This is a genomic window from Nonomuraea cavernae (genome assembly GCF_040655715.1).
In the GTDB taxonomy this organism is placed as follows: domain Bacteria; phylum Actinomycetota; class Actinomycetes; order Streptosporangiales; family Streptosporangiaceae; genus Nonomuraea; species Nonomuraea cavernae_A.
On sequence record NZ_JBFAKL010000017.1, the window covers coordinates 1 to 111015 of the forward strand.

113 protein-coding genes, 3 tRNA genes and 3 pseudogenes (1 of these 119 only partly in view) are annotated in these 111015 nt (G+C 69.0%); 59 read left to right on the forward strand and 60 right to left on the reverse strand.

The features are described 5' to 3' along the window. Positions 1-1064: 1064 nt before the first annotated feature. Positions 1065-1136, reverse strand: a tRNA-Ser gene (locus AB0I38_RS23840). Between the two features lie 803 nt (positions 1137-1939). Between AB0I38_RS23840 and AB0I38_RS23845 the strand changes: the two genes are divergently transcribed. Then, complete coding sequence (locus AB0I38_RS23845) at positions 1940-2503, forward strand: NUDIX hydrolase (RefSeq protein WP_358471579.1); 564 nt, start codon at positions 1940-1942, stop codon at positions 2501-2503. On the opposite strand, the gene AB0I38_RS23850 is transcribed toward AB0I38_RS23845, so the two are convergent. Continuing rightward, positions 2481-3704: an XRE family transcriptional regulator gene (locus tag AB0I38_RS23850; RefSeq protein ID WP_358471581.1), complete on the reverse strand. Its 1224-nt coding sequence runs from the start codon at positions 3702-3704 to the stop codon at positions 2481-2483. The two genes, AB0I38_RS23845 and AB0I38_RS23850, sit on opposite strands and share 23 nt — an antisense overlap. 118 nt (positions 3705-3822) lie before the next feature. Between AB0I38_RS23850 and AB0I38_RS23855 the strand changes: the two genes are divergently transcribed. From AB0I38_RS23855 to AB0I38_RS23900, 10 genes are all read left to right on the forward strand, one after another. After that, on the forward strand, positions 3823-4242 hold the full coding sequence (locus AB0I38_RS23855) for a hypothetical protein (protein ID WP_358471582.1): 420 nt from the start codon (positions 3823-3825) through the stop codon (positions 4240-4242). Between the two features lie 8 nt (positions 4243-4250). Next, on the forward strand, positions 4251-4574 hold the full coding sequence (locus AB0I38_RS23860) for a hypothetical protein (protein WP_358471584.1): 324 nt from the start codon (positions 4251-4253) through the stop codon (positions 4572-4574). A gap of 285 nt (positions 4575-4859) precedes the next feature. Then, on the forward strand, positions 4860-5576 hold the full coding sequence (locus tag AB0I38_RS23865) for a GntR family transcriptional regulator (protein ID WP_358471586.1): 717 nt from the start codon (positions 4860-4862) through the stop codon (positions 5574-5576). A gap of 120 nt (positions 5577-5696) precedes the next feature. Continuing rightward, entirely contained in the window at positions 5697-6107 is a 411-nt protein-coding gene (locus tag AB0I38_RS23870; RefSeq protein ID WP_358471588.1) for a plasmid replication, integration and excision activator, read from the forward strand. After that, the gene (locus tag AB0I38_RS23875) at positions 6104-6406 is read left to right on the forward strand and encodes a hypothetical protein (RefSeq protein WP_358471590.1); all 303 of its coding nucleotides are present in this window, start codon (positions 6104-6106) and stop codon (positions 6404-6406) included. The genes AB0I38_RS23870 and AB0I38_RS23875 overlap by 4 nt, the downstream gene beginning before the upstream one ends. A gap of 85 nt (positions 6407-6491) precedes the next feature. Beyond that, the gene (locus AB0I38_RS23880) at positions 6492-7919 is read left to right on the forward strand and encodes an FtsK/SpoIIIE domain-containing protein (RefSeq protein WP_358471591.1); all 1428 of its coding nucleotides are present in this window, start codon (positions 6492-6494) and stop codon (positions 7917-7919) included. Next, positions 7919-8119, forward strand: coding sequence for a hypothetical protein (locus tag AB0I38_RS23885; RefSeq protein ID WP_358471593.1), 201 nt, complete (start codon positions 7919-7921; stop codon positions 8117-8119). The genes AB0I38_RS23880 and AB0I38_RS23885 overlap by 1 nt, the downstream gene beginning before the upstream one ends. Beyond that, positions 8112-9710: a replication initiator gene (locus AB0I38_RS23890; RefSeq protein WP_358471595.1), complete on the forward strand. Its 1599-nt coding sequence runs from the start codon at positions 8112-8114 to the stop codon at positions 9708-9710. The genes AB0I38_RS23885 and AB0I38_RS23890 overlap by 8 nt, the downstream gene beginning before the upstream one ends. Beyond that, on the forward strand, positions 9707-9952 hold the full coding sequence (locus tag AB0I38_RS23895; protein ID WP_358471596.1) for a helix-turn-helix domain-containing protein: 246 nt from the start codon (positions 9707-9709) through the stop codon (positions 9950-9952). The genes AB0I38_RS23890 and AB0I38_RS23895 overlap by 4 nt, the downstream gene beginning before the upstream one ends. Beyond that, positions 9952-11220 carry a tyrosine-type recombinase/integrase gene (locus AB0I38_RS23900; RefSeq protein ID WP_358471598.1) on the forward strand — a complete coding sequence of 423 codons (1269 nt, stop codon included), beginning with the start codon at positions 9952-9954 and terminating at the stop codon, positions 11218-11220. The genes AB0I38_RS23895 and AB0I38_RS23900 overlap by 1 nt, the downstream gene beginning before the upstream one ends. 541 nt (positions 11221-11761) lie before the next feature. Here AB0I38_RS23900 and AB0I38_RS23905 read toward each other — a convergent pair. The 4 genes from AB0I38_RS23905 to AB0I38_RS23920 all read right to left on the reverse strand — a co-directional run bounded on the left by AB0I38_RS23905 (position 11762) and on the right by AB0I38_RS23920 (position 14579). After that, the gene (locus tag AB0I38_RS23905) at positions 11762-12358 is read right to left on the reverse strand and encodes a hypothetical protein (protein WP_358471600.1); all 597 of its coding nucleotides are present in this window, start codon (positions 12356-12358) and stop codon (positions 11762-11764) included. Between the two features lie 492 nt (positions 12359-12850). Further along, positions 12851-13354, reverse strand: coding sequence for a hypothetical protein (locus tag AB0I38_RS23910; protein WP_358471602.1), 504 nt, complete (start codon positions 13352-13354; stop codon positions 12851-12853). Positions 13355-13534: 180 nt separating this feature from the next. Beyond that, a complete protein-coding gene (locus AB0I38_RS23915; protein WP_358471604.1) occupies positions 13535-13987 on the reverse strand; it encodes a DUF4231 domain-containing protein in 453 nt (150 codons plus the stop codon). Positions 13988-14273: 286 nt separating this feature from the next. After that, positions 14274-14579, reverse strand: a complete 306-nt coding sequence (locus AB0I38_RS23920; RefSeq protein ID WP_358471606.1) for a winged helix-turn-helix transcriptional regulator — start codon at positions 14577-14579, stop codon at positions 14274-14276. A 152-nt stretch (positions 14580-14731) separates the two neighbouring features. Between AB0I38_RS23920 and AB0I38_RS23925 the strand changes: the two genes are divergently transcribed. Continuing rightward, positions 14732-15157: a YybH family protein gene (locus AB0I38_RS23925; protein ID WP_358471608.1), complete on the forward strand. Its 426-nt coding sequence runs from the start codon at positions 14732-14734 to the stop codon at positions 15155-15157. Here AB0I38_RS23925 and AB0I38_RS23930 read toward each other — a convergent pair. The 3 genes and pseudogenes from AB0I38_RS23930 to AB0I38_RS23940 form a co-directional block, all read right to left on the reverse strand. Continuing rightward, a pseudogene (locus AB0I38_RS23930) lies at positions 15145-15510 on the reverse strand (transposase family protein); the annotation flags it as partial. The gene AB0I38_RS23925 and the pseudogene AB0I38_RS23930 sit on opposite strands and share 13 nt — an antisense overlap. After that, positions 15474-15620, reverse strand: a pseudogene (locus AB0I38_RS40420) (IS256 family transposase); the annotation flags it as partial. The pseudogenes AB0I38_RS40420 and AB0I38_RS23930, both read right to left, overlap by 37 nt. 374 nt (positions 15621-15994) lie before the next feature. Beyond that, positions 15995-17014, reverse strand: coding sequence for a hypothetical protein (locus tag AB0I38_RS23940; RefSeq protein WP_358471610.1), 1020 nt, complete (start codon positions 17012-17014; stop codon positions 15995-15997). 89 nt (positions 17015-17103) lie between these two features. On the opposite strand from AB0I38_RS23940, the gene AB0I38_RS23945 reads away from it, so the two are divergent. Further along, positions 17104-17721, forward strand: a complete 618-nt coding sequence (locus AB0I38_RS23945; protein ID WP_358471612.1) for a TetR/AcrR family transcriptional regulator — start codon at positions 17104-17106, stop codon at positions 17719-17721. A 501-nt stretch (positions 17722-18222) separates the two neighbouring features. Here AB0I38_RS23945 and AB0I38_RS23950 read toward each other — a convergent pair. After that, positions 18223-18702 carry a hypothetical protein gene (locus AB0I38_RS23950; RefSeq protein ID WP_358471614.1) on the reverse strand — a complete coding sequence of 160 codons (480 nt, stop codon included), beginning with the start codon at positions 18700-18702 and terminating at the stop codon, positions 18223-18225. A gap of 747 nt (positions 18703-19449) precedes the next feature. On the opposite strand from AB0I38_RS23950, the gene AB0I38_RS23955 reads away from it, so the two are divergent. Then, a complete protein-coding gene (locus tag AB0I38_RS23955; RefSeq protein WP_358471616.1) occupies positions 19450-19722 on the forward strand; it encodes a hypothetical protein in 273 nt (90 codons plus the stop codon). Positions 19723-20233: 511 nt separating this feature from the next. Next, on the forward strand, positions 20234-21070 hold the full coding sequence (locus AB0I38_RS23960; RefSeq protein ID WP_358471618.1) for a PhzF family phenazine biosynthesis protein: 837 nt from the start codon (positions 20234-20236) through the stop codon (positions 21068-21070). 61 nt (positions 21071-21131) lie between these two features. Here the strand turns inward: AB0I38_RS23960 and AB0I38_RS23965 are convergent, their stop codons facing one another. The 4 genes from AB0I38_RS23965 to AB0I38_RS23980 form a co-directional block, all read right to left on the reverse strand. Beyond that, a complete protein-coding gene (locus tag AB0I38_RS23965) occupies positions 21132-24386 on the reverse strand; it encodes a WD40 repeat domain-containing protein (RefSeq protein WP_358471620.1) in 3255 nt (1084 codons plus the stop codon). A gap of 3 nt (positions 24387-24389) precedes the next feature. Then, positions 24390-25193, reverse strand: coding sequence for a hypothetical protein (locus AB0I38_RS23970; protein ID WP_358471622.1), 804 nt, complete (start codon positions 25191-25193; stop codon positions 24390-24392). A gap of 116 nt (positions 25194-25309) precedes the next feature. Next, positions 25310-25687: a hypothetical protein gene (locus AB0I38_RS23975; RefSeq protein ID WP_358471624.1), complete on the reverse strand. Its 378-nt coding sequence runs from the start codon at positions 25685-25687 to the stop codon at positions 25310-25312. Positions 25688-25870: 183 nt separating this feature from the next. Then, positions 25871-26683, reverse strand: coding sequence for a class I SAM-dependent methyltransferase (locus tag AB0I38_RS23980; protein WP_358471625.1), 813 nt, complete (start codon positions 26681-26683; stop codon positions 25871-25873). Between the two features lie 336 nt (positions 26684-27019). Between AB0I38_RS23980 and AB0I38_RS23985 the strand changes: the two genes are divergently transcribed. From AB0I38_RS23985 to AB0I38_RS24010, 5 genes are all read left to right on the forward strand, one after another. Further along, a complete protein-coding gene (locus AB0I38_RS23985; RefSeq protein ID WP_358471627.1) occupies positions 27020-28678 on the forward strand; it encodes a WD40 repeat domain-containing protein in 1659 nt (552 codons plus the stop codon). Between the two features lie 228 nt (positions 28679-28906). Beyond that, entirely contained in the window at positions 28907-29155 is a 249-nt protein-coding gene (locus tag AB0I38_RS23995; protein ID WP_358471933.1) for a hypothetical protein, read from the forward strand. 375 nt (positions 29156-29530) lie between these two features. Then, positions 29531-30982: a cellulase family glycosylhydrolase gene (locus AB0I38_RS24000; RefSeq protein ID WP_358471629.1), complete on the forward strand. Its 1452-nt coding sequence runs from the start codon at positions 29531-29533 to the stop codon at positions 30980-30982. A 225-nt stretch (positions 30983-31207) separates the two neighbouring features. Next, the gene (locus tag AB0I38_RS24005) at positions 31208-31528 is read left to right on the forward strand and encodes a GYD domain-containing protein (protein WP_358471631.1); all 321 of its coding nucleotides are present in this window, start codon (positions 31208-31210) and stop codon (positions 31526-31528) included. Positions 31529-32038: 510 nt separating this feature from the next. Continuing rightward, the gene (locus tag AB0I38_RS24010) at positions 32039-32890 is read left to right on the forward strand and encodes a universal stress protein (RefSeq protein WP_358471633.1); all 852 of its coding nucleotides are present in this window, start codon (positions 32039-32041) and stop codon (positions 32888-32890) included. 240 nt (positions 32891-33130) lie between these two features. Here AB0I38_RS24010 and AB0I38_RS24015 read toward each other — a convergent pair whose 3' ends face one another. The 10 genes from AB0I38_RS24015 to AB0I38_RS24060 form a co-directional block, all read right to left on the reverse strand. Then, the gene (locus AB0I38_RS24015; RefSeq protein WP_358471635.1) at positions 33131-33427 is read right to left on the reverse strand and encodes a hypothetical protein; all 297 of its coding nucleotides are present in this window, start codon (positions 33425-33427) and stop codon (positions 33131-33133) included. Positions 33428-33482: 55 nt separating this feature from the next. Further along, complete coding sequence (locus tag AB0I38_RS24020; protein ID WP_358471637.1) at positions 33483-33767, reverse strand: GlsB/YeaQ/YmgE family stress response membrane protein; 285 nt, start codon at positions 33765-33767, stop codon at positions 33483-33485. Positions 33768-33992: 225 nt separating this feature from the next. After that, positions 33993-34952, reverse strand: coding sequence for a LysR family transcriptional regulator (locus AB0I38_RS24025; protein WP_358471639.1), 960 nt, complete (start codon positions 34950-34952; stop codon positions 33993-33995). A gap of 97 nt (positions 34953-35049) precedes the next feature. Then, complete coding sequence (locus AB0I38_RS24030) at positions 35050-36042, reverse strand: acyl-CoA desaturase (protein WP_358471641.1); 993 nt, start codon at positions 36040-36042, stop codon at positions 35050-35052. A 19-nt stretch (positions 36043-36061) separates the two neighbouring features. Next, entirely contained in the window at positions 36062-36373 is a 312-nt protein-coding gene (locus tag AB0I38_RS24035) for a UBP-type zinc finger domain-containing protein (RefSeq protein ID WP_358471642.1), read from the reverse strand. 104 nt (positions 36374-36477) lie between these two features. Beyond that, a complete protein-coding gene (locus tag AB0I38_RS24040; protein ID WP_358471644.1) occupies positions 36478-37365 on the reverse strand; it encodes an ABC transporter permease in 888 nt (295 codons plus the stop codon). Continuing rightward, a complete protein-coding gene (locus AB0I38_RS24045; protein ID WP_358471646.1) occupies positions 37302-39413 on the reverse strand; it encodes an FtsX-like permease family protein in 2112 nt (703 codons plus the stop codon). Before AB0I38_RS24045 ends, AB0I38_RS24040 begins: the two co-directional genes overlap by 64 nt. A 125-nt stretch (positions 39414-39538) precedes the next feature. After that, a complete protein-coding gene (locus AB0I38_RS24050; RefSeq protein WP_358471648.1) occupies positions 39539-40300 on the reverse strand; it encodes an ABC transporter ATP-binding protein in 762 nt (253 codons plus the stop codon). Beyond that, positions 40297-41397, reverse strand: coding sequence for a FecCD family ABC transporter permease (locus AB0I38_RS24055; RefSeq protein WP_358471649.1), 1101 nt, complete (start codon positions 41395-41397; stop codon positions 40297-40299). The genes AB0I38_RS24050 and AB0I38_RS24055 overlap by 4 nt, the downstream gene beginning before the upstream one ends. Further along, positions 41394-42404 (reverse strand): ABC transporter substrate-binding protein, encoded by a 1011-nt coding sequence (locus tag AB0I38_RS24060; protein ID WP_358471651.1) that lies wholly within the window; start codon positions 42402-42404, stop codon positions 41394-41396. The genes AB0I38_RS24055 and AB0I38_RS24060 overlap by 4 nt, the downstream gene beginning before the upstream one ends. 374 nt (positions 42405-42778) lie before the next feature. Here AB0I38_RS24060 and AB0I38_RS24065 point away from each other — a divergent pair, with 374 nt between their 5' ends. Beyond that, entirely contained in the window at positions 42779-43276 is a 498-nt protein-coding gene (locus AB0I38_RS24065; RefSeq protein WP_358471653.1) for a hypothetical protein, read from the forward strand. 115 nt (positions 43277-43391) lie between these two features. Further along, positions 43392-43712, forward strand: a complete 321-nt coding sequence (locus AB0I38_RS24070; RefSeq protein WP_358471654.1) for a plasmid stabilization protein — start codon at positions 43392-43394, stop codon at positions 43710-43712. A gap of 121 nt (positions 43713-43833) precedes the next feature. On the opposite strand, the gene AB0I38_RS24075 is transcribed toward AB0I38_RS24070, so the two are convergent. From AB0I38_RS24075 to AB0I38_RS24085, 3 genes are all read right to left on the reverse strand, one after another. Next, positions 43834-44388 (reverse strand): hemerythrin domain-containing protein, encoded by a 555-nt coding sequence (locus AB0I38_RS24075; RefSeq protein WP_358471656.1) that lies wholly within the window; start codon positions 44386-44388, stop codon positions 43834-43836. Positions 44389-44533: 145 nt separating this feature from the next. Then, positions 44534-45547 carry a hemolysin family protein gene (locus AB0I38_RS24080; RefSeq protein ID WP_358471658.1) on the reverse strand — a complete coding sequence of 338 codons (1014 nt, stop codon included), beginning with the start codon at positions 45545-45547 and terminating at the stop codon, positions 44534-44536. Continuing rightward, positions 45544-46890, reverse strand: coding sequence for a hemolysin family protein (locus AB0I38_RS24085; protein WP_358471660.1), 1347 nt, complete (start codon positions 46888-46890; stop codon positions 45544-45546). The genes AB0I38_RS24080 and AB0I38_RS24085 overlap by 4 nt, the downstream gene beginning before the upstream one ends. A 444-nt stretch (positions 46891-47334) precedes the next feature. On the opposite strand from AB0I38_RS24085, the gene AB0I38_RS24090 reads away from it, so the two are divergent. Continuing rightward, positions 47335-48327 carry a sporulation protein gene (locus AB0I38_RS24090; RefSeq protein ID WP_358471661.1) on the forward strand — a complete coding sequence of 331 codons (993 nt, stop codon included), beginning with the start codon at positions 47335-47337 and terminating at the stop codon, positions 48325-48327. 16 nt (positions 48328-48343) lie between these two features. On the opposite strand, the gene AB0I38_RS24095 is transcribed toward AB0I38_RS24090, so the two are convergent. The 7 genes and pseudogenes from AB0I38_RS24095 to AB0I38_RS24125 form a co-directional block, all read right to left on the reverse strand. Then, a complete protein-coding gene (locus AB0I38_RS24095; RefSeq protein WP_436838772.1) occupies positions 48344-48724 on the reverse strand; it encodes a hypothetical protein in 381 nt (126 codons plus the stop codon). Between the two features lie 106 nt (positions 48725-48830). Beyond that, complete coding sequence (locus AB0I38_RS24100; protein ID WP_436838774.1) at positions 48831-50045, reverse strand: cytochrome P450; 1215 nt, start codon at positions 50043-50045, stop codon at positions 48831-48833. 195 nt (positions 50046-50240) lie between these two features. Continuing rightward, positions 50241-50651 (reverse strand): RidA family protein, encoded by a 411-nt coding sequence (locus tag AB0I38_RS24105; RefSeq protein ID WP_358471666.1) that lies wholly within the window; start codon positions 50649-50651, stop codon positions 50241-50243. An 84-nt stretch (positions 50652-50735) separates the two neighbouring features. Continuing rightward, complete coding sequence (gene argG / locus AB0I38_RS24110) at positions 50736-52184, reverse strand: argininosuccinate synthase (RefSeq protein ID WP_358471668.1); 1449 nt, start codon at positions 52182-52184, stop codon at positions 50736-50738. A gap of 93 nt (positions 52185-52277) precedes the next feature. Next, positions 52278-53021 carry an MBL fold metallo-hydrolase gene (locus AB0I38_RS24115; protein WP_358471670.1) on the reverse strand — a complete coding sequence of 248 codons (744 nt, stop codon included), beginning with the start codon at positions 53019-53021 and terminating at the stop codon, positions 52278-52280. 74 nt (positions 53022-53095) lie between these two features. Next, positions 53096-53251, reverse strand: a pseudogene (locus AB0I38_RS24120) (IS701 family transposase); the annotation flags it as partial. Next, complete coding sequence (locus AB0I38_RS24125) at positions 53241-54014, reverse strand: SDR family oxidoreductase (RefSeq protein WP_358471672.1); 774 nt, start codon at positions 54012-54014, stop codon at positions 53241-53243. The gene AB0I38_RS24125 and the pseudogene AB0I38_RS24120, both read right to left, overlap by 11 nt. 87 nt (positions 54015-54101) lie before the next feature. Here AB0I38_RS24125 and AB0I38_RS24130 point away from each other — a divergent pair, with 87 nt between their 5' ends. Further along, on the forward strand, positions 54102-54719 hold the full coding sequence (locus AB0I38_RS24130; RefSeq protein WP_358471673.1) for a TetR/AcrR family transcriptional regulator: 618 nt from the start codon (positions 54102-54104) through the stop codon (positions 54717-54719). 239 nt (positions 54720-54958) lie between these two features. Next, the gene (locus tag AB0I38_RS24135; RefSeq protein ID WP_358471675.1) at positions 54959-55372 is read left to right on the forward strand and encodes a TIGR03668 family PPOX class F420-dependent oxidoreductase; all 414 of its coding nucleotides are present in this window, start codon (positions 54959-54961) and stop codon (positions 55370-55372) included. 28 nt (positions 55373-55400) lie between these two features. Here the strand turns inward: AB0I38_RS24135 and AB0I38_RS24140 are convergent, their stop codons facing one another. After that, entirely contained in the window at positions 55401-55877 is a 477-nt protein-coding gene (locus AB0I38_RS24140; RefSeq protein WP_358471676.1) for a hypothetical protein, read from the reverse strand. 180 nt (positions 55878-56057) lie between these two features. Between AB0I38_RS24140 and AB0I38_RS24145 the strand changes: the two genes are divergently transcribed. The 3 genes from AB0I38_RS24145 (at position 56058) to AB0I38_RS24155 (ending at position 59034) form a co-directional block, all read left to right on the forward strand. Next, positions 56058-56741: a flavin reductase family protein gene (locus AB0I38_RS24145; protein WP_358471678.1), complete on the forward strand. Its 684-nt coding sequence runs from the start codon at positions 56058-56060 to the stop codon at positions 56739-56741. A 155-nt stretch (positions 56742-56896) separates the two neighbouring features. Further along, the gene (locus tag AB0I38_RS24150) at positions 56897-57124 is read left to right on the forward strand and encodes a tautomerase family protein (protein WP_358471680.1); all 228 of its coding nucleotides are present in this window, start codon (positions 56897-56899) and stop codon (positions 57122-57124) included. A 98-nt stretch (positions 57125-57222) separates the two neighbouring features. Then, positions 57223-59034, forward strand: coding sequence for a BTAD domain-containing putative transcriptional regulator (locus tag AB0I38_RS24155; protein ID WP_358471682.1), 1812 nt, complete (start codon positions 57223-57225; stop codon positions 59032-59034). A gap of 90 nt (positions 59035-59124) precedes the next feature. Here AB0I38_RS24155 and AB0I38_RS24160 read toward each other — a convergent pair whose 3' ends face one another. Together AB0I38_RS24160 and AB0I38_RS24165 are read right to left on the reverse strand one after the other, a co-directional pair. Next, positions 59125-59868, reverse strand: coding sequence for an ABC transporter permease (locus AB0I38_RS24160; RefSeq protein ID WP_358471684.1), 744 nt, complete (start codon positions 59866-59868; stop codon positions 59125-59127). Next, positions 59849-60790 (reverse strand): ATP-binding cassette domain-containing protein, encoded by a 942-nt coding sequence (locus AB0I38_RS24165; RefSeq protein WP_358471686.1) that lies wholly within the window; start codon positions 60788-60790, stop codon positions 59849-59851. The genes AB0I38_RS24160 and AB0I38_RS24165 overlap by 20 nt, the downstream gene beginning before the upstream one ends. Positions 60791-61110: 320 nt before the next feature. Between AB0I38_RS24165 and AB0I38_RS24170 the strand changes: the two genes are divergently transcribed. From AB0I38_RS24170 to AB0I38_RS24215, 10 genes are all read left to right on the forward strand, one after another. After that, on the forward strand, positions 61111-61638 hold the full coding sequence (locus AB0I38_RS24170; RefSeq protein ID WP_358471688.1) for a C40 family peptidase: 528 nt from the start codon (positions 61111-61113) through the stop codon (positions 61636-61638). Between the two features lie 73 nt (positions 61639-61711). Further along, the gene (locus AB0I38_RS24175) at positions 61712-61915 is read left to right on the forward strand and encodes a transposase (RefSeq protein WP_358471690.1); all 204 of its coding nucleotides are present in this window, start codon (positions 61712-61714) and stop codon (positions 61913-61915) included. A 67-nt stretch (positions 61916-61982) separates the two neighbouring features. Beyond that, a tRNA-Thr gene (locus tag AB0I38_RS24180) sits at positions 61983-62058 on the forward strand. Positions 62059-62224: 166 nt separating this feature from the next. After that, positions 62225-62298: transfer RNA gene (locus AB0I38_RS24185), tRNA-Met, on the forward strand. A 70-nt stretch (positions 62299-62368) separates the two neighbouring features. Then, the gene (gene rpmG / locus AB0I38_RS24190; RefSeq protein WP_019632658.1) at positions 62369-62533 is read left to right on the forward strand and encodes a 50S ribosomal protein L33; all 165 of its coding nucleotides are present in this window, start codon (positions 62369-62371) and stop codon (positions 62531-62533) included. Between the two features lie 240 nt (positions 62534-62773). Continuing rightward, positions 62774-63223 (forward strand): MaoC family dehydratase N-terminal domain-containing protein, encoded by a 450-nt coding sequence (locus AB0I38_RS24195; protein WP_358471692.1) that lies wholly within the window; start codon positions 62774-62776, stop codon positions 63221-63223. Beyond that, complete coding sequence (locus AB0I38_RS24200; RefSeq protein WP_358471694.1) at positions 63223-63651, forward strand: MaoC family dehydratase; 429 nt, start codon at positions 63223-63225, stop codon at positions 63649-63651. The genes AB0I38_RS24195 and AB0I38_RS24200 overlap by 1 nt, the downstream gene beginning before the upstream one ends. Positions 63652-63771: 120 nt before the next feature. Next, positions 63772-64764, forward strand: a complete 993-nt coding sequence (locus tag AB0I38_RS24205) for a hypothetical protein (protein ID WP_358471696.1) — start codon at positions 63772-63774, stop codon at positions 64762-64764. A 129-nt stretch (positions 64765-64893) separates the two neighbouring features. Continuing rightward, positions 64894-65931 carry a UDP-N-acetylmuramate dehydrogenase gene (locus AB0I38_RS24210; RefSeq protein ID WP_358471698.1) on the forward strand — a complete coding sequence of 346 codons (1038 nt, stop codon included), beginning with the start codon at positions 64894-64896 and terminating at the stop codon, positions 65929-65931. A gap of 221 nt (positions 65932-66152) precedes the next feature. Continuing rightward, the gene (locus AB0I38_RS24215) at positions 66153-66719 is read left to right on the forward strand and encodes a TMEM165/GDT1 family protein (protein WP_358471700.1); all 567 of its coding nucleotides are present in this window, start codon (positions 66153-66155) and stop codon (positions 66717-66719) included. Positions 66720-66736: 17 nt separating this feature from the next. Here the strand turns inward: AB0I38_RS24215 and AB0I38_RS24220 are convergent, their stop codons facing one another. The 3 genes from AB0I38_RS24220 to AB0I38_RS24230 all read right to left on the reverse strand — a co-directional run bounded on the left by AB0I38_RS24220 (position 66737) and on the right by AB0I38_RS24230 (position 70652). Further along, positions 66737-69592 carry a helix-turn-helix transcriptional regulator gene (locus AB0I38_RS24220; protein WP_358471702.1) on the reverse strand — a complete coding sequence of 952 codons (2856 nt, stop codon included), beginning with the start codon at positions 69590-69592 and terminating at the stop codon, positions 66737-66739. A 118-nt stretch (positions 69593-69710) separates the two neighbouring features. Then, positions 69711-69857: a hypothetical protein gene (locus tag AB0I38_RS24225; RefSeq protein ID WP_358471704.1), complete on the reverse strand. Its 147-nt coding sequence runs from the start codon at positions 69855-69857 to the stop codon at positions 69711-69713. 201 nt (positions 69858-70058) lie between these two features. Continuing rightward, a complete protein-coding gene (locus AB0I38_RS24230) occupies positions 70059-70652 on the reverse strand; it encodes an RNA polymerase sigma factor (RefSeq protein ID WP_358471706.1) in 594 nt (197 codons plus the stop codon). A gap of 144 nt (positions 70653-70796) precedes the next feature. Between AB0I38_RS24230 and deoC the strand changes: the two genes are divergently transcribed. Next, positions 70797-71726, forward strand: coding sequence for a deoxyribose-phosphate aldolase (gene deoC, locus AB0I38_RS24235; RefSeq protein ID WP_436838773.1), 930 nt, complete (start codon positions 70797-70799; stop codon positions 71724-71726). 22 nt (positions 71727-71748) lie between these two features. On the opposite strand, the gene AB0I38_RS24240 is transcribed toward deoC, so the two are convergent. Then, entirely contained in the window at positions 71749-72561 is an 813-nt protein-coding gene (locus AB0I38_RS24240; protein ID WP_358471710.1) for a YihY/virulence factor BrkB family protein, read from the reverse strand. Between the two features lie 320 nt (positions 72562-72881). Here AB0I38_RS24240 and AB0I38_RS24245 point away from each other — a divergent pair, with 320 nt between their 5' ends. The 5 genes from AB0I38_RS24245 (at position 72882) to AB0I38_RS24265 (ending at position 77600) form a co-directional block, all read left to right on the forward strand. Beyond that, on the forward strand, positions 72882-73988 hold the full coding sequence (locus tag AB0I38_RS24245) for an AI-2E family transporter (protein ID WP_358471930.1): 1107 nt from the start codon (positions 72882-72884) through the stop codon (positions 73986-73988). Positions 73989-74264: 276 nt separating this feature from the next. Continuing rightward, positions 74265-74687: an STAS domain-containing protein gene (locus tag AB0I38_RS24250; RefSeq protein ID WP_358471712.1), complete on the forward strand. Its 423-nt coding sequence runs from the start codon at positions 74265-74267 to the stop codon at positions 74685-74687. A gap of 445 nt (positions 74688-75132) precedes the next feature. After that, the gene (locus tag AB0I38_RS24255) at positions 75133-76575 is read left to right on the forward strand and encodes an aldehyde dehydrogenase family protein (protein WP_436838775.1); all 1443 of its coding nucleotides are present in this window, start codon (positions 75133-75135) and stop codon (positions 76573-76575) included. Next, complete coding sequence (locus AB0I38_RS24260; RefSeq protein ID WP_358471716.1) at positions 76568-76762, forward strand: hypothetical protein; 195 nt, start codon at positions 76568-76570, stop codon at positions 76760-76762. Before AB0I38_RS24255 ends, AB0I38_RS24260 begins: the two co-directional genes overlap by 8 nt. Next, positions 76755-77600, forward strand: a complete 846-nt coding sequence (locus AB0I38_RS24265) for an aldehyde dehydrogenase family protein (protein WP_358471718.1) — start codon at positions 76755-76757, stop codon at positions 77598-77600. Before AB0I38_RS24260 ends, AB0I38_RS24265 begins: the two co-directional genes overlap by 8 nt. 89 nt (positions 77601-77689) lie before the next feature. On the opposite strand, the gene AB0I38_RS24270 is transcribed toward AB0I38_RS24265, so the two are convergent. The 7 genes from AB0I38_RS24270 to AB0I38_RS24300 form a co-directional block, all read right to left on the reverse strand. After that, positions 77690-79447: an RNA-binding domain-containing protein gene (locus AB0I38_RS24270; RefSeq protein ID WP_358471720.1), complete on the reverse strand. Its 1758-nt coding sequence runs from the start codon at positions 79445-79447 to the stop codon at positions 77690-77692. A gap of 176 nt (positions 79448-79623) precedes the next feature. After that, positions 79624-81066 carry an amidase gene (locus tag AB0I38_RS24275; protein ID WP_358471722.1) on the reverse strand — a complete coding sequence of 481 codons (1443 nt, stop codon included), beginning with the start codon at positions 81064-81066 and terminating at the stop codon, positions 79624-79626. Positions 81067-81086: 20 nt separating this feature from the next. Further along, positions 81087-81299 (reverse strand): hypothetical protein, encoded by a 213-nt coding sequence (locus AB0I38_RS24280; RefSeq protein ID WP_358471724.1) that lies wholly within the window; start codon positions 81297-81299, stop codon positions 81087-81089. After that, positions 81292-82140, reverse strand: coding sequence for an SPFH domain-containing protein (locus AB0I38_RS24285; RefSeq protein ID WP_358471726.1), 849 nt, complete (start codon positions 82138-82140; stop codon positions 81292-81294). The genes AB0I38_RS24280 and AB0I38_RS24285 overlap by 8 nt, the downstream gene beginning before the upstream one ends. Positions 82141-82232: 92 nt before the next feature. After that, positions 82233-83033 (reverse strand): hypothetical protein, encoded by an 801-nt coding sequence (locus tag AB0I38_RS24290; protein WP_358471728.1) that lies wholly within the window; start codon positions 83031-83033, stop codon positions 82233-82235. A gap of 39 nt (positions 83034-83072) precedes the next feature. Further along, positions 83073-85613 carry an ATP-dependent helicase HrpB gene (gene hrpB / locus AB0I38_RS24295; protein ID WP_358471730.1) on the reverse strand — a complete coding sequence of 847 codons (2541 nt, stop codon included), beginning with the start codon at positions 85611-85613 and terminating at the stop codon, positions 83073-83075. Between the two features lie 46 nt (positions 85614-85659). Next, complete coding sequence (locus tag AB0I38_RS24300; RefSeq protein WP_358471732.1) at positions 85660-85977, reverse strand: ArsR/SmtB family transcription factor; 318 nt, start codon at positions 85975-85977, stop codon at positions 85660-85662. Positions 85978-86065: 88 nt separating this feature from the next. Between AB0I38_RS24300 and AB0I38_RS24305 the strand changes: the two genes are divergently transcribed. Then, the gene (locus AB0I38_RS24305; RefSeq protein ID WP_358471733.1) at positions 86066-87223 is read left to right on the forward strand and encodes an MFS transporter; all 1158 of its coding nucleotides are present in this window, start codon (positions 86066-86068) and stop codon (positions 87221-87223) included. A gap of 6 nt (positions 87224-87229) precedes the next feature. Here the strand turns inward: AB0I38_RS24305 and AB0I38_RS24310 are convergent, their stop codons facing one another. Together AB0I38_RS24310 and AB0I38_RS24315 are read right to left on the reverse strand one after the other, a co-directional pair. Further along, on the reverse strand, positions 87230-88060 hold the full coding sequence (locus AB0I38_RS24310; RefSeq protein WP_358471735.1) for an undecaprenyl-diphosphate phosphatase: 831 nt from the start codon (positions 88058-88060) through the stop codon (positions 87230-87232). 92 nt (positions 88061-88152) lie between these two features. Next, a complete protein-coding gene (locus AB0I38_RS24315; protein ID WP_358471737.1) occupies positions 88153-88995 on the reverse strand; it encodes an NAD(P)H-binding protein in 843 nt (280 codons plus the stop codon). A gap of 74 nt (positions 88996-89069) precedes the next feature. On the opposite strand from AB0I38_RS24315, the gene AB0I38_RS24320 reads away from it, so the two are divergent. The 4 genes from AB0I38_RS24320 to lipB all read left to right on the forward strand — a co-directional run bounded on the left by AB0I38_RS24320 (position 89070) and on the right by lipB (position 91392). Next, positions 89070-89990: an AraC family transcriptional regulator gene (locus AB0I38_RS24320; RefSeq protein WP_358471739.1), complete on the forward strand. Its 921-nt coding sequence runs from the start codon at positions 89070-89072 to the stop codon at positions 89988-89990. Then, entirely contained in the window at positions 89987-90493 is a 507-nt protein-coding gene (locus AB0I38_RS24325) for an HAD domain-containing protein (RefSeq protein ID WP_358471741.1), read from the forward strand. Before AB0I38_RS24320 ends, AB0I38_RS24325 begins: the two co-directional genes overlap by 4 nt. Positions 90494-90554: 61 nt before the next feature. Next, positions 90555-90737 (forward strand): PspC domain-containing protein, encoded by a 183-nt coding sequence (locus AB0I38_RS24330; protein WP_189124486.1) that lies wholly within the window; start codon positions 90555-90557, stop codon positions 90735-90737. Between the two features lie 19 nt (positions 90738-90756). Further along, complete coding sequence (gene lipB / locus AB0I38_RS24335; RefSeq protein ID WP_358471743.1) at positions 90757-91392, forward strand: lipoyl(octanoyl) transferase LipB; 636 nt, start codon at positions 90757-90759, stop codon at positions 91390-91392. Positions 91393-91572: 180 nt separating this feature from the next. Here lipB and AB0I38_RS24340 read toward each other — a convergent pair whose 3' ends face one another. From AB0I38_RS24340 to AB0I38_RS24350, 3 genes are all read right to left on the reverse strand, one after another. Continuing rightward, entirely contained in the window at positions 91573-93102 is a 1530-nt protein-coding gene (locus tag AB0I38_RS24340; protein WP_358471745.1) for an amino acid permease, read from the reverse strand. Positions 93103-93257: 155 nt separating this feature from the next. Beyond that, a complete protein-coding gene (locus AB0I38_RS24345; protein ID WP_358471747.1) occupies positions 93258-93803 on the reverse strand; it encodes a type 1 glutamine amidotransferase domain-containing protein in 546 nt (181 codons plus the stop codon). Continuing rightward, complete coding sequence (locus tag AB0I38_RS24350; RefSeq protein ID WP_358471749.1) at positions 93763-94191, reverse strand: DUF2809 domain-containing protein; 429 nt, start codon at positions 94189-94191, stop codon at positions 93763-93765. The genes AB0I38_RS24345 and AB0I38_RS24350 overlap by 41 nt, the downstream gene beginning before the upstream one ends. 40 nt (positions 94192-94231) lie before the next feature. Between AB0I38_RS24350 and AB0I38_RS24355 the strand changes: the two genes are divergently transcribed. The 6 genes from AB0I38_RS24355 to AB0I38_RS24380 all read left to right on the forward strand — a co-directional run bounded on the left by AB0I38_RS24355 (position 94232) and on the right by AB0I38_RS24380 (position 101774). Further along, complete coding sequence (locus AB0I38_RS24355) at positions 94232-95860, forward strand: ABC-F family ATP-binding cassette domain-containing protein (protein ID WP_358471751.1); 1629 nt, start codon at positions 94232-94234, stop codon at positions 95858-95860. 119 nt (positions 95861-95979) lie between these two features. Next, positions 95980-97788, forward strand: coding sequence for an ABC transporter substrate-binding protein (locus AB0I38_RS24360; RefSeq protein ID WP_358471753.1), 1809 nt, complete (start codon positions 95980-95982; stop codon positions 97786-97788). Further along, a complete protein-coding gene (locus tag AB0I38_RS24365; protein WP_358471755.1) occupies positions 97785-98837 on the forward strand; it encodes an ABC transporter permease in 1053 nt (350 codons plus the stop codon). The genes AB0I38_RS24360 and AB0I38_RS24365 overlap by 4 nt, the downstream gene beginning before the upstream one ends. Further along, positions 98834-99718 (forward strand): ABC transporter permease, encoded by an 885-nt coding sequence (locus AB0I38_RS24370; RefSeq protein WP_358471757.1) that lies wholly within the window; start codon positions 98834-98836, stop codon positions 99716-99718. Before AB0I38_RS24365 ends, AB0I38_RS24370 begins: the two co-directional genes overlap by 4 nt. Continuing rightward, positions 99715-100692 (forward strand): ABC transporter ATP-binding protein, encoded by a 978-nt coding sequence (locus AB0I38_RS24375; RefSeq protein ID WP_358471759.1) that lies wholly within the window; start codon positions 99715-99717, stop codon positions 100690-100692. The genes AB0I38_RS24370 and AB0I38_RS24375 overlap by 4 nt, the downstream gene beginning before the upstream one ends. Further along, on the forward strand, positions 100689-101774 hold the full coding sequence (locus AB0I38_RS24380; protein ID WP_358471761.1) for an ABC transporter ATP-binding protein: 1086 nt from the start codon (positions 100689-100691) through the stop codon (positions 101772-101774). Before AB0I38_RS24375 ends, AB0I38_RS24380 begins: the two co-directional genes overlap by 4 nt. Before the next feature lie 96 nt (positions 101775-101870). On the opposite strand, the gene AB0I38_RS24385 is transcribed toward AB0I38_RS24380, so the two are convergent. Genes AB0I38_RS24385 through AB0I38_RS24395 form a run of 3 tightly spaced genes read right to left on the reverse strand, consistent with a single transcriptional unit; the run spans position 101871 to position 103456 of the window. Further along, positions 101871-102503, reverse strand: coding sequence for a maleylpyruvate isomerase N-terminal domain-containing protein (locus AB0I38_RS24385; protein WP_358471763.1), 633 nt, complete (start codon positions 102501-102503; stop codon positions 101871-101873). A gap of 15 nt (positions 102504-102518) precedes the next feature. Beyond that, positions 102519-102833 carry a DMT family transporter gene (locus AB0I38_RS24390; RefSeq protein WP_358471765.1) on the reverse strand — a complete coding sequence of 105 codons (315 nt, stop codon included), beginning with the start codon at positions 102831-102833 and terminating at the stop codon, positions 102519-102521. Then, complete coding sequence (locus AB0I38_RS24395) at positions 102830-103456, reverse strand: FMN-dependent NADH-azoreductase (protein WP_358471767.1); 627 nt, start codon at positions 103454-103456, stop codon at positions 102830-102832. Before AB0I38_RS24395 ends, AB0I38_RS24390 begins: the two co-directional genes overlap by 4 nt. Before the next feature lie 73 nt (positions 103457-103529). On the opposite strand from AB0I38_RS24395, the gene AB0I38_RS24400 reads away from it, so the two are divergent. Beyond that, positions 103530-104084 carry a TetR/AcrR family transcriptional regulator gene (locus tag AB0I38_RS24400; RefSeq protein ID WP_358471769.1) on the forward strand — a complete coding sequence of 185 codons (555 nt, stop codon included), beginning with the start codon at positions 103530-103532 and terminating at the stop codon, positions 104082-104084. A gap of 133 nt (positions 104085-104217) precedes the next feature. On the opposite strand, the gene AB0I38_RS24405 is transcribed toward AB0I38_RS24400, so the two are convergent. From AB0I38_RS24405 to AB0I38_RS24415, 3 genes are all read right to left on the reverse strand, one after another. After that, on the reverse strand, positions 104218-104976 hold the full coding sequence (locus AB0I38_RS24405) for a nucleotidyltransferase domain-containing protein (protein WP_358471771.1): 759 nt from the start codon (positions 104974-104976) through the stop codon (positions 104218-104220). Between the two features lie 390 nt (positions 104977-105366). After that, positions 105367-106143: an SDR family NAD(P)-dependent oxidoreductase gene (locus AB0I38_RS24410; protein WP_358471773.1), complete on the reverse strand. Its 777-nt coding sequence runs from the start codon at positions 106141-106143 to the stop codon at positions 105367-105369. Positions 106144-106224: 81 nt separating this feature from the next. Then, on the reverse strand, positions 106225-107163 hold the full coding sequence (locus AB0I38_RS24415) for a ribose-phosphate diphosphokinase (RefSeq protein ID WP_358471775.1): 939 nt from the start codon (positions 107161-107163) through the stop codon (positions 106225-106227). Between the two features lie 150 nt (positions 107164-107313). Between AB0I38_RS24415 and AB0I38_RS24420 the strand changes: the two genes are divergently transcribed. Further along, positions 107314-108312 carry a DMT family transporter gene (locus tag AB0I38_RS24420; RefSeq protein ID WP_358471776.1) on the forward strand — a complete coding sequence of 333 codons (999 nt, stop codon included), beginning with the start codon at positions 107314-107316 and terminating at the stop codon, positions 108310-108312. Then, positions 108309-109187 (forward strand): DMT family transporter, encoded by an 879-nt coding sequence (locus tag AB0I38_RS24425; RefSeq protein ID WP_358471778.1) that lies wholly within the window; start codon positions 108309-108311, stop codon positions 109185-109187. The genes AB0I38_RS24420 and AB0I38_RS24425 overlap by 4 nt, the downstream gene beginning before the upstream one ends. On the opposite strand, the gene AB0I38_RS24430 is transcribed toward AB0I38_RS24425, so the two are convergent. Beyond that, a complete protein-coding gene (locus tag AB0I38_RS24430) occupies positions 109152-110405 on the reverse strand; it encodes an MGDG synthase family glycosyltransferase (protein ID WP_358471780.1) in 1254 nt (417 codons plus the stop codon). The two genes, AB0I38_RS24425 and AB0I38_RS24430, sit on opposite strands and share 36 nt — an antisense overlap. Before the next feature lie 23 nt (positions 110406-110428). On the opposite strand from AB0I38_RS24430, the gene AB0I38_RS24435 reads away from it, so the two are divergent. Then, on the forward strand, positions 110429-111015 hold the 5' portion of the coding sequence (locus AB0I38_RS24435; protein WP_358471782.1) for a polysaccharide deacetylase family protein. Its footprint extends 154 nt past the window's final position; the window shows 587 of its 741 coding nt (coding positions 1-587); it begins with the start codon at positions 110429-110431; its stop codon lies beyond the right edge, outside the window.

Below are 111015 nucleotides of genomic sequence, written 5' to 3' on the forward strand. Positions count from 1 at the left end.
GGTCCAGATTCCGGCAAACCCACCAAACCCGCGCTCTGATCAGCCACTACCGCCGACGAGGCGACCCATTACCGCGCGATCTACGGATGTAGTACCTGTAGGGTCGCCGCTGTGCCAAACGTGAAGCGTATGCGTGCCATAGACGCCCTCAAGATTCTTTGGTTGGGTGAGGACCGAAGTCGGTTGCGTCATCGAGCGCAAGGAAAGGGCAGCCTACAGCTTCCGAGTGTTTAGCAAGATAGTGGCGGAGGTGGGATTTGTACTCACGATCTAGGGCTTATGAACCCCGCGAGGACAACCAAACTCCTCTACTATGCTTCCATAGAAGTTGCTTGACACAGAACGTGCCGTTGTTATTGTGACAATGTGGCCCTACCAGCTCAGACACCGAGCAAGCTCAAGATGTGGACAGAACGCTTGGCCTTGGTGTCCGCGATCGTGACGATCTTAGGATTGACGATCTCGGGCGTGCTTGGCTCGGCGTGGCAAGCAGTGTGGAATTTCATTGATCCGCCTATGCCTTCTCAGACTAAACTAGTCGGGTTCGATCCCTGGTTGACAGAGGATTCTCAAGAGAAGGCCGAGCGCGCACCTATGAAGAAAGACGACTTCTGTCAAGAAGTTTCGATTGCGCGGCCATGGCCAGGGGGCAGGCGATGTTTCATTGGGAGCATCATCTATGACCCGTGTTTCTATAACTGGATGGAGGATGGTTGGGCACTGGCCTGCATGTATTCACCATGGAAAGCGCCAGTCTTCGCGCGGATTCAGGATAGCCGGATGCCTGGCATAGAGGGAGGTGACGAGCGCAAGCCGCCATCCTATTCGTCAAAAGAGGTTTGGGCGATTGAGTTAGCAAAGGGAAAAGCTCGGTGCGTCCGTGGGTCTGGGGGAACAAACCCGGAAGTGGGTGGACGCTTAGTCTTTATGTACTGTGACAAGGAAGGGATGATTGTATCTGTGTCGTCAGACACGCAGCCTTGGATAGCAGACTACGTTGTGCAAGGCAAAACTTCGATCGAAAGAGTGCCTGTCGTCACCGCATGGTTCTGACGCCACTTTCGCTGGCGTTCTTGGACTCGAACCAGGACCAGCGGAGTAATAGTCCGCCGCTTTGCCACTTGATTTAAACGCCATCGCGAAGGTCGGCCCCACCGCGTACAGCGGAGCCATGACGTTAAGGCTTTCATCGCCGGGAGCCTAAGGTAGGTTCGGTAAACAGCCCGTGCGCACGCTCCGCGAGCGCGAAGCGGAGATGGAAGCCGCCATGGAGCTGGCAGACGCCGAGTTCAACGAAGCTTAGGCAGGTCATCGGCGGCCTACCAGGAACCCATGCCTATCGTTTCATTGCTCTGTGCCGCTTGAGGAGCGCTGTGATCTTGTCATAGTCACGCGAGCCGTTTAGCTCGGCAAGCAGGTCGTCAGGGCATAGCTCGTAGTGGTCGCCCCACCAGCGGCACGCCATGTTGTCCCAGATCCGGTAGCCGCCGGGAACGCCTCTGGCGACGGAACGCTTCCTGCCCATAGTTCGCCACCCTGGCCGTCTGCCCGTTCAGGTAGTCAATCTCGGCGATCAGCCACCTTGCACGGTGAGCCAGGGTGAGGAACGAACCCTGGATCGTCGATCGCCCCCAAGCACGTATGGTGGCCGGCCACGCTGTGGCGATCGTAAGGGCTGCATCTTTGCGGCGGCGCGGCAACCCCGATCGGAGCGTTCGGTCCGTGTGGTGGAGCGGGTGTGCGGCGGCCGGCCCGGTGTCCCGCCGCCGTCCGGGACCGGCCCCCAGGCCGCACGCCCGGACGGCGGGCGGGCGGAGGGCCGGGTGTACGGTGGCGCGCCGCGCCGCCGCTTGATCCTCATAGGAGTTATTCGGCAACGATCTCGGCTGTCACTTGGAAGTGCGTGTACGTCGGGGTTGTGGGCCGGTAGCTTCGCGGTGTGGCTGATGACGCTGAGCTGACGCGCTGGACGGTGCATGGCGAACGGCTGGTCTACGACAACCGGTGGATTCGGCTGGGGATAGCCGATGTGGAGATCCCTGGCGGGGAGCGGTTCGAGCATCACGTGGTGCATCTGGATCGTGCTGCTATCGCCGTGGTCTTGGATGAGCAGGATCGGGTGTTGCTGATGTGGCGGCATCGGTTCGTGTTCGATCGGTGGGGGTGGGAGCTTCCCGGCGGCCTGATCGAGGCTGGCGAGGACCCGATGGCCACGGCTGTGCGGGAGGTGGAGGAGGAGACCGGGTATCGGCCGAAGCAGGTCGAGCGCCTGGTGAGCTATCAGCCGATGGCCGGCATGGTCGACTCCGAGCACATCTTGTTCCTGGCGCGTGGTGCCGAGTTGGTCGGCAAGCCGGAGGGTGAGGTGGAGGCCGACCGGATCGAGTGGGTTCCGATGGCGGAGATCCCCGGCATGATTGCCCGCGGTGACATCTGGACGTCGGGGACGTTGATCGGGCTGCTTCAGGCTCGGGAACGGCTCAACGGCCAAGGGCGCGGTTGACCGCCTGCGAGAGTTCTTCGATGCGGCGCCGTTGGCGGCGGGAGCCGGTCATGGTGGCCAGTTGCTTGGCTCGGTGGATGTGGGGCTGGGCTGCTTCGGGGTCGCCGGCCGCGAGGAGAGCGTGACCGAGGTCGCAGCGAACGCCCGCCTCGGCGCGGTTGTAGGTGCCGTCCATTCCGGCGAGTGAGGAACGGAGATCCTCGACGGTGCCAGGGTCGCCGAAGCGCAGGAGACAGCTTCCGCGCCAGCGGGTGAAGTGGTGGATGTTGATGGACAGGTAGGGCATGTCCGGGTCGCCGTCGCCTTCCGGCAATACTGCGGCGGCTTGATCGAGGGCCCGGCGGCATGCGGCCTCATGGCCAAGGACTGCTGCGGCTTCCGCTTCGGCTGATGCGAGCCATGTCCTGAGGCGGGCCGGGACGTGGTCGCGGTGGGTGGCATGGATGTGTTGAAGCAGTTCTGCTGCCTCGGCGGGGCGGCCGAGGTCCATGAGGACGTATGCCTGTTCGCCGGAGACGTACGCGCGTATGGCGGGGTCGTTGGCTTCGCGGGCGGCGGCTTTGGCGTGTTCGTAGTGGTTCCAGGCGTCGTTGAGGGCGACGGTGTTGATGGCCTGCCATCCGGCCAGTGAAGCTGTTTCGGCAATGAGGTGGGCGAGCTGGGCTCGGATGCGTGGGCGTACGGCGTGGCGGTGGGCTCGTTCGATCTGGGCCATCTGGGCGTGCATCTTGTCGGCGATGGCGATGCTGCCGAGTCGGCGGTCCTGGAGGCGGAGGTTGTTGGTGTCGGTTCGCAGGATCATGACCATGGTGTCGTCGACGGCTGCGGCGGCGTCCAGGCGGGCGGTGAGTTCGTCGGTCTGCTCTTGGTGCTCGTCGCCCGAGTCGCCTGTGGGTGATGCGATGTCGAGTGGGGCGAGGCCGAGGAGCATGCGGGCGTGGTCGGGCAGGCCAAGGCCGGTGGCTATGCGCTCGAATACGGCCAGTTCTTGGATGGGGCCGGCGGTGCCGTTGAGGATCTTGTTGACGCGAGGCTGGGAGAGGCCGGTTGCTGTTCCGATCCGGACTTGACTTGCTCCGGCGTATTTCACAGCGAGCCGGAATAGTCCGGCGATGTCGCGTTTCTTGAGGATTTCCCGGCTTTCGTCGCGATCCCAGATGGCGTCTGGTATTTCGATAAGATCGAAAGCGCTCGGGCGCATGCGAACCTCCGGATTTTGGCTCCGAGGTGGTGCACTGCTGTGCTGCGGACTCTATATGCCTTGGCTGCATATAACCGTGGGATATGTATAAACGGTTGGCCAGATCATGCTCTGCCGCATGACAACTCCAGTCAGGTGCACAGAATGCGACGGGCGGGGATGGAAGATCGTCACCCGGCGCGGGAATGCGGCGGCGGTCGTGCTCGGCATGGCCTCGTCCGCCGTCACCGAGTGTCTTCGCTGTGACGGGCCTGAGCGGGCTTGTTCGGAAGGCGAGGTGTTCGAGTGGGAGGTCCGGGTCAGCGCCGGGAACGGTGAGGAGCTGGGGGCGTGCGGGTCGAGCCCGTTCCAGGCCACGGCGATGGACGAGCTGCGCACGGCGATGCGCGGCATGCCGGTAGGCGCGTTCGTTCGGGGCCGGATCACGCACAGCGTCTACGGTCCTGGGGCGGTGCCGGACGAGGCGTCTCGGTGCGAGGTCTTCCGGGCGCACCTCGACCCGGCAGGCTCGGTGCGGTTCGAGCGGGTGGCCGGATGAGCTCCCCAATGGTGATCAGGATCAATCCGTACCATGCCGCTGAAATGCTTCGGCAGGCGTTGGAACGGCATGGGGTGGTCGCCGATGTGCACCACGGGTACGGGCTCGCGCTCGTGTCGGTGTGGGTCGGCGTGGTGGTGTGGTGCGATGGCCAGCGCTTCTGGTGGCGAACCGGGTGGAATGCGGAACGCCGCCGTGTCATTTATGCGTGGCATCCGGCGATTGAACCGGTACGGGCTGCGCACCGGATCTCCATGCATTATTCGGATCTGCGAAGGAGGCAGTCGTATTCGTCGATGATCGCTGCTTTCGTAGACGAGGCCGGCGAATGAACGGGCTTCGCGTGGGGTGCAGCCTGGAAACAGTTCGGCGTAATTCCCTGATCGTGCAGCATGCGGTAGTGCGTGGAACGTCAAAGGCGCTGTGTGGCGAGGCGATCCGGCTCATCATGATCGACGATTGGCATGTGCCGTTCGTGCCTACTCTGGCGAGCGCCTGTGAGGAGTGCGTTCGGGTGCTGGCTCGCCGTTCCCGTTCCTAATCCTGGCCTGACAAGACTTGGCTCAGCCGGTACTGTGCTTATGCGGACAAGCGCAAGAGTGAACGGACGGCCAACTATGAGCATGGACTTCGCCCCTCCGAAGTATGCCCAGGTCATGAGGGTGATTCAGGAGCGGATCGAGTCGGGCGAGTACGCGCCTGGCGACATGCTGCCGTCCGAGACGCAGTTGGTCCGTGAGCTGGCTGTGGGGCGCACCACGGTGGTGCGGGCGCTACAGACGTTGGCCATGCAAGGGTGGATCGAGCGTGAGCACGGGCGCGGGTCGTTCGTGAAGGGCCGGCCGGAGAGCGAGGCCGAGACCGTACGGCCTGGCCTGTCGGCTGCGGAGCAGGGGGAGACCGCCGACAGTCTCGTTGAGGTGACGCGCGTTCCGGCGCCTCGGCATGTCGCGAAACTGCTCGGGGTCGCCGAGCGTACGCCGGTGATCGTCCGTAAGCGGGTGGCCCGTCAGGCTGGCCTCGTGTCGGCGGTGGAGACCGTGTGGATCCCGCTGGAGATCGCGGTGGGCACCGACCTGGAAAAGCCTGAGCCACTGCGCGGGGGTATCCGGCGGCATCTCCAGGCGGTCAAGCATGTCCGCTTCGATCGCATCACCGAGCGGCTGTCGGCTCGCAAGCCGACCAAGGACGAGGCCGAGCTGCTGGGTTCGTCCAATCCGGTGCTCGGTGTGACGGCGATCGTGCACGACCCTGCGGGGGCTGCGCTGCTGGCCATGAGCCTTGTGCTGCCAGGCAGCCTGCATGAGCTTGAGGACATCTACAAGGTCCGGTAATTCTTACCGCGCCACTCCGGCTCAACCACTTGTGCGGACGAGTGGAGAGCTTACTCTCAACTCATGCGGACAAGTGGACGAGCGAACAAAGGGCTCGTCGCCGCAGACGAGAGGAACACCATGGCAATCCAGGGACCCATCCCGATCGGCTTCGACCAGGTCTTCCCGCACGGCTGCTACCTCGTGGGGCAGGTCGAGCAGGTCAAGGACTTCGACGCCTCGACCAACGGCAGGACCGTCTACGCCAAGGACAAGACGACCGGTGAGCCGGTCTGGCAGGTCCCGGTCATGGACGGCGACCCGACCGTCAAGGCGTCACAGAAGACGGTCGCGGTCAAGCTCCTGTCCTCAACCGAACCCGTCCCGCCGCCGGGCGTGGCCGGTGTCCCGATCACTCCCGTCGAGTTCGTCGGGATGACCGTCACCCCGTACGTCTCCCAGAGCGGACGACTGGCCTACTCCATCCGCGCCACGGGGATGCGCCCGCCGCGCACCAAGCAGACTCCGGCCGCCAAGGAGACAGCGGCGTGAACCACGACCCCTACACCTACGTCACGCTCACCCTGGCTCAGGCCAAGGCCACACGCCTGGACGTCTCCTTCCACACCAGCGACATCTGGATACGCGCCAGCGTGATCGACCAGCGTCGCCCCTACCTGACGTTCAGTACGTCGGAGGCTCAGGTGTCCTTCTCCACCACCGGCCTCGGCCCGGTGACCGACGGAGATCTCGCCACCGCTCGCACGATCTTCAAGGCCGCCGCTCGGTACCTCGCCGACTGCGAGCGCCTGCACGCCCAGCAGCCGGCCACCGGCCAGACGGCGGCCTGACACGCAAGGCGGGGCCGCCAGAAGCGGCAACTTCCGGCGGCCCCCGATCTTCTCCCTGATCTCACTCACGAGAGGTTCCAAGGATATGTTCAAGCGGCTGCCTGGGGACGAAGCTCGTAACCTCGTCACCACCACGCCCGACACGGCCGTCGTCTTCCGCCCGGCCGTCGTTCAGACTCCTGCCATCCTGACCCTGATCATCTTCACCTGGCGCGTCCTCACCGGTTGCGTCCGGCTCGTCTGGCGGCACCCCGTCGCCACGCTCGTCACGATCACTCCGGGCGTGCTCACGCTGGCCTGGGGCTGGCAGAGCGCGCTTTTTCTTCTCACGCCTGTCCCAACCGGACTCCTCGCCTGGGCCATCACCGACCGGCGGAGCTTCACTCGGCTGGTTGGCCTGCGGCTGCTCGCCTGGTGGCGGCTGGCCTGGATCTACCGGCGACATTGGCAACCCGTCATGATCGTCTCCGGTCTCGGGCGGCATTTGTGGGGCCGGGACTATTTGCCGCGCCTCGGCAAGGTCACCTGTACGGCCTGGGCCGACCTGGTGACCGTGCGCATGCTCAAAGGACAGTCGCTCAAGGACTGGGCCGACCGCCTCGACCACCTCGCCCAGGGCTTCGGCGCTGCGTCATGCCGGGTGACGCTCACGAAGGGCGGTCACCTGATGCTCACCTTCCCAAGAACCGACCCGCTGGCCGTGCCTTTGGCGGCGCTTCCGCTGCCCGAGACGCCGACCGTGGGCCCGGTCGAGGTCGGTAAACAGGAGGACGGGCGGCCGTGGCTGCTCAAGGTGCACGGCACTCACGTCCTGGTCGCGGGCGCCACCGGGGCCGGCAAGGGCTCGATCATCTGGTCCACGATCCGCGGGCTCCTCCCGGCCGTTCGGGCGGGCCTGGTCGAGATCTGGGCGCTCGATCCCAAGCTGATGGAGCTGTCCTTCGGTCGCGCCCTGTTCGGTGACCGGTACGCGGCCACGCCGGAGGACTGCGCCGACCTGCTCGACCGGGCCGTCACGGTCATGCAGGCTCGCGCGGCCCGGTTCGCCGGTCTCCAGCGCTCCCACACCGCCACCGTGGAGGACCCGTTCGTCCTGGTGGTGGTCGACGAGGTGGCGTTCCTGACCGCCTATCAGGCTGACCGCCAACTCAAGCAACGCATCTCGGCAGCGCTCGCCACGCTCACCACTCAAGGGCGTGCGGTCGGCATGGGCGTCATGGCCGCGCTCCAGGACCCGCGCAAGGAGGTCATGAACATCCGCAACCTGTTCCCCGACAAGATCGCCCTGCGGTTGGACGAGTCCGAGCAGGTGGACATGGTCCTCGGCGACGGCGCACGTCAACGCGGAGCACTCGCTGATCACATCTCACCCGTGCCCGAGCTGGGAGCCGGCGTCGGCTTCGTCCGTCTGGAGACCTCGCCCGACCCGATCCGGGTTCGCGCCGCCTACGTCTGCGACACCGACATCCGCGACATGGCCGCCACCTTCGCCGCCGGAAAGGACGCCGCCTGATGAAGGTCTGCTTCCACGGCACGGCCGAAGAACTCGAACTCGTCGCGGGCCGCCCTTTCATGGTCCTGCTCACCCATCGCGGCCTTCCTCGGCTGCGTGTCTTCGCGCTGCGCTATCCCCGGACGCTCAAGCACCCGTACAACGGCCTGTTTCGGCTCTGCGCCGACCTGACGGAGGACGAGGGGAGGGACCATGGCTGACCTGCCCCGCGCTGTGCGGCAGGCCATGCCGCTGGCCCGTGAGGTGGCCGTTGAGGTCGCCAAGCAGTACGGCGTGTGCATCCGGCCCATCGCGCTCAAGCGGCTCGACACCCACACCGGCCGCTGGGAAGTCGTGGACGTGCCCTGCGGGGCCACCCTGGACGCCAAGTGCTCGTCCTGCGCCAAGCGCAACCGCCAGCTCCGCAAGGCGCAGTGCCGGGAAGGCTGGCACCTCGACCACGAACCCGCCAGCACACCCGACCAGGCCAACGACGATCAGCGCTGGCTGGTCGAGTTCCGCGCCGATCTACAGGCCCGCCGCGATGAGGTTGCCGCGCTCGGCGAGGACACCGCCGACTGGGATGCCGCGATCGAGGGCGTCGATGCTGAGATCAACGAGGCGGGCATGCGCGGCAGCGTCCTCGGCCGGACAGTCCCCAAGCGGACGCGTTCGACCAGGCGGCGGCAGGACGCGGCGAACCTGCCCAAGCGCCGGATGACGCCGACCACGCTCGGGCGGACCTTCCAAGCCTCCGATGGGAAGGTCTACCGGCCGTCGCTGTTCGTCACGCTCACCCTGCCCTCGTACGGCAAGGTTCATGATGGCGTCCCGCTCGACCCGGACACCTATGACTACGCGCGGGCTGCTCGGGACGCCCTGCACTTCTCCAAGCTCGTCGATCGGTTCGTGCAGAACCTGCGCCGGGTCGCGGGCTACGACGTGCAGTACTTCGCCACGGTCGAGCCTCAGAAGCGGTTCGCGCCGCACCTGCACATGGCGATCCGCGGGACTCTTCCGCGTGCGGAGGTCAAGCAGATCGCGGCGGCCACCTATCACCAGGTGTGGTGGCCACAGGTCGATGAAGTCCGCTTCGCCGACGATCACCTGCCCGTGTGGCAGGACGAGGCCGGCTACCTCGACCCGGCAACCGGCGAGGTCCTGCCCACCTGGGACCAGGCCCTCGACCAGCTCGACGCCGACGAGGAGGCCCGGCCCCTGCACGTGATCCGCTTCGGCGACCAGGTGGACGTCAAAGGCGTGCTCGCCGGAACCCCCGACGCTGACCAGTGCATCCGCTACCTGTCCAAGTACCTGACCAAGAGCCTCGGCGACACCCTCGACACCGACAACCCCGCCCAGCACGAGCACGCCGCCCGCATGGTCGAGGCCCTGCGATACGAGCCATGCTCCCCGGCGTGCCCGAACTGGCTCCGCTACGGCGTACAGCCCAAGGGCGCCAAACCCGGCATGGCTCCAGGCCGCTGCCGCAGCAAGGCCCACAAGCCCGACCACCTCGGCTACGCCGGACGTCGAGTCCTGGTCTCGCGCAAGTGGTCCAACAAGACCCTCGCCGAACACCGCCAAGACCGACGTACCTGGGTCCTGGAAGCCCTCGGCCAGCGCGACGAGACACCCGACTCACACCGCTACCTCTGGAAGCCCGTCCCGGCCGGAGACGCCAACGTCGCACCCCTGGCCATGCGCCTCCTCCGATCCGTCGCCGAACGCCAACGATGGCGCGCCCACATGGACCAACTCCAAGCCCAAGCAGACGGACAAGAGAGCGAAGCAACGGGGAGGGCCGCATGAACTCCGTCTCTGAATCGACGCTGCTACTTCCCGACTGGGCACAGGGCCGGCTGTTGACGGTCGAAGAGGTCGCCGAGCGGCTGAACACGTCGGTGCGCTTTCCCCGGCGACTGATCGAAGAGCGTCGGATTGCTTTCGTGCACGTCGGCCGGAAGGTGCGGATTCCGGAAGCAGCGCTGGAGGCATTCATCGCGGCTGGCCTGGTGCAGCCGATCACCACCACATCCGGAAGGGGCGCGTGATGGCGAGTACTGAGGACGAAGCCGCGCGTCCGCGCTCGCGTAAGAAGGCCAAGAGGTCGTTCGGCAACACCAGACAGCTTGCCTCGGGGCGTTGGCAGGCGCGCTATCCGGGCCCTGACGGCATCGTCCGGTCCGCTCCCAACACCTTCGACCGGAAGCGCGACGCTGAAGTCTGGCTGACGCTGAAAGAAGCCGAGATCAGGCGAGGGGAGTGGACGAACCCTGATGCCGGGACTATCAGTGTGCAGGAGTGGGGCGAACGCTGGCTCGCGTCGGTGAGCCCGGCCCTCAAGCCCAAGACCCAGAGTTCGTACGCCTCGTTGCTGCGGACGCTGATCATCCCGCAGTTCGGCGCCATGCAGCTCGGGCAGGTTCGTCCGATCGGGATCAACGAGTGGGTCGCCAAGCTCTCCAAGCGTGGGCTCAGTGCGTCGCGGGTCCGTCAGGCGTACCGGCTGCTTTCTCAGATCATGATGGCTGCGGTGAACAACGAGTTGATCAAGTCGTCTCCGTGCAGGGGAGTGCGCTTGCCCAGGATGCCGGCGACGGAACCGCACATCCTGACCCCTGGAGAGGTGGGAGCGCTGGCGGCGGCCATGCGTAAGCCGCATAGCTTGATCGTGCTGCTCCTCGCGTACGGAGGTCTTCGCATCGGTGAAGCGTTCGCGCTCCGGCGGCGACACGTCGACCTGGACGGGGGGTTGGTGACCATCGCTGAGTCCTTGGCCGAGATCGCCGGGCGGCACGTCTTCGACACCCCCAAGTCGCACCAGAAGCGAGAGGTGACACTACCGGTGTTCGTGATCAACGAGCTCAGAGATCACCTCGCGATGCTTCCTAGTGACCCGGATGTACTGCTGTTCACGGGGAAGACCGGCAAGCCGCTGCACTACAACGCCTGGCGACGCTGGCACTTCGACCCTGCGGTCTCGGACGCCGGCCTCGATGACGTGACTCCGCACGATCTCCGCGCCACGCATGCGACCTGGGTCGCTGACCGGCACGGGGTCATGGCTGCGGCTCGTCGGCTCGGCCACTCCAACGCCAGCGTGACCACGCGCCACTACGCCCGTGCTGTGGAGGGGCGAGACAAGGAGATCGCGGAGGCTTTCGACGGGGAACACCGAAAGGGGAGCGGTCTGGACAGCCGTCGTCCGTCTGGCACGTTCGTGGCACGGCCTGGCAAGCGGCGGTTCTCCTGGGCCATCGGCGAGCCTTCTACCAGTAAGAACGCTGAGAGCGGATCTTCACCAACGACAGATCTGTAAAACCGTCGGCTCAGCCTACGCAAGTTCGAACCTTGCACCTGCCACCAGCAGTAGCTGCAGGTCAGAGGCCCTTCGGGGCCTCTTCTGCGTTTCAGGGGTACGCAGCCGTGGGCAGCCCTGAGCGGCCGATTGTCGCTGGTCACGGGGTATGCGCGGGACGGATCACGCCGCGTTTCCGCAGGTAGACGCCCCATGATCCGGAATATGTGCGGGATGACGCGGCCCCGCCACGCCGAAAGGCCCCGGGGGAAGCCGGAGCCCTTCGAGGAGCGCTCCTCGTGATCTCATGCGGTCAGTACGGTACGTCCGCTATCCGCTGGTTGACGATGTCCTCCTGGCCGTCGATGCACTTGGCATAGACACGCAGCAGGACATCCACCCCGTGGCCGGCACGAGTTACCACCTCTGGAGCAGGTACGCCTCCGTTGAGCCAAAGCGAGACGGCCGCGTGCTGGAGGTCGTACGACCGCCGGGCGAGCGGCGAGGCGACCTGAGCGGGAGTGAGCTAGTGATGGTCAAGCGTCGGATCCGGTCAATCACGTCAGTGAGGCGGGCGCTGGGCGTGGCCATGGGCGGCCTCGGCGGCACTGCAACTGCTCTCGCCGGGCATTGCCTGGATGCGGGAGGGTCGCCAGACCTCGACGCCCTGTTGGCGGACACGGGCGAACAGGCATACTCCCGGGCGCTCGCGCAGCGCGATGCCGATCACGCCGTCGATCTCGGCCACGTCCTTACCGATGCGGTCGTCGAGGTCCAGATGGTCGACCGCCTCACGGGCGGCCATCAGGTCGGGAGTCTTGGGGAGGTGCGTCTTCAGCCACTTGAAGGCGTGGTCCGGGATTGTTGCCGGGGCGCGGAAAACTCGCGGTTCGCCCGTCGGGCAGTCGACCTCGTCCACGTTGGTGTCGGAATAGGAGACCGAGATTTCGAAGCATGCGGATGTCACCGGGTAGGGGCTCGGGGACGGGCCGTGGGTCGCTTTGTAGGCACGGGTGGCTGCGTTTACCGGTTGTGGCAGGCTGTCTGTGCCGACCCGGCTGGTGGCGTGGATCCTCAGCAGGACACGCCCTTGGTCGGTGGTGCTGAACCTGGTGCCTGTCACGGAGTACACGTCGACATCCTCGTCGCGGGAGAGCACCCAGCCAACGTCTTCGGCGTTCCATGCGAGGCCGCGGCCGAGTTGCTTGGCGATCTGGTCGGCGTGGGCGCGGGCGGCTCGCGCGGCTGGATCCTCAGTGCAGGAGCTGAGGGCGAGGAGAGCGGCCAGGAATAACGGAGGGAGTCGGCGCACTCCTCCTCTCTACCTCACCACGGCGGCAGGGCCAGTCTGCGTGCTCAGAAGGTGACCTTTGTGAGATCGCTGCGGGAATAAAGGAGCGAGACTTTGGGAGACGGAACACCAGCATGCAGTGCGTCGTATCTGCGTCGTCAGGCTTCACTCGAAATCAGGTAATGCGCCGTGCTGAGAAGCCCTTGCAACGGAATTTCACGAACGGTTTGTGACTGCAGGGCGGGCCCTCGCGAACCGTCGCCCAGAGTCCTTCAGCAGTCGCTCCGTCGCCCTGATCCCGGTCAGGTGCTCGACGACCGGAGCAGGTGATTCGCCGTTTGCAGTGGCGCCTCTTGGGTGTCAGTGCGGCCTGCGCCAGTAAGCGAGTTGTCCGCTCGTGCTTTTGATCGCGCGCGGTGTCGACTCGTTCTGAGGCCAGATCTGCAGGAGATAGCGGTCGATGACCTCGTCGGAGGTGTCCACTTCCGCAGCGTCGTCCATGTTCTGAGCGTGGTAGCGCAGTCGGTACCAGCCCGGTCCCGCGGGGAGTGTGGGTAGTTCATGGACGTCCCCGCCGCCCCACTCGTACAGGGACAGCTGTCCGGCTTCGGACTTCAAGCTGATCTCCACGATGTCCTCGTACCTGTCGGTGTCCGCCCCTGGGTCGTGGTCGGCCACGGTTACCGAGAAGTCGACCGCTCCAGTGTGCAGGCCCGTGATCAGGAAGGCGCCGCCGTCATCCACCCGTATGATCCCGACGGGATGTACAGGATGATCGGCGGGTATTCCGTCTGGACCCATGGCGTCGTCGGTGTCGTCGACCAGGTACGCCTGCCGATAATGAACGCCGAGATCGAACGACACAGTGCGAGGATCGGTCATGGCTGGCAAGCCTAGGATCATGAACTGACATTTCCGGCCATGCAGGGCCGGGCAATATGCGTGTAATGATCTTGCTCGATAGATGCGAACGGCAACAGCCCGCCGCAGCTCGAAGCCTATGTGAGAGGGACGGCGATCACGCTCTGTAACCGTCGGCTCGGCCTACGGAAGTTGCTCGCCATCTCTCATGGTTCTCCCGCGCGCCGTCCAGGCCGTCGTTTGGGCCATGACGATGTCATCGACCTGTTCCACTAGTTGTGATCTTGCCGCTTCGTTCCTGCGATCTTCAGGTAACAGCCGGTAGGCATGGAGCGCCCGTCCGAGTTCCGCCCACGCGCTCGAAAAGGACAGCCAGTTCTCGTGCCAATCGAAGATCCTTCGCACCCCAGCGGAGACCAGCGCAATCGCGCCCAGACTCGCGGTCGCCCATGCTGGCGCCTGGAGAGCGGCTGCCAGCGTGGTGGCGGCCGTTGTCAGCAGGATGAGGACCTCTGTGCCCCAGTGCAGCCGCCGTGCCCGATCCCGATGTGCGGCGTACCAGTTCTGCTGTCGCAGCGCATAGGCGAGCGCGGGATCCGGCGCGTCCCAGGGGTCGTCAAGCTTGCTGGTGGACATGATCCATCTTCTTTCACGCCTTGCCCCCAACTGTCCATCCCTTCACCTGCACTAACTGGCGAGGCGTACGGAGTCATGTGGGGATCTCATGAGGTGAGTACGTTCGCGATCCGCTGGTTGACGATCTCTTCCTGGCCGTCGATGCACTTGGCATAGACCCTCAGGAGGACATCGACGCTGGTGCTTGAGGCCGCGTTCTTCGTGGACATCTCCGCTGTTGGTCCACTGGGTATTGACCTCTGGCCGGGATACTTCGACCGTTTTCGGCGATGTTGCGAGGTCGGCGCTATTGGGTTTCGGCCGGTGGGAGTGGCTGGTGCTGCGCACCCCAGTCCCATAGTGCTTGCAGTACGGGGCCGAGGCGGCGCCCGTGTGGGGTGAGTGTGTAGTGGACCCGGGGCGGCCAACCAGAGTGGCGGCGGCGATCAAGCACGCCGGCTTCAGTCAGGTGCGCGAGCCGATCGGACAGGACCTTGTCCGACAGCGCGGGCAGGGCATGGCGGAGTTCGGTGAAGGTGCGGTCGCCTTGCAGGAATTCGCGGACTACCAGGGTTGTCCAGCGGCCGTGCAGGGTCGCGAGGGTGATCTCCACCGGACAGGAGGGGGTGGGCTCGGTGACCTTTGCGCGAGGGTCGTCAGGCAGACCTGGTTGGGCTGGGTGACCAACCGTTTGGTGAGTCACGAGAGCGCCTCCTAGCGTTGCAGTGTCTGACTGATTTCTACCTGCTGAAAGGACATGCATCGATGACGCGGCAGCTTGCTGAACGTCCCGAGGACGTTCCGACGGTGTTCGCTGAGCGGTTCAACACCGGTGATGCGGAGGCGTTGGCGGAAGTGTATGAGAGTGGCATGGTGTTCGTCCCGGAACCGGGCTCACCGCTGACCGGGCAGGAGGCCCATGCCGCCAATGAGCAATTCATGAATCTCGGGGTGCCGATCACCGTTCGGCCGCGGCACGTCTACACCACGGGCGACATCGCCTTGCTGATCGTTGACTGGGTCATCGACGGGACGGATCGTGGTGGCCGCCCTGTGCACATCGAGGGCACCGCCACCGACGTTGCCCGACGCGGGCAAGATGGGCGCTGGCGATATGCCATCGACAACCCGTTCGGCGTAAAACCGGGTATCGGCGGCAACAATGACCCTTTTCATCCTCACGTGGCCTGAGCGACGCGGTGGTTCTGAAGGACGGCGATGGCCTTGCGGAGGTGGCCGGCCTTGCTCGGGCTGCAGCGTAGCTTGCGGAGGATCTTCCAGCTCTTCAGCTGGGCGTTCGCGTCCTCCAGCGCGCGCAGGATGCCCCAGATCCGGGCGGCGCTCAGGTCGTGGGCCTTGCCCGGTAACGCTCCCGAGGTCCACAGGATGGTCCCGTCCGGTGAGGCGATCACCTGCACCTTCATGCCGTGCAAGCGGTGTTTGCCGGAGAAGTAGGGCCGGTCGGCCCGCGTCCAAGATCGTGGTGTATGAGAATGAAGGCGTTGCGGGACACCTCGCCGTAGCCGGCGCCGCAGCGCTGCTCGACCTCGGCGTCCATCATCATCTGCGCCATCCGCATGACCATCTCCCGCAGCATGTCGGGTGAGGTCTGGGCGAGGGTCTCGTCGAACCACTCACCCTCGGCAGGCAGAATGTCTGTAGCGGCCACTTCTCGTTCTCCTTCGTATGCCTTCGACAGCTGTGAAGGATCGCGGAGTGGCCGCCCTCATGTCATATCGATCTTCCCCTACGGGCATCAAGATGACGAACGGGTTCAAACCCGTACACCACTCCCGTGGACGCTAACGCTGCCCGATGAGGCCGAACCTTTGACGCAGGGGTGGGAGATCAAGGAGAGACTCGATCCCGTTGTGCATGCCCGAGTGCGGCGTCACCCCGACGACCTCGGTCGACTGCTCGCAGGGCGAGCCTGAGGTTCTTCGCCGTGGCGCGGAAGACCCGACCCTCTTTGAGCAGGCGGCCGGCGGGTCTTGCGGCGCCGCGCCACCGACCGCGAGCCGGTGGCCCCTATTTGAGGTGGAAGACGTGGACCAGGTGCGGTGCGTCGATGAGGGTGTGGGGCACCAGTGCGTGATAGCCCCAGACGTGCACCCAGGCGTTGCCCGTACGCAGCGTGAGTACCGTCTTGAACATGCCCGGCGCGAAGTAGGTCAGCAGCAGGAAGACGATCGACAGGGCGGTGTCGCCCGGCGAGGTGAACACCGTCCAGGCGTCCCAGATGTGCAACGCCGTGTAGGTGAGCCCGCCCAGGATCACTGTGGTGGCGGGCGATCCGGTGAGGCGGAGAAAGCGCGGCACCAGGATCGCGTAGATGAAAATCATTGCGGGTAGCACCGCGCCGGCGAGGTACAACAGGAAGGTCAGGGGGACCCCGAGCGCGAATTGGCCGGGGGTCAGCTCGAAGATCCTTGGGGCGAGCGCGGCGACCTGGACGAGCGACTCGATCAGGAGGACCGCGCCGATGAGGACGGTGTCGGCCCGGCGGTTGTTCGAGCGGAGGTTGAGCGCCTCGGCGGAGTAGCGCCGCCGGAAGAACAGCAGCGGAATCACCGCGTAGACGAGAAGGTTGTAGGCCGCCCACGCGATGGACTCGGCAGGGCTGACATGCTCGTGCGTGCCGTAGATCGAGCCGGCGAGGTGCAGCCCGAACGGGTGCCATCCGGCGAGCCGGCCCAGGACGAAACCCAGTGCCAGCCCGCCGGCCCCATAGAGGAGCAGGAGCAGTGTCTCGCGGGCGGCCACCGAGCGTTCTGGCGCGCGGTCGGCCAGGTTGGGTAACGCCCGTTTGCGGGTGAGCCAGAACGTCAGCACGGTGAGCAGGAGCACCTCGGCCAGAGCCAGGTTGGCGTCCAGCAGGCGACCGGCCGGCGTCTGGGTCGCCGTGGCCGGCCAGTCGAACGGAAGCTCGTCACCCGCCACGGCGAGAACCACCACGTTGCAGCCGATCCAGCCGGCGGCGGCGAGTTGGACGCTGCGATTGCGGAGCAGCGCGGCAGGGCCACGCAGGGGCGGGCGTGGGTCGGTCAACCGGAAAAGCGTCACCGTCTGACTCCAAGGTTTTTAGTACGACTGTGCTATCAATCGAGAGATTAACACGACTGTGCTATAAAAGGGCAGTGCCCAAAGTGGTAGATCCGGCAGAGCGTCGCCTGCTGCTGGCCGAGGCGGTCCTCCGGGTGATGCGACGCGACGGTCTGGAGCAGGCCTCGGTCCGCAACGTCGCCCGTGAGGCGGGGCTGTCGATGGGCTCGCTGCGGCACTACTTCGCCAGCCAGTCCGAGCTTCTGGTGTTCGCGTTCCGGACGGTCATCGAGCGGATCGGGCTCCGCCTCGCCGGATTGGAGCCCGAGCCCGACTCCCGGCGAAGAGCGCAGCGCGTACTGAACGAACTGCTCCCTCTCGATGACGAACGGCGGGCAGAGAACGAAGTCTGGCTGGCCTTCACCTCCCGGGCCATGGTCGATCCCGCACTTCGGGCCCTGCGCGATGAGGGATACGACGTCCTGAGGGCCTGCTGTCAGGCGATAGTCGCCGACCTGTCCGCGGCCGGCCTGGCTCCGGCCGACGTGCCGGCCGAGGTCGAACGCCTGCATGCCCTGCTGGACGGCCTCGCCGTGCATGCGGCCATGCGCCCGGACATTCACACAGCCGCGTCGTTGACCGCCGCCATCGCCCAGCACCTCGACGCCCTGGCAAGGGAACGCGCCTCACAAGACGTGTCCGAGCGCGGCTGACGGGCCGGTTCGGCCCCACGGCCGGTGATCGCGGGTCCCGCCCTACCGGGCGATCGTGCCCTGCCGAGAATCTCGGCGAGCGCTGCGTAACAGGGCCGCGGCAAAGTCGGCTGAGCATCTCCTGATCATGTGAGCCCGAGGATCGGCAGGACCCGGGTGGCGTCCCGGCCGAGGTAACGAATTGTCCATGCGAGGTTGCTGGATCCGGACCGGCGCAGCACGCCGACTTCCGTCAGGTGCGCGAGCCGATCGGACAGGACCTAGTCCGACAGTGGTCATGCGCCAAGTGGGTGACCACGTACATGTGCCGAGTTCCTGACGCCGATGCCATGACGATCAACGGCCAGGTCGTGGCGAAGGGGAGTCGCACCTGCCGATTCGACTTCCTCTGGGCCCCGATTCCCGACCCGAGCGGCACCGCGCTTGCCGGCGCGGGTGTGCTGGTCGTCCTGGACGGGGACGGCCCATGGGGCGGCCGGCGAGTCCATCGGGTCAGCTGGTTTACGGTGGCCGGCTTGCAAGGTGCCGCTTGGAACCTGAGGTGGTCGGTCCAAGCGTGACACCAGGTGACAGGGGTGATACGGGCTTTCTGATCCTGGGGATCACGCCGACTTGGTACTCGTCCTCATAGATCATTTTTCCGGGGTCGCTGGCGCGTACGAGGCCGCATCGCATGCCGTGCACCATCAGTAGATCTCGCAACGGTTCCAGGCGGGCGAGCATCGCGCCCGTGGTGGCGCGCTTGAACCACGTAACCGCGCCGATGGAGTTTCCATCGGCATAGAACGGTGGTTCGGGCAGGTGCTCGAGGAACCAGTCGTCGATGTCGAAGTAGAGCTCTTCTTCTTCCGGTGTGAGCAAGTTCTTGCGTCGCAGGTGGTCGACGGCGACGAAGATGCCGACCTCGACGCCCACACGACCGATGTAGTCGGCTTGAAGCCGCAGGTATGGCGTCTCGTTACTGATCACGTCGTCAGGCACAGGCTGCTCCGGAGTCTGGGGGCATCTGAGCTGTGCGTACGGTTGGAAGCGTAGAGAACTCCCATCCTCCCAGTTCGGAGGGGCACCTCACCTCATTTCACGACCGCCTCGCCAGATTTCTCCCGGTGGATCCAGGCTTGAGGGTTTCAAGAGCTGCTATTGCGTTCTCGTACTTGGTGGTGCCGTCCTCTGACTTCTTGAAATGGCTTGGGTCGGTGATAGCTGCTGTAGCGAGAATCAAGGTAAGTAATTCGTCGAAGTATCGATGCTGGTTGGCATCGAGCAGCTGCGCAACGATTGGTCGCTTGTAGTCGGACCAGTCCAGCTGGGCGATCAGCTCGCGGGCCTGTAGGGACGATATAAGGAACGCTCGTAGATTCCGACTTGAACCAGGAGGCTAAGGTGCGCGCTTCCTTGAGTGGGTCAAGCACTGCCGTATTGATGTGCTTGACGGTCATGCCGCCGTGGTAAATAGCTTGAAGAGCGGTGTCGCGTAGTGATGAGAAGAGAATGCACTTGTTCTAATGGATCCGGTGCCGGTACACCCCCTGTGGGCGGCGTTCCAGCGGCGGAGTGCTCCCTGCAGAGAGGGAGGAAGGGGGGAGTCAGGCGAGGGCGGAGCGACACCGACTGGTTACGCACGGCTGTATTTTCCCCGGCCGCTGGCCACTCCCGGTACGCGCGTTATATGGTGCGTACGCCGTTTACCGGAACGAATCACCCATGCACTCTTTGGTAGGAGGACTCATGGCAATAACCAAAAAAGCCTTCGTGACCGTAGCCTTTTGTGCGTCGGCGTTCCTGCCGGCTGTTGTCGCACCGGCGCCGGCATTCGCCGCGAACTCCTGTGGCTTCCCGACACAGGCCACGTCCCCCAGTAAGTTCATCAGGAGCTATAGCAACTGCAACGACTGTAAGGCCAAAGCCGGGGTGAACTCCCAGGGCTACAGGACTTACTGCACCTACAACCCGAGCAATAACCTGAACGACCTCCACATGTACCTCATCCGCGTCTGGTAACCGCAAGTACTGACGGCCCCGGGCCGACATCCGGAGGGCCTTGTCGATGAGGCACGAGCGTCTGCCCGCGGGGCAGGCGCTCGTGTCATGCGGCCCCCTCGCCGGCCCGGCCCTCGTCATCATCGGCGTAAGGGGGCGGCTCCCCCCCTTTTCCGGCCTGCTACTGCAGCCGTCCAAGTGGCTGCACATCACCACACTCGTCGCCGGCTCCACCGACGTCATTTCCCTCGATCAGGGCCACGCGATGCTCACCGCGGTCTCATGCCTGTCTGCCGACGTGCCACTCAGGTTTGGACGGCGTCGTGGATGGGCTTCAGTTCGGTGGCGGATTCGACGCCGAGCATGGTCGCTTGGGGGTGGTAGAGGATGCGGAGCGGTATGGGCGGAGAAGCCCGGCGGAGGTCGGCGCCAGTTCGGCGTCTGCGGGATATGCGCGGGACGCTCTTCGAATCCACAACCACGCCGCGTCTCATGTGGCCAGCTCAGAGGTATGTCGCGCCCAGAAACCTTCATGGAAATACTGCGGTACGTGGCTTTCAGCGAACGCGCTGACGGAGGAAATCCCGCGGGGGTGGTATTCGATGCCGCAGGGATCAGCTCCAGCCGGATGCTCGAGATCGCTGCGGAGGTCGGCTACTCGGAGACAGCCTTCGTCACCAGGGGAGTCGACCGAGAGCTCACTGTCCGTTACTTCAGCCCGAAGGTGGAAGTACCCTTCTGCGGCCATGCCACCATCGCGACGGCGGTGGCCTTCGCCGACCTGCACGGCCCCGGAGAGCTGCTGCTGCAGACCCCGGCCGGTCCTATCGAGGTGTCGACATCAGTGACCCACGCTGGGGCCACGGTCGCCACGCTCGTGAGCGTTCCGCCGCGTGTGGAGGCGATGGAGGCGGCGCTCCTCGACGAACTCCTCATGGCCCTGCACTGGTCGCACGCTGATCTCGATGCCGAATTTCCCCCGCGAGTCGCTCACGCGGGCGCATCCCATCCGATCATCGCCGCCCGCACCCGTGAACGCCTTGCGGACCTGTCGTACGATTTCTCGCTCCTCGCCATACTGATGGAGCGTGCCAAGTGGACGACGATCGACCTGGTGTGGCGGGAGAGCGATGACGTGTTCCACGCCAGAAACCCCTTCCCTCCTGGCGGCGTGAGGGAAGATTCCGCGACCGGCGCGGCGGCAGCCGCATTCGGCGGTTACCTGCGCGCTTTGGGGCTCGTCACGCTCCCGGCGACCGTGACCGTTCTTCAGGGCCAGGACATGGGCCGCCCCAGCACCATCACCCTGTCCATCCCCAAGGACCCGGCCAGCGGAATAGCGGTTACGGGGACAGCGGTGAGGTTGTGATGCGTGAGAACCCCGCAGAATGCCGATCGGCAGGCGCAGACTTGTGAAGCGGTACAGGCCGTCATCGGCAGACGGGCTTGTAGGGGCGGGGATTCAGGAATCGCCGCCACTCCGCTGGCGTCAGGGCGCGGGCAGCGCGGGCGCAAGCGAGGCGGATCCACCCCTCGGGATCCCAGGCGAGCGCCTTGACCCCAAGCGTTGTGGCTGCGTAGGCGGTCTTGTGGTCACCGGAGAACGCCCAGGGCGTCATGAGATCGGCTTCGTCGACGGTCGGCAGCACCCCCATGCGCTGCCCAGTGCCGAGGTTCCAGACCTCTCGGTCGGAGTCTCTGGACGGACGGTTGATCAGCCAGCCGTTCTCGATCTGCATTTCGGAGGTGTTGATGGAAAGCGGGTCGTTCTCCTGTCGCCAGGTGCCCACATCGAGCGCACGCACGGAGCCGATCATCGCGACATAGAGCACATTCTCATCGGCCGCGAGGCCTATCGGTACGTCCCCCAGTGGGTGGGTGCGGTCGTCCCCGGGAGACACCCGGCTGGTCCGCCATGCGATCAGGCGGGGTCCGTCGTTGAAGATCAGCTCCTTGTCCGTGAAGGTCATACCGCTCTGCGCGATGCCATCCGACGTGCGGACCTCAGCGACCTGGCCGTCATCGACCGACCAGAGGGTGATGTAGCCGCCTCCCCCGGAGGACCCGGGCCCGACGGACGTGGCCACGAACCGTCCGTCCGGGCTCAGCGCGAACTCCTGCGCGAGGCTCCCTGGGTCTACGGTGCCTAGGCCCCGACCGGTCTCGGAGTCCCATAGCGTCGCCCCGCCGGTGTTCTCCCAGGCCGCCAATACCGATCCATCCTGGCTGAACCGCAGTTCGCTCGGATCGGTTGGCGGTGTTTCCAACTGTACCGGTGGCAGATCGGTACCTGGCCGTGTGATGGCCCAGCCGTCGGGCCCGTATCCGGCGGCCTTGTCCCCGCTGACGGCGAAGGGCCGTCCTCCCTGGAAAGGAAGCCGGCGGCCGGTCTCCAGCGGGTTACGGTTCTTCCAGCTCATCCAGCGCAGGCGGCCGTCTTCGAGGAGGACGGCGAACAGGTTCGGGTCTTCCGTGTCGAACCACACGTCGTTCACTCGGTTGGTGCCCGAGGCTCCGGGGATCTCGTTCTGCGGAAGCGTGCGCGGTGGCGTGATCTCCAGTAGGTCGACGGCCTCGATGCGGTCCTGGCCCTGGAGAAGGACCCGGTCGCCGGTGCTGTCCCAGTGGACAGAGGTGAGGAACGACCGGTTGAAGACACGCTCAGTCCCGATCCGATGGTCTTCCCCGGACATGTCCCACAGGGCGACGCGGGTGTCCGAGATCACGGCGAGGAACCTCCCGTTGGGAGAGAGACTGAGGCCGGTGCACCCGCCGGACACTCCCGGAAGATTCCGTTTCTGGATCCTGCTCGCGGGCGTGCGCCGCCCCTTCAGGATGGCCCGGATGTCGTACGACATCACGCGACCGTCCTGGCACGCCACGAGCCGTTCGAGTGTGGCGGAGACCCCGAAAGGCAGCCCTTCCAGGCCGTCGCCGGTGCCGGGACGTGGCCACCGTCCGCTCAGAGGTCGCAGGGTGTCGGTGACGAACGGTTGGACGCTGCCGTCCCCCGCGACGAAGAGCACCTGGCCGTCAGGGCCGAACTCGAGAGTGGACCGGTGGCGGGCGCGCCGGTACGGCTGGAGCTCGTACGGCCGTACGGTCGCGAGCACGTTCCCCCGCCGGTCGAATACGCGAAGTCTTCCGGTGGCGTCGTCGAGCGTCGCCAGTCGGTCGCCGTTCGGGCTCCAGGTGAGCGCGGTTCGGAACGGCGCATCGCTCTCCCTGGCCTCCATGACCGTGAAGACCATGTTTCCCGACGTGGTCTCGACGACGTCGACAGCACCGCGGGCGCGACGGACGGCCACGAGGGTCCCGTCGGGAGACGGGACCGTCTCACGGCGGACCCGTCGCTCCTCCTCGGTACCGTCGCGGATCAGCAGCGGGACGGCTGTGAGCGCACCGAACAGCGCTGCCTCAATCTCGGGGGTTGCCTGCATCCGGTACGCCTCGGCGGCGAGCAGCCCAGCCAACCCGGGATCCAGGGACGCTACCTGGGCGGCCTCGGTGGCCAGCCGCCGTGCCAGCGCAAGCCAGGACGCGTCCTGCTCCTTCCGGCTGATAAACCAGACCAGCCCGGCCGCAACCATGATCACGGCAAGTGTGGCGGCCACCACCTGCCGCACGAGCGCCCTGCGGTCCAGCCTGCGCGCCAGGCTCGCTGCCCGTTTCCAGGTTCGAGCGGGCACCAGGTCGGCGTCATGGGCCTCCTCGACCGCCGCGTCGTGGTCGGCTGCGGGAAAGACGACCCGGCCGGCGCCAGCAGCCCGGAGTTTCTGCGCGTAGCCGCCGACCGACGCGAGCGCATCCCCGGAACTGAGCGCACCAACCACGAACGTCGCTGATCTCAGCCGCCGGATCCGCAAGAAGCCGGTCCGTCGGTTACGGAGATACAACTCATCGAGGACGACGGCGAACGCCGCGCCGAGCGAGCCGTCCTGGACGTAGGGAACAGGCCCGTCGGCGGTCTCCACCGCGTAGAGCACGGTGCCCTCGAGACGCCCGGCCCCCGCCTTCGTCCACGCCAGGTTCAGCGCCTCGCCGAACCTGGCGTCGGCGGCGAAGAGGCTCATGCGCTCCGGATCCGGCACCAGGCAGGGCGGCCCGGGACACAGCATCGCGCGCAGACGGGCCCGCTGCCCATCGCCGACGCGGAAGGCGAACAGGACACCGACGGCCTCCGACCGCAGCACCGGCGTCGCGGCCCGGGCCAATCGCGCGAGCACCACCTGCGCAGCGGCCCTGGCCCGGTCCGGCGCCGTACTCGCCCACACGAGCCCCAGGCAGCGCACCAGCGCCGGGTGGTCGGCCGTCATCGCGGTGAAGCCCGCGTCCGCCGCACCGTTCGCCCGCGCGAGCCAGCGCAGCGCCGCTTCAATCGCGTCCGGCGCCGCCGCGGCGTCCACCAAGGCCAAGCCGAGTCCCGCCAGGGCACGCAGCGCGTGAACGGGCGAACCCTGTTCGGCGCGGTACGGTGCGCCGAGGACGCGGGCGGCGTCCGGATCGTCCCGGTAGCCGAGCAGCTCATCCACGATCACATGCAGTTGATGGGACGGGTCGGCGTGCAGGGATCGCAGTCCGCCGACGTCATTGGCGGCCGTCATCTCCGCGATGTGCAGGAACAACTCCTGGCGTTCACCGGTGAGCCGGGTCAGCAGTTCGCGAGTCGTCTCCTGCGACGTCATCGATCAGGAATCCAGCGCCTGCCTGAGTGGATGACCGTCCGGAAGATCCCGAGCGATCGCCTCCCAACTGGCCAGATCGTGTCTCGTCGTGACCGCGGTGAGCGAACGGACGAGTTCCTCCTCGGACCTATCAGCGATCTCCGCTGATCCGGCCGGCAGTCCGTCCAGGTCGATGGTCACGTGGGCGCCGACTGGCTCGGGAAGGCTCAGTTCGCCGTGCGCGTCGCTGGATCCCGCCCGGAGGACCATCCATACGCGAACCGAGCCGGACGCGTCCGTCACGCGGATCGGAAGAAACATCGTCCCGTACGTACGTGCTATCGATTCGGCTTCTCTCACGTCGAGGGTCGCGCTGGCGCCTACCCGGAGACGGCCGTCCTGGGTCAGGGCTGCGGTCAGCTGGACGGGGCCGCGGGCCACCCGCACCCGGCCGTGGTCATTGTCCTCCCCGGCAGCCATCGCGAACCGCGTCTCGATGCGGAGACCGCTGGGAACGTCCTCGCCGCGGATCCGCGCGAGCGCGCGGTCGACGGCGAAGGTGAGGAACCGGTCGTCTCCACGCAACGGCAGGAGCAAGGCGGTCACGCGGGCCGCTAGATCGTCCGTGAGATGCTCCCGTCTGGTCTCGATCGCCGCGATCAGCGATGCCGCCCGGGTTCGCCGCTGAACGGCGCCGGTGGCGCTCCTCAACGCGTCGGTGAGTGTCTCGATCCCGGGCTTCGCCGGCGCTTCCCTTCGCGTATCCCTCACGACGGGTACAGCGACCGCGGCCGGCCCGTAGGAGAGCCGCAGCGGCTTGCCCGTCAACGACGCCCAGTAGCGCTGCCAAAGTGCGACGCCCTCCCGGGCCCTGGGCGGGGGAACCGGTGCTGGATGGCCGCCTACGAGGCTTGCCCAGTACCTGCGGCCGAAGGAGACGCCACTCATGGAACCTGCCCGGGAGGCACCGGGGGTTCCCCAAGTGCCTCGGCGTGTTGCTGGGCCGCGCCCAGCGACTGCGCGCTCCCGATCTGCTTCAACAGTGCGGGCGCCGCCGCACCCACGGCGATCGCCGCGATCGGGCCGGTCACCTGAGATGCGAGCAAGCTCCCGCTCAGGGCGCCCAGGACGATCCGGGTCAGCGCCACCAGCGTGTCGGCCGGGAGGTCGACGTAGTCGCTCAGCCGCGGCAACGGCTGTTTGTCCACACGCAAGTGCTCTCGCCGGGCGGCCTGCCACTCTCTCAGATAGGCCCAGCTGCTCATAAACTCAACGACCAGGCCGCCGAGCCCGCCGTACACCATCACCTGTAAGAGATCCATCAGCCCCACCGGAACGGCGATCTTCTTTGGGAGCTATCTTGCCGCGATTCTCATGATGGCGTTCAAATCTCACGAAATTAGCCCTGACACAAAGTTCGGATGCTGTTGATGATCTATGAGGTCATTCCTGCTTCTGGGCCGACAGCCGTCGGCAGTGGGCACAAGACAGGGCTCCTCTGGCCTCTAGATCTGGTCTTTTGAGCCCGCAGCCGACTGCGGTACCTCGACGACGAAGAACAGGAAGCTGAGCTTGGTCGAAAGGTCATGGAAGTCGTCGGGGAACAGCTCACGCGCGGCCGGGTCGGGCTGCGGTTCGCTGATGACGGTAAGGCGGAAGCCGGCGGTGGTGAAGGCATCGGTCATCGCGTGCAACGGCCTGCGCCAGAACTTCATCGGGAAGGACTGCCCGTTGAACGTCCAGTCGAAGGTATAGCTGGTGGGCGCGAAGTAGTCGGGCCGGGGATCTTGCATCATGTAGGCCACGAAAGGGTGGTCCACCGACGCGATCAGCCGGCCGCCGGGCCTGAGCACTCGCCGTATCTCGGCCAGCGTCGGCCCCCAGTCCTCCAGGTAGTGCAGCACCAGTGACGCGACCACGTCGTCGAACGCGCCGTCGTCGAACGGCAGGCGGTCGTTCAGGTCGACCACGTGCAGGTCCGCGTCGTCACCGAGCCGCTGCCTGGCCAACGCCAGCATCCCGGCGCTGGCGTCGATGCCGGTGACGACGGCACCGCGATCGCGCAGTGCAGCGGACAGGGGGCCTGAACCGCAGCCGGCGTCCAGGATCCGGCGGCCGGCCACGTCTCCGGCGAGGGCAATGATCGCGGGCCGCGCGTAGTACGCGTTCTGGAGGTTGTTCTCGGTTTCCGCCGAGTACGCCTCGGCGAAGCTGTCGTAGTCATTCGCCGGGGCCGGATCTGCAGGCTGGGTCGCGGTCGAATCCCAGTCAGGACGCCGTGGTGCGAGACTCTCGGGTCCGTCGGTTACGCGTTCCATCGTCGCAGCCTAGTCTGCTCCCTCGCGGGAGATCGCAAGGCCGAACCGGGATACGCGGTCCACTGGGTGCCGGTCGTGTCGGCGGCGAAGTGGAGTAGATGACCGACAGCCGGTGTGGGTCGGCGTTCTGTGGCCCCGGGGATCATCCTGAGCCCACGTGAGGACTCGACGGGGCTTGACTCCCGGTACACCCGCCATCATGATCACAGCAGATCGAACGTTTGTTCCCATAGAGCAGGCGTCGCCATTCAAGTCGATGGACGGCACCTGACCGGCTTAGGAGGACACGTGCGCTTACCGCGACTCCCGAAACGCGGTACTACGACCAGATCACCAGTGACGCGCCGCCTGCTCGCGCTCGGCAGCGCCTTAGCCGTGGCGGCCGGCCTCCTCGCCTCGCTCGCGCCGGCCGCCTCGGCCGCCGACTCCACGACGGATCTCGGTACGCTCATCCCCCCTGTCGGCGCGCGGAGCGGTGACGTGGCCGCAGGCGGCGGAAAAGTCTTCGTCTCCGCAAACAGCCGGATCATCGTCGCGGACACCCAGGGCGTCCTCACAGGTGCCATCACCGGCTTGTCCGGCGCGGCCGGCCTGGCCCTCAGCCCGGATGGCACCCGCCTGTACGCCGCGCTGGGCGGTTCGAATCAGGTGGCCGAAGTCGACGCCGCCGACCTCACCATCATCCGGCGAATCGACCTGACCGCTTACCCGTGCCCGGTGAACCTGTCGCTGTCCGGTAGCCGGTTGTGGGTCGGCTACGGCTGCTGGGGCGAGGCTGGAGGCGGCGTCATCGGTCTCGAACTGTCGGCGCCGACACCGGAGCCCGTCAGCATCGACGCCAGTACGTACGGCGCGCCGCGGGTCGCCGCCGCGGGGGACACGCTGGTGGTTGCCAACACGTCCGCCGGTCCGCTGATCGATCCCACCGCCGGGCCGTCCGACCTGCTGATATACGACGTCAGCGGCACCCCCGCCACCCTGCGCGGCGAAATCGAGAGTCACACGTACAACCAGAGTCTCCCAAGCGATCTCGCCATAACGCCCGACGGTTCGACGGTCATCTCGGTGGATGCCGACACTCACCGGCTCGGCGCCTGGGACACCACCAGTCTGGCCAAGGTCCGTGACTATGCCGCGGAATCGGAGGGCTCTCCGGCGGCCGTCGCGATCAGCCCGGACGGCGCCCACGTCGTAGGCGGGGTGAAGGGCGCCCTCGCCCTGTACGACGCTGCCACGGCGACGAAGCTGCACACTGCCACCCCACCGCTGGCCGGCCTCCCCGGGAGTCTCGCCTTCTCCGGGACCGATGTCTTCGCCGTGCTGTGGGGGCAGGACAAGCGGCTCCGTCTGTGGCGGCTGCACGGAGTGACTCTCCCATCGTCCAAGCTGACCTTGACGGGGCCATCCAACGCGATCGTGTACGAAGAGTTCACCCTGACGGGACGGCTCACGCTGAGCGATGGTTCGGCTCCGGGTGCGCAGACAGTCACAGTGACCCGCACGCGGCTTGGAGGTACCAGTCCTGTCGTGACACCACTCCCGGATGTGACAACCGCGGCGGATGGCACGTTCACCATCACCGACACACAGCCGGTGAACAAAGTCACGTATGACGTGCTCTGGAACGGCAGTTCGGATCACCGGTGGAGTAAGGCCTTCAAGACCGTATCCATAACTCTGCCTCCTTCGTCCCTGACCCTGTCCGGGCCGACAGAAGGGACCGTTGGCGAACAGCTCCAGTTCAGCGGTGTGCTGAAGGCCGGTGACCAGGTTTTCCCGCCGACCACCTCGCTCAAGGTGTACCGCGCTCTTTCTCGCGCTGACATGACCCAACTGTTCGAGCTGGCGCCCGCTGGTGACGGGTCTTTCAGCTTCGCCGACACCCCCACCGCGGCCGGTGAATACACGTACGCCGTTGAGTGGGAAGGCGACGGCCTCTACCGGGGAACATGGGTCGAACACGACGTCACGGTTTCAGAGGTCCTACCAGAGTGATCTCTGCTGTGCTTTGATCTCTCGCTGTAGCCATGGAGAGAGGAGCGGGCATGACCTGCCGGCGTCGGCTGGGCGAGTGGAACAAGGCCGGGGTGTGGCAGCGCCTGCACGAGGTGCTGCTGTACCGGTCACGCGCTGCCGACGCTCTCGACTCGGCCGTTGTGATGCGGCGCTCAAGTTGGCAATGGCCTTCGCGCTGGCGCCCTTCCCGCTCAGCATGGTGGCCGCGTGGTTGGCCCGCCTGCCCGCCTGCCCTCCTGGCCGGCCGTTGGTCTGGTGGCCCCCTTCGTCATGCTGGCGGTCGACGCGCTCCAGCCGGAGTATGACTCCTGGGTGTCCAACGAGACCCTTGCGTTCGGCATGCTGATAGGGATCCCCGTGGTGGTCGGCTTCATGCTCACGGCCCTGCTCGGTGCCCTGCTCAGTGCCCTCCTCGCCGGAAAGACCGCACGCCCAGCAGGAGGAGATACGGCTTAGGGCGCAGGTGGAAGTCTGGTCACCAGACACGTTCTGGCTTCAGGGGCGGATCTGGCCGGTGATGGTGGGATCGGTGATCGTGGTGTCCTTCGCCGGCATCATCGCTTTGCTGAGGATGATCGTCCGATGACGCGTAGGCGCCGCGGTAGGTGCGTACCGCCATCAACGGCATAGGGAGATCCTTGATGGTAAGGACTCCTGACCAACCCGCCTTGTCCAGCACCGCCAGGAGGTCCTCATCAGGGCTGAGCGGGGCTGCGCGAGGCACCAGTAAGCCTTTTCTTGAACTTTGGTCTTGTGTGATGTCCTTTGTCAATTTATGCTGCGCCGCAAGTTAAGAAACTTTCCTAACCCGGTCGGGATCGGAGTCGTTTCGTGAGGCGAAGTGCAGTTGCGAGGATCTTCGCGGTCGTGGCCGCGCTGGTGGTGCCGCTGATGGTGCCGTCCGGCGCGAGCGCGGCCGGAGCGCGGCCGGCGGCGGCCGACCCGCTGGTGTCACAGGGCAAGACCGTGACGGCCTCCTCGATGGAGGCCGCCGGCCTGGAGCCGGGCAAGGCGGTGGACGGCAGCACGTCCACGCGGTGGGCCAGTGCCGAGGGGGTGGACCCGCAGTGGATCCGGGTGGACCTCGGCTCCACGCACACCGTCTCCCGGGTGCGGTTGACCTGGGAGGTCGCCTACGCCAGTGCGTACCGGGTGCAGACCTCGGCCGACGGGTCGACCTGGAGCGACGTCTACTCCACCGCCGCCGGCGACGGAGCGACCGACGACCTCACGGTCAGCGGCAGCGGCCGGTACGTGCGGGTGTACGGCACGCAACGCGGCACCCCCTACGGCTACTCCCTGTGGGAGATGGAGGTCTACGGGACTCCCACAGGCGGCGGGGGCGGCGGCACTCCGGTACAGGCCAACGGGCAGTTGCGGGTGTGCGGGATCAAGCTCTGCAACGAGAACGGCAAGCAGATCCAGTTGCGCGGCATGAGCAGCCACGGCATCCAGTGGTACGACCAGTGCCTCAACAACGCGTCGCTTGACGCGCTGGCGAACGACTGGAAGGCCGACGTCCTGCGCATCTCGATGTACGTTCAGGAAGGCGGCTACGAGACCAACCCCCGGCTGTTCACCGACCGCGTCCACTCCCTGATCGAGATGGCCACCGCTCGCGGGATGTACGCGATCGTGGACTGGCACATGCTCACCCCCGGTGACCCGATGTACAACCTCAGCCGGGCCAAGACGTTCTTCACCGAGATCGCCCAGCGACACGACGGCAAGAAGAACGTCCTGTACGAGATCGCCAACGAGCCGAACGGCGACGCCGTCACCTGGTCCGTCATCCGCGACTACGCGCACCAGCTCATCCCGGTGATCCGGCAGTACGACCCCGACGCCCCGGTCCTGGTCGGCACCCGCGCGTGGTCATCGCTCGGCGTCTCCGGCGGCGGCAACGAGACCGAGATCATCAACAACCCGGTCAACGCGGCCAACATCATGTACACGTTCCACTTCTACGCGGCCACGCACGACGCCCTGTACCTGAACACGCTGACCCGGGCCGCCGACCGGCTGCCGATCTTCGTGACCGAGTTCGGCACCCAGGAGGCGTCCGGCGACGGAGCCAACAATTTCGCCAGGTCGCAGCAGTACCTCGATCTGCTGGCACAGAAGAAGATCAGCTGGGTGAACTGGAACTTCTCCGACGACTTCCGCACGGGCGCCGTCTTCACCACCGGAACCTGCCCGAACGGCTCGTTCGCCGGGACGGGGCGCCTCAAGGAGGCCGGTGTCTGGGTTCGTGATCGGATCCGCACTGCCGACGACTTCTGACGCGGAAGCATGTGGCGCGGGCGTCCCGAGGCGGGGTGCCCGCGTCCCGGCATGTGGTGGGTGGACGAGCCGACTCGGCTTCTTGCCTGCATCCGCAGCGTAAGACCGCGACAGGGAAAACCAGTACAGCGGGTGGGATTACCGTCACCCCAAGCCGAGAACTTCGACCCGTGACCGCAATAGCCGCCCAGCGCAGGGTGGCGGCACGAGAAGAGGGACTCGACGATGCCCAAGTACCTGATTCAGGCGACCTACACCGCGGATGGCCTCAAAGGAGTGTTGCAAGATGGCGGCACCGGACGCCGGCAGGCGGTGGAGCGCATGGTGGAAAGCGTCGGCGGCCGGGTCGAGCAGATGTATTTCGCGTTCGGCGAGACGGACACGTATGTGATCGTCGACCTGCCGAGCAATGCGGCTTCGGCCGCTGTGGGTCTCACCATATCGGCGTCCGGGGCGGTACGAACGAAGACGGCTGTCCTGCTGACGCCAGAGGAGATCGACGATGCCACGCGGATGGAGGTCGCATACCGGGCTCCTGGCGCGTGACAGCCGGGTGAATGCGAGCGCCTGGACCGCGGCTTGCGCGGGGCTGTTATCGATCGCGGTGATAATCAGGACGGCGATTACTTGTTTCCTGTTCTCAGTCCGGAAGAGCACCCTGGGGCCAGGTCGTGTTGCGACCGTAAACGTCGGCCGGGCATGGTGCCCCGGCGACGGCGTATCCACGGCTCTACGGGACGGACGCCCGGGAGCAGCTGAAGGGAAACGCTGTGAACCTGACACGGAAGATCAAGTCCACGACGCGGGCCGTCCAGGGCTGGATCATGCTCTACTTCGGCCGCGCCACCGGAAACCAGCACCTGGAGTCGAAAGGTGCAGCTAGCCGAGCTGGAAACAGTCTGAGGCAGCGTAGCGGAAAGATCAAAGGCATGTTCAAGCACTGACCGCGACCACCGTCAATAATCTCGACGGCAAACGCCCGATATGCCGGGCCGTGGGCCGGTATATCGGCGCCCCGAGCGATGAGCAAATAGCTGGTACAAATCTGGAGGAGCCATGAATCGTGTCATTGTCGTGGGAGCCGACGGCTCGGAAGCCGCGACCGCGGCGGTCGAGTGGGCGGCCGACGACGCCGCACGCGCGGCCACCCGGCTCCACATCGTCCACGCCGTGGACCGCTCGCCGTACGAGATCGCTAAGTTCTCCACCCTGGACCAAGGTGATGCCGTCACGCTCAACGCGCAGAGCGTTCTGACCGACGCCGAGGCGATCGCGCGCAAGCGGCAGCCCGGCATCGACGTCACCAGCCAGCTATATGAGGGCGCCGCCGCGGCGATGTTGCGCGGTCAAGCCGGCAACTCCGCCGAGGTCGTGATCGGCGGCAGAGGCCTTGGCGGCTTCCCCGGAGCCGTGCTCGGTTCGGTGAGCACCCACGTAGCCGGGCACGCGCACGGCCCGGTGGTCGTCGTCCGCTCCGACCCTGACACCCCCAACGGGGAGATCGTCATCGGGCTCGACGACTATCACGCCGGCGAACCCGCCCTCGCCTACGCTTTCGAGCAGGCGATGCTCCGCGCGAGCACGCTGCGCGCCGTCTACGCGTGGCAGCCGCCGGCGCACGCCCACATCCCCGAAAGCGCCCATGACCTGGACGAGATCCACGCCGCCCAGTGCCAGGTCGCGGCCGGCATCCTCCAGGGATGGCGGCAGCGATATCCGCAGGTTCAGGTGATCGAGGACGTCCAGCGAATCCACCCCGTCGACGCCCTCGCCCGCGCTTCCGAAAAGGCGGATCTGGTCGTCGTGGGCTCCCAGGGCCGAGGGGCGATCGGCACCGTGATGCTCGGATCCGTCACCCTCGGCGTTCTGTACCACGCGCTCAGCTCAGTCGCGGTGGTACGGGGATAAAGGCGCCTTGCGCGCCCTGGCGGGAGAAGTGAAACTCGAGCCGGCGCCCATCGGGTGGATCAGTCGGCAGGATCGCTGTTGGGCAGCGGCTCGGACGGGGGGAGCGGCGGCGGCGACGATTGTGGTCATCGTGGGCATGCCTGCCTCCGGGAGCAGGCGCCGCCCTCACCTTCTGCCGAGGGCTGGAAGGTGAGAGCAGCGGTTTGAGTTCGGCTTGGCCCTTCGCTGATGAGGCGCCGGTCAGGGCCGGCGGTTGCCGGGAGGCCTGAGGCCGCGTTTTTGCCTGGCGTCGTGGCCGGACAGATCAGCCGGGCTGGGCGGTGGCCGGTCATCGATGGCGTCCTGCCGGCTGCGGGCGGTTGACTGGCTCCAGCGTGAGCTGGTGCGGAGCAGGGGCAGCGACAGCCCGAGGACGCCGCCGAGCATCAGGATGACGCCCGCGATGCGCAGGCCGAATCCGCCCACCGACCCGTCGGCCAGGGCGAAAGTGAGCATCGCGCCGAAGGCGACGACCGCGATGGCTCCGGCGACGGGCATCACGTCCCCCCTCCGCCGCCTCCGGAGCCCGAACTCCGGAGGACGCTGAGCGGACTCATCGGCGACCGGCCCGGTCATCCGAGTGCCGACCGGTGATGAGCTGGTAGGCGAGCAGCAGGACTGCCGCGCCGACGATGGCGCACAGCCAGGTGGACAGGTCGAAGAACCCCTGGATGCCGGAGAGGTGGAACACCTGGGTGGCCACGAACCCACCCAGCAGCGCCCCGGCGACGCCGAGTACGAACGTGATGATCAAACCTTGTGGATCCTTGCCGGGGACCAGCATTCTGGCCACCGCCCCGGCGACCAGTCCGAGGATGATCCACGCGATGATACCCATGGCCGAGCTCCTTTGGCGGTGCATCGATGGCTGCATGGGATCGGTCTTCCGGACCGGTCGAAGCAGGGGCCGACCGTCGTCTGGTTGTCGGCGTCGTCGGTCGAACGTGTTCATCTCCAGTCGACATCCACGCGTGCCGTACGGAAACAGGCGATCCGGGAAAAGTTCATCTCCAGCACCGATCACCAGGGCATTCGTGGTGTACGCCAGGTTGGAGCCGGTGCGTCAGACAGGCTCATCGCTGTGGCTGGTGGCACTCGCCGGGCGCTGGTCCGGTGGCGGGGCTGATGGGTCCAGCCAGCTGAGTCGCTCGGCCAGTCGCTGGGCGCTGTTGATGACGGTGGCGATGTGGGGAGAGGGGTTGGTGTCGTGCCATAACAGTGACCAGGGGTAGTGCGTGGCAGGTTCGATCACGGGCCGCCAGGTGGTGCCCGGCCGGTTGGAGGTGCGGAATGAGGATGGCACGCAGTGCACGCAGCGGTGCTGAAGGACGAGGTCGGCCGCGGCTCGGGAACTCTCGACGGTGCCCTCGTACAGGGTGGGTGCGAACCCGGCCGAACGGCACAGATCGATGACCAACCTGTTGAGCTCCGGCGTCTGGGACTCCTCACCGAACAACAGGAGTTCGTCGGCGAGGGCGGCCACGGGTACGCCTTCCATATCGGCGAAGCGGTGGTCGTCGGGCACCAGCACGCCGAGCGGATCGAGCCTGATCAGCTTGGACGCCACCTCGGTCGGGGCTTGGAGGGCGGGGCCGATGGCGATGTCCAGGCGGCCGTCGGCCAGTTGCCGGTACTGCTCGGGGGTGCCCGCTTCGACCTGGTGGATCGTGATATCGGGATGGCTGCGCTGAAGTTCGTGCAGGATCTGCGGCATGGTGTCGTAGCCGGCGTCAATGATGCCGGCACGCAGTGTGGGCACCGACGTGACGGCGTTGCGGGCGGCCTGTCCGGCCCGGCCCACGTGGTTGAGGATCTGACGCGCCTCGATGAGGAAGGCGGCGCCCGCCGGCGTCAGATCGACGTGGTGGGTGCTGCGATCCAGCAGTCGCACGCCCAACTCGCGTTCCAGGCGCTGGATCTGCTGGCTCAGCGCGGACTGCACGATGTGCTCGCGGGCAGCCGCGTGGCCGAAATGCAACTCTTCGGCCAGCGTCACGAAATAGCGCAACTGACGCAACTCCATGCCTGCCACCCCTTCCCGCCTGGGCGGCGCCCATCCGGGCCATTGCCCCCACTCTAGGTGCCAGGTGGTGGTGTGGACCCGCAGAGGAGGGCTGACGCTAGTCTCGACCGGGCGTCAGTCTCGGGCCGGCGCGGCGGAGTTGGATGCGTTCGTGGTCGGGCCAGTGCACGTGGCTCGCCCAGCCGAGCCGTTCGAACAGGCCGATCATGCCGGCGGATGGGTCGATCTGGCCGCGATCGAGGCCGTGACGGGCGCAGCTGGGCTCGCTGTGGTGGCCGTTGTGCCAGCTTTCGCCGAAGGACAGCAGGGCCAGCGGCCACAGGTTGGTGGAGCGGTCGTGGCGGCGGGTCTTGAAGGGCCTGTTGCCGATGACGTGGCACAGGGAGTTGACGCTCCAGGTGACGTGCTGGAGCAGCGCGACACGGAGCAGCCCGGCCCACAGGAAAGCGGTCAGGCCGCCGTACAGGGTGGTGGTGATCGCCCACCCGGCCAGGAACGGCAGCACCAGCGACAGCGCGCACAGCGCGGGGAAGGCACGAGCTACGCGCGTCATGGCCGCGTCGGCCAGCAGATCCGGAGCGTAACGCGCGGCCGGGGTCGAATCGTCGGCGAACAGCCAGCCCAGATGGGCGTGGGCAAGCCCCCGAAGCTGCCCACGCAGGCCGGTGCCGTACCGGTAGGGAGAGTGCGGATCACCAGGCCGGTCGGTGAAGGCGTGGTGGCGGCGATGCACCGCCACCCAGTCGATCACGTTGCCCTGAAAGCCCATCGACCCGGCGACGGCCAACGCCACGCGCAACCATGGCCGGGCGGTGAAGGAGGCATGGGTGAGCAGCCGATGGAAGCCGACCGTCACCCCCAGACCAGTCACCACATAGAGAACCGCGGCAAGCACCAGGTCGGCGAGTGTGACCCCCTGCCCCCACGCCAGGAAGATCGCGACGCCGAGTGCGATGAACGGCAGGACCACGATCGCGGCTGTCAGCCCCACCTGGACCCGGCCGGCTGGCGCGTGCTCTTCTGCCCCGGGGAAGGGCGATGCGCCGTCGTAGTTCTGACGGCGTTCCACCGCCTGTTCGGAGATGGTCATGAAGTGCCTTTCGTCTCGTTCATACGGTTCGCTGGTGTACGTAGCACCAACGCCAGGTCGACCGGGGCTTCAGGACCGTGACCACCGGATGGTCGGTTTCCCGGTAGTGAGCCTTGGCGTGGCCGCCCCGCGAACCGTCGGAGCAGGCCACCCACCCACAGGTCAGGCAGACCAGCAGGCGTGTCCAGGTCTGGCCGAGGGCCAGACATTCCTTGCATTCGGGTGGTCCGTACTCCACCGCCGGGAGTTGGTCGATGTGATCGCAGCGCGGGGCCTGACCGTTCAGGCCTGCGCGGGCGGTCGCGTTCATTCCCTGTGCGTCCAGGGTCATGACGACCCCCTCACGGTGACAGCGACGCAAGCTGCGCCGACTGGTCACCTACCATTCAGGGAGATCGGCGAGCCGCCGGAAATAGGCAATCCCAGCTAAGCTCATCAGCTGCGGCGATAGCGAGCCTTGTCAGTCGGCTGAGACGGGCAACGGGCTGCTGACCGGCGCTGAGCTGCTGACCGGCACTGGCGCCGCGCTGGCCGAACAGATGCAGATGCTGCCGGCCGTGGCCGGATTGCCAGTCGCCGCCGCCGCTCCGGGGATGTGGTGGCTCCACTGTGGCCGCACCGCCCGCGCCGCACCGCCCGCGGAGGTTGCGGTTGCGGCGGGAGCGGCTGCGGCCACCCGTCATGCTGGCGCACCCACGGGAGGGACCCCCGAAGCCGCAGCACGCCGGGCGTGACCGCCGACGCCTGCCCGGTCAGCACGATGTGCGGGACCACCAGGTTCCCGACGACCACGCCGAGCCCGGTGCCGGCCGCCAGCGACAGCCCGATGACGAACGCCTGCTCCGTCGCCAGCAGCCCGAACACCTGACGGGAGCTGGTCCCGAGCGCCCGCAGGACGGCGAACTCGGCCCTCCGTTCCCGCGCCGTGACCACGGCGTTCACCAGGAACCCGAGCACCGCGAACCCCAGCGCCGCGGCGAACCCCAGGCTCAGCGCCCCTTGCAGCCCGCTGGCCAGCGGATCGTCCCGCAGCGTCGCCGTCAGCCCGTGCCGGTCGACCATGGTCACGTCCCACTGGGGGCTCCTGCGCAGGACCTCCCGCGCCGGTGCGGTGTCGGCGGCGGCCAGCCACCACTCGGCGGCTGGCCGGGGCGGCTGCGCCGCGGCCAGTTGGTACGCCTGCAGCGCCTCCCAATCGGCGAGCACGGCCTGCTGGCCGGCGGCACTCGTCGGCATGCTCGCCACGAGGCCGACCACTTTCACCTGCAGGACCCCGCCGGCGAAGCCGGCCGGCCCGGTCTGCCCGACGTCCAGCTTGAGCACGGCGGCCAGGCCGGGGTGAGCACCACGGGCAGCGGTCCGAGCTCCCGCGACGGCGCGAAGGCGTCCACGCCCGGTGTCCGGCTGAAGGTCTGGGACACCGGCACGTCCCGGCCGTCGGCGCTCAGCCCGGTCAGCCTCAGGCCGGTCTGCTCGCCCGTGAAGAGGCCGCGCAGCGACAGCGGATACGTGATCGTGCCGGAGCGTCCGGCCAGCGAGACCAGATCGAGTTCGATCCGGTTCCCGCCCTCCCGTAGCTCGCCGAGCGACAGATCTCGCCACACGCCCAGCGCGTCGGACACCACCATCCGCGCCGGCACCGCGGCGTCCGCCTCGACCCGCACGGTGAGGGTGCGCGGTCGTCCGGGCAGGTCCAGCTTGCCGGCCCGGTCTCCGGCGAGGGCCCGGGACATCTGCGCGACCGTCTGCGCCGACAGGTCGGGGCGCAGGTCGAACAGCTCGCCGAGCTTGGTGGCGTCGAGCCCGAGCAGCAGCGCGCTCTCGCCGCTCACCTGGGTCTGCGCGCGAAAGGCGGGCGAGGCCGCGGTGACGCCGGGCAGTGTGGTGAACGCCGTGCCCCGCCCGAGCGACCCCAGCTCGGGCCCCTCCACTGGCCCGGACAGGCGCAGGTCGGACCCCGCCTGGTGGTCGGCCTGGTCGAGCTGTGAGGCCTGCCAGGTGGAGGTGGCGGCCATGGACACGACGCCGATCGCGATCGCCAAGGTCAGCAGCAGCGCGGGACCGGCGTACTTGAGGGGCCGCCTGCTGACCTGCCATGCCCCCAGCGCGGGGGCGAGCGTGGGCCTGCGCGCGGTCACCCGCTCGGCCAGCCGCGACACGCGCGGCACCAGCCGCAGCCCCAGCATGCCGCCCGCGAGCAGGGCCAGCGCCGGACCGGAGATGATCAGCGGGTCGATGCCGAGCCCGCCCGTCGCCGTCACGGTGACCGGCGCGCCGTAGCGCCGCAGCTGCCAGATCGCGAGCGCGGCCACCGCCAGCAGCGCCAGGTCCGCGCCAGCCCCCTCGATCAGCCCGCGCACGCCGCGCCCGCGTGCCGACTGCTCCTCCACGTACGTGCGCCGCGCACCCGCCAGGGTCGGCAGCGCCAGCAGCACGGCCGCGGCCAGGGCCACGCCGAACGACACGAGGAACGCGCGGAGATCGGCCGACGGCGCGAGGAGTACCCCCGAGGCCCTGATCCACGGCAGCCGGTGGACCAGCGCGAGCAGCGGCGGCCCGAGGAACGGCGCGACGATCGCGCACGGGACCGCCACCAGCAGCGCCTCACCTCCCGCCAGCGCGGCCAGACGCACCGTGCCCGCGCCACGCGAGCGCAGCAGCGCCACCTCCATGCGGCGGTGGTCGGCGAACAGCCGCGCGGTGAGCATCAGCGCGTACGCGGCCAGCAACAACAGCTGCAGCACCGGGATCAGCATGGTGGAGCGGGTCACCAGGGACGCGGTGGCGAGCTGGGTGAGGAGCTCGGGCAGGCGGCTGACGGCCAGGCAGTTCGCGCAGCCGGCCCCCGTCAGCCGCTCGCCCACCTGGTCGATCGCGTCCGCCAGCGGGCGCAGCCGCTCGGGCGTCAGCGTGCTGAGGTCCGGCTCAGCGAGATCGCCGCCTCGACGGCCGGTCCGCCGGTCCGCGGCCATCTGCCCGAGACCAGCCGGGCATGCCGGTCGAGCCCGTCGTGACTGCCGAACCTGAGCAGCTCGGGCGGCTTCTCGCCGTCCTGGCCCGGCATGACGTACGAGTCGGAGCGGAGGCTGGTGGTGACGGGGGGGGGGTGTGGTGTAGACCTTGGTGAGCTCGTCGCGCACGGACCGGTCGTACCTGGGGAAGGTCTCGGCGGTGACCTGGGCACTGATCGTGGTGGTCGTCTGGCGGTACGACGCCGTCTCCATCACCTGGCGGACGCCGGCGTCGGAGATGGAGGAGACGTACATCGTCAGCGCCACCAGTGTGGTGGTCGCCAGCAGGATCGACCCGAACGCGGCCAGGAGAGGCAGCGGCTGGCTGAGCGCCCTCTTGACGACCAACGGCCCCCGCATTCTTCCCCCTTCGCCCCTTCAGCTGACCTTCCGGGCGGGTGGGAACGAGGGCAAGAGTGCGCTTTCAACGGTGACGTACTTGATGCACCCATGTGATAGCGAAACTGTTACAAAGCGGGCTGGGCTCACTCGGCAGGCCTTACGGGCCGCTCCTCCTTGAGCCGTTCGAAGACGAGCTGGGGGCGCTGTACGGCGCGCACGCCGTACACCTGGGAGATGAGTTCGGGGGTGAGGACCTGGTCGGGCGGGCCGCCGGCGAGGATGCGGCCGGCGCTCATGACGTACAGGCGGTCGCAGAACGCGGCGGCCTGGTTGAGGTCGTGCAGGACGGCCAGTGTGGCGACGCCCAGCTCGCGGACGAGGTGCAGGATCTCCAGCTGGTGGCGGATGTCGAGGTGGGAGGTGGGTTCGTCGAGCAGGAGCAGGCGGGTCTCCTGGACCAGGGCGCGGGCGATGAGGGCCCGCTGTTTCTCACCGCCGGACAGGGTGGCGTAGACGCGTTCCTCCGCGGCTGCGAGGCCGACGCGGTCGAGGGCGCGCGCGCACCGCTCCTCGTCGTCGCCGGCGGCGCGTGCGTACGGCGTGCGGCCCATGAGCACGACCTCCCCGACGGTGAAGTCGAGCTCGGCGGGCGTTTCCTGGGCCACCACGGCGGTTCGCCGGGCAGACTCGCGCCAGGACAGGCGGTGTGCGTCGTCGCCGTCCACGCTGATGAGCCCGGCCGAGGGACGCAGCGCCCGGTAGATCGTGCGCAGCAGGGTGGATTTGCCGCAACCGTTCGGGCCGACCAGGGCGACGAACTCGCCGTCGTCCACCAGCAGGTCGGCCTCGTGGACGATCGAGCGGCCGTCGAGCTGTACGGAGACGCCGCGCAGGTCGAGCCTCATCCGACGGTCACCGCCCGGTCGACGGAGCGGCGGCGCAGCAGCCACAGGAAGAACGGCACGCCGAACAGCGCGGTGACGATGCTGAGCGCCAGCTCCTGCGGTGCGTTGATCGTGCGGGCGGCGATGTCCACGAGCTGCAGGAACGCGGCGCCGAGCAGCGCCGTGACCGGGAGCACCCGGCGGTGGTCGGCGCCGACGAGCAGCCGGGCCGCGTGCGGCACGATCAGCCCCACGAACGCGATCGCGCCGCTGGTGGCCACCATGACACCGACCAGCAGGGAGGTGAGCACGAAGAGCGTGAGCCGCAGGCGGTGCACGTTCACGCCGAGGGAGACGGCGGTCTCCTCGCCGGCGGTGAGCGCGTTGAGCGGGCGATGCTGCGACAGCAGATACACCAGGCCGGCGGCCAGGACGACGGTGGGCAGCGGCAGCATCTCCCAGCGGGCCCCGCCCAGGCTGCCCATCAGCCAGAACAGCACCTGCTGCGCCGCCCGGCCGCTCTGCGCCTGCTGCAGCACGAAGCTGTAGAGGGCCTGGAAGAGGTACGCCAGCGCCACCCCGGCCAGCACCAGCCGAGACGGCGTGAGCCGGCCCGAGCGCTGGGCCAGCATGTACACCAGGGCCAGGGCGAGCAGCGCGCCGGCGAAGGCGGCGCCCGACATCGACAGCCCGCCCAGCGTGGAGGCGCCCAGGATCAGCACGAGCACCGCGCCGAAGGACGCGCCGGAGGAGATGCCGAGCAGGAACGGGTCGGCCAGCGGGTTGCGCACCAGCGCCTGCAGCACCGCTCCGACCACCGCCAGCCCGGCCCCGACCAGGAGCGCCAGCAGCGCGCGCGGCAGCCGGAACTCCCACACGATCTGCTCCTGCACCGGGGTCCAGGTACGCGGGACCAGCCCCGGCACCAGGCGGTCGGCGACGATGCCCCAGGCTTGCGGCAGCGCGACGGGTACCGCGCCGATGCTCACCGCCAGCCACGTCGAGGCGACCACGGCCACCGCCAGCAGGACGACGAGCATCCCGAACCGGCCGCGGCGCCGGGCCGGTCCTCCGACACCGGCCGCCCCGGCCAGGTTCTGTCGGGTTTCGCTGGTCATGGGGTGAAGGCGTCAGGGTGCAGGAAGCGGGCGATGTCGGCGATGGCCAGGAGGTTGCGGTAGCCGGGATGCTGGGCTGTCACCGGCACCGGGAGCACCCGATTGTCCTTGGCCGCGGGGCTGTTCTTGGCGATGGCGAGGATGTCGGCGGACTTGGCCTGCACGGTCGGCATCTTCTCGCCCCGCAACGTGGCGTACTCGCTGACCAGGATGGCATCGGGTTGCGCGGCGCTGATCTGCTCCACGCTGACCTCGGCGTAGTCGCCCTTGACGTCGGCCAGCACGTTCTCTCCGCCGGCGGCGATGATCATCTGGTTGGTTATGCCGGAGCCGCCGTAGGCGTTGACGGGCCCCTTGCCGCCGTCGGTGGCCAGCACCTTGACCGGTGGCCGGCCGCTGACGCGTTCGCGCACGTCATCGAGCTTGCCGCGCAGGTCGGCGGCCAGTCGGTCGGCGCGGTCGGAGACGCCGAAGATCTTGCCGAGGTTCCGCAGGTCGGTGAAGGTGTCGTCGAGGGTGAACTCGAGTGTCTCCTCCGGGCTGCACCAGCCGCCCAGGATGTACACCGGGGAGCCGGCGGCGTCCAGTTCCTCCACGGTGGCGTAGCCGCCGCCGGCGTCGAAGCTGGCCATCGCGTTGTCGAGGACGAAGTCGGCGCCCTGGGAGAGCATGACCTCCTTCTGCGGCAGCATGATCGTCGGCGAGATCTCCGGGATCTTGTCGTACTGCTCCTCCTGGCCGGGCAGGAACGCGCTCTCGGAGAAGTTCGTCCGCCCGGCGATCCGGTCGCCGACGCCAAGGGCGAGCAGGGTCTCCAGGGCGGGGTGATAGCCGGTCACGACCTTGGCGGGCGGCTTGTCGAAGGTGAGGGTGCGCCCGCAGTTGGTGATCGTGACAGGGAAGCCTGCCTGGGGCGCCGCGGTGGAATCGGCCGGCTGCGTGGCGGCGGGCGCCTGCCCGCAGGCGGTCAGCGTCAGAGCCGCCACCAGGACGAGCGACTTTCTCATGATCCGGCTACCGCCTTCAGCGGCGCGCTGTCGCGAATGATCGGCCTGGCTGGGGCGGTACGGGGCGCGCGGCTCATGCGGTGAGGCTCCGGAGGTGAGGGGCGGACGATCCGTGATGCGAAGAACTACCTCATTCTGCACATAAGCCGCAATTGCTAGCAAGTTGCATTAGCAGCGGTGCCCGCCTCGCCGCACGGACCAAGCTCAGGTCAGGCGTGGCATGACCGCGCTCGCGCAACGCATCCGCCCGTCGGCCGGCTCGCTGGACGTGGCCATGGCGGCCCCTGCGACAGATCGCGCCGAGTCGTATACGCCATAATATTGCTCCTGCGAATAGATCGCAGCTAAGTGGGTTCGACGATGACGGGACGGTTGTGGACGATCAGATCGACGCCGGACTCGCGCCGGTCTTGGTGGAGGCACTCATGCTGCGGGCGGGGGCCGACGGCCGCTGGTCCTACCGGCGGGCTGCCGCGGCGCCGGGCCGGGGTGAGAGCCCTGACGAGGCCGCCCGCCGGATCAGTGGGCTGTCCGCTGACGCTGCGTCCACCGTCCTGCATTCCACGAGCTGGCGTTATCGGCCAGAGGGGCAGGTGGTGCTGACCTACGCCGTGTGCCCTGATCCCGCACCGCACCTGCCCGCCGCCGAACTACCCGCCCTGGACATCGCTCAAGGCGACGCGCCCGCCGTACCCACGCCCGAGCGGATCGACGTGGCGAACGTGGCGAGCCATGCGATCCGGCACCTGGCCTTCCTGATGGCCACGGACGCCGTGGTGCGTCGCGCGCTGCTGGACCATCCGCCCATCGCCATGGCCCTGTACGGGGTGACGCCGTCGACGATGGCGCGGCTGGAAAGCACCACAGCCTGAGCCGGTCGCCAGCGCCTCAGGTGCGAGAGCGGAGGCGATGTGAAGCGGATCTGTTTCGTGGATTTCGCCTGGGTAGTAGTCCTTGGATGCCTCAGAGTTCTGATGAGGAGGAGACATGCCTCGCGGATCGAGCCCGAAGCGGGAACGCCAGTACGAGCACATCAAGGACAGCGCCAAGCAGCGTGGCGAAAGCGACAAGCGCGCGACCGAGATCGCCGCGCGGACGGTGAACAAGGAGCGGGCCAGGTCCGGTGAGTCCCGGACCGCGAGCCGTACGTCCACCAAGGACATGTCGTCGAGTCGGCGAGGCGGACTACGCTCGCATTCCGGCGCCGCCGGCCGTACCAGGGATCAGCTGTACGCCGAGGCCAAGCGCCGCGGCGTCAAGGGCCGCTCCAAGATGAGCAAGGCGCAGCTGGAGAAGGCCCTCGGCTGACCGGGCCGGCGAACGGCCAGAGCGCGGCCAATGCCGCGACGTGCCCACTCTCGCGACATCTGCCCTGGCTCTCCGGCCGGGCTCCGCGTTGCCGGCCGGAGAGCCAGGGCAGATTGGGCGATCACCGCTTCAGGGCGGCGGCGAGTTCGTCCTTGGTCATGGACGAGTAGCCTTCGATGCCCTCGGCCTTGGCCCGCTCCTGTAGCTCCTGCTTGGTGCGGCCGGCGGGCTTGGGCGGCGAGGTCAGCAGGTCCGCCTTGGCGGCGCTGAAGGCGCGAGCCAGCTCGGTCAGCTTGCGGGCGGGCAGGGCCTTGCCCAGGGCCGGGAGGATCTCGCTCTCTTCTTCCTCGACGTGGTGCGTGACCGCCTTGACCAGGTCATCGAGGACCTGGTCGAAAGCCGGTCCGTCTGGGTCCGTGTCAAGAAGCCGGAGCAGCTTCTCCTCGGCCTCGTGATGTTCTTCGGTGCCGTGGTGCACTTCGCCTCGCTCGCTGGGCGCGGCCTTGGCCAGCGCGGGGTAGACCTCGTGTTCCTCGGCACGGGCATGCGCGGTGAACTTCGCGGCGAGCTCGGCCAGCAGTGCGGGCCGGTTCTCCCGTTCGGTGCGCAGCTTGTCGAAGAGGGCCTCGACGTCGCGGTGGTCGGCCGTGATCAGGTCGATGACGTTCTGTGGCATGTCCAACTCCTTGCAGGGGTCGCCAGATCGGCGCTGCTACCCCGGGAAGGCCGTTACACACGGCGAGCGGCAGATCCTGAAATCTCGTTACCGTCATGTCGCGCCGGCTACCCTGCCCCACCCCGGTAAACGGCAGCCCAACCGCTCAGGCTGCCATCAGCAGGGTGGTCAGCAGCGCGTCGAGGCTGATGAGGCCACGCACGGTGCCGTCGTCCGCGCGGATCAGCGCGATCTGACTGCGCTCCGCGCGCAGCCGCGTCACCGCGTCGGACACGGAGATGTCAGGGGGCAGCAGGGGCACGTGGTAGGCGAGGTCTCCTGCACTGGTGGAGGCTCCGCGACGGCGTGCCAGGTAGGCGTCGCGGATGTGTACGACGCCCGCCGGCTCCTGTCCGTTCCAGACCATGAGGCGCGAGCGCCCGGCCTGCAGGGAAGCGGTGATGATGTCCTGAGGCGAAGCCTCGGCGGGGACCCCGGCGATCTGCTCATGTGGTGTGATCAGTGCGGTGATGTCGGTACTCGGGGCGCGGAGGGCCTGGCTGAGGAGGACGTGGTCGTCGCTCTCGATCAGCCCGAGCTTGCGCGATTCCTCGACCAGGTGCTGGAGTTGCTCGGGGGTGCGGGGCGTGGCGTCGGACTCGCGCGGGTGCACGTGGAACAGGCGCAGCAACCCGTTCGTCGCCCCGTTCATGGCGCTGATCAGCGGGCGGACCAGCAGCGTGAAGCCGCGAAACGGCAGGGCCAGGACGATGGCGGCGCGTTCGGGACGGGCGATGGCCCAGGACTTGGGAGCCATTTCGCCGAGCACCATGTGCAGGAAGGTCACGATGGCCAGCGCGATGACGAAGGCGACCGCGTGGGCGCCGGCCTCGGGCAGGCCGGCGGCATGGAACACCGGGGTGAGCTTGCCCGCGATCAGCGGTTCGGAGACCACTCCCAAGGCGAGCGAGCACAACGTGATGCCGAGTTGGGCGCCGGCGAGCATGAGAGACAGTTCGCGGATGCCGGCCAGCGCCGCGGCGGCGGCCTTGCTGCCGCGGGCGGCGTCCTTTTCGAGCCGGTGGCGCTTTGCGGCGATCAGAGCGAACTCGGCGGCGACGAAGAAGCCGTTGCCTACCAGGAGGAAGAGAGTGAGCAGCAGACCGACGGTCAGGTTCACGGCTGTTCCTCCTTGTCCTTGCGGTGGGTGGTGATGCGGACGCGTTCGGGGACGTGCCGGTTCAGCGTCTGAACCTCGATCCGGACGTGGGTGGGCGCGGTGGCATCCATGGTCGCGGGCAGCTCCACGGTGACGCCGTCTCCGGGAACGGCGAAGCGGCCGAGCCGGTGCAGGATGAGGCCGGCGAGCGTGTCGTACTCGTCCTCGTCCGGCAGATTCAGATCTGTCCGCAGGGCGACCTCGTCGATGCGCAGCCCCGCGCTGAGTTCCCAGGCGTCGCCGCGGCGTACGACCGCTGGGGCGGCCACGTCGTTCTCGTCGGCGATCTCGCCGACGAGTTCCTCGGCGATGTCCTCCAAGGTCACCAGCCCGGCCAGGCCGCCATGCTCGTCGACCACGCAGGCCACCTCCTCGCCCCGCACGTGCAGTTGGCTCACCAGGTCGGGGAGCGAGAGGGAGAACGGCACGATCAGCACGTCATGCGTGATGTCGGAGATGAGGGTCGTCGGCCCCTTCTCGACAGGTACGGCGGCGACATCACGCAGGCTGACCAGGCCGATCACCTCATCCAGGGTGCCGCTGAGCACCGGATAGTGCGTGTGCCCATGCGTCGCGATGAGCTCGTCCAGTTCGACGACGGTCGCCGTGCCCCTGATGGTGATCACTTCGACCCTTGGCACCATCACCTCTTCGGCGGTGTGCTCGGAGAAGGCCAGCGCCCGTTCGAGGACGTCGGCCTGGCTGCCCGGCAGGCGTCCGTGGGCCTCGGACTCGCCGATGATGTGGCTGAGCTCCTCCAGGGTGGCACCGTGGTGCAGCTCCTCGACCGGCTCGATGCCCACGGCCCGCAGCAGGCGGTTCGCTGTGGTGTCGAACAGCTTGATGATCGGGCCGGCGACGGCGAGGTAGATCAGGGTGGAGGTGGCCAGCGCGCGCGCCAGCGGCTCGGGTTTCGCCAGAGCGAGGTTCTTGGGAGCCAGCTCGCCCAGCACCATCTGGATGACGGTGGCGAGCGCGAAACCTATGCCCAGCGCCACTCCGTCGACCGCGCCTGCGGGCAGGCCGATGGCGGTCAGCGCTGGGGCGATGAGCTCGGCGAGCGCGGGCCGGGCGATGAAGCCCACCACCAGCGCGGTGACGGTGATGCCGAGCTGGGCGCCGGAGAGCATGAACGACAGCCGCTCCATCACCTTGACCGCCTTGGCGGCCTTCTTGTCGCCGGCCGCGGCCTGCTGCGACAGGGCGAGCCGGTCGGCGGTTACGTAGGCGAACTCCTGGGCGACGAAGTAGCCGGTGGCCAGGGTGAGGAGGAAGATGGCCAGCAGGCCGAGAGCCACGGTCATCCCGCAGACCTCCAGCGCGCGAGCGTGTATGTACTACCTGGGTCCGCTGACACGGACACCACCACCGTTCCTTCCTGTCGGTCACCAGCTCGCGACGTGCTGAGGGAGCACTTTTGCCTGAAACGTGATCCGATCGGTCCAACAACACCAAATCGGACACATTTATCTAACGGGCGAGCCGGCACCAAAGTGCCGAATGTGATCCGTATCTCAGACGGACTCCTCTGCGGATCGGAGTTTCGACTGTCCGGAGCTGACTGCCCTCTCGCGGGGGGCCATCGTCCGGTCACTTGACGGGACAAATCCCCTGATTTCCCCATCAATCGCAACCCTGCTCTCACCTGGAAGGACACGGTTTGCTGGCCGCCGGAACCAGTCTTCGACGTTGATCGTTCAGGCGGGTGGCTGACACATGCCATCAACCGTCGACAGGGAGAACAAGCCGTGGTCTTCAAACGGATGCTGGGTGCCTTCGGTGTAGGCGCCCCCTCGGTGGACACCGTCCTGACCACCCCGCGGATCCAGCCGGGAGGGATGCTCACCGGCGAAGTACGGCTCACCGGCGGCGACTTCGACGCCGAGATCGAGCACATCACCCTCGGTCTGGTCGCTCGGGTCGAGGTCGAGCACGGTGACGGAGAGGGAGCCGGAGTGGGCGAGTTCTCCCGCGCTCAGGTCTCCGGCCCGTTCGTCCTCCGCAAGGGCGAGAACCGCAGCATCGACTTCAGCGTCTCCGTGCCGTGGGAGACCCCCATCAGCGAGATCGGCGGCCAGCACCTCAACGGAATGGCGCTGGGCGTGCGCACGGAGCTCGCCATCGCCAAGGCCGTCGACAAGGGCGACCTCGACATGGTCGCGGTCGAGCCGCTGCCCTCCCAGCTGCGCATCCTGCAGGCGTTCCTGCAACTCGGCTTCCACTTCAAGTCGGCGGACCTGGAGGTGGGGCAGATCTACGGCTCCGGCCAGCAACTGCCGTTCTACCAGGAGATCGAGTTCTACCCGCCGCCCCAGCACGCGGGGAGCGTCGGCGAGGTCGAGCTGACCTTCATCGCCAACCCGGGCGGAGTGGAGGTCATCCTGGAGGCCGACAAGCGGGCCGGCCGCTACGGCGACGACGCCATCGGCCGCTTCACCATCAGCCACGACGACGCCATGCACACCGACTGGCCGGGCGAGCTCGACCGCTGGCTGGCCGGACTCAGCCAATACGGCAGCCACCAGGGCGGCCACCACGGCGGCTTCGGTCACGACGGCTACGGCCACGATGACCACCACCATGGCGGCTACGGCCATTCGCAGCACCATGGGCATCACGAGCACCGGAGCGGCCCCGGCATGGGCGCGGTGGTGGCGGCCGGCGCCGCCGGCGTGGTCGGCGGTCTCGTGGCGGGGGAGATCATCGAGGAGATCTTCGAAGACGACGAGGAAGAGGGATAGGGCGGCTGCCGAGGGGCTACCTGGCTGCGCGGCCGGTCCGGTCCAGTCCGGCCGCCAACTGAGTGATCGCCGTGTCGACCTGCCGGCCGAGCAGCGTCGTGTCCAGCGGCTGGTCCGAGCCCGCTGTCTGCTGGAGCCATTGGTCCATGACGACGCGGAGCGCTGTCAGGGCGGCCGCCGCGCACAGGAGCGGATAGAGGGCATCTCCGGATCGTTCGGCTGTGCGGTCCGCGGCGGGCGGCGTCGCCGGGTGATCGATGTGCTCGGCGATCGCTTCGGCCAGCGCTTGCTCCTGGGCGGCGAGCACGGCCAGTTGCTGGGGCACCAGCGTGGGGGAGGCACGGATCAGCTGCATGGCGCGGATGTAGTCGCGGCTGGCGACGTCGCTCTGGTTCATGACGACCAGCACGGCCTCTGGAGCGCCGCCTCGCGGAGCGCGGCGCGGGTGGCCTGCTTCTTGCGTTCGCGGCGGCCGACGACCGGCTCGGCGTCACCCCCCCATGTCAGGACCAGGCGACCGGCAGGGCGTGCACGCCGAAGATGAGCATTTCGTCGCGCAGCGGCACCTGCTCCGCGGGCACCGTCAGACGCAGGTCCGGCAGGCGAGTGATCAGCTCCCTGAGGCCGACCTGCATTTCGATGCGGGCCAGCTGCTGGCCCAGGCACTGGTGGACGCCGTGCCCGAAGGCCAGGTGCGGCGTGCGGGGGCGCTTCACGTCGAGCCGGTCGGGATCGGGCCACTGCTGGGGGTCGCGGTTGACCTCGGGGGTGGCGATGACGACCGTTGCGCCGGCGGGGATGTCCGCGCCGCCCAGGGTGACGGGCTCGGTCGTGACGCGGCTGACGCCGAGCTGGATGATGGTCAGGTAGCGCAGCAGCTCCTCGACCGCGTTGTCGATCAGGTCAGGGTCGGCGCACAGCGCGGCGAGCTGGTCGGGGTGTTCGAGCAGGGCGAAGGCGCTCAGGCCCAGCATGTTCGCGGTGGTCTCATGGCCGGCGCCGAGCAGGACGAGGGCGACGTCGACCAGCTGGGCGTCGGTCAGCGGCGGGTCGGCGTCGTGGACGAGCCCGGACAGCAGGTCATCGGCCGGGTTGGCGCGCTTGTCGGCCACGAGGCGCTGCATGAACGCGTACAGCTCGGCGCTCGCGACGGCTCGTTCCTCGGCGGTGGCGTTGGCGTTCAGCCCGATGGCGGTGCGTTCCTGGAACTCGGCCCGGTCGGCATAGTCGACGCCGAGCAGCTCACAGATGATCAGCGAGGGCAGCGGCAGCGCGAACGCGGGCACCAGGTCGGCCTCGGTGCCGGCCGCCTTCATGGCCTCGATGTGCTCGACGGCGATCTCGGTGACCCGGTCCTCCAGCGCCCGCATCCGCCGCACGGTGAACTGGCCGGTCAGCAGCCGCCGGATGCGGGTGTGCTCGGGCGGGTCCATGAAGACGAAGAAGCCGTCCTCGCGGCTCTCGACGGCCGGACCCGGCGGCAGGGTCCCGGCCTCGAACTCGGCCACCTCGTGCGGCTGCAGCGACGTGGCCTCACGATGGCGGACCCTGTCCGCGCTGAAGCGCGCGTCCGACAGCACGGTACGGGCCTCTTCGAAGCCGGTCACCAGCCAGGCCCGCGCGCCGTTGAGCAGCTGCAGGGGCTGGACCGCGTCCTGACCGCGCCGCTCCAGCAGGCCAGGCGGCGGATCGAACGGGCAACGGCCGCGCTCGACCATGTCCGCGGGGATGATCCGGCGCATCGCCGTGGGATTGGCCTTGGGGGAGTCCTCGGTCAGACTGTCGTCGTCCACGGGCACATCCTGTTCTCGGGCGGAGCCGCTCACCGGCCGCCCGCAGCGAAAGACGGACCCACACCATAAAAGATGCATGACGCGCATCAATGCGCGTCATGCGCGGATATTGGGCGCGGCTCAGGAATCAAGTACGGCGGCGACGGCTTCGATCTCGACGAGCTGGTTGGCGTAACCCAGCACGGTGACGCCCATCAGGGTGCTCGGTACGTCGTGATCACCGAACGAGTCCCGGACCACCCGCCAGGCACTCACCAGGTCCTCCTGCCGCGTGGACGCGACGAGAACCCTGGTGTTGATGACGTCCCGCAGCGATGCGCCGGAGGCGGCGAGCGCGACCCGCATGTTCTCGATGGCCTTGGCCGCCTGACCCGCGTAGTCGCCGATGGCCGCCGTCGAACCGTCCTCGTTCAGTGGGCAGGCTCCGGCGAGGAAGATCAGTCGTGACTCGGCGGGCGCGGTGGCCGCGTACGCGTACTCGGCGACGTCGGACAGGGAAGCGGAGCGGATCAACGTGATGGCGCGAGGCATGGTCGTTCGGTTCCATTCGCATTCGACTGCAAAGCGACCAGCCTGGCACAGCCGTTCCAGCTTCAGCCTCCTGTTTTTCGCCGGTCAGTCGGTGCCGGCCTCCATCGCGGCGCGGTCGAGCATCTGGTCCTCGTCGGAGACCTCGCCACGCGAGGCGATGGCCTCGGCGCCGCCTTCCGGCATCTCGCCGATCAGCTCGGTCGGGGCCGCCGGGGGGACGCCGATGAGCGCGGGGTGGGTGGTGCCGACCATGCCCAGGGTGGCGTACTGCTCAAGCCTGGAGCGCGAGTCGGCGATGTCGAGGTTGCGCATGGTGAGCTGGCCGATCCGGTCCACCGGGCCGAACGCGGAGTCCTCGGTGCGCTCCATCGACAGCTTGTCCGGGTGGTAGCTGAACGCCGGGCCGGACGTGTCCAGGATCGAGTAGTCCTCGCCACGCCGCAGCCGCAGCGTCACCTCGCCGATGACAGCAGTGCCGACCCAGCGCTGCAGCGACTCGCGCAGCATCAGCGCCTGCGGGTCGAGCCAGCGGCCCTCGTACATCAGCCGGCCCAGCCGCCGTCCCTCCGTGTGGTAGTACGCCAGCGTGTCCTCGTTGTGGATGGCGTTGACCAGGCGTTCGTACGCCGCGTACAGCAACGCCATTCCGGGCGCCTCGTAGATGCCTCGGCTCTTGGCCTCGATGACCCGGTTCTCGATCTGGTCGGACATGCCGAGGCCGTGCCGTCCGCCGATCGCGTTGGCCTCCAGCACCAGGTCGATCGGGGTGGCGAACTCCTTGCCGTTGATCGTCACCGGCCGGCCCTGGTCGAAGCCGATGGTCACGTCCTCGGCGGCGATCTCGACCTCGGGGTCCCAGAAGCGCACGCCCATGATCGGATCGACGGTCTCGATGCCGGTGTCCAGGTGCTCCAGCGTCTTGGCCTCGTGGGTGGCGCCCCAGATGTTGGCGTCGGTCGAGTAGGCCTTCTCGGTGCTGTCGCGGTAGGGCAGGTCGTGGGCGAGCAGCCACTCCGACATCTCCTTGCGCCCGCCGAGCTCGGAGACGAAGTCGGCGTCGAGCCAGGGCTTGTAGATGCGCAGGTGAGGGTTGGCCAGCAGGCCGTAACGGTAGAACCGCTCGATGTCGTTGCCCTTGAAGGTCGAGCCGTCGCCCCAGATCTGGACGTCGTCCTCGAGCATCGCCCGGACCAGCAGGGTGCCCGTCACGGCACGACCGATCGGCGTGGTGTTGAAGTACGCCCGCCCGCCCGAGCGGATGTGGAACGCGCCACAGGCGAGCGCGGCCAGGCCCTCCTCGACCAGCACCGCCCGGCAGTCGACCAGGCGTGCGACCTCGGCTCCGTAGGCCCGCGCACGGCCGGGCACCGAGGCGATGTCGGGCTCGTCGTACTGGCCGATGTCGGCGGTGTAGGTGCACGGAACGGCACCCTTGTCGCGCATCCAGGCGACGGCGACGGAGGTGTCGAGCCCACCTGAGAAGGCGATGCCGACGCGCTCGCCGATGGGCAGGGAGGTGAGAACCTTGGACATGGAACAAGAGTATGCATGGTGGCGCATGTTCATGCAACATCCGGCACGGTCCAGCATCGGAACCCGCGAATCGGGGTCACCGCAGGCCGGGTTCTACGAGAGGTCGAGGACGAGGCCGGGGGTGGCGACGCCGATCGGGCCGTCGTACTCGGACTCGGCGGCGGCCCGGGCGGCTGTGGGGTCCGTGCCGGGTTGCAGATGCGTCAGGAGCAGCTGCCGGGCTCCGGCCTCCCGGGCCTGCCGGCCTGCCTGGCGGGCGCTCGTCAGATGACGCCGCGAATCCTCGGGGACCTGCTCCGCGTACGTGGCCTCGGCCAGGAGCAGGTCGGCGTCGCGGGCCAGGGCCACCACCTCGGGGCTGGGGCCGGAGTCGCCGGTGTAGGCGAGCGCCCGCCCGCCCGCCGCCAGCCGTACGCCGGCGTTGGGGACCGAGTGCGGCAGCGGGCGGGTCCGCGCCTGGAACGGGCCGAGGTCGAGCAGGTCGCCGGCGGTGAACTCGCGCAGGACGCAGGCGTCGGCCAGCGCCCTCGGACGGTCCAGCGCGAGCACCGCGTCCAGCGCTCCGGGCAGTGAGTACACGGGCAACGGTGACGACGGGTCGTCACAGAACGTCCGCGCTCGCAGGAGCGGGTTCAGGTCGGCGCAGTGATCGGGATGCCCGTGGGTGACGAACACGGCGTCGACCTCGTCGGCGGTGATCCGTTCCAGCAGCCGTGGCACCGTCGCGTAGCCGGGGTCGATGAGCAGCCTGAACCCGTCGTGCTCCACGAGGTAGCCACTGCAGGCCTGACCCGCGCCCGGCCACGCGCCGCATCCACCCAGGACCGTCAACAGCATGCACGGATCCTAGCTAGTACTCCAGCCGTAGATCGTGATCTTCATGTCTGAGCGGCTTGTCGCCGGTAGTGGCCCACCACGTAGCCGCGAAGGTCGTCGCGGACGGCGTCAGCGTCCCACTTGGCCCGGCTGAGCAGGTGCTGCATGCCGTCCGGGGTCCTCTCCCCGGCCCGTTCGGCGATCGTCCAGCAGTTCGTGCGCGGTAGGTAGGAGAGAGGCTCACAGCCCAGAACCGCCCGTCGCGTCGATCACCCGGCCGGTCACCCAGCGTGCGTCGTCGGAGGCGAGGAAGGCCACGATGTCAGCCACGTCTTTCGGCTGCCCGACCCGGCCCAGCGCGGCCAGGGACGCCGCGTGGGCTTCGGCCTGCGGATTGCCGCGTAGCCAGCTTGCGTTGACATCCGTGTCGATGATGCCGGGCGCCACCGAGTTCGCGGTGATGCCTCGGGGCCCCAATTCCTTGGCGAGGTTGAGGGTGAAGGTGTCGAGTGCGCCCTTGGTGGCGCCGTAGGCGATGATCTCTGGCATGGCGAGGCGAGCCGCGCCGCTGGAGATGTTGATGATCCGCCCTCCGTCGCGCAGCCGCTCCAGCCCTTGCTGCACGATGAAGAACGGTGCGCGGACGTTCACGGCGAAGATCTCGTCGAAGCCGTCCTCGGTCAGCGACGCCAGATCAGAGCTGCGGCCGATGCCGGCGTTGTTGACGATGATGTCGACGGCTCCGCCAGGTGTGTATTCGTCGGCATGGGCGTCGAAAGCAGCCCACAGGGAGCCCGCGTCGCCGTGCCGTCCCAACTCCGCGTGCAGGGCGAAGGCCCGGCCGCCGTCCTCGCGGATGCGTTCAACGACCTCGTTCGCCGCTGTCTCGCTGCGCGCGTAGGCGACGGCGATGGTGGCGCCGTCCCGGCCGAGACGTTGCGCGATGGCTCGGCCTATGCCGCGGCTGCCGCCTGTGACCAGTGCGATCTTTCCCTCAAGTGTGCGTGTGCCCATAGCTGTTAGCTACTCCTCAATTTATTGAGCGATAACTCAATAAAGAAGGTAGCACGTCTTCTTGAGTGAGCGCTCTAAAATGGAGGAGTGACTGAGACACGCGCGAAGCGAGGGCGGCCGAGGGAGTTCGACCGCGCCGCGGCACTGACCGCGGCCACCCATCTGTTCTGGGAACGCGGCTACGCGGCCACCTCCATCGGCGAGTTGACCGAGGCGATGGGCATCAGGCCCGGCAGCCTGTACGCGGCCTTCAGGGATAAGAAGTCTCTGTTCAAGGAAGTGGTGCACAGCTATGGGCGCTCACCCGTGGGCGCCTTCATGGGCGTTGCCCTTGAGGAGGAACCCACCGCCCACGCCGCGTTCACCCGCATCCTGCGTGAGGCGGCGGTCATCTATTCCGACCCCGCCCACCCGGCCGGATGCATGACGATCAGCGCAGCCACCAACGTCACCCCGCAAGACGCCGAGGTGGAGGCATTCCTGCGCAACCTACGCAACGAGAACCTGGACGCCTTCGTAGCCCGCCTACACCTGGCGCGCCAGGCTGGCGAGCTATCCGATGCGGCCAACCCCCATGCGCTGGCCGCGTACTTCGCCACGGTCATCCAGGGCATGTCGCAGCGCGCCCGCGACGGGGCTGCGGCGGCCGAGCTGACCGAAACCGCCGAACTGGCCCTGGCCGCCTGGCCTGCGGCACGACACTGATCCCGCGCGCCAACCTGCCATCTCGCCTGCCCGGCCACACTGAACGCCAAGATCACGATCTACAACTGGAGTACTGGTCCGGTGGCTGCGACGGGCTCGCCGGTCAGAACGCGGAGTCTTCGCCGGGCGGGTCCACACGAGAACGGACGATCACGTGGAGGCATCGCGCTCGGCAGGTGTGGCGGCGCGGTGGAGTACCGGTCGAGCGGATCTGAGGGGCGACGGCGGAGAATGGGCGGATGGACGCTCGGCGGGCTCGCGAGAGGTTCCGCGGCGAGCGGGTCGCCCGCCTCGCCACGGTGAGCGGCGACGGCGAGCCGCATCTGGTGCCCGTCACGTTCGCCGTGGCCGGCGACCAGGTGATGATCGCGGTCGATCGCAAACCCAAGACGACGACGAACCTGAGGCGGCTGCGCAACATCCGGGCACACCCCCGGGTGACTCTCCTGGCCGACCACTACGAGGACGACTGGGCGCGCCTGTGGTGGGTACGCGCCGACGGCTCCGCCCGCGTCGTCGAGAGCGGGACGGCCTGGGTGTCGGCGATCGACGCCCTGGCCGAGAAGTACGACCAGTACCGGACGAGCCGGCCGGAGGGGCCGGTGATCCTGGTGGACGTGTCCCGCTGGTCCGGCTGGTCCTCGTCGGAATAGGGCTGGTCCCGCGGGCGGCGACGGATCGTCAGGCGGTAGCCGTGGCGCCCGGTAGCGGCGCGGTGGCGGGTGCGCCCGCCAGGCGTCCGGCCACGAACTGCGCGAACGCCCCGTGGGCGACCACCGTCGTGCCGAAGGCCACGACGATCACCACGATGAGCGGCATGCGGGAGTCGGGGGCCAGGAGGACGGCCGCGCCGTCGGCGAAGCCGGTGGTCGCCATGGCCCAGCCCGTGACCGCCGCGGTCACCCATCGGCCGGCCACCCGCACCACGGGCGGCCCGCCCGCCGTCACGGCAGCGGGCACGGCGAGGACGGTGAAGACCATGATGATCCCCGCGGTCCCGGCGACGGTGAAGGTGCTCTCCTCGGCGGCCGCCACCGTGATCGCGCTCATCAGCAGGCGAGCCGTCATGCCGATGACGATGCCGGCGGCCAGCGCTCCGCCGACTGCCGCGGCGGCCACGCGCCTCAGGCGGCCTCGCCGCTCGAACAGTTTCCCCATGCCTCACCTTCCACGTTGAGAAGGTTTGTATCGGTCCAAATCCGCCAGAGCAATGCCCGATAAATTCCGTTATGTGGCCGTTATTCTTGATAAATAGCGTTACAAGAAGTTTGGGACGGGCGAACGAGATGTCCGACAGCTGCCAGCCAGCGTCGCCCGCCAGGGGCGACAGTGGGCGGCGTGACAGCTACGCACACTCCCATAGAGTCCAACATCCTCTACTTCGGCACCCCGGTCGTACTGATCTCCACGACGAACGAGGACGACACCCCCAACCTGGCCCCCATGTCGTCGGCCTTCTGGCTCGGCTGGCGGGGCATGCTGGGCCTGGGCGCGAGGTCACAGACGGCGCGGAACCTGCTCCGAACCCGCGAATGCGTCCTCAACCTGCCCTCCGACCAGCTGGCGGCGGCCGTCGACCGGCTCGCGCTGACCACCGGCCGCGATCCGGTCCCTGAGCGCAAGCACGAGCGCGGCTACCGCTACGTGCACGACAAGTTCGAACGGGCAGGGCTCACCCCGGTGGAGTCGGAGACGGTCCGGCCACCGCGCGTGGCCGAATGCCCGGTGGCCATGGAGGCCGTGGTCGAGGCGGTCCACCCGGTGGCCGACGAGGACGAGGCGCAGCGCGGCGGCATCATGGCGTTCGAGGTGCGGGTGTGCCGCCTCTGGGTGCACGACGAGATCCGGCTGGCGGGCACCGACGACCACATCGACCCCGACGCCTGGCGGCCGTTGATCATGAGCTTCCAGAAACTGTACGGTCTCGGGCCGCAGGTGCATCCGTCCACACTGGCCCGGATTCCCGAGCGGTTCTATCGCGGTCCCGACCTCGACCGGGTTCGCCGGGTGGCCAGTTCCTAGACGGCAGGTGTGGAGGTCCGCCCGAGGCCGGGCATGGTGAGGAGAAGGGGATGGAAGAGGCCGCACCCGTCACACACCCGTTCACACGCCGGCACTGGAGGGTTCGAGTAGCCGGCGCCTGACGCGGCCGGCATCCACACCGAAGGAGAAGTCCCATGCCGTTGGTCAATGTGAAGGTCATCGAAGGGGTGTTCACCGAGGCCCAGAAGGCCGAGATGGTCACGGCGCTCACCGACGCGATGGTCGGCGTCGAGGGGGAGGCCATGCGCCCGGTGACGTGGGTCGTCATCGAGGAGGTCAAGAGCGGAGACTGGGCGATCGGCGGCAAGCCGCTGACCACCCAGGACGTGCAGGCGTTGGCCGCGGGAGCGCCCGCCGGCTGACGAAGGCCCGGCGGGCGCGTGGCATGGCGGCCGGCGCGTCACGCCGGGCTGTTCCCGTGGCGGTCGCCGGGTGACAATCGCGCGGAGGGGGTGAGGCCATGGTGACCATCAGGGTGCTGGGGCCGCCGGCCATCGAGCGAGACGGCCGTCCGGTCCGTCCGCCACGGGGGCGCAAGGCGTGGGCTCTGCTCAGCTACCTGCTGCTGGCCGATCGCCCGCCCAGCCGCAGGCGGCTGGCCGAATTGCTCTTCGCCGACGCCAACGATCCGCTGGGGGCGCTGCGGTGGACGCTCGCCGAGTTACGCCGGGCCTTGGGGGTGCCGGGCGTGCTGGGGGGCGATCCCGTCGTCATGGCACTAGGTGACGACGTGGTCGTGGACGTCCACCTGCTCGTCGACGAGCACGCCCAGCGGGCCACGCTCCTGGAGCTCGACGGGGAACTGCTCGAAGGCGTGCGCCTGGAGTCGAGCCCCGACTTCGAGTCGTGGCTGGCGGTGGAACGGCACCGCGTCTCGGCCACGGTGGAGGCGCTGCTGCGCCAGGAGGCGGTCGCCCTGCTGGCCGGCGGGTGCCCGGGTGACGCGCTTCCCTACGCCAGGCGTGCGGTGGCGCACAATCCGCTTGAGGAAGGCAACCACGAGCTGCTGGTCAGGATCCTGGCCGTGGAGGGCGATCGTCAGGCGGCGCTGCGGCAGGTCGCGATCTGCGCGGACATCCTGCGGCGCGAGCTGGGAGTCGAGCCCTCCACGGCGCTGCGGGAGGCGGCCGACACCGCTCCGGGCTCGCCGATGGCGCTGCCGCTGAGCGGCTCGGTGGCGGCCGCCAGTCAGCTCGAAGCCGGCCGCGCCGCCATCGCGGCCGGCGCGGTGGACGCGGGCCTGCAGTGCCTGCGCCGGGCCGTGGCCGACGCGGGCCGCTGCCGCGACGCCGCACTGCAGGGCCGTGCGCTGGTCGCGCTGGGCAGCGCGCTGATCCACGCGGTGCGCGGCCGGGACGAGGAGGGGGCGGTGCTTCTCCAGGAGGCGATCCCGCTGGCCGGTCAGGCGGGTGACCGTGTCGCCGTGGGCACCGCCTACCGGACGCTGGGGTTCGCCGAGGTGCAGGCGGGCCGGCGTCGCACCGCCGACATCTGGCTGGGCAAGGCCCAGATGCTGGCCGAGACCGACGAGGAGATCGCCGCGCTGCTGGGGGTGCGGGGCATGAACGCCTCCGACCGCGGCGACTACCCGGCCGCCTTCGGGCACCTGGAGGAGTCGGTCGAGCGGGCCGGCCGGTGCGGCGATCACCGGCAGCAGGCCTGGTCGCTGTCGATCCTGGCCCGCGCTCACCTGCTGCGCGCCGAGTACAGCCAGGCCGAGGTCGCGCTGACGCGCTCCCTGGAGCTGATCCAACAGCAACGCTGGATGGCGTTCCTGCCCTGGCCGCAGACCCTGAGAGCCGAGCTCGACCTGTACGCCGGCAACGTCGACGGGGCCGCCGCCCGGCTCGAAGGGGCCTGGGTGCTGGCCTGCCAGCTCAACGATCCGTGCTGGGAGGGCATGGCCGCGCGCGGGCTCGGCCTGCTGAACGCCAGCCGGGGTGACCACGCCGCCGCCGCGAAGTGGCTGACCGAGGCGGTGTCGCGGTCCACCCGGATGCCCGACCGTTACCAGTGGGTGCACGCGTACGCGCTGGACGGCGCGATCACCACCGCCCTCGACCGGGGAGAGGAGGACCGGGCCAGGCCACTCGTCGTGGCTCTGGCCTCGCTCGCGGCCCGCTGCGACATGCGCGAGCTCGTCGTCCGGGCCCAGCTGCACCGGTGGCGTCTCGGCGATCCGACGGCGCTCGCCGCCGCCCGGCTGCTCGGGGCGGACGTCGACAATCCCGCGCTGACCCGCCTTATGGACGCGGCCGGCCGGGCGGGCTGAGCCCGGTCCACGGTTCACACGCTCGCTCACACGCCTGTGCCCCACGCTCTGACCAGGACGAGCGAAACGGCTGCGTGAGAAGCTGACTTACTAGACGCCCTGGCGCATGGCCCGGTTGCCCAGCACGAGGCCGCCGACGGCGACCACGAGCGTGGCGGCGGTGCCGTACAGGACGGAGAGGTTGGTGAGGTCTCCGGCGAACAGGGCGCGCTGCGCGTCGACGATGTAGGTGATCGGGTTGAGATTGCCGATCACCCGCAGCCAGCCCGGCCCGGCGTCCATCGGCAGGAGCACGCCCGAGAGCAGCAACAGCGGGAACAACAGGACCTGGGTCACGATGTAGAACAGGGTGCCGTCCGGGGCCGACTTGATGGCCAGCACGAACGACAGGGCGCCGAGGCCGACCCCGAGGGCGACCAGCATGGCCAGCCCGGCCAGCACGCCCGCCGGGTGCAGCTGGAAGCCGAGCGGCAACGCCAGCACGATGATCAGCACGGCCTGGGCCAGCAGGACCACCATCGTCTTCATCGTCCTGCCGACCAGCATGGCCGTCCGGTTCATCGGGGAGACCAGCATGCGCTCCATCGAGCCGCCGATCAGGTCGACCAGCAGCGTGTAGCCGGCCGCCATCGGCCCCGACAGGCACATCATCACCAGGATGCCCGGCACGAACCACTGCCAGGTCGAGCCCACCGCCCCGTCCAGCAGCGAGCCGAACAGGAACAGGAACAGCAGCGGCTGCCCCATGTCGAAGAGCAGGCCCATCGGCTCGCGGATGGAGGGTGTGATCTCGCGGGTGAAGACGGTCGCGGTGTCACGCAGGAATGTCGTCATCGGTGAGGCTCCTTCCGGTGAGCGCCAGGAACACGTCGTCGAGCGTGGGGCGGGAAGTCTCAGCGGTGGCGACCTTGACGCCGGCCGCCTCCAGCGTGCGCAGATACTCCGGCAGGGCCGCCGCGGCGTTGGGCACCCGGAGCCGGACGGTGGTGCCCTCGGCGGTGGCCTCGCCGATCCGCGCCGCCGTCTCCGCCTCCTGCGCGGTGTTCGTGGTGATCGTGATCTGGTCGCCGGCCAGGTCGTTCTTGAGCTTGGCGGCGGTGCCGTCCGCGATGATCCGGCCGTTGTCGATGATCACCACCCGCTCGGCCATGCTGTCGGCCTCCTCCAGGTAGTGGGTGGTCAGGAAGAGCGTCGTGCCGTACGCCTCGCGCAGCCGCAGGATGTGCGTCCAGATGTCGGCGCGGCTCTGCGGGTCGAGGCCGGTGGAGGGCTCGTCGAGGAAGAGCAGCTCGGGGCGGTGGATGAGGCCGAGGGCGATGTCGAGGCGGCGTCGCTGGCCGCCCGAGAGCGTGCCGGGCTTGCGCTGGGCGAGCGGGCCGAGGTCGAGCAGGTCGAGCAGTTCGTCGGCGCGCTCGCGGGCCTGTGCCGTGGTCAGTCCGTAGGCGCGCCCCTGGACGACCAGCTCGTCGCGGGCACGGAAGTTCTCGCCGGCGCCGTTCTTCTGGCCGACGTAGCCGATGCGGGCGCGGACCTTGGCCGGCTCGCGGGCCACGTCGTGGCCGGCCACGGTGGCGGTGCCGCTGGTGGGAGGCAGCAGGGTGGTGAGCATGCGCAGCGTGGTGGACTTGCCCGCGCCGTTCGGGCCGAGGAAGGCGACCAGCTGTCCGGTCTCGACGTCTAGGTCGATGCCGCGGACGGCTTCGACGGTCTGTTTTTTCACCTTGAACACTCGGGTCAGTCCCCGGGTGTGAATCATGGTCGTGCTCCTCCGGGCATGGCAAAGAAACCCCTGGTCGGGGGCCGTTTGGGATCGGAATTCATCTTGGGGCGCGGAAACCGGATTTGGCAAACGTGAATGTTACGTACACATACGGCTCTGACCTGCGAAAACAGCGACATGGGCGGCGGTCCTGTCAGCGCGATTTCAGGGCCCCTGACATGCGGTTATCCGGCGTCCGTGAAAGTTTTTCCGGCGAACGGGCGGGGTGACTCCTGCAGAACTCCTTCTGCGCGACTTTTAACGCCATAAGGCAGGATCAAGGAGGGGGAAGTTCGGGCGGGCGAGGGGAGTTCGGGGTGTCGGGGAGGCGCCGGCTGGCACTGGTGACCGCCCTCGTCCTGCTGACCGCCACGGGGTCGGTGCCGTTCCGGCCGAACGTCTTACCGGAGATCGTGTGGATCGCCTTCGCGATCGAGGAGCGGGAGGTCGTCTACTCGTGGGGCGGCGGACACGCCGAGGATCCAGGCCCGTCCAAGGGCACCTGCCTGGGCTACACCGGCAAGATCAAACCCTGTCCGGCGGCCGACACGCGGGGGCTCGACTGCTCGGGTTTCACCCGATGGGTGTACGCGCTGGCGCACGGGGCCGACGTGCTCGGTCCGGGCAACACCGATGACCATGTGCGGAAGATGCGCCGGGTGCGTACCGCCAGACCCGGCGACCTCGTCTTCTTCGGGAAAATCACGAAAAAGCGCGTTAAGACCCACCACGTCGGGATCTATCTGGGCGACGGGAAGATGATCAACGCTCCCGAGACGGGAGCCGTCGTCCGGGTCGACCCGATCGGCCAGATCAGGGACTTCGCCGGTTTCTATCGCCTCTGAGGCCGTCTCGGTATGGCTGTAACGCGTGTCACGTCCCGGAAATTGAGAGACCCGAGGGCTACTCTGTGCCGCTATGGACAGGCGATGGGTGGGCACGGACGGCATCGAGGTGATCCCGATGGTGCGGGCGGGGCGGCAGGTGCTGCGCGTGCGCCGTCATGGGGGGCTCGTCGCCGACTGCGTCTCCGTCGCCGAGGTGGCCCGGCTCGTCGACCTCGCCGATCTCTGCGAGGTCGTCGAGTTGCCCCGGCCGCGGGGCTACGAGGCGGTCGGATAGTCGCCCTGACAAGTTCGCATCATGGCTGGACCCCGTGTATGGTTACACCTGTCCGCAGCGCGGACAGGCCCCTATAGCTCAGTCGGCAGAGCGTCTCCATGGTAAGGAGAAGGTCAACGGTTCGATTCCGTTTGGGGGCTCCAGCTTGGATGAGCCTCACCGGGAATCTCAGGTGGGGCTCTTGTCGTTGATTTCAGTGGTCGGGTGTTCTTGGGGCATACTAGGAGCACCTCACCTGATCAGGCGGAGTTCGTATGCGCTCCCCAGGTCAGGTATCCTCTACGGGCCGGGGGTTTCGTCCGGCTCAAAGGCGGAGTAGCTCAGTCAGGCAGAGCAAACGGCTCATAATCGTTGTGTCGCCGGTTCAAGTCCGGCCTCCGCTACTGCCCTTTCTCAGGTCGTCGACCTGAGTTGGGGCATGTCCTAATCCCGAACGTAGAAAGGCACTCCCACGTGGCTGCCACCGACGTTAGGCCGAAGATCACGCTGGCCTGCCAGGAGTGCAAGCACCGCAACTACATCACGCGGAAGAACCGGCGAAACGACCCGGATCGGCTTGAGCTGAAGAAGTACTGCCCCAACTGCCGCTGCCACCGCGCGCACCGCGAGACCCGCTAGCTCTTTCCGAGCGCGGTCTTGCCGGGCAGCACTTGCCTGGTTCACATCGCACAACCGGCGTCCCGACCGTGGGCGCCGGTTTGTCGTGTCTGCACTCCGTTCCGACGTCCCGGCTTCTCGTCTCGCTGCCGCGTGTCCACATCCCCGGCGGCGGGCAAAATCGCGGACGTCCCCGGCGACAGCCGAACCTTGTTCTGTTAGCGTCTGCTCCAATGTCGGCGGACCTGCGAGGGAGCACAGATGGCCTTGAACCGTGACTTCGTTGGAAGGACGTACGCGTCCACGACACCGTACGAGGTCAGCCGGGTGAAGATCAGGGAGTTCGCCGCGGCGATCGGTGATCACAACCCGATCTACCGCGACAAGGAGGCCGCCCAGGCCGCCGGGCATCCCGACGTGGTCGCACCACCGACCTTCCCCATCGCGTTCAGCCTGCAGAGCGGCGGCGAGGCGCTGGCCGACCCTGACCTCGGCCTCAACTTCGCCATGGTGGTCCACGGCGAGCAGCGGTTCGAGTACCACCGGCCGATCTACGCGGGAGACGAGCTGGTCACCAGCTCGACGATCACCGACATCCGCAGCGCCGGCCGCAACGAGCTGCTCACGGTCAGGAGCGACATCGCGACCGTGGCCGGCGAGCCGGTCTGCGTCAGCTACAACACGATCGTCGAGCGCGGAGGAGCGGCCTGATGACAGCCACGGTGAAGTACGACGAGGTCGAGGTCGGCCAGCAGATCCCGGCCGCCGACTACCCGGTGCGCAGGCTCGACCTGGTGATGTACGCGGGAGCCTCCGGCGACTTCAACCAGATCCACTGGAACGAGCGGTTCGCCAAGGCCGTGGGGCTGCCCGACGTCATCGCCCACGGGATGTTCACGATGGCGCAGGGCGGTCGGTTCGTCACCGACTGGGCGGGCGACCCCGGCGCCGTCGTCGACTACGGGGTGAGGTTCTCGTCGATGGTGGTCGTCCCCGACGACGACCAAGGGGCCGTGATCACGGTCAGCGGCGTGATCGAGGAGAAGCTGGACGACAAGCGCGTGGTCGTCGCCCTGACGGCCAGGTCGGGCGACGCCCGGGTGCTGTCGAAGGCCCGGGCCGTGGTGCGGCTGGCCTGACCGCGCCGCGACGAGGCTGCGATGAGGCTGCGATGAGGCTGCGACGAGGCCGCGATGACCCGCGGCGATGCGGCGATGGCGCGATGATAGGGCGCGCGGCTCCAGGGTAGGCGTGTGCCTATGACTGAAGCCCCACATCATGTCAAGGTCTGGCCCACGGTCCGTTCGATCCCGGTCTCGGCGGTGACCGATGACTCACCGCCGAGTCAGCTGCTACCTCCGCGGATCGAGGACGTGGCCGGCACCAGCGGCACCGGCCGTGACTCCACGGGCGGTGCCGCGACCGGTGTGAGCGCGGGTCGTGACTCCACGGGCGGTGCCGCGACCGGCGTGGGCACGGGCCGGGCCAGACCCGCCACCGGTGGCGCGCGGGGCAACCCGGCCGCCGAGTTCGGCTTCTCGGGCGACCCCGGCCAGCACGGCGTCCCCGACGACGACATGCTGCACGCCCAGCGCGTCTGGGACGGCACCCTGGCCACCAACCGCCTTGACGACCTGGGCGTCAACACCGAGCGGCAACGGGTGGAGACCGCCGGCGTCACCACCACCGTGGGCGTGCTCGTCGACGGCCGCCCCGACGAGGTGCGCCGGTCGCTGCGCTCGGTCCTCGACCACACCGCTGCCACCGTCCTCGCCCTCGATCTCGGCGACGTGGACGGCGCCGGGCAGGTGCTGCGCGAGCTGGCCGAGGAGTATCCGGAACGCGTCACCACCTGGCACGTGGCCGAGCGCCCCGCCTGGCACGACGGCACGGCGTCGTGGGGCGAAAGCCGTACGAAACTGTTGCGGCTCGACACGTCAGAGGTGCACGTGCTGCTGGAGACCCTCGTGACGCTGGACGGAGACGCGATCACCCCGCTCGTCGCGGCGGTCTACGAGGGCGCGGTGGCCGCCGGGTGGATGGGGTACGAGCGCGACGGCGACAACTGGCGCGAGGCCGCTCCCGGCCAGGTGGACGCGCTGAGCGGCGACCTGATGGCGGTGCGCAGGTCGGTGGCGCTGGGCGCCTCTCCGGAGGACGCCCACGACGGGTTCGCGCTGTCGCTCGCTCTGCGCGGCGAGCTGGTCGTGCCCCGCGACCGGCTGGAAGTGCGCCGCACACAGGCTCGCTAGGGCGTGGCGGTGCGCCGCACACGGGCTCGCCAGGGGGTGGCGGTGCGCCGCACACGGGCTCGCTAGGGGGCGGAGCTGCGCCGCACACAGGCTCACCAGGGCCGGTGCGCATCTCCTAAGCTGGGGCGCATGCAGAAGCTCGCTCCGTACACCACGCTGGGCCTCGGCGGGCCCGCGCGCCGATTCGCCGAGGCCGTCACGGCGGAGCAACTCGTCTCTCTGGTGGCCGACGCCGACCGGCGGGCCGAGCCGACCCTGGTGCTCGGCGGTGGCAGCAACCTGGTGGTGGCCGACGAGGGCTTCGACGGTTTGGTCATCCGGGTCGCGACCGAGGGCGTGTCGGTCTCCCGCGACGGCGAGGAGGTGCTGGTCACGGTCGAGGCCGGCGAAGACTGGGACGCGCTGGTCGTCCGTGCCGTGGCCGAAGGGTGGGCCGGCATCGAGTGCATGTCGGGCATTCCCGGGCTGGTCGGGTCGACCCCGATCCAGAACGTCGGCGCCTACGGCCAGGAGGTGGCCCAGACGATCAGGTGCGTGCGGGCCTACGACCGCAAGACCCGGCAGGTCGTCGACCTGGAGGCGAGGCAGTGCGGGTTCGCCTACCGCACCAGCGCGTTCAAGCGTGACCTCGCGCGCCACGTGGTGCTCGCCGTGACCTACGCGCTGGACACCTCGGCGCGGTCGACTCCGATCGCCTACCAGGAGCTGGCCGGAAGGCTCGGCGTCGAGCTGGGCGAGCGGGTCTCGCCGGCCCGCGCCCGCGAGGCGGTGCTGGAGCTGCGCCGTGGCAAGGGCATGGTGCTCGACCCCGACGATCCCGACACCCGCAGCGCCGGGTCGTTCTTCACGAACCCGGTCCTGAGCGCGAAGGAGGCCGCCGACCTGGAGAGCCGCGCGCCCGGTCACCCTCGCTGGGACATGCCCGGCGGCGCCGTCAAGGTGCCCGCGGCCTGGCTGATCGAGCAGGCCGGCTACCCCAAGGGCTACACCCTCGGCCCGGTCCGCATCTCCACCAAGCACACGCTGGCCCTGACCAACCCCTTCGGTCAGGCCGCCACGGCCGACCTGATGGCGCTGGCCGGCCAGGTGCGCGACGGCGTCCGCGAGAAGTTCGGGGTGACGCTCGTCAACGAGCCGGTGCTGGTCAACTGCGAGCTCGCGGAATAGGGCACGGGTCATGTGCCGTTAAAGTTGTTCGGAAACACCGAAGGGGAGTAGTCCCAATCGCGTGATCGACATGCTGGCGCCTCACCGCGCCCGGTCACGCGGGCCTTCGCGGGCGGACGAGACCTTCGGCCTGGCAGTCATGCGAACAAGTCGCTGCCGGGCCGAAGTCGTGCCCGCACATCTCCCCGGGCGCCGCGGTCCGGTCGCGCGGAAGAGGACCGTTGGAAGCGTTCTGGATCAGCCTCGTCGTCATCTTCGTCGCCGAACTCGGAGACAAGAGCCAGCTCATGGCGATGACGTTCGCGACCCGTTTCAAGATCTGGCCGGTGCTGGCGGGCATCACGATCGCTACGACCGCCGTGCACCTCGTCAGTGTCGCCGCCGGTGGCCTGATCGGTGACGCGCTTCCCACCACCGCCATCTCCGTCGTGGCCGGCGTCGCCTTCCTCGGCTTCGCCCTGTGGACGCTGCGCGGCGACGAGCTCACCGAGGAGGAGTCGAGCAAGGCCCAGCGCACCACCAGGAACGCCATCATCGCCGTGACCGTCGCGTTCTTCCTGAGCGAGCTGGGCGACAAGACCATGCTCGCCACGATCACCCTGGCGACGCAGCACGGCTGGCTGGGCACCTGGATCGGCTCCACGGTCGGCATGGTCGCCGCCGACGCGCTGGCCATCCTGGTGGGCCGCCTGCTCGGCAGGCACCTGCCGGAGAAGGTCATCAGGTACGGGGCCGCCGCCGCGTTCGCGGTGTTCGGCGTCGTGCTGCTGGTCGACGCGATCCTCTGAGCCCGGCTACCTGTCGGCTACCTTGTCAGCAGCGAGAGCCGGTGCGCCGCGGCAGCCGCCTCACCCCGGGTGGTGACCCCCATCTTGGCCAGGATGTTCGAGACGTGCACGCTGACCGTCTTGGCCGAGATGAACAGCTCCGCGGCGATGTCGCGGTTGGTGCGGCCGAGGGCCACGAGCCGGAGCACCTCCAGCTCCCGCGGCGTGAGCAGCTCGGAGCCCCCCTGCTGGTGCGCGCCGCCGCCGACGCGGCGCGAGAGCGCCTCGATCTCGTCGATGAGCGGCACGGCCCGCAGCGCCGCGGCCAGCGGGCCGGCCACCGCGAGCCGGGACGTCGCGCCCTCCCGGTCACCCGAACGGGCCGACCCGCCCGCGGCCCGCAGCAGCGCCTTGGCCTGGTTGTGCGGGCGGCTGAGCCGCTCCCAGGCGGCGGCTGCGGCGTCGAAGTCGCCCGAATAGGACAGTTGGTACGCCTCGGCGACCGGCCCACTGACCTTGAGCCTCGACGCCACCTCGGCGGCCAGCTTCGCGACCGCGCGGGCGCGGACCGGCTCGGTGCTCTCGGTCGCGTCGCACACCGTCTTGAGCAGCGACAGCAGCCGCCAGCCCAGCATGGCCTTGGGCGACTGGGCCGGGCGGGCCAGGATGCGCTCGGCCACCGCCAGCGCCTGGTCGGGTTCGCCTCTGGACAGGTGCCAGCCGATGCGCAGCCGGGTGCTGTTGGTGATGTCCTGGACGAAGTCCTCCGGCCGCTCCTTGAGCACGCCGATCTCGGTCAGGATGCTCTCGACGAGAGCCAGGTCGCCCCTGCCCAGGGCGACGTCGGCGCGCACGCGGAGCAGGTGGTGACGCTTGCGCAGCGCCGGCCCCAGATTGAGGGCCCGCTCGACGGTCTCGATGGCCTCGTCCCAGCGGCCGATCGCCTCCAGGGTCTCGGCCCGGTTGTTGAGCACGAACAGCCCGTTGACCCGGAGCCGGCCGTACTTCTTGGACACCAGCCAGCCCTCCTCGCTCAGAGCGAGGGCCTCCTGCCAGCGGCCGAGCTCGTTCAGCGCGTCGATGTTGTTGCCGATCGCCCGGGTGATCAGGCGGCCGGAGCCCTCCTGGCGGCCCAGCTCCAGGGCCCGCAGGTTGGTGGCGAGCGTGGCCTCGGTCTCGCCCGCGATCGAGTGGCCGAGCGCCTGGTTGAGCAGCAGGTCGCCTTCGAGGCACGTGTCGCCGAGCTCCCTGGCCAGCCGGAGCCCCTCCTCGACGAGCGCGAAGCCCTCGTCGAGGTCGCCGCTGAGCATGAGGTGCCGGCTGATCGTCATCACCACCTCGACGCGGTCGAGTGTGGGCTCGGGCACCAGCCGCAGGGCATGGCGCAGGTCGTCGAGGACGGAGGTCTTGCCCTTGTCGACCTTGCAGTTGGCCCAGCGGACGATCAGTTTGGCGACCCGGTCCGGCTCGCGCGTCTCGTCCAGCTGTGACAGGGCGGCTTTGACGAACTTGATGCCCCGGTCGAGCTCACCACCGGCCAGCGCGGCCTCGCTGGCCCGTTCGAGCACCGCCGTGTGGTCGGCGCCGATCCGCCCGGCCGCGTCGGGCACCCGGTCCCAGAGCGTGAGCACGCGTTCGAGCAGCGGGATCGCCTCGGTGTAGGCGAACGCGCGGAACGACTTCCGCGCCGCCTCCCAGGCGGAGATCAGCGCCCAGAGGTCGTCTCGCGCGCCGTACCAGTGATGGGCCAGCTCGACCGCGGCGCGGCCGGGCGGGACGAGCCCGCGGTCGCGGGAGATCTCCTCGGCGTAGCGCGCGTGCAGCCGCTGGTGCTCGCCGGGCAGCAACTCCTCGTGTACGGCTTCGCGGATCAGGGCGTGGCGGAAGACGTAAGCGCGGTTGTCGGCGATCTGCAGCACGTTGCCGGCGATGGCCGGGCGCAGCGCGGTCTCCAGCTCGATGTCGGACAGGCCGCTCACCGCGGCGAGCAGTGCGTGGCCGACTCGGGTGCCGCCGGCGGCGGCCATGCGCAGCACCCGCTGGGTCTCCTCGGGGAGGCGCTCGACCGCGCCGAGGATCAGGTCCTGCATCGACTCGGGGAAGGTGGAGTCGGCGCCGCAGTCGAGCAGCGCCTCGACGAACAGCGGGATGCCCTCGCTGCGCTCGTAGACCTTCTGCACCGTGGGGTATTCGGGGGCGTTGCCGAGGATGCCGGCCATCTGCTGGGCCACCTCGTCCCGCGACAGGCGGGGCAGGTCCATCCGGTAGACGCCGTCGACCCGGCCCAGCTCGGCGAGCACCGGCCGCAGGGGGTGCTGGCGGTGTAGGTCGTCGGAGCGGTAGGTCATGACGATCAGCACCTGCGGGGTGCGCAGGTTGCGGCTGAGGAAGGCGATGAGGTCGCGGCTGGACCGGTCGGCCCAGTGGATGTCCTCGATCAGCAGGATCGTGGGGCGGCTGTCGGCCAGTCGTTCGAGGAGGGTGAGGAACTGCTCGAAGAGCCGGGCGCGGCCGGTGTCGGTCTCGCCGTCGCCGTTCGGCTCGCCGAACTCGGGCAGCAGCCGGGCCAGATCGCGCTCGGCCCCCTCCGGCAGCAGCGCGGCGATCTGTGCGGGGCCCTGCTCTCTGACGAGCTGCCTGAGCGCCGCGGTGAACGGCGCGTAGGCCAGGCCCTCGGTGGAGAGCTCGACGCAGCCGCCGTACAGCACTCGGGCGCCGCCTTCGGCGGCCTGCTCGACGAACCGCTGGACCAGCCGGGTCTTGCCGACTCCGGCCTCGCCGCCGAGCAGCACGGCCGTCGCGGCGCCTTCGCGGGCCTCGTCGAAGACTTCTGTGAGGGACGCGAGCTGCTCTTCCCGTCCGACGAAGACGGGACTCACCGAACGTCCCAGCATGTCATCCAGCATGTCATGCCTCACGTAGCGCTTTCGACCGGTTTATGGGCTTACAAGCCTTACGGGGGTACAGAGGCCCGGCCGCGAGGGAGGATGCGGCCGGGCTCTCGTGTGGGGGTCATGCGGGACGGCGCTTGCCGAAGACCGAGCGGCGCTCGGACTTGTTGGCGCGCTGGGCCTCCCGTACCTGGCGGTGCCGGGCGGCGGCCGCCCGCAGTTCGCTCGCCTGGCTCTTCATGAGCTGGAACTCAAGCTCGGGGTTCACGGTGTCTCCTAAAATGTCGTGCTTCTTCCTGACATCCTTAAGACTCCCGCTAAGGCCCACCCCGCCACATCGGGCGGATGCCCTATCTCCGGCGGATCATCGGCTCAGGGGTACCTAGGACCCTGCCTTGGCCTGCCTTAGTACCTGCCTTGATAGCCGGTAACGGCTACCAAGGCGATCGGGAATGGCCCCGCTTGAGCGTCACTCACCCCTGGTGGTGAGGCTGGGGCCGCCGTCGTCGTGCTTCGAGGTCACGGTGCCCTGGGGGTCAGGCCCGCCGGGAGCCGGGTCCGAGGGCAGCGGCATCGGGACGGCCTCGCAAGGGGCCACCGCGCCGTCGATCACCGTCAAGGACATCGCCCCGGCCACCTTGCCGGGATCGTCGCCGTCCACGGAGATGGCCAGGACCAGCGTGTCGTCGCTCCCGAGTCGTCCCTTCTCGATCGTGAAGTCGATCCCCTTGCCAGCACCGCCCATGGCCACCCGCATCGGCCCCCTGGAGGTGCCCGCCTCCAACCGCCGGCCCGCGATTCGGCTGTTCACCTCCGCCTCACGAGCCGTACGGCGGTACTGCGCGGCCACGACGTTGCGCGCCACGCCGTACAACCAGCCGAGCTCGCTGCCCCGTCCGGGGCGGTAGGTGTGGGCCGAGTCCACGGCCGCCAGGAAGACGTCGGCGGTCAGGTCGGCGGCCAGGTGAGAATCACTCACCCGGCGCACCACGAACCGCATGACGGCATCGATATGGCGGCGATAGAAGGCCTCTAAGGCCGCGGGGTCATCATGGAGGCGCACTGGCCTCGCTCCCTTCGTCGTTCGCCCTTACACCTGTGTTTGGTACGAGCGCGGCCAGGCGTTTCCGTCCCACGTCAGACAGGCGGCGACAGGTCCGGTTTGGAGGTAGCCCGCATGGTCGGCGATGCTGTGGAGGTGTCAACTGTGACTACCTCGCTCGCGGACGTCGCCTCGTCCAATGCGACGCTGCGAGCATTCCTGCACGGCCTGCCCGGTGTCGACCGGGTCGGCGCCGACCAGCGAGCCGCGATGCTCGGCACCCGTTCCATCAAGACGACAGCCAAGGCCCAGGCCATCGACCTGGCCATCTCCATGGTCGACCTCACGACGCTCGAAGGCGCCGACACCCGGGGCAAGGTCCGGGCGATGTGCACCAAGGCGGCGCACCCGGGCGACGGCGCTCCCACCGTGGCCGCCGTCTGCGTCTATCCCGACCTGGTGGCGGTGGCCGCCGAGGCCGTGGCCGGCACGGGGGTCAAGGTCGCCTCGGTCGCGACCGGGTTCCCCAGCGGGCGCACCTCTCTTGAGGTGAAGGTGACCGACACCGCGCTCGCCGTGGGTGCGGGCGCCGACGAGATCGACATGGTGATCGACCGAGGCGCCTTCCTGTCCGGCGACTACCTGAAGGTGTTCAAGGAGATCGTCGCGGTGAAGGCCGCCTGCGGCGAGGCCCACCTGAAGGTGATCCTCGAGACCGGCGAGCTGTCCACCTACGACAACGTACGGCGCGCGTCCTGGCTGGCCATGCTGGCGGGCGCCGACTTCATCAAGACCTCCACCGGCAAGGTCTCCCCGGCGGCCACGCCCCCGGTGACGCTGATCATGCTGGAGGCGGTGCGCGACTTCCGCGACCAGACGGGCAGGCAGGTGGGGGTGAAGCCGGCGGGCGGCATCCGCACCACCAAGGACGCCATCAAGAACCTGGTCCTGGTCCACGAGACCGCCGGCGACGACTGGCTCTCACCCGACTGGTTCCGGCTGGGCGCGTCGTCGGTGCTCAACGACCTGCTGATGCAGCGTCAGAAGCTGTCCACCGGCCGCTACGCGGGCCCCGACTACTTCACCCTGGACTGACGAGCGGGGACGCAGGCTGAGGTCACCGTGGATCTGGCCGAGTGGCCAGGTCGGTGACATCGCCGGTGGCGCTGGTGGCCGCCAGCGCGGTGGCGAACAGGATGAGCTGGTTGAGCACCTTGAGGAAGAGCAGCATCGCCACTGCTCCGGCGACCACCTGGTAGGCGGGGTTGGCGGCGGTGAGGTTGAGCAGGGCTTGGCCGAGGGTCTTGAGGATCTCCAGGCCGATCGTGATGACGAGCGCCGGGCCGATCACCCGGCGCAGCGGCACACGCAGCCGTGGTGGCGCGGTCAGCAGCGCCATGGCCAGCAAGGTGTTGCCCCCGATTCCCAGCACGAACGCCGCCACCGACAACACCCACCGGGCGGGGGTGGCGTCCACACCCACGGTGCTCACCGCAAGCCAGGTCAGCACCCACTCGGCGGCGAAGGCGACAGTGAGCGACAGGAAGAGCAGCACTCCGAGCCCGGCCACCACGCCCAGGTCGATGATCTGGCGCAGGAAGAAGTTGCCCGGATACTCGTCGAGCCGCCAGATCGCCCTGGTCGCCGAGCGCAGCGTGTCCATCCAGAACAGGCCCGTCAGCGGCAGGACCACGCAGGCCACCAGCCCGGCCGTTCCTCCGGCATCGCGAAGCGCTTGGACGTCCAGGCGCGGGAAGGTGTCGCTCAGGTAGCGCTGCACCTCGGCCAGCGCCGCAGGATAGTCCAGCATGCGGCTGAGGATGGCGAACCCCAGCAGGGCCAAGGCGAAGGTGGCGAAGAAGGCGTAGTAGGTGAGGGCGGCCGACAGCCGACCGGCGTCGGCCTTGTCGTAGCGGATCAGGGCGCGCACCGTGTGATCCAACCAGCCGTGCCGGCTCCTCGCTCGCTTCCAGCCTGTCGCCATCCGGCCGGCCCAATGCCGGGCGGCGCTCATGGGCGGGGCCGGCACGTCGGCGAAATGCGGCCGTGAGCGCGCGCCGCGGTCGTTTCACAGAAGATGACTCACCATGCCGTCGTGAGAAAGCTGGTAGGGCGGAATGCCCCCTACCCATGATGCAAAAATTTACTTCTCCAACATTTCTTGGCTCAAAGCCTGAGAGCGTGCCTATCCCCGACAGGTGGGGCAGTTGCCCGTCCATGGATTCACCTCAGGAGCGCCTGTTGCGGTTAGTGCCACCGACCTTGGCGAAGATGGCCGCCTGGTGCGCGTGTCTGATCGTCATCGGCATCGTGGCCAACTACGTGTTCGGCTTCGTGGCGACGATGCGCATCGTCGCCCTGCCGGTGGCGGTGGCCCTGCTGCTGACCGCGCTGCTGTTCCCGCTCACCCGGCAACTGCGCGCGTCGGGCCTGCGGGCGATCTACGCCACCTGGGTCACCATGCTCGTCGCCTTCACCGTGCTGGCCGGGACGGGGTGGATCATCGGCGTCCGGGCCAACGAGGAGTTCCCCGGCCTGGTGACACAGGTCAGGCAGACGGCCAAGACGGTGGAGGGCTGGCTCTACACCGGCCCTCTGAACCTGGAGCCCATGCAGCTCAGCGGCTGGGTGGACGAGATCGGCAAGCTGGTCACCGAGCGGCAGCAGCAGATCACCTCGACGGTTCTCGCGGGCACCGTGGTGGTGGTCGAGGTGCTGGCCTCGATCGTGCTCCTGCTGTTCGTGACGTTCTTCCTGCTCAAGGATGGCGACCGGATCTGGTCCTGGTTCCTCAAGGGGTTCGGCCGGATGGCGCCGCGGGTCGACCGGGCCGGACGGACCGCCTGGACCACGCTGTCCCACTACGTGCAGGGCACGGTGGCCGTGGCCGCGGTGCACGGCGTGCTCATGGGTCTGGTGCTGGCCATCCTGGGCGTCCCACTCTGGGCGGCGCTCGCCGTTCTGATCTTCCTGGCCAGCTTCATCCCCATCGTCGGCATCCTCTTCGCCGGTGTGGTCGCGACGCTGGTCACGCTCGGCGCGAAGGGCCCGATCTACGCGCTCATCTTCGTCGGCATCTTGATCGTCGAGCAGCAACTGGAGAACCACGTGCTCCAACCGCTGATCGTCGGCCGGGTGCTGCACTTCCACCCCTTGGCGATCATCATCGTGCTGGCCGTCGGCGGCATCCTGGCCGGGATCGCGGGCGCGGTCGTGGCCGTGCCGATCACCGCCATCCTCTACCGGGCCGTGCCCGAGCTCTTCAAGGATGATCCGATCCCCCTCCCGCCAGGACGGGCCCCAGAGCCACCGGCGCAGGCCGTACCTCCTGGGAAGGAACCCGAGCAGAAGGACTGACAGGCTCGAAGGCGGCCGAATTCCTGCGTCGATGATCACGACACGCCATGAGCGGCGCAGTCGTCAAACCGGCCTGGTCACCACACCGGCGTCAGGCCGGTGTTCACACCTGGCGATAAGCAGGGCGCAGATCGCTGCTTTCCACCTGGTCGAGCCCATTGGACGATCACGTCACCGCACCTGACTGCTCCGCTCACGCCCGCCCCGACGATCGCGTTCCTGACCGCCTCACCCTTCCGGCCACGTTGCCCGTACTTCCCATCCGCAGGAGCCAGCATGAACACCGCAGACCCGCCCGGCGATCTCACACCCATCAGGACCACCGGCCCACTCCTGCGTATCACGCCGCTCGTCGACCTCGCGGGTCTGCGGATCGAGGGCGAACTCGACCGCGCCACGCTGCCCGCCCTGCCCCTCGCGCTGGCCTCGATGTCGGGCCGTGGCAGCTTCTCCGTCGATCTCAGTGGCCTGGTCTTCTGCGACGTCGGCGGCCTACGCACCCTGGTCATCGCCGCCGTCGGTCTCCGCGGCGGCCACATCCTGACCATGCGGTCACCCTCCCCGCAGGTACGACGCCTGCTCAAGCTCACCGGCTGGCACGAGACGGCCGGCCTTCGCCTACAGGCGCAGTCGCTAACTCTGCCCGGCTCGCCCGGGCCGACCCACCCAGGCCGAGCCCATGATCCACCTGCCCGATAGATGCCTTCCCGCAGTGAGCGAACGCGCCGAGTCAGCGGGCCTGGCCGGTGTCCGCGCGCGGCATCGCCAGGCGTCTCACCGACCTCATCACCGCCTCGACGTGTGCCAGTGGCCGCCCTCTGGTGATCACCGTACGAGATGAGCTCTTCTCCCCTTCACGATTGCCCGGAGAGGAGGCTCGGACTTGACTGTCTCAGGGGCGGCGACCTTTTCCGAAGGGGGGCCGCCAGGGTGCTCAGGTCGGAGTCGCGTGATCGTCGGCGTGTCACGCTGACCCCGTCGACTCCGCCGAGTGCCCTGGTCGGACAAGAACGGCGGGCCCGCCCGGCGGCGCTGACGTCACCTTGACATCGTGGGCGCTTGATGTGCCCTCGAAGCAGTCGATATGACCGTCTAGGCTGGCAGGCGTGACGCCTAGCTACTTCACCCTGGACTGATGATGGCGATGTTCAAACACGCGCCGGCGTTCGAATACGCACCGGCGCCTGAGTCGCGCGACATCGTCGATCTCAGTCCGTCGTACGGGCTGTTCATCGACGGTGAGTTCGTGGACGGCTCCGCGACCTCCTTCAAGACCGTGAACCCCGCGACCGAGGAGAAGCTGGCCGACATCGCGAGCGCGTCCTCCGACGACGTCGACCGGGCGGTCCAGGCGGCCAGGAAGGCCTTCGGCGGCTGGAGCGCGCTGCCCGGCTCCGAGCGAGCCAAGTACCTGTTCCGCATCGCCCGCCTCATCCAGGAGCGGGCCCGTGAGCTGGCCGTGCTCGAGACCCTCGACAACGGCAAGCCCATCCGCGAGTCGCGCGACGTCGACCTGCCGCTGGTCGCGGCCCACTTCTTCTACTACGCGGGCTGGGCCGACAAGCTGGGATACGCGGGGTTCGGGGCCGATCCCCGGCCGCTCGGCGTGGCCGGGCAGGTCATCCCGTGGAACTTCCCGCTGCTCATGCTGGCCTGGAAGATCGCGCCCGCGCTGGCCTGCGGCAACACGGTCGTGCTCAAGCCGGCCGAGACGACGCCGCTGACCGCGCTGCTGTTCGCGGAGATCTGCGTGCAGGCCGGCCTGCCGCCCGGCGTCGTCAACATCGTCACCGGCGCCGGCGAGACGGGGGCCGCCCTGGTCGCCCATCCCGACGTCAACAAGGTGGCCTTCACCGGCTCCACCGAGGTGGGCCGCGTCATCGCCCGCACCGTCGCCGGCACCGACAAGAAGCTCACCCTGGAGCTGGGCGGCAAGGCCGCGAACATCGTGTTCGAGGACGCCGCCATCGACCAGGCCGTCGAGGGCATCGTCAACGGCATCTTCTTCAACCAGGGGCACGTGTGCTGTGCGGGCTCCCGGCTGCTGGTGCAGGAGTCGATCCAGGACGAGCTGCTGACCGCGCTGAAGCGCCGTCTCGGCACGCTGCGGCTCGGCGACCCGCTCGACAAGAACACCGACATCGGCGCGATCAACTCGGCCGAGCAACTGGCCAAGATCCGCTCGCTCAGCGAGATCGGCGAGCAGGAGGGCGCTGAGCGCTGGTCGCCCGCCTGCGAGCTGCCCGACAGGGGCTACTGGTTCCCGCCGACCCTGTTCACCGGCGTGGCGCAGTCGCACCGGATCGCGCGCGAGGAGATCTTCGGTCCCGTGCTGTCGGTGCTGACCTTCCGCACCCCCGCCGAGGCCGTGGAGAAGGCCAACAACACGCCGTACGGCCTGTCCGCCGGGATCTGGACCGAGAAGGGCTCCCGGATCCTGTGGATGGCCGACCGGCTGCGCGCCGGAGTCGTCTGGGCCAACACCTTCAACCGGTTCGACCCCGCGTCGCCGTTCGGTGGCTACAAGGAGTCGGGGTACGGCCGTGAGGGCGGGCTGCTCGGGTTGGAGGCCTACCTTGATGTGTGACCATCGACGCGGCCGTCGCCGGATCCGCCGCTACCAGGCCACCCGGGGCCACGCCTTCGCCCGCGCCGGACGTCCGGTCCGCACCGGCTGGTACGCCCACCGCTGTGGCGTGAGCCGGTGCGGCCAGGTGTTCGTGCCGGTGCAGATGTCGCAGGAGATCATGTGGAGGGGGCGCGGCGATGAGTAGGCTGGCCGTTCGCAAGACCTACAAGCTGTTCATCGGCGGGGCCTTCCCTCGCTCGGAGAGTGGGAGGTCCTACGCCGTGACCTCGCCCAAGGGAGACTTCCTCGCCAACGCCTCGCGGGCCTCGCGCAAGGACGCCCGCGACGCCGTGGTGGCGGCCCGCAAGGCGTTCCCCGGCTGGTCGGGAGCCACGGCCTACAACCGCGGGCAGATCCTCTACCGCGTCGCCGAGATGCTGGAGGGCCGCCGCGCGCAGTTCGCCGAGGAGCTGGGCACGGGCCGCAAGGCGGCGCTGGAGGCGGTCGACGCCACCGTCGACCGGCTGGTCTGGTACGCGGGCTGGTCCGACAAGATCGCCTCGGTCCGCGGCACCGCCAACCCGGTCGCGGGCCCCTACTTCAACCTCTCCTCGCCCGAGCCGACCGGCGTCGTGGCCGTCGTCGCCCCCGCCGATCCGCTGCTGGGGCTGATCTCGGTCGTCGCGCCAGTGATCGTGACGGGCAACACGTGCGTGGTCATCGCCTCCGAGCCGTCGCCCCTGGCGGCGATCACCCTGGCGGAGGTGCTGGCCACCTCCGACCTGCCCGGCGGCGTCGTCAACGTGCTCACCGGCCGGCAGGAGGAGCTGGCGCCCTGGCTCGCGGCCCACATGGACGTCAACGGGCTCGACCTGACCGGCGTCGAGGACACCGACCTGGCGCTGCGGTGCGAGCAGTCGGCGGCCGAGAACCTCAAGCGGGTCCTGCGGCCCTCCTCGCCCGACTGGGCGGCCGATCCGGGCCTCACCCGGATGACCCGCTTCCTGGAGACCAAGACCGTCTGGCATCCGCGAGGGGCCTGACGTCTCATCTCCCGCCGGCGGCCGGTGTGCACCACACCCACCACTCATGGGTGGGTGTGGTGTCCCCCCCAGGACGATTCGCGGATGTACTAGAAGAGCGGGTCGTCGTGGCGAGTCTGCGTGCGAGGGCTCCTTTTCTGCGCTCTGCCCTTCTTCTTAGGAAAGGCGGGGCCGGGCCCGTATCGGACGGCTGTGCCTCTCTTCTGCTCGGATATCCGCGTTATTATCTCTCTCCCGACCAGGTCGCGTAGAATGTCGCGAGATTGGTAGACATCGACATCGAACAGCCGCTGAATGGTTCGGTTGTTCACCTCGCCGTAGTCTTCGAGGTGCTCGATCACCTTGCGGTCGATTTCATCCACGGCGCGGCTGTGGTAGGTGACCGCCGCGCCCAGTCGCGCGATCACTTCTCCGCGTAGGCGATAAGATGGAAAGCTGCGACGCATTGTCCCTCGGGTCGGTTCCAGAATATCCACCGGGTTGGTGGACAATCGAAAGAGACTGGCCTGCGCCTCTTCGCTGGAGCGTTGGATTACCGGCGCCATCTCCGCTGCGTTGACTGTCCGTTTGCGACACAGGGTGCGGATGATCAGCAGCGTATCCGTATCCTCCCGTTCGTCCGGAGGGAGGGTTGTCAGGAATCGCGCGATTTTCGTGTTGGGTGGTTGGCCTCGGAACAGCACCGTGACCTGATCGCGGTCCTCGGTGATCGTAGGAGCCTCACGTCCTGACCTGATCATTTCGCGGAACATGCGGTCTACGCCTTGACCGACTTCCTCGGCGAGTCCGAGCAGGCGAAAGGCGGCGGCCAGGGTGGGGTATCGCGCGCGCGAACCCTTGGTCAGGATATTGTGGACGGTTATTCCGCTGACCAGCGGGCCAGGAGAAGAGATTCTGAGATACTCTGCGGAATGCTCAACGTAGACCGGGGCTTTCATTCTCCAGTCGCCATGGATGAATGCGTTGGCAGCAGCCTCGCGAAAAGCCGCCGACGGATAATCTTCGATCTGGATTTGCTGTCCGTCCGCAAGAGTGAGTGGAGTTATTCCTTGCCGGGTCCGCACGGCCTGAAGTAGTTCTTCGAAAGCGAGCACCAAGGGAGACTGCATTCTGAGAATAGCGTCTGCCTCTCCGGCCTGTGTGCGACGATGTTGGTACACCGCGAGGTCGGCGGGCGTGGAGGCCGAGTCGGAGCAGAGGAGCATTTCTCCGGCGCGATTCAGGTGACCATCGTCGCCGACTACCTTCATTGCGCGAAGGAGATCGATGTTGGAGAGTTTTCCGTATGATTGACGGGCCGCGTCCGAGGAATTCTGGAGAAGCCGCCGACAGTGCCTGAGCGCCAGTGGGTCGATCTCCTCGGGTGATCGACCGCTGCTCGTTGCCGACCAGTCCAGCCCTCGCCGCTCTTCAGTCAGACGGCTGATGTCAAGAGGCCTCATGGGAAGGCACTCGTCGTTGATGCGCTGGTAGGCATACCCCTTCGTGGTGGAGTGGACCTCCAGTCCTTCCGGCACCGTTATGACGACGAGGCTCGTGCCGGCGAACTCGAGGCGGGTGACGTCTACGAGCAGACCTGGGCTGGTGAGCTGGTGAATCCTGCTCCTGAGTAGGTGAGGGTCAAGCTGGCATCCGACGAATGCGTCACCGCCGGCACCGGAATCTGAGACTCCGACCACGATGTAGCCGCCGCTCGCGTTCGCGAAGCAAACGGCGGCTTCGGCGAGGTCGTTGAATGCCTCCTTGAGATTGGCCTTGGCCTCCTTGAAGTCCAGGCGCTCGCTCTCGCACTTACTGGCCTTCGTGCCCCCCAAGACGGCTTCCAGCGCGCGGATCACTGGTTCCATGCTTTGAGCCTCCTTTGAGGATGGTGACACAGGAAGGCTACTCTCAAAGTCGACTCAAAGGCGGAACATGTCAGCGGCTGGCGTGGGGCCGTGCGTCGGGCGTGTCGGATTGGATCGAGGCGGCCGATGAGATGGCCCTGCCACCGGCGGCCGTCGTCGTTGCCGGGCCGGCGGGCTCAGTAGGCGAAGCCGGGCGGACGGACGAGTGGGTGGGCCGCCTCCAGTTGGGCGGCCAGGCCCAGCAGGTGCGGCTCGCCGCCGGGCGGGGCGACGAGTTGCACCCCGATCGGCAGCCCGCTGGAGTGGGTGGCGATCGGCACGGCCAGCGCGGGCCAGCCGCACATGTTCCACGGCCCGGTGACGGGGGCGTACCTGACGTTGGCCAGCACGTTGCGCGCCAGGCCACGGCGGCCCCAGCCGTCGGCCCTCGGCGGGACGGCGGCCAGGGCGGGCGTGATGAGCACGTCGGCGTCGCCGAACCACTGATCGGCGCCGTAGCTCTGCCAGCGTTCGCGGCTCCGCTCCCCGTCGAGGCTCAGCTTGGCCAGCACCCGGCCGCCACGGGAGAGGGCGCGCGTGCGGCGTTCGAGGCGGCCGCGGTCGAGCCCGTCGGCCGCCTCGGCGGCCCGCGCGAGCCAGGTGGCGACCGTGGCGGGGCCCAGCCAGAACGGCAGCCGGCGGTCATGCTCGACGATCGTGTGCCCGGCGACACGGAGCGTCTCGGCGGCGCCTCGTACGGCGGCCTGGAACTCCCCGTCCATCGGCAGCCCGGCGGGCAGCGGCTGCGGGGCGTAGGCCACCCGCAGATCGAACGGCTCGGGGCCGGACGGAGGCGGCTGGGGCTCCCACATCTCGTCGTCGTCGGCCCAGACCGAACGCAGCATCCGCGGCGCCGGCTCGATCCGCGCGCCGCCGCGCCACGCCTCGGACAGCGTCGGGTCGGCCGCCAGCACCGAGAGGGTCAGCGCCAGGTCGGCGACGCGGGCGGCCAGCGGGCCGTTCTCGGTGAGGCCGTGCCAGTCGTTCGACGGGGGCGGAACCAGGCCGGTGCCCGGCTTGACGGCGAACACGCCGCAACAGGCCGCCGGGATGCGCAGTGAGCCCATGCCGTCGTTGCCGAGGGCGATCGGCACCATCCCGGCCGCCACGGCCGCCGCACTGCCCGAAGACGAGCCGCCCGCCGTACGGGACGGGTTCCAGGGATTGCGCACGGTGCCGTAGGCGCTGTCGCCGAAGGCGACGAGCCCCAGCTCGGGCAGGTTGGTCAGGCCGACCACCACCGCGCCGGCCGCGCGCAGCCGGGCGACCGTCTCGTGGTCGCGCCGCGCGGGCGCCTCGGCCGTGGCGGTGGAGCCGCCGCGCGTGGCCTCGCCCGCGACCTCCAGGTTGTCCTTGACCGCCACGGGCACCCCGGCGAGGGGCAGGTCGGCCAGGTCACGTCGTTTGCTCAGGGCCTGCGCCTCGGCCACGGCTCGTTCCCTGACCAGGCGGAACGCCCCCACTCGCGGATCGCGCTCGGCGATCGCGTGAAGGTGCTCCTCGACGACGGTGACGGCCGTGACCTCTCCCTGGCGCACGGCCGTCGCGATCTCGACAGCGGACCTGCCTGCCCACAGCATGCCTAGAAGTGTGCAGGTTTTCACCGTTGGTTGCGAGGATCCCGTCCGGCCTGCTTCAGCGCGAGGCGCAGCGCGTACTCGATCTGCGCGTTGACGCTGCGCAGGTCGTCGGCCGCCCACTTGGCGATCGCGTCGTAGACGGCCGGGTCCAGCCGGAGCAGGAGCTTCTTGCGAGCCTTCGGCCCCGCCGGGGGCGACTCGGAGTCCGCGGGCTCGCCTTCGCGCTCAGGCATAGAGGCTGCCGGCGTTCACCACCGGCTGGGTCGCCCGGTCGCCGCACAGCACGACCAGGAGGTTGGACACCATCTGCGCCTTGCGCTCCTCGTCCAGCTCGACGACGCCTTCGGCGGCCAGCCGGTCGAGCGCGAGCTGCACCATGCCCACCGCGCCCTCGACGATCCGCGTGCGCGCGGCCACGATCTGGCCGGCCTGCTGGCGGACCAGCATGGCCTGGGCGATCTCCGGCGCGTAGGCCAGGTGCGTGATGCGGGCCTCGATCACCTCGATGCCCGCCAGCTCGGTGCGGTCGCGCAGCTCGGTGGTCAGCTCGGTCGCCACCTCGGCGCCGTCACGCAGGCTGGTGCGCTCGGACTCGTGGGAGTCGTAGGGGTGCGTGGTGGCCAGGTGGCGGACCGCCGCCTCCGACTGGATCGCGATGTACTGCTCGTAGTCGTCGACCGCGAACGCGGCCTTGGCCGTGTCGGTCACCTTGTAGACGACCACCGCGGCGATCTCGACCGGACTGCCGTCGGCGTCGTTGACCTTGAGCTTGGCCGTCTCGAAGTTGCGCACCCGCAGGGTGACCTTGTGCCTGGTGGTGAACGGCAGCAGCCACTGGAAGCCGGCGTCGGAGATCGACCCTACGTAACGGCCGAGGAACTGCACCACCTTCGCCTCGTTCGGGTTGACGACCGTGAACCCGCTGGCGACCAGCGCGACGAGCACGCCCCACGCGCCGAGCACGGCCCACTCGGTGCCGAGGACCTCAAGCCGGATCGCCGCCGCCGCGCCGCCCAGCACCAGCAGAACGAGCAGGACCAGGAACCCGTTCAGTCGGAAAGCACGTCGTTCCATCGCAACTCCTTGCTATCGGGGTGATATCACCATGATAGCCACAGAGGTCCGTCCAGTGCGCACGGAATTCCCCGCGATCCGCCGGCGAGCGGTCAGGCCTTCAGCCACACCCTGAGGGGGCCGATCGGGGCGAAGCCCTGCCTGACGGCGGCCGTCACGTCACCCTCGTAGCCGACCAGCGCGCGACCGGGGAACAACTCGGCGGCCAGGGCGACCGTGCCGGCCCACGCGGTGTCCTCCGCGCAGCCGTGGGCGAACACGTTGGAGACGCCGGCTACCCGGCCGCTCAGGTTGAGCACCGAGCCGCACACCAACTCGCCGCCGAGCCGGCCGGCCAGCACCGCGAGGCCGGGCCTGATCAGCAGGCCGGGCCGGAACAGGCCGCGGTCCTCGCCGGGGCCCTCGTCATGGCTCTCACCGGGGTCCTCGCCGGGGCCTTCGTCGCGGGGTTCGCCGGGGTCTTCGCCGGAGAAGCAGGCGCGCTCCCAGGCGGCGAGCGTGGCCGGGTCGCGGACCACCTCCCACACGACGACCTCCACGAGCCCGCGTCCGGTCTCCTGGCCGGGCCTGCGCTCCGTGCGGCCGTCCGTGGCCTTCCGGTGGGGAGCGGGGCGGTGGATCCATTGGGCCTCGAACAGCACCTCGAACCCCGCCGGGCGCAGGTCGAGCGTGGCGAAGCTGTCCTTCACCGACGCGCCGGGGCCCTGGTCGACGGCGTCGAGCACGTCGCCCGCCGTCGCGTCAGGGGACAGGGTGACGGCGTCCGGGTAGTAAAGGGGCGTCCTGACCGGGCTGGTCCAGGCACGCGAGCCGAAGGTGCCCGCGATCCCGTGTGTCCGGCACACCGCCTCGCACCACTCGGCGTTGTTGCGGGCGGCCTCGACGACGCTCATACGGTCCGTTCCGTTCGGTGGCGAGGTGGTGCGCGAACCTCAGCGGAGGGCCCGCTTCACGCGCCGGGTGGGTACGGCGGTGAGGGGGTCCTCCGGCCAGGGATGCTTGGGGTAGCGGCCACGCAGTTCCGCGCGGACCGAACGGTAGCCGTCGCGCCAGAACGACGCGAGGTCGGCCGTGACCGCCACCGGGCGCCCCGCTGGGGAGAGCAGATGGATCAGCAGCGGCACCCCGGCGATCCGCGGCGCCTCGTCCCAGCCGAACAGCTCCTGCAGCTTCACCGCCAGCACCGGCTGCTCGCCCGAGTAGTCGACGCGGATCCGGGAGCCGGTCGGGACCTCGACGCGCTCCGGCGCGACCTCCTCCAGGCGTTCGCTCCAGGGGACCAGCCGCCGCAGCGCCGACGCCACGTCGATGCGCTCCAGGTCGGCCCGGCGGCGGGCCCGGGACAGCTCGGGTTCGAGCCAGCGGTCGGCCAGGCCGGCGAGTGAGTCCATCGGGGGCCACGGGTCGCCGAGCGCGCGATGGCAGAACGCCAGCCGGTCCCTCACGGCCAGCGCCTCCTTCGTCCAGGTCAGCACGTCCTCGGTGCGCAGGCCGGTCAGGACGGCCTCGCGCACGTCGGCGTCCTTCAGCGGGGCGGACGACAGCTCGATCGCGCCGAGCCGCTCCACCACGCGGGCCGAGACGTCGCCGCGCCGCTCGCCCGGCGGGACCCGCCAGGCCACCTCCTCCTCGACGGTGACCGGTAGGACCTGCCGCGCGGTCTCCTCGTCGATCTCCACGGCCTGCCGGACGCGGGCCGACGCCGAGCCCGTGGGCCGGTCGGCGACCGCGACGGCCAGCCAGCGCGCCGACCCCAGCCTCGACCCCTGGGCGAGCTGCGCCTCGGTGCCCGACGCCATCAGATATCCGCCGCCGCGCCTGCGCGCCACCCGCTCGGGGAAGGCCAGCGCCACGACCAGCCCGGCCAGCGTGTCATCCGCCGACCGCTCGCCCGCCGTTCCGGTCGTCCCGGCCGCCGGGCCCGGCGTCGCGCCTGTCGTGCCGGTGGCTTCCGCCGCCTTCGTCCGTACGTCCGCGCCTGTCGGCCGGGTGTCAGGTATGGGTGCCGTACGCCGCAGCCGGGTGACCTCCTGGCGCCAGCGGGCGGCGAAGGCGTCGTTGCCCCGGCGGGCCGCGCGCCAGATCTCGACGAGGTCGTCGCCGGCCTCGCGGGGCAGGGGTTCGGACAGCAGGGCGACCACCTCGGCGGCGCGCGGCCCGGCGTCGATGAGTGCCCTGGCCAGGCGGGGATGGACCCCGGCCCGTGCCATACGCCGGCCGCGCCCGGTCACGCGGGCGCCTCCGCTGGAGGTGTCTTCCAGGGCGCCCAGAGCGTGCAGGGTGCGGGTGGCGGCGGCGAGAGCGGCGGGTGGGGGCGGGTCGAGCAGGGCGAGACCCTCGGCGCCGGGGACGCCCCAGCAGGCCGCCTGGAGCGCGAACCCGGTCAGGTCGGCGAGCGCGATCTCCGGTCGCGCGTGGTCGGCCAGGCGCTCGTGCTCGGCTTCCGGCCAGCAGCGGTAGACGGTCCCGGGTGCCTCGCGGCCGGCCCGGCCGGCGCGCTGGGTGGCGGACGACTTGGAGACGCGGACCGTGGTGAGTGAGCCGAGCCCGCGGGCGTGGTCGGTGCGCGGTTCCCTGGCCAGTCCCGAGTCGACGACCACCCGGACGCCGGGCACGGTCAGGCTCGACTCGGCCACCGACGTGGCCAGCACCACCCGGCGCGCCGAGCCGGGGGACAGCACGGCGTCCTGGACTCGGGCCGGGGCCTGGCCATGCACCTGGAGGACCTCGACGTCGCCGAGCATCCCGGCCACCCTGGCGATCTCTCCGACGCCGGGCAGGAAGCACAGCACGTCGCCCTGCCGCTCGGCGAGCGCCCGGCGGACGACCTGGGCGACGTGGGACAGCAGCGCGGGATCGACGCGCAGCCCGTGCGGGGGCGCGACCGGCCGGGCGGGCGGCGCCCACACGACCTCGACGGGATGCGTCGCTCCCGTCGCACTGACGATCGGCGCCACGCCGGCCTCGGACGCGGGCGGCCGGCTGGCGGCGTTGGCGCCGAGGAGGCGGGCCCAGGGGAGGGCGTCGGCGGTGGCCGAGGTGGCGAGGAGGCGCAGGTCGGGCCGGAGCGTGTCACGGACGTCCAGCAGGAACGCGAGCGCGGTGTCGGCGTCGAGATGGCGTTCGTGGCATTCGTCGAGCAGCACCACGTCCACCCCGGCCAGCTCCTGATCCCGCTGCAGCCGCTGGAGCAGGACGCCGGTGGTGACGACCTCGACCAAGGGGTTGGCGCCCACCCGGCGCTCGCCCCTGATCGTGTAGCTGACGCCCATCCGCTTGGCCGCGGCCCGTACGGCCAGCCGGCGCGGCTCGGCGACCAGCACCCGCAGGCCCGCCTCGGCCAGGGCGAGCGGCACGACCGTCGTCTTGCCCGTGCCCGGCGGGGCGGTCAGCACCGCGGTGCCGTGCCGGTCGAGCTCGGCGAGCAGCCGCGGCAGGACGTCGTGGATGGGCAGCCGGTCGGGCGGACCCACGGGCGGGCGGATGGGTGGACCGACGGGCGGACGGATGGGCGGGCGGTCAGACGGGCTCATGCGCCGCGGTCAGCACCGAGTCGAGCAGGCCGGGGAAGCGCGCGTCGAGGTCGTCGCGGCGCAGGCTGATGTACTTCTTCCGGCCCTCCTGCTTGGACATGATCACTCCGGCCTCCCGGAGCATGCGGTAGTGGTGGGACGCGGTCGACTTGTGGACGCCCAGATCGTCGCCGGCGGTGGAGCACGTCATCTCGCCGTGCGCGGCCAGTCTGCCGACGACCAGCAGGCGTACGGGATCGGACAGCGCCTTGAGCACCTCGGTGAGCTGGATGTCCTCCGTGGCCGGATGCGGGAGCAGGCGCATGGTTCGACGATACCTCCGTCTAACTGTTTGACATGCATCCAACTATACGTCAGTTTGATGCATATCCAACTTTATTTCCGGAGGCTACGTGAATCCCCGGCTCTATCCGCTTGCGCTAGGAAATTTCGCCATCGGTACCGGCATGTTCGTCACTGCCGGACTCCTCACGCCGATCTCCGGCGACCTTGGCATCTCGCTGTCGGCCGCGGGCCAGTTGATGACCGTCTTCGCCCTGGCGTACGCGGTGTTGTCGCCGTTGCTGGCCGCGCTGACCGCCCGCCTGTCGCGCCGGAGGCTGTTGCTGATCGCGCTCGCGGTCTTCGTGGTGGGCAACGTCCTGTCCGCGCTCGCGCCCACGTACCCGCTGGTTCTGGCCACCAGGGTGATCGCGGCGGCGGGAGCGGCGATGTTCACGCCGACGGCGTCCGGAGTGGCGACCGCGCTGAGCCCGCCCGAGCGGCGGGGACGCGCGCTGGCCCTGGTGATGGGCGGACTGGCCGTCTCGTCCGCGATCGGGGTGCCGCTCGGCACCTGGCTGGGCGACGTGTCGGGCTGGCGGGCCACGCTCTGGCTGGTCGCCGGGCTCGGCGTGCTCGGCTTCGCGGGGGTCGCGGCCGTGGTGCCCGACGTCGCGACCGCCGCCACGGCACGGCTGCGTGAGCGGTTCATGCCGCTGGGGGATCGGAAGGTGCTGCTGGTGCTGGGCACCCAGCTGCTGGTGTTCGCGGGCGCCTTCACCGCCTACACCTACATCGGGTCGCTGCTGGACCTGCCGCTGACCGCCATCCTGTGGGCCTGGGGGCTCGGCGGCGTCGTCGGCAACCAGGTGGGCGGGAGGCTCACCGACAGGTTCGGGCCGCGGCGGATGGTGCTGATCGGGCTGGCCGCGGGCACCATGGCCACGGCACTGATCCCCGTCGCGAACCTGGCGCTGCCCGTCGGGCTGGTGTGGGCGTTCCTGTGGGGCGTGCTCGGCTGGCTGATCGCCCCGGCCCAGCAGTATCGGACCGTCGCGGCCGTGCCCGGCAACGTCCCCGTCGGGCTCGGGTTGCTCTCCTCCGCGCAGTACGTCGGGCTGTTCGTGGCGGGCGTCGCCGGAGGCTTGGCCCTCGACTGGTACGGCAGGGCGGGCGTGATCGCGCTGTCCACCGGGTTCTGCCTGGTCGCGCTGCTCTTCACGCTGGCGACCTACCGGCGGGAGGCGGCGCCCGCACGAGCGGTCCCGGCCCCGTCGCCGATCGGATAGCCCGCGTCAGCCCTGGGCCGGGATCCAGCCCAGGGTCACCGCGAGGATGACGAAGAGGCCGAGGGCGATGCGGTAGAACACGAAGCCGGTGAACCGGTGGGTGCTGATGTACTTCAGGAACCAGGCGACGGCCGCGTAGCCGACGACGAACGAGATGACCGTGGCCACGATCGTCGGCCCCCACGCCGGGGCCGGGCCCTCACCGATCTGGCTGAGCTCCAGCAGGCCCGACAGCAGCACGGCGGGAATGGCCAGCAGGAACGAGTATCTGGCCGCGTCCTGCCGGCGGTAGCCGAGCAGCAGGCCGGCCGTGATGGTGCCGCCCGAGCGGGAGACACCGGGGATGAGGGCGAGCGACTGCGCGAAGCCGTACCCGATGGCGTGCTTGAAGCCGAGGTGCTTCTCCAGCGTGAGCGTGTCGCGGGCCCTGCGGTCGGCGAACCAGAGGATCAGGGCGAACACCACGAGCGTGGTGCCGACCAGGCGCAGGTCGCGGAAGACACCCTCGATCTGGTCCTTGAACACCAGACCGAGGACGCCGATGGGCAGGCTGCCGACGATGACGTACCAGCCCATGCGGGCCGCGTGGTGGGAACGCAGCGCGGGAGTCCACAGGGAGCGGGTCCAGGTGGAGAGGATCTCCCAGATCTCGCGGCGGAAGTAGATCAGCACGGCCGTCTCGGTGCCGAGCTGGATGACCGCCGTGAAGGCGGCGCCCGGGTCCTGCCAGCCGAAGAACGCCGAGACGACCCGGATGTGGGCGCTGGAGGAGATCGGCAGGAACTCCGTGAGCCCTTGGACGAGCCCCAGGATCACCGCTTCGAACCAGCCGATCACGAGCGCACCTTCCACGAGCCCTGAAGTGACGAGGTGAGGGTAGCGGACTCAGGGGGCCGGAAAGTGAACGCGGAGGGGACAGCCGGGTATCGCTAGGCGCGGTCGCCGCCTGACACGTCGCGCGCGGCCACGGTCCAGGCCCCCGCGGCGTCGCGGGCGAAGTCGGCGAAGTCCCGTGCGGGGCGGCCGAGCGCTTCGCGCACGCCGTCGGCCAGGTAGGCGTTGCGGCCGTCGAGGATCTCGGTGAAGAGCGTGGTCAGCGGGCCGATCTCGGCCTCGGGCACGCCGTGCTCGGCCGCCGCCGCCGCGTACTCTCCGGCCGTCACCGGCAGGTAGGCGATCTGCCTGCCGGTCGCCTTCGACAGCTCGTCCGCCACGTCGGCGAACGTCATCAGCCGCGGCCCGGTCAGCTCGTAGAGCCGGCCCGCGTGCTCCGGCCCGGTGAGCGCGGCCACGGCGACGTCCGCGATGTCGTCCACGTCCACGAACGGCTCGGCGACGTCGCCGGCGGGCAGCGCGATGACGCCGTCGAGCACGGGCTCCAGCAGGTAGCCCTCGTTGAAGTTCTGCATGAACCAGCCGCACCGGACGATCGTCCACTCGGCCCCCGACTCCCGGACGGCCTGCTCGGCGGCCTCGGCCAGCGACTCACCCCGGCCGGAGAGCAGGACCAGCCGCCTGACCCCGCTCCGGACGGCGAGCGAGGCGAACGCGCGGATGTCGTCGAGCGCGCCGGGGAAGGTCAGGTCGGGATAGTAGGTCAGGTAGGCCGCGTCGACGTCGCGCAGGACCGCCGCCCAGCCGTCGCGGTCGGCCCAGTCGAAGGGCGGCTCGGCGGAGCGCGAACCCACCCGTACGGGCAGGCCGAGAGCGGTGAGCCGGTCAGTCACCCGGCGGCCGGTCTTGCCCGTGCCGCCCAGCACCAAAGTTGTCATGTCCCCAGTAAGCCGGACGGCCGCGAGACTATCCATGGTTGAGAAGCGCAATGCCATATGCAATCGTCTAACCCATGGACCGGTTGGCCGCACTCCTCGACGGGCCCCGCGCCCGTGGCGCCTTCCTGCTGCGTTCGATCCTGGATCCGCCCTGGTCGCTGCGGATCCAGGACGAGGCGCCGCTGACGCTGGTGGCGATGACCCGGGGCGTCGCCTGGGTGACGCCCGGCTCCGGTGACCCGGTGCGCGTCGGTCAGGGCGACGTCGCGATCATGCGTGGACCCGAGCCGTACGTCGTCGCCGACGACCCCGCCACGCCGCCGCAGATCGTCATCCACCCCGGCGAGCGCTGCACCACGCTCGACGGCGAGTCGCTGTACCAGGCGATGGACCTCGGCGTGCGCACCTGGGGCAACTCCTCCGACGGCGGCACGGTGATGATCACCGGCACCTACCAGCTGGAAGGGGAGATCACCCGGCGGTTGCTGGAGGCCCTGCCGGCGCTGCTGGTCGAGCCGGGCGGCCCGGTCATCTCGCTGCTCGGCGCCGAGGTGGTCAGGGATGAGCCGGGACAGGAGGCGGTCCTCGACCGGCTGCTCGACCTGCTGCTCATCACCGTGCTCCGGTCGTGGTTCGCCGCCCGCGAGGCGCCCGGCTGGTATCACGCGATGAGCGATCCGATGGTGGGCAGGGCCATGCGGATGCTGCACAACAATCCCGCCCACCCGTGGACGGTCGCCGCGCTGGCCGCCGAGGTGGGAGTCTCGCGGGCCTCGCTGGCCCGGCGTTTCACCGAGCTGGTGGGCGAGCCGCCGATGGCGTTCCTCACCGACTGGCGGCTGGCTCTGGCCGCCGACCTGCTGCGCGAACCGGGCGCCACGATAGGCTCGGTGGCCAGGAAGGTGGGTTACGGCAGTCCGTTCGCGCTCAGTGCCGCCTTCAAGAGGGTGCGCGGGATCAGCCCGCGGGAGCACCGGGCGGGAGCCGACAGGTGAAGCCGTTGCTGCTGGTGGACGTCGACGGGGTGCTCAACCCCTTCGGATCGCCCGGTCCTGGCTTCAGGCGCTACAGATGCACGGTCGACGGCGTCGGCTACACCGTCCACCTCAACTCCAGGCACGGCGTCAGGCTGCTGGAGCTGGCCCTGCTCACGGGAGCCGAGCTGGCCTGGGCCACCACCTGGGAGCACCACGCCAACGAGTGGATCGCGCCCCGCGTCGGCCTGCCGGAGCTCCCGGTCGTGCCCCTGGGGTCCGACGACGGCAGCGAGCTGGGCGAGATGTTCAAGACCCGGCACGTGGGGGCGTACGTCGGCGACAGGCCGTTCGTCTGGTTCGACGATCAGGTGCGCTGGGAGGATGAGAAGTATCTCAGGGAGTGTCAGGGTTTGAGCGATTTTCTGCTCATTCCCATCGAGCCCAACCGCGGCCTGACCAGCGAACACCTCGTGGCGGCCCGTGACTGGCTGACCCTGTCGGGGTTTTCTCAGGGTTCCTAGCGGGATAGGTGTGGTCAGCCCGCCCGTTGTTCAGGTAGCTGCGAACCACACGGAGGAAACGATGTACCGCTCTCGCGAGCACAGGATGTTGGCCGGCGTCTGCGGCGGCCTCGCCGACAAGATGGGCCTGCCGCCGACCCTCGTCCGGATCCTCTGGCTGATCCTCTCCCTGTTCCCCGGCCCGATGTGGGTCGTCTACGTCGTCATGTGGGTCCTCGTCCCCGAGGAGCCGAAGAAGTACTGACGCGTTCTATCCTCGAAGCATGAAGGCAAGGCCGCTGACGCTCATCCAGGATGAGCTGGTCGATTACGACAAGGCGATGGAGCGCATGGCCGACCTCGTCGGCGAGCGCCAGCGAGACGAACGGCCGGACACCCTCTGGCTGCTCAGCCACCCGTCGGTCTACACCATCGGGCGCCGCACACCGCAGGCGCACCTGCCCGACCCGTCGCGCGGCATCCCCGTGGTCGAGACCGGCCGCGGGGGCCAGCTCACCTACCACGGTCCCGGCCAGCTGGTCGGCTACCTGATCGTGAAGCTGGGTGATGAGGAGCGGATCGTCGACTACGTGCGTGAGGTGGAGCTCCGGCTGATCGAGGCGCTGGGCGCGCTCGGCCTCGCCGCCGAGCGCCGCGACACCCCGCCCGGCTCCGAGCTGCTGACCGGCGTCTGGACCACCGGGAGCGGGCGCAAGATCGTGTCGATCGGGATGCGCCAGAGCCGCGGCGTCACCAGCCACGGCTTCGCGCTCAACGTCGACGGCGACCTGGACCCCTGGCAGTGGGCGGTGGCGTGCGGCATGCCCGACGTCGACATGACCTCGCTCAAGCGGGAGGTCGGCGAAGCCGCGCTGGACTCCGTCCGCGTCGCCGTGGCCGCCTCCTTCGAGGCGTCCTGACCTAGTCGCGCGGAAACACCCGCACTTCGGCATCGTGCGCGCTGCCGGTCAGCTTGCCGTCGCAGGTGTAGAGGGGACACTCGAGTGCTTCGGCGAGGGCGATAGAGCGTTGCCATGCCCCCGCGCTAGCAGTTTGCCAGCAGAGGGGTACGGGAGGCGTACCCCTCTGCTTGGCGGTCGTCAGGGGACGGGCGCGTCGTCGATCGTGCGGCGGGGACCGGTGAACCAGTGGCGGGCCGACAGCGCCCACCACAGGGCGATGCCGATCAGCACCACCCCCACCGCGATCGGCGCGTAGTTGACCGAGGTCCAGGTGAAGTCCTCGTTGCCGGGGACACCGGCGGGCGAGAACGGCATGACGAAGTAGACCGAGACGATCACGATCTCCACGCACGCGATCCAGCACAGCACGCGATATTTCTTGCCCAGCGTCCACGGGCCGGGGACGAAGTCGTCGCCCATCTTCAGCCTGAGCCAGATCGGGATGAGGAAGGCCAGGTAGAGGCCGATGACCGCCATCGACACCACGGCGTAGAAGGCGACCGGGGTGGTCGTCCCGGCCGGGGCGTAGAGCGCGGGCAGGGTGATCAGCGCCGCCACCGCGCAGCCCGCGAGGATGGCGTTGACCGGGGTCCGGTTACGGTCGATCTTCGACCAGATCCGCCAGCCGGGCACGGCCCCGTCACGGGAGAACGCGTACGTCATCCGCGACATCGAGGTCACGCAGCTCATGCCGCAGAAGAACTGGCCGATCGTGGAGATCGCGAAGACCGCGGTCGCCAGCGGAGAGGAGAGCGCCGTCTCGAAGATCGCGCCGACGAAGCCCCCCTGTTCGTTGATCGCGTCGACGTTCGTCGCGGCGAACAGGAACGCGAGCAGCAGGATCCAGCCGCCGATGGCCGAGTAGAAGATCGACTGCCAGAGCCCGCGGGCCGCCGAGGTGGCGGCTCCCTGGGTCTCCTCCGACACGTGCGCGCACGCGTCGAAGCCGGTGATCGTGTACTGCGTCAGCAGGAAGCCGAGGGGCAGCACGTACAGCCAGAACGGCAGGCCGCCGTCACCGTCGCCGAACCCGGAGTTGTTGATCGTCTCGGTGAAGACGAACCCGAGCGACTGGTGGTCGCTGGGCGCGAAGATCAGGATGCCCACGATGGCCGTGGCACCGGCCACGTGCCACCAGACCGAGATGTTCTGCAGTAACGAGATGAGCCGGTGGCTGAAGATGTTGATCAGCGCGTGGAGCCCCAGCACGATCACGAACAGCAGGAACGCCTGGGGCAGCGTGCCCTCCCAGGCGCCGCCGGTCAGCCGGGAGAGCGTGATGTTGAGGAACGTCGCGCAGCCGTAGTCGACGGACGCGGTGACCGCGATGAGGCCGATCAGGTTGAGCCAGCCGGTGAACCAGCCGTGGATCGGCTTGCCCAGCTTGGCGGCCCACCAGTAGATGCCGCCGGCGGTCGGGTAGGCGGAGACCAGCTCCGACATGCAGAAACCGATGATCAGGATGAAGACGGAGATCAGCGGCCAGCCCCATGAGATGGCGATGGGGCCGCCGTTGTTCCAGGCCTGACCGAAGGTGGTGAAGCACCCGGCGAGGATCGAGATGATGGAGAAGGAGATCGCGAAGTTGGAGAATCCGCTCCAGGTGCGGGCCAGCTCTTGCTTGTAGCCGAGCTCGGCGAGTCGCCTGGAATCCTCTTCGGTGGTCATGAGGCTCCCTGGGGGGCGTGGAGAACTCACTATTTGGTCTACATCTAGACCTTTCCGATCCTAAGAGCAAGGCGTTACAAGCGGGTTTCCTGCGACCTGCGATACATCATCTGAAATGAGGGGATATCCGGGGCCGGTGAGGGGCCCCGGAGCGGTCACTGGCTGAACGCGTCGATCGCCCCCTGGCAGAACGCCTTGAGGTCGTCCGGCTTTCGGCTGGTGACCAGGACGTTGAGGCCCGCCGTGCACACGACGATCTCCCGGTCCACCCAGTTGGCGCCCGCGTTGCGCAGGTCGGTCTGGAGGCTCGGCCAGGAGGTGACCATGCGGTCGCGCACCACGTCGGCCTCGATCAGGGTCCACGGCGCGTGGCAGATCGCGGCCACCGGCTTGCCCGCCTCGAAGAAGTCACCCACGAACCGCACCGCCTCGGGCACCGTCCGCAGGAAGTCGGGGTTGGCCACCCCGCCCGGCAGGACCAGGCCGTCGAACTCGGCCGCCGACACCTCGTCGACCGTGGCGTCCACGGCGAAGGTGTCGCCGCGGTCGAGGTGGTTGAAGCCGCGGATCCGGCCGGAGCTGGTGGAGATCAGCTTGGGCGTGCCGCCGGCCTGCTTGATCGCCTTCCACGGCTCGGTGAGCTCCACCTGCTCGACGCCTTCAGGGGCGACGAGGAACGCGATCGTCTTTCCCTGCATCATCTGGATTCCCCCTTGTGGGATGGATGTCCTCCTCCCCCTTTCCGGGGGGTCGCGTTGTATGCAGGGTGTGTCCGGCCCACGCCGCGGCGGCTCCCACGGCGTACCAGAACAGGTCGGGTGGGTTGAACGTGCTGCCGAGGATCGGCCGCAGGATCGAGGGGATCTCGGCGAGCTGGGCGAACTCGATCGCCCAGCTCAGCCCGGTCGACGCTAGCGCGGCGACAATCGGCCGAATATGTCGCCAGACGAGCACGATAAGGGCATAAATCAGGAATGTGTAGAGCGCGTCGCCCGCGTACTTCACGACGGGCCCGTCCCACAGGGCCCGCACGCCGAGCCCGGCCACGATCGTGAGGACGGCGGCGGCGGCGACTGGCAGGCGGGACATCGGCCAACCCTAACGGCAAGGTGACCTAGCATCGGAGACCATGAGCGCGACCATGGTGGTGAAGGATCTCGCGGCAGGTCACGGCGAGCGGGTCCTGTTCTCCGGCCTCGATCTGGTGGTGAGCCCCGGCGACGTGATCGGGCTCGTGGGGGCCAACGGCGCGGGCAAGTCCACCCTGTTGCGCCTGCTGGCCGGTCTCGACCGGCCCGAGCACGGCACCGTACGCCTGAGCCCGCCGACCGCCACGGTGGGCCACCTCCCGCAGGAGCCCGACCGCCGGCCGGGCGAGAGCGTCAGGGAGTTCCTGGCCAGGCGCACCGGTGTCGCGCGGGCGCAGCGCGACCTCGACGAGGCCACCCAGGCGCTGGTGGAGGAGCGGCCGGGCGCCGACGACGCCTACAGCCTGGCGCTCGAACGCTGGCTCTCGCTGGGCGGCGCCGACCTGGAGGAGCGGTCGGAGGAGATCGGCCTGGCCGTGGGCCTCGACCAGCCGATGACCTCGCTGTCCGGCGGCCAGGCGGCCCGCGCCGGGCTTGCCTCACTGCTGCTCAGCCGCTACGACCTCTTCCTGCTCGACGAGCCGACCAACGACCTCGACCTCGACGGGCTCGACCGGCTGGAGGGCTTCGTCAACGGCCTGCGGGCCGGCACCGTGCTGGTCAGCCACGACCGCGAGTTCCTGGCCAGGACCGTCACCAAGGTGCTGGAGCTCGACCTGGCGCAGCAGCGCGTCAGCCTGTTCGGCGGCGGCTACCAGGCCTACCTGGAGGAACGGGAGGTGGCCAGGAGGCACGCCCGCGAGCAGTACGAGGAGTACGCCGGCACCCGCGCCCAGTTGGAGACCCGCGCCCGCACCCAGCGCGCCTGGATGGAGAAGGGCGTGAAGAACGCCCGCCGCAAGGCCACCGACAACGACAAGATCGGCCGCAACCTGCGCGTCGAGACCACCGAGAAGCAGGCAGCCAAAGCCCGCCAGACCGAGCGGCTGATCGAGCGGATGGAGGTCGTCGACGAGCCGCGCAAGGAGTGGGAGCTGCGGATGGAGATCGCCGCCGCGCCACGCTCGGGGGCGGTCGTGGCGACGCTGCGCGGCGCGGTGGTCAGGCGCGGCACGTTCACGCTGGGCCCGGTCGACCTCGAGATCGGCTGGGCCGACCGGGTGGCGATCACGGGCGCCAACGGCTCGGGCAAGACCACGCTGCTGGGCGCGCTGCTGGGCCGCACCCCGCTGGACGAGGGGCACGCCGCGCTCGGGCCCGGCGTGGTGGTCGGCGAGGTCGACCAGGCGAGGCGGCTGTTCGAGGGCGACGAGCCGTTGCTGGAGGCGTTCGCGCGGCACACGCCCGAGCTGGCGCCCGCCGACGTGCGGACACTGCTGGCGAAGTACGGGCTGAAGGCCGGCCATGTGCTGCGGCCCGCCTCGACCCTGTCACCCGGCGAGCGGACCCGCGCGGCCCTGGCGTTGCTGCAGGCCAGAGGGGTCAACCTGCTGGTGCTCGACGAGCCGACCAACCATCTCGACCTGCCGGCCATCGAGCAGCTGGAGTCGGCCCTGGCGAGCTATCCGGGCACGCTGCTGCTGGTCACGCACGACCGCAGAATGCTCGACGCCGTCCAGGTCGATCGGCGGCTCAGGGTCGACGCGGGCAGGGTCGTCCAGCTCGCCTGAAAATTTACACCGGATCAGGAAACGAAGATGAAACAATTTTCCGTAGCTCGTTGACATGGACTCTTCCTATGGTGTGCCTTTCTCTACAGCAGGATTCCCCCGCCTGAAGGTGAGGCACCATGAAGAAAATGTTCGCGCGTCTGGCTGTGCTGGGCGTCGCGCTGTTAGTAGCAGCACAGGGCCAGATCGCCCACGCTCAGGAGCCCGCCGCGGGGAAGAAGATCGTCCGCGTCGGAGCGACTCAGGCGGTCGACTCGATGAACCCGTTCCTCGCGGTCCGGCTGGTGTCGTCGTCCATCCACCGCTTGATGTACGGCTTCCTCACCGTCCCCGACCCCAAGACGCTGCAGCCGAGCCCTGACCTGGCAGAGTCGTGGACGACCTCCGACGACGGGCTCACCTGGACGTTCAAGATCCGCCAGGCCAAGTGGTCCGACGGCAAGCCGATCACGGCCGAGGACGCCGCCTGGACGTTCAACAAGGTCATGACCGATGACGCGGCCAAGACCGCCAACGGCCCGGCCGCCGAGAACTTCGAGAGCGTCACGGCCAACGGCCAGGACCTGGTCATCAAGACCAAGGCCCCGCAGGCGTCGATGCTGGAGAACCCGATCCCGATCATGCCCAAGCATGTCTGGGAGAAGGTCACCGACATGGCCAATTACGACGCCGAGGTCTACCCGGCGGTGGGTAGCGGGGCGTACATCGCGATCGAGCACAAGAAGGACCAGTACGTCAAGCTGAAGGCCAACCCCGACTACTGGCGGGGCGCGCCCAAGATCGACGAGCTGCAGGTCATCTTCTACGACAACCCCGCGGCCTCGATCGTCGGCCTGAAGAAGGGCGAGATCGACCTGATCGGCCGTCTCGCGCCGCCCGACTTCGAGGCGCTCAAGGGCGACCCCAACATCGTGGAGTGGAACCAGCAGGGCCGCCGGGCCGCCTACCTGCAGATCAACCACGGCGCGACCACCTCCGACGACAAGCCCATCGGCGACGGCCACCCCGCGCTGAAGGACCCGAAGGTGCGCCAGGCGCTGCACTACGCGATCGACAAGCAGAAGCTCGCCGACGAGGTGCAGAACGGCCTGGCCAAGCCCGCCGACGGCTCGATCGTGCCGCCCATGTACACCGACTTCTTCTGGGAGGCGAACGGCGACACCAAGGTCGGCCACGACGTCGCCAAGGCCAACCAGATCCTCGACGACGCCGGCTACAAGAAGGGCTCCGACGGCGTCCGTACGATGCCCGACGGCAAGCAGAAGCTGGAGTTCCGCTTCAGCATCCACACCGACACCCCGATCGAGGACAAGCTCGCCGAATACCTGACCGGCTTCTTCAAGGAGATCGGCGTCACGCTGACCACCAAGAAGCTCGACTCCAGCAAGTTCACCGAGGAGACGGGCACCACCGCCCTGTTCGACATCGCGATCAGCGGCTGGTCGGTCAACCCCGACCCCGAGGAGGTCCTGGCGACGCACCTGTGCAGCCGCAGGCCCACCGCGTCGGGCGAGGGCGGCGGCACCGAGTCGTTCTACTGCGACGAGACCTACGAGAAGCTCTACCAGGAGCAGCTCAAGGAGCTCGACCGGCCCAAGCGCGCCGAGATCATCAAGCAGATGCAGGAGCGCCTCTACACCGACGCTCCGGTGATCGCCATCTACTACCCGAACGACCTTGAGGGCTACCGCAAGGACCGGATCACCAGCATCACCCCGATCCCCGAGAACAACGGCATCCTCTACGGCGGCAGCGGCTTCTGGCCGTTCTACACGCTGGACGCCGTCGCCGCCCCGGCCGCCGGATCCGCCGAAAGCGGCTCCAACACCGGCCTCATCGCCGGCGTGGTCGGCGCCGTGGTCGTCATCGGCCTCGGGGCGTTCTTCCTGACCAGGCGGCGCAAGAGCGTCGCGGACGAGCGCGAATGACAACACCGCTCGACGCAGCGGAGCCCGCCGTCCAGGCGGCGGGCTCCGGTGACGGGCGCCCCGCCTACCGAGGCACGCTGAGATACGCGCTGTCGAAGGCAGGCGGGGCGTTGCTCAGCATCGCCATGGTGATCGTCGGGACGTTCTTCGCGTTCCGCCTGCTGCCCGGCGACCCGGTACGCGCCCTCGCGCAGGGCCGCAACATGACCCCGGCCCAGCTCGACCTGGAGCGGCACCGGCTGGGGCTGGACAAGCCGCTGATCGAGCAGTTCTTCGACTTCGTCGGCAAGACGCTCCGCCTGGACCTCGGCACCTCCTACGAGTACAAGCGGCCGGTCCTCGACCTCATCGGGGATCGGCTCGGCGCCACGCTGCTGCTCGCCGGAACGGGCCTGGTCATCGCGGTGAGCTTCGGCCTCTGGCAGGGCATCCGGGCCGGCTGGCGGCCCGGCAGCCGCTTCGACCGCTTCTCCACCGGCGTCTCGCTGGTGCTCTGGTCCGTGCCGACGTTCTGGCTGGGACTGCTGCTGCTGATGACCTTCGCGGCCGGCATCGGCCCGATCCCGGGCCTCTTCCCCACCCGGGGCATCGAGAGCGTCGACGCCCCCGACGGCTTCGCCTACGTCCTCGACGTGGGCATGCACATGGTGCTGCCCTGCCTCACCCTGGCCGCCGTGATCTACGCCCAGTATCTGATGGTCATGCGCTCGTCGCTGCTCGACGAGGTGAGCCAGGACTACGTGACCACCGCGCGGGCCAAGGGCCTGCGCGACGACGACGTACGCCGCCACCACGCGGTGCCCAACGCGCTGCTGCCCACGGTGACGCTGATCTTCATGCGCATCGGCTTCGTCGTCGGCGGCGCGGTCACCGTCGAGGCCGTCTTCAGCTGGCCCGGGCTCGGACAGCTCTTCTACGAGGCGATCAGGGTGCCTGACTTCACGCTCATGCAGGGCACGTTCATGCTGCTCACCGTGGCGGTCATCCTCATGAACACACTGGCCGACGTGGTCTACCACGTCCTCGACCCGAGGGTGAGGTCGGCGTGACCAGTGTCACCTGGACCCGGAGACGGCGGGCGCTCGGCCGCTTCTGGGACACCTTCCGCCACGAGCGGCCCGGCGTGATCGGGCTGGCCGTGCTGGTCGCGGCCGTCGTGCTCGCGCTGGTGGCTCCGCTGTTCATCGACGAGAGCGTGACCAACGTCGTGAGCGGCACGGGCGAGCGGATGGCCGCGCCCAGCCTCGACTACCCGTTCGGCACCGACGAGTCCGGCCGGTCGATCCTGCTGATGGTCTGGTGGGGGGCACGCACCTCGCTGCTCATCGGCTTCCTGGCCGCGCTGCTCACCATCGGCATCGGCACCGTGATCGGCATCGCGGCCGGCCACTTCCGCGGCTGGATCGGCGCCGTGCTGATGCGCGTCACCGACTGGTTCCTGGTGCTGCCGTCGCTGGTGACGGCCCTGGTGCTGGCGGCCATCCTGGGCGGCAGCACCATGACGATCATCATCGCGATCGGGGTCACCTCGTGGCCGTCGACCGCCCGGCTGATCAGGGCCCAGACCCTCGCCGTGGAGGCCAGACCGTACATCGAGCGGTCCAAGGCGCTCGGCGGCGGTCACTGGCACATCACCACCAGGCACGTGCTGCCCAACGTGGCGCCGCTGCTGCTGGCCAGCACCACGCTGGAGGTGGCCAGCGCGATCGTCACCGAGTCGACCCTGGCCTTCCTCGGCGTCAGCGCCAACAAGACCTCGTGGGGCACCATGCTGCGGGGCTCCTACGACTGGGGCGCGGTCAACCAGGGCGCCTGGTGGTACATCCTCATCCCCGGCCTCTGCATCGTCGCCGTCGTCATGGCGTTCACCCTGTGCGGCAGGGCGCTGGAGTCGGTGCTCAACCCGCGACTGCGGAAGGCGGGCGCATGACGGCCCTTCTCGAACTGGACGATCTCTCGGTGACCTACCGCATCGCGGCGGGCGAGGTGCCCGCCGTACGCGGGGTGTCGCTGAGCCTGGACTCGGGGGCGGCGCTCGGGGTCGCCGGAGAGTCGGGATCCGGCAAGTCGACGCTGGCCATGGCGCTGCTGCGGCTGCTGCCGCGCGACGCCCGCGTCGGCGGCCGGATCCTGCTCGACGGCGAGGACGTGCTCACCATGAAGTGGGGCAGGCTGCGCGCCGTCCGATGGGCCCAGGCGTCCATCGTGTTCCAGGGCGCGCAGCACGGGCTCAACCCGGTGCAGCGGATCGGCGACCAGATCGCCGAGCCGCTGCTGGTGCACAACCTGGTCAAGCCCGACGGCGCCCGCAAGCGCGTCGCCGAGCTGCTCGAACAGGTCGGGCTACCCGCCTGGCGGGCCGGCAGCTATCCGCACGAGCTGTCCGGCGGGCAGCGGCAGCGGGTGATGATCGCGATGGCGCTGGCCTGCTCGCCCCGGCTGATCATCGCCGACGAGCCGACCACGGCCCTCGACGTGATGGTCCAGGCGCAGGTGCTCACGCTGATCAAACAGCTGATCGCCGAGCACGGCATCTCACTGATCATGATCTCTCATGACCTCTCGGTGCTCGCCGACGTGTGCGACCGGCTGGCCATCATGTACGCGGGCCGCGTGGTCGAGAACGGCCCGTCCCGGGAGGTGTTCCACGACGCCAGGCACCCCTACGGCCGGGCGCTGGCGGCGGCGTTCCCGACCGTGGGCGACCCGGTCTCCCGGCTGGCGCCCAAGGGCCTCGGCGGCGACCCGCCCGACCCCATGCAGCTTCCGACCGGCTGTTCGTTCCACCCGCGCTGCCCGGTGGCGCTGGACGAGTGCTCGACCCTCGACGTCGAGCTCTGGCCCGCCGGCGAAGTGCGTTCGGCCGCCTGCGTGCACGTACGGGCGAAGGAGGAGATCTCATGACCGAGACGCAAGCCGCGGGGGGCGAGTCCCGCGCGCCCGAGGAGGCTCCTGCCACCGCGGAGGGCGAACCCCGCGCGCCCGAGGAGGCTTCTCCCGCCGCGGAGACCGCGACCACCACGCGCGGCACGCTGCTGGAGGCACGCGACCTGCATGTGGAGTTCCCCTCACGGGGGCGCCGCGCCCGCGCGGTCGACGGGGTCAACCTCGCGGTCGCCGAAGGCGAGATCGTGGCGCTGGTCGGCGAGTCCGGCTGCGGCAAGACGACGCTCGCGCGCACGCTGCTCGGCCTCGAACGCCCGACCTCCGGCTCCGTCGTGTATGGCGGCACCCCGCTCGACTACGGCTCCAGGTCCCTCAAGACGTACCGGAGGGAGGTGCAGCTCGTCCTGCAGGACCCGACGGGCTCGCTCAATCCGAGGCACACCGTCTACGAGGCGGTGGCCGAGGGGCCGCGCATCCACGGCCTGCCCGACGAGCAGGAGGTCGTGGCAGCCGCGCTGGCGAAGGCGGGGCTGCGACCGCCGGAGCGGTTCTTCCTGCGCTACCCGCACGAGCTGTCCGGCGGGCAGCGGCAGCGGGTGGTGATCGCCGGAGCGCTGGCGCTTGACCCGAAGGTGCTGATCGCCGACGAGCCGGTGGCCTCGCTCGACGCCTCCGTCCGGGGCGAGATCCTCGCGCTGATGCTGGGGCTCCGTGACGACCTCGGGCTGTCGGCGCTGGTCGTCACCCACGACCTCGGGCTGGCCTGGAACATCGCCGACCGGGTGGCGGTCATGTACCTCGGCCGGATCGTCGAGTCGGGGCCGGTGGAGCAGGTGCTGACCGCTCCCCGTCACCCCTACACGCAGGCGCTGCTCTCGGTGCTGCCGGAGTCGCCCGAGCGGGTGGTGCTGACCGGCGAGCCGCCGGACCCGACGCGGATTCCCGGCGGTTGCCGCTTCCACGCCCGCTGTCAGGTGCTGGCCTCCGGACGGGCGGCCGAGGCGGGGGTCGACGGCAGGTGCCGGTCGGAGTCGCTCACCGTGCTGCCGGCCGTTTCCGGCGCCCAGGTGGCGTGCCACTACGCGGAGGTCGCGGGCTGACGGCCCTGCCCGGGACCCGTGCTTGGAGCGGTGCTCGGACCCGCGCCGGGATTCGCCTCGTCGGTGAGGCGGATCCCGGCTCTTCTTGGCGCTGGTCTAGAAGGCGCTGATCGTGGCCGGCGCGCGCTCGGCCCTGCTCAGGGTGCGGATGACCGCTGTCGCCCCGTGGCGGTGCACGGCCAGCCGCGCCAGCATGTCGACGACCGGGTCGACGACCTCGGACGGCAGCTCCGGCGTCTCCACTCCCACGCTGGCGGCCAGGTCGTCGGAGTGCACCACCAGCTCGATCAGCCGGGTCAGCAGGAAGTCGTCCAGCAGCAGCGACCAGCCCGACCAGGGCAGGGACACCACGCTGTCGGCCGGCTCGGTGGGGAGCGCGGCCCGCTGGCGCTCCAGCAGCGTGCCCGTCCTGGCGGCGAGCGCGACGGGCCCTTCGGCGGCGGCGGCCTCGCCGCCCCGCCTGATGCCGATGTTGCTCTCGTGGTCGAGGCCCGCCTGCACCCACGGCGACATGGAGTAGTGCTCCAGCAGGGAGACCGGCTCCTGTGCCTCCTCGGGCCGCTGGCCGAGCACGGCGTCCACCCGGACGAGCTGGTGGGCCAGGTGCCCGGCAAGGCCCGCGACGCTGAACTCGGTGAGCGCGCTCGGCTTGTCCCACGCCGCGGCCACGGCAGGGTCCCCGAGCAGGTCCACCGCCGACCGCGCTGCGACCAGATAGGACTCCCTCATGGCGGACCTTTCCCCTTATGTGGTGACTCGGGCCAACACTATCCCGCCGACGATCAAAGCGAGCGCCGCCATTCTGCCCCCCGACAGAGGGTCGTCGTTGAGCACGACGCCCAGTGTGATCGCCCCCACCGCGCCGATGCCGGTGAACACCGCGTAGGCCGTGCCGACCGGCAACGTGTTCATCGCCTGGGACAGCAGCCACACGGCGGCGGCCATCAGCACGAGGCAGATCAGCGTGGGGATCGGCTTGGTGAAGTTCTGCGTCGGCTTGATGCTCTGCGACCAGGCCACCTCGACCAGCCCGGCCAGCAGCAGGACGGCCCAGCTCATGCGGTCACCGCCTCGATCGCCGCCGCCAGCGATCTGTCGTGCTCGGCTCGGCGGTGCCTGAGAGCCGGGTCCAGGAGCGCGTTGACCAGCTCCGCGTGCACGAACGTCACGTCCTCGATCCCGAAATGGCCACGGAAGAAGTCGCGCAGGTAGCGCTCCTGGTGGTCGAGCGGCTCGCGCGGGGAGCCCGGGCCGTAGGCGCCGCCCCTGGCGCTCGTCACGACGAAGGATCGCCCGCGCAGCGACATCCTCGGGAAGGTGATCTGATCGAGCCAGGCCTTCAGGGACGACGGGATCGAATAGTTGTACATCGGGGTGCCGATCAGCACCACGTCCGCCGCCACCACCTCGTCGAGGAGCGGTTCGACGATGGCCCAGGCGTCCTGCTGGGCGGGGGTGCGGACAGCCTCCTTGTAGCGGGAGATTTCCGATATTTCGTGTTCTAGGACGTAATCGCAGAGTTCGGTCCACGCTTCGCCGATGTGCGGCACGGGGTCGGCGGCCAGATCGCGGTGAACGTACCCGTCGCCGGGGTGGGCGGCGCGCCACCTCTCGGCGTACATGCCGGAAAGCCTCCGCGAGTACGAGGCGCGGCGCGCGCTGGCGTCCAGGTGTAACAGCATGGTCTCTCCTCCTAAGCGGACATAGCGTCCAGTTAACCATAACCGGACGCCATGTCCAGATAGGGTGGAACGCATGGAGAGAGCCGACGCCGCCCGCAACCGGGCGAGGATTCTCGACGCCGCCGCCCGGCTGTTCGCGGACAGACCTCCGCAGGACGTGACCATGGACGACATCGCCAAGGCGGCGGGTGTGGGGCGCGGGACTCTCTACCGCCGCTATCCCGACCGGGCCTCGATCGCCGTCGCCCTGCTCGACGAGCACGAGCGGGCACTGCAGGAGCAACTGCTGCGCGGTGACCCGCCCCTCGGTCCCGGCGCGCCTCCAGCCGAGCGGCTGGCCGCCTTCTACGCGGCCATGGTGTGTCTGCTCGAGGATCACGTTCACCTGGTGCTCGGCAGCGAAGTGGGCCGCTCACGCTTCGAGACCGGCGCATACGGCTTCTGGCGCGCGCACGTCCGCTCGCTGCTCGCCGCCGCCCGTGCCCCCGCGCCTGACGCCCTGGTGGACGTGCTGCTCGCGCCCCTAGCCCCCGAGGTGTACGCCTACCAGCGCTCCGGCCTCGGTCTCACCCCGGCACAGATCGCCGAAGCGCTGACCAGACTCGCCGGCATCCTGCGAGTGAACTGAGCCTCTTGAAGTGTCCGTACGTGCGCGAGGTTCGTCTGATGCGTGGCCGCCGGCCACCTGGAGATCCTGACCGGTGATCCAGCGGGCGCCTGGTGTGAGGCCGAAGCCGAAAGTGTCGGTGGCAGGCTCCTCATCAGCGCCTTGCCGGGGGTGCTTCTCCATGGGTGCGCAAGGTCTGTCTGATCGTTTTCCCGAGGAAGGCGCGGGCCAGTCTGGCCCGGCGGAAGCGGCTGATCCTGGGGCGCGGCAGGCCGTACCTCCGGGCCCGGATGTCGGCGACCACCTTGGCGGGGGCGCCCAGGTCGAGCAGGACGCCGAGCGCCTCCCGCTTGCTGATCAACCGGCCGTCTCGCAGCGTGACCGTCGCCCGAGCCACGGTCACCAGGCCCAGATCGACCCAGACATCCTGGAGCCAGCGCCGCCGGCCACGCGTCTTGACCAGCCAGAACCCTCGCAGGTCAGCCCGGATGAAGTCGGCCAGTTCCTGGTCGGAGACCGGCGGGAGCAGGCCGGCGGGCGGCGGGCCGTACAGTTCCAGGGCTCCCTCGTGCAGCTCGCGGCGCGTGACGGCGGTGACCGGGCGTTCGAAGAGCTCCCGCATCGCCCACGTCACGTGCTCGGTCGCGGGGTCGGAGAGCTCGTCCTGGGCCAGGTAGGAGCAGTGCAGGTGCTCGGCGAGGGGCAGGTCCAGGGCTTGGTGCAGCCGCTCCAGGCGGTCGCGCTGCTCGTCCGTGAGCGGCGTCTCGACGACCGCTATCAGGTCCAGGTCACTGCGCCCCGGCTGGTAGTCACCTCTAGCCAGCGAGCCGTGCGCCCAGAGCGCCACGAGAGGGACCACGGGCCGCAGGTCGTCCAGAAACCGCGTCAGCAGTAAATGCGTGGGAGCGCTCATCGGGAACCTCCGAGGAGACCCCCGCCTTCAGGCGAGGGAGGAATCGGACCCCTGCGGAGCAGGACAGGGGCAGGCGATTCGCCGCCAGGCGGACCGCCGTCAAAGCGCCGCACGACACCGCGCGGTTCGGTAGTGTGTTCGACGGTGGCGACACCCAAGCCACCGGACGAACGATCGGAAACACCCTCGCCGCAGGGCTTGCGGAGAGGCGAAACGCCTGTGGAGCCGGTGTAAGACCTCAACGAGAGTCCTCTCTCGGGCGGGCGACCGGCGGTGAAGCAGGAAGCCCGACCGGCGACGGTTGGAATCCCGGTTCTTCAGAGCCGGGAGGATGTCAAGATCCCACCTTGGCCGATGCGGTGCCGGGACGGAAGGTCATCTGCAGCGGCATCAGAGCGCGTGCCCACCGGCCACCTGGATCACCTGGCCGGTGATCCAGCGGGCCTGGTGTGAGGCCAGAAACACAACGGCGTCGGCGATGTCGGCCGGCTCGCCCGCGCGCCGCAGGGGCACGATGGAGCGGACGTGTCCGACCATGGCGGCGTCCATCCAGCCGGTCTGCACGGGGCCGGGGGCAACCGCGTTGACGCGGACACCGGCCGCGGCGAGGTCGAGGGCGGCCGCCCGGGTGAGGGCTTCGAGGGCCGCCTTGGAGGTGCCGTAGCCGATCTGGCCGGGGAAGGCGCGGGCGGCGTCGGTGGAGATGTTCACCACGCACGGGGTGGCGCCGGGCTGTCGCCGTCTCGCCAGCTCGGCGATGAGCAGGGCAGGGGCGATCGCGTTGACCTCGTAGTGGCGGCGCAGGCCGTCGGCGGTGAGGGCTTCGAAGGTGTCGGGTGACTCACAGTGCGCGGCGTTGTTGACCAGCACGTCGACCGGCCCGAGATGGCGTTCGACCTGGTCGAACAGCCGCCGGTCCGCGTCCGGCTCGCGCAGGTCGCCGTGCACGGCCACCGCGTCGCCCAGCTCGGCGGCGAGCTCGCCGGCAGTGCCGGCGGCGATGGCGGCGTGTTCCCACGTGACGCCCGGCGGAGCGGGCGTGCCGGTGAAGTGATGCACCGCGACGCGCGCCCCTTCGGCCGAGAACGCGCGCGCGATCGCCGCGCCGATCCCTCCGCTCGCACCGGTCACGAGTACGGTGCGGCCCGCCAGTTTCGTGTCGACCATGACGTGAGCATGGCGAGTCACCGGTCGGACGATCAACCGGGCAAAGGGTTGTCAGGGGGTGGCGGACTCGCGCAGAGGGTGTCAGGGAGTGTCGAACAGGGCGCTGACGGATTCGCCGTCGTGGATCCGTCGCATGGCCTCGGCCAGCGCGGGAGCGATGGACAGGACGGTCAGCTTGTCGCTCTTTTTGGGCGGCGGCACCGTGTTGGTGCAGACGATCTCGGCGACCTCGGGCAGCGCGCTGAGCCGGTCGATCGCGTCGGCCGCGAAGAGACCGTGCGTGCAGGCGATCCGCACCGAGTTGACGCCGCGCTCGCGGAGCCGGTCGAGCAGCTCGATGACCGTGCTGCCCTTGGCGATCTCGTCGTCCAGGATGATCACGTCCTTGCCGGTGACGTCTCCGATCACCGAGCCGATCACCACCCGGTCGTCGGCGAAGCGCTGCTTGGCGCCCATCGCCACCTCGGTGCCGAGCAGCCGGGCGAAGGCCGCGGCCTCCTTGGCGTTGCCCAGGTCGGGCGAGACGACGACCGTGTTGGACAGGTCGTACCGCCTGAAGTGGGCGGCCAGCTCGCGCAGCGCGTGCAGGTGGTCGACGGGCACGCTGAAGAAGCCGTGGACCTGGGGTGAGTGCAGCGTCATCGCGAGCACCCGGCTGGCTCCGGCGGCCACCATCAGGTCGGCGACCAACCGTGCGCCGATCGAGATGCGAGGCGCGTCCTTCTTGTCGGAGCGCGCGTAGGCGTAGTGCGGCAGCACCACGGTCGTCCGGGCGGCCGACGCTCCCCGCGCGGCGTCGAGCATGAGAAGGAGCTCGACCAGGTGCTCCTGCGTGGGCGGGACCAGTGGCTGGATCAGGAAGACGTCGCGTTCCCTGCAGTTGGCCTGCAGCTGGACCTCGAGGACGTCGTTGGCGAAGCGGTTGATATGGACTGGGTGGAGCGGCGTGCCGAGGTGGGCGCAGATCTCCTCGGCGAGCTCGGGATGGGCGGAGCCGCTGAAAACCGTGATGTCTCGCACGATTCACAGAGGATATCCGTACGGGCTCGCGGAGTCCTCTCCAGTGGGTGCGCGGCGTCGCGCAGGGCGGCCGACCTGCACGGACACCGTCGGCGCAGGCCAGGCATGGAGTCCGCGGCCGGAGGGAAGGGTGCCCTGGGGGACTGTTCAGTGCAGGTTCGCCGGACGGAGCGAACCGAGACTCCGAGCACCGGTGATCAAGATACGGGGAGTGGCTGCTTCGGCACCCGTCCCGTCGAATCCGGGCATCAGGAAGAGGCGTCACGCGTGGTCATCGCTGTTTGCCTGGGGGCGGCGTGCCTTCTGGGCCTGGGGTTCGTAGCCCAGCAGCATGCCGCCTACAACCTGCCTCTGGGTGAGATGCTGCATCCGCGCCTGCTGCTGGACCTCGCGCGCGCGCCGCTGTGGCTCATGGGGATCGGCCTGATGATCTGCGGGCAGCTCCTCGGCGCGTTCGCGCTCTGGCAGGCCAGCGTGGCGCGGGTCCAGCCGATTCTCGCGACGAGTCTGCTGTTCGCGCTGACCGCCGCCCATGTCGTCTACAAGGAGCACTTCGCTCTCATGGAGTGGCTGGGGGCGGTGCTGGTGAGCGGCGGGGTGACGCTGTTCCTGTTCTTCGGGGAACCGCAGGGGGGTCATCCGCCGGCGCACAACTCCTCGCGGTGGCTCGTGGTGCTTCTCGTGCTCGTGGTCGCGGCCGTGCTCGTTTTCGCCGGGCTGCGCTGCGCTCTGGCGACCAAGGCCATGTTGCTGGCGGCCGCGGCCGGAGTGCTGTACGGACTCCAGGACGTGCTGACGCGCAGCACGGTGATCTCGCTCAGCGAGGGGCCGGGCGCCGCGCTCATGACCTGGCAGCCGTATCTGCTGCCCTGCGTCGCCCTGGTCGGGCTGCTGCTCAACCAGAGCGCGTTCGACGCCGCACCGCTCCGGATCTCGTTGCCGGCCACCACCGCCGCCGAGCCGATCGTCGCGATCGTGCTGGGTGTCGCGATCTTCGCCGAGAAGTTGCGGGTCACGCCGGCGGCGCTCGCGGCGGAAGTGATCGGTCTGATCGCGATGGTGACGGGGATCGTCATCCTCGGGCGGTCCCCCTTTCTCGCCAAATCGGAGCAGGACGCTGCCCAACGCCCGGAGGAGCCGGAACGATGATCTCGGTAGTGCTGGCGTTGTGCGCCGCCATCTCCAACGCGGTGGCCTCGAACCTTCAGCGGATGGCGGCGCGAACGGTGCCCGAGAGCAAGGCGTTCCGGCCGGCTCTCATTCTGGATCTGATCCGGAGTCCGATCTGGCTGGGCGGGATCGTCGCTCTCATGGCCGGGTTCGGCTTCCAGGCCGCGGCGCTGTCGACGGGGCCACTGGCCCTGGTGCAGCCGGTTCTCGCCACCGAGCTGCCGTTCACGATGGTGTTCCTCTCGTTGATCTTCAGGATGAGGCTGGAGGGGCGGATATGGCTGGCGGTGGTGACGATGACCGTGGGGCTGGCGGTCTTCCTGCTCAGCGCCGCGCCCAGCGCAGGACACGAGCCGCCCGGTACGAAGGTGTGGATCCTGGCGGCGATCGTGACGGTCGGGGTGATGCTCGGACTCTGCCTGCTGGCGCGACTGATCGAGGGCGACGGCCGGGCCGTTCTGCTGGGGGTGGCGACGGGCATCGGGTTCGCCTTCACCGCCGCGCTCATGAAGCAGAGCACCACCATCCTGGAGGAGGGCTTGGTCGTTCTGGCGGCCTCCTGGCAGCCGTACGCGATGGTGGTGGCGGGACTGTGCAGCCTGTTCCTGCTGCAGAACACGTTGCAGAGCGGGACCTTGGTGGCCGCGCAACCGGCGCTGACCATCAGCGATCCGGTCGCGAGCATCCTCTACGGCACCATGATGTTCGGCGAGGACGTCCGGACGGGCCCGTGGATCATCCTGGAGGCGATCGGCATCGGCGCGATCTTCTTCGGCAGCTTCCTGCTCGCCAAATCGCCCCAGGTCAGGGCACAGCTGCTAGCCGACACGAGGCCCAAGGGTCAGCGGGGCTGAGATCAGGCGCGATTCGGCGGGCGGCGACAGGAAGAGAGCCGACGCCCGGGTGGTCTGGGCCTGGCGCCGACGCGGCTCCGTCAGCCGGTCGAGCGCGTCGAGGAGCTCCGCGCCGGTTCGCGCGTGCGCGCTCACGCCCGCCCGTGCCATCGCCAGCGCGCCGTCGCGGCCGTGGCCCGGGATGGGCCGGTAGGAGACGACGGGCAGTCCCGCGGCGAACGCCTCCTCACAGGTCAGCCCGGCGGCGTTGTCCACCAGCGCGTAGGCCGCCGACATGAGCTCCGGCATGTCCTCCTGCCAGCCGAGGACCGGCCCCGTCCGGGTGGCGGTCAGCCGGCGGCGCAGCCCGTCATTGCGCCCGCACAGGATGACCGGCGTGTACCTGCCGGAACGCGCGAGGATCCGGGCGGTCCGCGCCACCTCGCCCACGCCCCAGGATCCGGCCGAGACCAGCACCAGTCGCTCGCCGGGCGCCGCGCCGATCCGGTCGCCGACCCGGGCGCGGATCCTCGCCCGATCGGCGGTGGATGTCCCTGCTCCCGGTGTCCACCTCTCGGGTGGACGCGTCTCGGGTGGACGTGCCTCGGGTGTACGCGATGCCTCAGGTGGACGTGCCTCGGGTGTACGCGATGGGTCGGGTGTACGCGGTGGGTCGGGGGAGAGGCGGAGGAACTCAGGGCGTACGACGGGGGCGTGGTGGAACGAGGGCCGCCCGGTCACGGCGGCGAGGTGTGGGATCACGGCCGGGTTCGGGCACAGATACCGGTCGTTGCCCGGATGCAGCCAGAGCCGGTGCACGGCGAAGTCGGTCACCAGCACGGTGCTGGGAGCCGGCAGTTCGCCCCGCCCTCTCAGCCTCCCGGTCACCTGGGCCGCCAGGTGGAAGGCCGAGATCACCTCGTCCGGCTGCCGGTGGGAGACCAGGCGGCGCAGGCGGGCCCCGGCCAGGACGGTCAGCGGCGAGGTCGACGGGGCGCGTTTGCCGACGAAGAAGACCCGGTAGATGACTTCGTACAGCCATGGCGCGCGCGTGATCATCCAGTGATACCAGTGGCGCAGCAGCGGGCCCAGCCCCATGGGAAGCAACCGGAGGACATCGATGATCTCCACCTCGGCGCCCTGCGCGGCGAGCCGCCGGGCGAGTTCCGCGGCCACCTGGTCGTGGCCGGTGCCCATGGCGGCGCTGATGATCAGCAGGCGCCGGCCGGCCGTCTTCACGCTGCGCTCCACGGGGGCGTGAGATGGCGCGTCGGGCGTCCCTCCCGGTGGCGCTGGCGGGGCTGGCGCTGGTCCACGCCGGCCCGGCCGTCACCTGGCTGCCCTCGGTGCGGCGCGTGCTGCCGGGCCTGGCCGGAGCGGGAAACGCCGGGCACGTGGCGCTGACCTTCGACGACGGCCCCGATCCGCGGTCCACCCCGCGGTTTCTGGACGAGCTCGGGCGGCTCGGCTGCCGGGCGACGTTCTTCGTCCTCGGTGAGATGCTGGCGCGTCATCCCGAGGTGGCGCGCCGCATCGTCGCCGAGGGGCACGAGGTGGGCGTGCACGGCTGGCGGCACGTCAATGCCCTCCTCACCCGGCCGGGAGAGGTCGCCGTGGAGATGGGCCGGGCGGTGGACCTGGTCCAGGAGGTCACCGGTTTCCGCCCTGTCTGGTATCGCCCGCCGTACGGTGTGCTGAGCGCCGAGGCGCTGGTCGCGGCCCGGCTGTGCGTGCTGCGTCCGGTGCTGTGGACCGTGTGGGGCAAGGACTGGACGGCCGAGGCGAGCCCGGCGTCGGTCATGACGACTCTGCTGCCCGGTCTGCGCGGCGGCGCGACCGTCCTGCTCCA

Coding starts and splice junctions, on each gene's coding strand:
- AB0I38_RS23850 (WP_358471581.1), bottom strand. CDS start 3,704: ATGCGCCCGAGCGCTTTCGATCTTATCGAAATACCAGACGCCATCTGG.
- AB0I38_RS23855 (WP_358471582.1), top strand. CDS start 3,823: ATGACAACTCCAGTCAGGTGCACAGAATGCGACGGGCGGGGATGGAAG.
- AB0I38_RS23860 (WP_358471584.1), top strand. CDS start 4,251: ATGGTGATCAGGATCAATCCGTACCATGCCGCTGAAATGCTTCGGCAG.
- AB0I38_RS23865 (WP_358471586.1), top strand. CDS start 4,860: ATGAGCATGGACTTCGCCCCTCCGAAGTATGCCCAGGTCATGAGGGTG.
- AB0I38_RS23870 (WP_358471588.1), top strand. CDS start 5,697: ATGGCAATCCAGGGACCCATCCCGATCGGCTTCGACCAGGTCTTCCCG.
- AB0I38_RS23880 (WP_358471591.1), top strand. CDS start 6,492: ATGTTCAAGCGGCTGCCTGGGGACGAAGCTCGTAACCTCGTCACCACC.
- AB0I38_RS23885 (WP_358471593.1), top strand. CDS start 7,919: ATGAAGGTCTGCTTCCACGGCACGGCCGAAGAACTCGAACTCGTCGCG.
- AB0I38_RS23890 (WP_358471595.1), top strand. CDS start 8,112: ATGGCTGACCTGCCCCGCGCTGTGCGGCAGGCCATGCCGCTGGCCCGT.
- AB0I38_RS23895 (WP_358471596.1), top strand. CDS start 9,707: ATGAACTCCGTCTCTGAATCGACGCTGCTACTTCCCGACTGGGCACAG.
- AB0I38_RS23900 (WP_358471598.1), top strand. CDS start 9,952: ATGGCGAGTACTGAGGACGAAGCCGCGCGTCCGCGCTCGCGTAAGAAG.
- AB0I38_RS23915 (WP_358471604.1), bottom strand. CDS start 13,987: ATGTCCACCAGCAAGCTTGACGACCCCTGGGACGCGCCGGATCCCGCG.
- AB0I38_RS23925 (WP_358471608.1), top strand. CDS start 14,732: ATGACGCGGCAGCTTGCTGAACGTCCCGAGGACGTTCCGACGGTGTTC.
- AB0I38_RS23955 (WP_358471616.1), top strand. CDS start 19,450: ATGGCAATAACCAAAAAAGCCTTCGTGACCGTAGCCTTTTGTGCGTCG.
- AB0I38_RS23960 (WP_358471618.1), top strand. CDS start 20,234: ATGGAAATACTGCGGTACGTGGCTTTCAGCGAACGCGCTGACGGAGGA.
- AB0I38_RS23965 (WP_358471620.1), bottom strand. CDS start 24,386: ATGACGTCGCAGGAGACGACTCGCGAACTGCTGACCCGGCTCACCGGT.
- AB0I38_RS23975 (WP_358471624.1), bottom strand. CDS start 25,687: ATGGATCTCTTACAGGTGATGGTGTACGGCGGGCTCGGCGGCCTGGTC.
- AB0I38_RS23980 (WP_358471625.1), bottom strand. CDS start 26,683: ATGGAACGCGTAACCGACGGACCCGAGAGTCTCGCACCACGGCGTCCT.
- AB0I38_RS24005 (WP_358471631.1), top strand. CDS start 31,208: ATGCCCAAGTACCTGATTCAGGCGACCTACACCGCGGATGGCCTCAAA.
- AB0I38_RS24010 (WP_358471633.1), top strand. CDS start 32,039: ATGAATCGTGTCATTGTCGTGGGAGCCGACGGCTCGGAAGCCGCGACC.
- AB0I38_RS24015 (WP_358471635.1), bottom strand. CDS start 33,427: ATGCCCGTCGCCGGAGCCATCGCGGTCGTCGCCTTCGGCGCGATGCTC.
- AB0I38_RS24020 (WP_358471637.1), bottom strand. CDS start 33,767: ATGGGTATCATCGCGTGGATCATCCTCGGACTGGTCGCCGGGGCGGTG.
- AB0I38_RS24025 (WP_358471639.1), bottom strand. CDS start 34,952: ATGGAGTTGCGTCAGTTGCGCTATTTCGTGACGCTGGCCGAAGAGTTG.
- AB0I38_RS24030 (WP_358471641.1), bottom strand. CDS start 36,042: ATGACCATCTCCGAACAGGCGGTGGAACGCCGTCAGAACTACGACGGC.
- AB0I38_RS24035 (WP_358471642.1), bottom strand. CDS start 36,373: ATGACCCTGGACGCACAGGGAATGAACGCGACCGCCCGCGCAGGCCTG.
- AB0I38_RS24045 (WP_358471646.1), bottom strand. CDS start 39,413: ATGCGGGGGCCGTTGGTCGTCAAGAGGGCGCTCAGCCAGCCGCTGCCT.
- AB0I38_RS24050 (WP_358471648.1), bottom strand. CDS start 40,300: ATGAGGCTCGACCTGCGCGGCGTCTCCGTACAGCTCGACGGCCGCTCG.
- AB0I38_RS24055 (WP_358471649.1), bottom strand. CDS start 41,397: ATGACCAGCGAAACCCGACAGAACCTGGCCGGGGCGGCCGGTGTCGGA.
- AB0I38_RS24060 (WP_358471651.1), bottom strand. CDS start 42,404: ATGAGAAAGTCGCTCGTCCTGGTGGCGGCTCTGACGCTGACCGCCTGC.
- AB0I38_RS24070 (WP_358471654.1), top strand. CDS start 43,392: ATGCCTCGCGGATCGAGCCCGAAGCGGGAACGCCAGTACGAGCACATC.
- AB0I38_RS24075 (WP_358471656.1), bottom strand. CDS start 44,388: ATGCCACAGAACGTCATCGACCTGATCACGGCCGACCACCGCGACGTC.
- AB0I38_RS24085 (WP_358471660.1), bottom strand. CDS start 46,890: ATGACCGTGGCTCTCGGCCTGCTGGCCATCTTCCTCCTCACCCTGGCC.
- AB0I38_RS24095 (WP_436838772.1), bottom strand. CDS start 48,724: ATGAACCAGAGCGACGTCGCCAGCCGCGACTACATCCGCGCCATGCAG.
- AB0I38_RS24100 (WP_436838774.1), bottom strand. CDS start 50,045: ATGGTCGAGCGCGGCCGTTGCCCGTTCGATCCGCCGCCTGGCCTGCTG.
- AB0I38_RS24105 (WP_358471666.1), bottom strand. CDS start 50,651: ATGCCTCGCGCCATCACGTTGATCCGCTCCGCTTCCCTGTCCGACGTC.
- argG (WP_358471668.1), bottom strand. CDS start 52,184: ATGTCCAAGGTTCTCACCTCCCTGCCCATCGGCGAGCGCGTCGGCATC.
- AB0I38_RS24115 (WP_358471670.1), bottom strand. CDS start 53,021: ATGCTGTTGACGGTCCTGGGTGGATGCGGCGCGTGGCCGGGCGCGGGT.
- AB0I38_RS24125 (WP_358471672.1), bottom strand. CDS start 54,014: ATGGGCACACGCACACTTGAGGGAAAGATCGCACTGGTCACAGGCGGC.
- AB0I38_RS24135 (WP_358471675.1), top strand. CDS start 54,959: ATGGACGCTCGGCGGGCTCGCGAGAGGTTCCGCGGCGAGCGGGTCGCC.
- AB0I38_RS24140 (WP_358471676.1), bottom strand. CDS start 55,877: ATGGGGAAACTGTTCGAGCGGCGAGGCCGCCTGAGGCGCGTGGCCGCC.
- AB0I38_RS24150 (WP_358471680.1), top strand. CDS start 56,897: ATGCCGTTGGTCAATGTGAAGGTCATCGAAGGGGTGTTCACCGAGGCC.
- AB0I38_RS24155 (WP_358471682.1), top strand. CDS start 57,223: ATGGTGACCATCAGGGTGCTGGGGCCGCCGGCCATCGAGCGAGACGGC.
- AB0I38_RS24160 (WP_358471684.1), bottom strand. CDS start 59,868: ATGACGACATTCCTGCGTGACACCGCGACCGTCTTCACCCGCGAGATC.
- AB0I38_RS24165 (WP_358471686.1), bottom strand. CDS start 60,790: ATGATTCACACCCGGGGACTGACCCGAGTGTTCAAGGTGAAAAAACAG.
- AB0I38_RS24175 (WP_358471690.1), top strand. CDS start 61,712: ATGGACAGGCGATGGGTGGGCACGGACGGCATCGAGGTGATCCCGATG.
- AB0I38_RS24195 (WP_358471692.1), top strand. CDS start 62,774: ATGGCCTTGAACCGTGACTTCGTTGGAAGGACGTACGCGTCCACGACA.
- AB0I38_RS24200 (WP_358471694.1), top strand. CDS start 63,223: ATGACAGCCACGGTGAAGTACGACGAGGTCGAGGTCGGCCAGCAGATC.
- AB0I38_RS24205 (WP_358471696.1), top strand. CDS start 63,772: ATGACTGAAGCCCCACATCATGTCAAGGTCTGGCCCACGGTCCGTTCG.
- AB0I38_RS24210 (WP_358471698.1), top strand. CDS start 64,894: ATGCAGAAGCTCGCTCCGTACACCACGCTGGGCCTCGGCGGGCCCGCG.
- AB0I38_RS24220 (WP_358471702.1), bottom strand. CDS start 69,592: ATGCTGGGACGTTCGGTGAGTCCCGTCTTCGTCGGACGGGAAGAGCAG.
- AB0I38_RS24250 (WP_358471712.1), top strand. CDS start 74,265: ATGAACACCGCAGACCCGCCCGGCGATCTCACACCCATCAGGACCACC.
- AB0I38_RS24255 (WP_436838775.1), top strand. CDS start 75,133: ATGTTCAAACACGCGCCGGCGTTCGAATACGCACCGGCGCCTGAGTCG.
- AB0I38_RS24260 (WP_358471716.1), top strand. CDS start 76,568: ATGTGTGACCATCGACGCGGCCGTCGCCGGATCCGCCGCTACCAGGCC.
- AB0I38_RS24265 (WP_358471718.1), top strand. CDS start 76,755: ATGAGTAGGCTGGCCGTTCGCAAGACCTACAAGCTGTTCATCGGCGGG.
- AB0I38_RS24270 (WP_358471720.1), bottom strand. CDS start 79,447: ATGGAACCAGTGATCCGCGCGCTGGAAGCCGTCTTGGGGGGCACGAAG.
- AB0I38_RS24275 (WP_358471722.1), bottom strand. CDS start 81,066: ATGCTGTGGGCAGGCAGGTCCGCTGTCGAGATCGCGACGGCCGTGCGC.
- AB0I38_RS24280 (WP_358471724.1), bottom strand. CDS start 81,299: ATGCCTGAGCGCGAAGGCGAGCCCGCGGACTCCGAGTCGCCCCCGGCG.
- AB0I38_RS24285 (WP_358471726.1), bottom strand. CDS start 82,140: ATGGAACGACGTGCTTTCCGACTGAACGGGTTCCTGGTCCTGCTCGTT.
- AB0I38_RS24290 (WP_358471728.1), bottom strand. CDS start 83,033: ATGAGCGTCGTCGAGGCCGCCCGCAACAACGCCGAGTGGTGCGAGGCG.
- AB0I38_RS24300 (WP_358471732.1), bottom strand. CDS start 85,977: ATGCGCCTGCTCCCGCATCCGGCCACGGAGGACATCCAGCTCACCGAG.
- AB0I38_RS24315 (WP_358471737.1), bottom strand. CDS start 88,995: ATGACAACTTTGGTGCTGGGCGGCACGGGCAAGACCGGCCGCCGGGTG.
- AB0I38_RS24320 (WP_358471739.1), top strand. CDS start 89,070: ATGGACCGGTTGGCCGCACTCCTCGACGGGCCCCGCGCCCGTGGCGCC.
- AB0I38_RS24330 (WP_189124486.1), top strand. CDS start 90,555: ATGTACCGCTCTCGCGAGCACAGGATGTTGGCCGGCGTCTGCGGCGGC.
- lipB (WP_358471743.1), top strand. CDS start 90,757: ATGAAGGCAAGGCCGCTGACGCTCATCCAGGATGAGCTGGTCGATTAC.
- AB0I38_RS24340 (WP_358471745.1), bottom strand. CDS start 93,102: ATGACCACCGAAGAGGATTCCAGGCGACTCGCCGAGCTCGGCTACAAG.
- AB0I38_RS24345 (WP_358471747.1), bottom strand. CDS start 93,803: ATGATGCAGGGAAAGACGATCGCGTTCCTCGTCGCCCCTGAAGGCGTC.
- AB0I38_RS24350 (WP_358471749.1), bottom strand. CDS start 94,191: ATGTCCCGCCTGCCAGTCGCCGCCGCCGCCGTCCTCACGATCGTGGCC.
- AB0I38_RS24355 (WP_358471751.1), top strand. CDS start 94,232: ATGAGCGCGACCATGGTGGTGAAGGATCTCGCGGCAGGTCACGGCGAG.
- AB0I38_RS24360 (WP_358471753.1), top strand. CDS start 95,980: ATGAAGAAAATGTTCGCGCGTCTGGCTGTGCTGGGCGTCGCGCTGTTA.
- AB0I38_RS24365 (WP_358471755.1), top strand. CDS start 97,785: ATGACAACACCGCTCGACGCAGCGGAGCCCGCCGTCCAGGCGGCGGGC.
- AB0I38_RS24375 (WP_358471759.1), top strand. CDS start 99,715: ATGACGGCCCTTCTCGAACTGGACGATCTCTCGGTGACCTACCGCATC.
- AB0I38_RS24380 (WP_358471761.1), top strand. CDS start 100,689: ATGACCGAGACGCAAGCCGCGGGGGGCGAGTCCCGCGCGCCCGAGGAG.
- AB0I38_RS24385 (WP_358471763.1), bottom strand. CDS start 102,503: ATGAGGGAGTCCTATCTGGTCGCAGCGCGGTCGGCGGTGGACCTGCTC.
- AB0I38_RS24390 (WP_358471765.1), bottom strand. CDS start 102,833: ATGAGCTGGGCCGTCCTGCTGCTGGCCGGGCTGGTCGAGGTGGCCTGG.
- AB0I38_RS24395 (WP_358471767.1), bottom strand. CDS start 103,456: ATGCTGTTACACCTGGACGCCAGCGCGCGCCGCGCCTCGTACTCGCGG.
- AB0I38_RS24400 (WP_358471769.1), top strand. CDS start 103,530: ATGGAGAGAGCCGACGCCGCCCGCAACCGGGCGAGGATTCTCGACGCC.
- AB0I38_RS24405 (WP_358471771.1), bottom strand. CDS start 104,976: ATGAGCGCTCCCACGCATTTACTGCTGACGCGGTTTCTGGACGACCTG.
- AB0I38_RS24410 (WP_358471773.1), bottom strand. CDS start 106,143: ATGGTCGACACGAAACTGGCGGGCCGCACCGTACTCGTGACCGGTGCG.
- AB0I38_RS24425 (WP_358471778.1), top strand. CDS start 108,309: ATGATCTCGGTAGTGCTGGCGTTGTGCGCCGCCATCTCCAACGCGGTG.